Below are 115343 nucleotides of genomic sequence, written 5' to 3'. Positions count from 1 at the left end.
TGACGGGCATCGTAGGAGGCTTCATTTTCCTCGTAAAATAAGAGGAGTGCCTTCGAGCTTACTGGAAAGGTAACGCAGTAGTTCAGACCAACGAGACTTAGAAAAACCGTCGCTGCCGGATTCAGTCCCATACTCTCACTAAACATCAGTAGGCCAGGAATAAAGACGATTGCGCGTGTCGTATGTGATGTAATGTATAAATGGCTTGTGACCGTAACCAGGAGGATCATAAGAACGATGAGCCACTCTGGAGCATCTGCAATTAGATGAAGGGTATGCATCATTCTGTGCTCGATCCAGCCAATCACTCCGGTATCCATCAACACCTGTCCGAGTGCAGTTGCACAGGCAACGAACATGATCAAGCTTAGCGAGACGGATTTCATTCCCTCCTTCCAGCCAATAACTCCGTATTTTGGCATCATAACGAACAGGGCACCAGCCATCGTAACAAAGGCGATATCGAAGCCGTGAATGCTTTCCGTTACCCAGCCGATGATTAAGAGGGGAATGAGGATTAGCATCTTTTTTTCTTTATCATTAAAAGGCTGTACCGCCTTGTCATAATCCTCCTGAGTCTGCTGACTTGGATTCTCTTCTTGAATGATATCCTTCGGCCACAGAACCCACTCAATAATACAAACTGTACAGGCTGTAATGACAAGGGTAAATGGAACTCCCCAGACAAACCACTGAGTGTAGGATATCGACTGATCTGTGGTGCTCTCCAGCAAACCGATTCCAATGAGATGAGAGCCTGCTCCGATCAGCGTAGCGGAGGTACTCATTAAAATAACAACGGGGGCCAGGACAGCGAGTACTTTTTGTTCTTTATTAGAAAATGAACCTCCCAGCTGCTGAAGGATCGGCAAGGATAGTGCTGCTCTTCCTGAAGTCGAAGGGATGAAGAATGCAGTGACTGCAAAGAGGCAGCTTAACCTATACAGAACACCACCCTTATTACTGGAGTGTTTCAGTATAAGGTTAGTCCATCTTGCCGTCATACCTGAATTCTTCGCCGCTGCGCCAATAATAAAGGAGCCGGCCATGAGCCACACGACTTCTTCTGCAAGTGAATGGTACAGTAATTCGGGTTCAGCCGCATTCAATATAATGACAAACATCGTATGAGACAGGGCGATGAATCCAGCAGGTATCTTGGTTGTAATCCATAAGATCATGGCAGACAAGAAGACGAATAGAGCAGCCTTTCCTTCGTAATCCAAGCCATTCATAAACAGGATGACAATTAGCATGATTAGGTGTATACCGCAGGAGATGCGTGACTTAGGGGATGCTTGGATCCATGCGAGAGTATTCGTAAGCTTACGCTCTATTGTAGAGATCATCGCCCGCCTCGTTCACGATATTTTTTGTGTGCAATCCCTAAGCCAATCGTAACCTGTCTTAATACGCATTCCGTGCTGTCCTCGATCCATTTTGGTGCTTTTCTCATGGCCTCTTCCATCGATACAGGTCTTGGAATAATGCTGCTGTAGGCATCTATTCCCGCCTGATAATTAAGGGCTGCTCCCTTGCCGATCGTCCCAGTGAGGGCGATGACGGGAATGTTATTCTTCTTAGCGATTCGGGCTACTTCTGAAGGGATCTTACCATTTGGCGTTTGGAAATCAAGACTGCCTTCTGCCGTCAGCACGACATCTGCATGTGCAATTTTTTCTTCGATCTGGATATAGTCCTTGATAATACTGAATCTGGGGTGAAGTCGTGCACCCGTAAATGCAAGCAGTCCTGCCTCTAATCCTCCTGAGGCGCCTCCACCGGGAGTTTTACGAACATCCGTCTCTACAGCTTCCTGGATGAGACAAGCATAATGCTCAAGTGCGTTGGATAGTATATCGATCTGTTCAGGAGTCGCGCCTTTCTGAGGTCCGAACACCCGGGCAACGCCCTGATCTCCGCACAGGATATTATTCCAATTACAGGCGACATCGATTGATACGTCATGAATTCTAGCATCCAGGGCAGAGGTGGATATCGAGCTTACCTTTAACAAGTCTTCTCCGCCATGAACATGGATCGCTTCACCAGCTTGATCTAAGAACTGTACACCGAGTGCCTCGGCCATACCCGCTCCTCCATCCGAGGTACCGGAGTCTCCGCAGCCTATGAGGATATGGTCCACGTTCAGGTCGAGTGCGCCACGGATTAACTCCCCTACACCAAATGTCGTCGTCTTCAAAGGGTTACGCTGTGTACGGGGAACTAGCCGTAAACCGCAGACTGCAGCCATCTCTATGACAGCTGTCCGTTTACCGTTTTGCTCATAAACTCCAAAATAGCTGTCTATTCGCTCACCTACAGGACCGGTTACATGTTGTGTTATTAGTTTCCCTCCTTTCAGATTAACAATCGTTTTCGCAAAACCTTCACCTCCATCAATCATAGGGATCACGTCCATTTGAATCGAAGGGTCGAATCGCTTAACCCCGCGCTTCATGGCGCTCGCGACCTCTTCGGCATCGAGACATTCCTTAAAGCCCGACGGTACAATGACAATTTTCATTTATAATTCCTCCAATGAAGAACATTTTTGTACTTCAGGATTTGTGTAAAATCCTTGTTAAATAATGTACATTTCGTAAATGAGAGATCCATGAGAGGAGCATTAGAAATGAGATAGAAATAGGAAGGAAAATGAGAAGAGGGTCATTATAATAAGAGACAAGCTGCCAATTACCATAAATTATTTTACCGATTCTGAGGCTGGTTTTTGATATACTGTATATTTGGAAACAAATAAAAGAACCGAAGAGATTCTCTTCGGTTCCTGTACTTGATGATTAACGGGAGGTATAACCTGCATCCGCGTGAATGGTCGTACCCGTAATATAGGAAGCCGCATCAGATGCCAGCCATAGACTGGCCTGAGCGATTTCACCCGGTTGTCCAAAACGATTAAGCAGGCTCAGCTGAGGCGCATATTCTTCTTCAGTGAACCCGAATTGTTCTAATGCACCACGAAGCATAGGTGTGTCGATCGCACCAGGAGCTACCGAGTTTACTCGGATATTTTGAGCGCCGTATTCCAGTGCAGCTACTTTGGTCATGCCCACTACACCGTGCTTGGCTGCAACGTAAGCGATATTGTTCGGCTGAGGACGGTAACCGCTTACGGATGAAATGTTGATGATGGAACCGCCATTTCCTTGTTTTACGAGCTGTTGCAGTTCATACTTCATGCACAGGGCAGCGCCTTTAAGGTCGACGGCCATTAAGCGATCCCAATAAGCTTCATCAAATTCAGCCGCCGGTTTGTCGTCAGGTGTAAGTGCTGCGTTGTTGACTGCAACATCAAGCTTGCCATAAGTATCAACCGTAAACTTAACCATGGCCTGTACTTGCTCCGAATTAGAAACGTCAACTTTGACGAAGGCTGCTTCGCCGCCGTCTGCTTTGATGGACTCGGCTACAGCATGTCCTTTTTCTTCGTTAAAATCTGCAATGACGACCTTTGCTTTGGCTTCAGCAAATAGTCTGGCTGTGGCTTCGCCCATGCCCATAGCGGCACCTGTGACGATGGCTACTTTACCTTCTAATACAGGGAATGTCATATATATGCCTCCTAGTAATCGCTTTATTTTCTCTTCGTCTTCACTATATATGGAGAATTTGTGACTATCAATGAACAGTCATTCCTAGTGTGTTTGTTACTGTACAAATCCATACTCTTTGTATAGTGTGATTTTCAAATCATGTATTTATAAGAACCGAGGTGCCATACCATGACGGGAATAGATAAGCGTGTCCAGCGCTCGAAGGATGCGATCAAACAAACTTGTCTGGACCTATTGTTCCACAAACCGTTTGACCAGATTACAATTTCTGAAATTGTGCGTATTGCGAATTATAATCGAGGAACCTTTTACGCCAATTTCGAAACGAAGGAAGATCTGCTTGAGGAAATAATTAAAGATGTCCTTGAAGAGATGGTTCATCAGATAAGGCATCCTTACAAATCCGATATAAAAGTGAATCTCCATGAAATGCCAATCGAGAATATTACCTTGTTCTCGTACTTCAAACACAATGCAAAACTGTACAAAATGCTGCTGAGTGACCATATCCGGGTGGATTTTCGTTATCGTATGGCGAAGGCCATCGAGGAGCTGTTTATTATGGAATATGTTTATGAGCTGGATGAAGGGACCCATGTGGATCCGAAGTGGCTGTACATTTTCCGGGCACACGGTATAGCTGGATTTATCATTCGCTGGATCGAAGAGGGATTCAAGGAATCTCCGGATTATATGTCTGAGCAGATTGTAGAGTTGATGCTTGTATCAACCAAGACCTTTTATGTGAAAAAGTAAATGGATGTCATCTGATATCGTGCAGACGTAAGAAGACATAAAAAAAGACATCGAGCTCTGCATGGTAAATGCACAGTCTATCGATGTCTTTCTGCTTAAAGAAAAGCCAATCTAAAATTGATTATTCCGGTTTCTCACTATTCGTGGTGTAGTACAGACGGAAGATGATGTCTTGATTATGATTACCGAAGCCGGAGCCAAACAATGTGACACCGCCAATATGTTCAGCATCTTCTTTGACAGCAATACGGAAGGACCAATAGCTGTTACGGATGCCGATATCATCAATCGTGACGTCCGACAACTTGATGCCGTCCATGAATGTGCCTTCTTTTTTTATAATGAGATGCTTCAGTAAGCCGTACTGATTTACACTTTCAAACCACCAAGGCGGGTTCAGCTTGCCTTTGCCCCCAAAATCTCCAGGGCTTGTCCACATCCCTACCTCGACACCATTCACAATAAATGTAATATCAGATGGCCAATGATTATTGGTCAGCGGAGCTTCAGAAGAGATCTCCATTGATATTTCCAATTCTTCAGGAACCTCGTCGCCCATCAGATAGTTTGGAATTTTATACTCGACATAACCTTGTCCGAACCACAATATTTTGGCATTGAGACGATCCGGATCGAGAAAATAGCGTGGATCATCAAAAATGCCAATGACGGAGTCCCGGGTGCATATTCCGCAGGTAGGCTGGATCTGTACATCAGTAAAGTGACCAATGGATATTTCGGTCTTACGAATCTCTCTCGGAATGACATCCTTGATCGGGAATGCGATTTCAAGATTGTCCATACTGAGGGAGCATACCTTCTGGGCGGCACCGCCCTTGCCAGGAGCCATCGTTGATTCGATGATTCCGGCCTTCTCCAGTTTCTTTACATGCATAGTCATAATCGCACTGCTAAGCCCTAGCGCTTCTGCTAGTTCTTTAATGTTCATTGATTTCTGTGACAAGAGATGAACGATTTGAATCCGTACATTACTGGAGATCGCCTCAAATATATGCAAATTCTGTTCAGTTAAATCAATTCTCAATGTTATTCCTCCGAACGGCGATGATTTATTAATGTATATGTAAATCATACATGTAGAACTTTATAATATATGATTCTCCGCACGTTCACAAGGTATTATTCGACTAAATAAGAGAAGATTAAGGAAAATATAAATGAATAATGAAAATGTAATTGACAGGGGAAACAATTCATTCTAATATTTAGGTAAATTAATGAATGTATATATGAATTAATAAACAAATGTGTAAATCAATTCGATGAGACAGGAGATTGACATCCATGGGAAATGAAATTCAATTTGTTAACCCTATTATACCTCAACGGGCTGATCCTTGGGTATACAAACATTCAGATGGCTATTATTATTTTACAGGCTCCGTTCCGGAATATGACAGAATCGAAGTTCGCAGAGCGAAGACGATTCAGGAACTGGGAGAGGCCGAGCCGGTTGTAGTGTGGCGCAAATATGATGAAGGTATGATGAGCGCAAATATATGGGCTCCCGAAATTCACTTCATAGATAATAAGTGGTATATCTACTTTGCCGCAGCCAGAACAACAGAGACGGTGGAAGGGCTGTTTGATCATCGGATGTTTGTCTTGGAGAATGCTTCAGAGAATCCATTAGAAGGCGAATGGACGGAGAAGGGCCAGATCAAGACGAAGTGGGAATCCTTTGCACTGGATGCTACGTCTTTTGAACACAAAGGTAAGCGCTATCTCGTGTGGGCTCAGAAGGATCCTGATATTGTCGGGAACTCCAATCTTTATATAGCTGAGATGGAGAATCCATGGACTCTTAAAGGAGAACAGGTTATGATTGCCGAGCCGACTCATGATTGGGAGAAGATCGGATTCCTCGTAAATGAAGGGGCTGCTGTGTTACATAGAAATGGCAAAATTATCATCTCCTTCTCAGCGAGTGCTACAGACTATAATTATGCTATGGGACTGATGTACGCAGATGAGGACAGCGATCTTCTGTCGCCGGACAGCTGGACTAAGCTGCCTGATCCTGTATTTGTTACCAATGAAGAGACAGGACAATACGGACCGGGGCATAACAGCTTCACTGTTTCTCCGGACGGGTCTCAGGATATCATCATTTATCATGCAAGAAACTATAAAGAGGTTGAAGGCGATCCATTGTACGATCCGAACCGTCATGCACGTGCCCAAGTATTCGGCTGGAACGAAGACGGGCTTCCGGACTTTGGTGTTCCTGTTCCCGATGGTGGGGTTGTAAGCCGCTAAATCAGCGGCTTACAAATAAATTTGCGTGTAATGGATAAAAGTGGTTGACAATGAAAGCGCTATGAATTATGCTATGTTTACAAAAACATTAATCATTAACATAAATGTTATTAATGTTTTTATGCCTGTAAGGGAGCACTCCTAGGCAAGCTCCTCCGCAGCAGATCAGCAACCTTGAAAGTTAAAGTAAAAGGCAGCCCATGATTTAAATCTTTGAATACGGTTTCATGAAAACATTGATTTTGAAAAGCACTGGGGGGTTCTTAAATGAATCGTAAAAAAGGTCTTTTGACAATCGTTTCTATGCTTCTGATGGTTATCGTTCTTGCTGGCTGCAGCAGTGACGATAAGAACACAATTACTTTTTGGACACCGTTAACTGGTGAAGACGGAGCTTATATGGATCAGCTCGTTAAAGAATATAATGCGACTGAACCAGAAATGAAAGTAAAACATGTAATTACCTCTGATATGTATACGAAATTATCCACAGTAATTAACTCCGGTAAAGGAATTCCAGATTTGGCGATTATCCATGCAGACCGCGTACCTGGTTATGTGAAGCAGAATGTACTTGAGCCAATGACAGGCATCCTGTCCGCACAGCCTGAAATTAACGAAAACAACTATCTGCCTCAAGCATGGTCAACAGGTACGATCGATGGAACGCAATACACAGTTCCTCTGGATATCCACGCGAACGTAATGTACTACAATAAGGATCTGCTTGCGAAGTACGGTGCAGAATCCTTCCTTGATGATAACAATGTAACAGTAGAAGAAATCCTGTCTCTCCAAGGGAAAATGGAAGAGGGAGATTATGTCGTCAATGATGCACTTCTGGGTTGGGCTATGCTCGGACAGCTGCAGAACTTAGGCGGCGATGTACAACAAGATGGTCAACCGGCCGTAAATACACCTGAGATGAAACAAGCGTATGAGTCCGTTAAGCAAATTGCAGATGCAGGCCTGATGACTCCGTTTGGTGAAGATGGTTACCTGATGTTCCAGTCCGGCAACGTTCTGTTCTCCACAGATGGAACTTGGAGTTCAACCGCTCACGCTGGTGTGGAAGGCTTGAACTTCGGTGTGACGAATGTATACTCTGCAAGCCCTGATAAATTTACAAACCGTTCTTCTTCCCACTTGTTCGCGATGCTGACTAATGAAGCAAGAACAGATGAGAAGGAAGCAGGAATCGGCAGCTTCCTGGAGTTCATTCGCCAGAACTCCATTGAGTGGGCCAAAGCAGGACAGATCGTAGCAAGTAAGCAAGTATTTGAAAGTCCTGAATACCAGGATTATATGCAATCCTTCTTTACAACAGACGAGAAGCAAATTGAATCTCTGTACATCTACACTTATGAATATTATCCATATGTAGCTGAAGTCGTAGATAAGTACTCTAATGATATCATTCGAGGCAACGTAGATATGGATGAAACCTTACAGACGATGCAAAAAGAAGTCGAGGATAAAATTGCTCAAGGCAGCACCGGGGCTCAGTAAAACAAACGACTAAACAAGAATATATAGGATGAACTGAAGATGACTCAGGGTTCAACATTCATCTTTAGTTCATCGATTTAGTACAAAGTAATGTGCCATTTATGGCACATTACTTTTCCAAAAGGAGAATTGAAAGGCTATGAAGAAGAGATCCTTTGCCCCTGTTTTCTTTGTTGGGCCCCATCTTATACTATTTCTGATCTTTATTCTGATACCGACGATCTACGGTATTTATGCTTCGTTTACTCAGTGGAATTTAATCAATGACCCGGTTTGGGTTGGTCTTGATAACTATAAAACGATTCTTTTTGATAGTGAATCTACGTTTAATTATCAATTTTACAATGGTTTGAAGAATACACTGCTCTTTGTTCTTTTAAGTGTTCCGATCTTGATCGTAATCCCTCTGATGATTGCTGTGGCACTGGAGCATAAAAAAGTGAAATTGAAGGGAACTATTCAATCGATCATTTATATTCCAGGCCTCATTTCTATTTCTGCAGCTGCACTGATCTGGTCACTCATATTTAATAAGCAGTTAGGTGTTACCGGTAATGTATTCGGATCGGATACGGTCTGGGCTACAAATCAGCCGTATGCTTGGATTATTATCATTGTCATTACCGTTTGGGGCGGAGTTGGAGGTAACATGATTATCTACCGTGCCTCTATTAATGGTGTTTCCAAGGATTTGTACGAAGCTGCTGAGATGGACGGGGCAGGTTCTGTTCGCAGATTTTTCAGCATTACATTGCCGTCTATTCGTTTCCCGCTTATTTATACCTTTGTTATGACAACTGCCGGCTCCTTTAACGTATTTGGTCAGCCGCTCATGATGACTGACGGCGGACCGCAGCAGAGCACACACGTACTTATGATGTACATCAGACAACTCGCATTCGGTTCAGGTGAATCCTTGGCTGGTATGGCATCTGCTATGGCAGTGCTGCTGGGTCTCGTTATTTTGGTTATTTCGGCATTGCAATATTATGTAATGAACCGAAATGCGAACTAGGAAGTGGATACGGAAGGGGCAGATGGTTCAAAATGAAAAAGAAAATCAATATTTCGAAATATATATCGTACCTATTTCTTATAGCGATTTGTGTCATTTGGGCGATTCCTGTTCTATTTGGGATTACGACATCGTTTCGTTCCCAGACGGAAGTGGTTTCGACCGGCTTCAGATTGCTGCCGGTTGACTGGGACTTCAATAACTATGTGACCATATTGGAGAATACGTCTACTGCTCCGATCTTGCGCTGGTTAATGAATTCTTTGTTTATTGCGATTTCGCACACAGCACTCGTTATTGTCATTATCTCGATCACAGGTTATGGCTATACACGTATGAACTTTAAGGGAAGAGACGCTTTGTTCTTTACCTTACTCGGGATTTCGTTCTTCCCAGCGGTTGTAAACCTGATTCCTTCTTACAAGATCATTGAAACACTTGGCTGGGTAAATACGGCATGGGCGATGATTATTCCGGGTCTTGCCGGTATGGGGAACATCTTCTTGGTAAGACAGTTTATGAAGGGCATTCCACACGACCTTGATGAATCTGCTCGCGTGGACGGAGCCGGTGATTTCAGAATTTATTTCTCTGTCATACTGCCGTTGGTTAAACCGGTACTGGTCGTTTGCGGCTTGTTCTCATTCATCGGTTCCTGGAATGACTTCCTATGGCCGGTTATCGTATACACGGATGTTGAGAAAATGCCGATTACGGCAGGCTTGCTCTTGCTTCAAGATATTTATGGTAACTATCGCCTGATTGGACAACTCATGGGATCTGCAATGCTTGCAATTATTCCTACACTAATACTATTTATCTTTGCACAGAAATACTTTATGCAGTCCATTAACCTGAACTCAGGTATTAAAGGTTGATTGAGAAGACTGCTGAATAGGACACCGTTCAAGTCCGATTCAAAGTCCAAGCGAAAAGAAGCCTTCTCCATAACGGAGAAGGCTTCTTTTCGCTTGATCTATATATTATCCCAGATAGATATCTCTTGGAGCACATTCTTTTATCGTCTGCTGGTTAACCCGGTGCTCCTCGATGTAGGAGTCAATAATATGCCCTAATTTCTTTACAATTTCTTTCTTGGTTTGATGTATGTAATTCTCAGAACAGAACGCCGAGCAGACGATGGTCCCATTCGCATAAGATTTAGTATCCATGGTGATCGTATTTAGTTTCTCCTTATATAATCTTTTGACAGGTCCGTTCTCTTCCCGGATTTCGTAATAACGGTTTGTCTCAATAAGCAGCTTCCAGGGAATCACAAGCAGTTTGAATTGATCTTTTTTTAACTCAGCAGATATTTTATAGATTTGAATTGGTGCGCTCATCGTGGATTAAAACCTCCTTATATCGGAACAAGACCCTTTTTATATGATTTGTAACAAAGACTATTAATATGGAAATTATATCATCTGAAAGGATCATATCCCAATGTAATATATGGTAATCTACGGTTTTCTATATGAGCTGTTACAACGTCGAAAGCAGCCCAATCCGAAAACTAAGAGCTGCTCTCGTACTCATCAGTTGGAGGGAATCAGTGAAGTGAAGGTGCCAGCACAATAGCCTCATACGGCTTCAGAACACCACTCTTGAGATCAATTATTTCATTCGGTTCTTTGTAATTCCCTATAAGCAGGCGGGGATCCGAGAGTCGTTCTATATCATTCGAATCAAGGGAGTAAGCTGCTTCTTCCTCTGAGAAGTTAAGCAGAACGAGCCAAGTCTGATCCTCAAATAAACGCAGATACGCAAAAACTTGAGGATGATCGGTTAGAATTGCCTTATACTCTCCGTAGGTGAGTGCAGCATGGTTTTTACGAATATTAATAAGCTGTCGATAGTAGTTTAATACGGAATAGGGATCTGATTCCTGTTCCTTGACATTAACCTCCTTGTAATTTGGGTTTACTGGGAGCCAAGGCTCGCCGGTAGTAAATCCAGCATGAATGCTCTCGTCCCATTGCATAGGGGTCCGTGCATGATCTCTTGCTTTTCTTCGAATTCGCTGCATGATCTTCTCTTCATCTTCCCCTCGTTCATTGACCATGACATCGTAATAGGCAATTGCCTGCTGCTCTTTGATATCATCAATCGAATGAAGCTTAGGATTGTTGGTCATCCCGAGCTCATCACCTTGCAGCATAAAAGGGGTTCCTTTTAACGTATACAGCATGGTACCGATCATTTTGGCGGATTGGACCCTGTACTTACCCGGGTGGCCAAAGGTATTGACCAGCCGGGGCTGATCATGATTGCTGAAGTAAAGTCCGAACCATCCGCCGGGGTCGCCGACGTTTTTTTGCCATTTCTGCATGACCTCCCGCAACTCGTCAAGTGTCCATTCTTTTTGTTTAAATTCATCTTCTGGAAGATTACCGAGCGTAGTAGCTTCAGGAGAGATGACCATGGACAATTCTTTGCGATCCGGGTGTGTATAGTCGAGTACATCCTGCTCACTGATATAGGACATTTCACCCGCAGTGAAAATATCGTAATGAGAGAACACTTTCTCATGCATTTCCTGCAAATAATCGTGAATATTCGGTCCATTCTTAATGAAGGGCTCACCGTTCGATTGCAGTCTCGATAGATTCGAGTCAGGGAAGGTTTGATCCTTGGAGATTGCATTCACTGCATCGATACGAAATCCGTCAATGCCTTTATCCAGCCAGAATCGCATCATCTTATACATGCTTTCGCGCAGATCAGGATTGTCCCAATTCAGATCCGGCTGAGTCGAGTTATAGAGGTGCATGTAATATTCCTCATTCTCTTCATCAAAGGTCCAGGCAGACTTGCCAAGATAAGAGGTCCAGTTGTTAGGAGGGCCGCCGTCTGCTCCGGCAGGTCTCCAAATGTAGTAATTCCGGTAACGACTATGCTTGTTAGAGCGTGATTCTCTGAACCAGGGATGCTGATCGGAAGTATGGTTTAAGACCAGATCCATGAGAAGTCCCATCTCTCTGTTGTGAACCTCCTCCAGCAGCAGATCAAAATCACTCATCGTTCCGTATTCAGGCTGGATCGCATAATAGTCGGTAATGTCATAGCCATGATCAATGTCCGGCGATTTGTAAATGGGATTCAGCCAAAGGGCGGTTACTCCTAAACTCTGCAAATAATCTAGCTTGGAAATAATTCCAGGCAGATCTCCGATCCCATCCCCGTTACTATCTTTAAAGCTGCGCGGATAAATTTCATATATGATGTTTTGCTTCCAGGCTTTTTTGTACTTGATATGCATGAAATACCCCTTTCCAATTCAATTGAGTATTGCATAGAGTTAATACCCGAAAATGAACAGGGAAAATCGTCAATGGTACGCCGGCAGATTTGTAAGCAATGGCTGGTCTTTTGGATGGATGTCTAGAGTGAGCGTCATCTTCCAATTAAAGAATGATTATGAGGGTTTGGGGTTAAAATACAATCGATCCTATACAATCCATCACAGCAGGGAGTTTTTTAAATTGTGGGAAACCCTATTATCCTATTTCCCTGACGGGGGAATGTGGATCCAGGCAGCTGTCGTATTCGTCCTTCCGGTTGTAATGATGAAGGCTGCTGCTGACCTTAATCGTTATGTGAAAGCAACGAACCGGAGCAAGAAGGCGAACACCTCCTCCGGTCAAGTAAGCAGTTCTCCCGAACAAGACAACAGTTCCGGTCAGAGTAAAGAAGCTGAACAGACAGAGCAGGAATCCAGTCAGCCGCTCACGGGGAACTACGATTCAGATATGCAGCTGATACAAAAGAGCATCGGCGACAATTCTGACGTGCATATCAGGGAATTTGTCATTAAGGGCTTGAACAATCGAGCTGCCATTATCTATGTAGATGGTCTGACGGATCCTGATCTGATCAACACCCATGTCCTTGCTCCGCTGATGAGAGAGGGAATACCCCAAGATGAAGCAGAGAAACTTCATTCGAGTGAGGATTTGGAGAAATATTTGCAGCAGCAGCAGCTTCCGGTCATCGGAATGATGGAATCTAAACAGCTCGGTATAACCGTGGAGAAGATGCTGGCAGGCTATGCGGGTTTGCTCGTTGACGGAGCTTGTGGCGTGATGATTGTAGGCTCCCCCAAAGGCAAGCAGCGAAGTGCGGAGGAGCCTTTGTCAGAGGCTCTGCTTCGTGGTCCGAGAGTCGGCTTCACGGAAAAATTGAATGATAACACAGCACTTCTGCGGCTGCATGGTCGAAATAGCAGTCTCCAAATTACCCAGCTCGAAGTAGGAAATCGTGTGAAGAAGGATATTGTCATCGCTTATATGAACGATATTGCCGATTCGCAGCTGGTAGAAGAAGTTCAGAAACGAATTGAACAAATCAGCATTGATGACCCGCTCGAATCGGGATATATTGAGCAGCTGATTGAAGATAACTGGCTCAGCCCCTTTCAACAGACCCAAAACACCGAAAGGCCGGACAGAGTCATTGGTGCTCTATTGGAGGGACGTGTCGCTATTCTTCTGGATGGAACTCCCTTTGCCTTAATCGTACCTGTATCCTTCAGCATGCTGCTGCAGTCACCAGAGGATTATTATGAACGCTGGGTTTGGGGAACCTTCATCCGGCTCATTCGCTATTTGGCTGCTCTCATCGCTTTGCTTGGACCTGCGATGTATATCTCTTTTATATCGTTCCATCCGGGGCTTATTCCTACCAAGCTGGCACTCACCATTATTAATACAAGGGCTGGTGTTCCCTTTCCTTCGATCATCGAAGCACTGATTATGGAGGTCGCTATTGAGATTCTAAGAGAAGCAGGAATAAGACTGCCTAAGCCGGTCGGACCCGCGATGGGTATCGTTGGCGGTCTCATTATCGGGGAAGCAGCCGTCCAGGCGGGCATTGTCAGTCCGCTTCTGGTCATCATCGTAGCAGTAACGGCAATATCCTCCTTCTCTATTCCGATGTATAGTGCCGGCATTATCATCCGAGTGCTCCGTTTTGGAGCCATGTTCAGCGCAGCGCTATTCGGACTATTTGGGGTCATTATGTTCTTTTTGCTGCTATGTAGTCATCTTGTAAGACTCAAGAGCTTTGGTGTTCCATATACCGCTCCGATGATCTCCTACAAGCCATCCGACTGGAAGGACTTTATCGTTCGAGCTCCCATGTTCATGATGAGCAAGAGGCCCAGCACGACGAGGGGCAAGGACCGGGATCGCATGAAATCATAAACTTTGGCAAATAGAAAAGAGTGATGGCCTACAATGAGCAGCAATCTGAAAAAGGCAGAAGATCAAATAACAACGACCCAGGCATCGGTTTTTGTAATCAACTACATGCTTGGGGCCGGCATCCTGACGATGCCAAGGACGATGGCCAAGGCGGTCGGAACACCGGATGTCTGGATTTCAGTTCTCTTGTCAAGCGTAATCACCTTTGCTGCAGGCATCATTATAGCGCGTTTATGCATGAGATTTCCCGGGAAGACCGTGTTTCAGTTCACGCGCGAGATTACGGGGAAATGGATTGCCTATATCATCTGTTTTTGCATTATCAGCTACTTTGTCACCATTTCCGCCTTTGAAATCCGGGTGATGGCGGAAGTTACCCGGCTGTATCTGCTGGAAGCAACCCCGGTATGGTCCTATGTCATGATTTTTATGTGGGTGGGCTTTTATTTGGTAATCGGCGGAATTAATCCGATTGCGCGGCTGTATCAGATTATCCTGCCGATTACACTGGTCATTTTTGTCGTTATCATCCTGCTCAGTGTCCACTTGTTCGATATCAACAACCTAAGACCTGTACTTGGAATGGGAATCATGCCGGTCATAAAGGGGATCAAGCCCTCATTGTTTTCATTTACCGGATTTGAAGCCATGTTAGTCGTCGCGGCCTATATGAAGCATCCAAATAAGGGAGTAAAAGCAGTCGTTTACGGCATATCAGTACCGCTGGTCGTATACTTGATTACCGTCATTATGGTCATTGGCGGCTTGTCGCTGGATGGCACTTTAACCAAAACCTGGCCCACGCTTGATCTGCTGCGCAGTTTTGAAACCGAAGGTCTTATCTTTGAGAGGTTCGAATCTCTACTGCTCGTTATTTGGATCATGCAGATTTTCTCAACGTTTACCATTACACATTATGCTGCCTCCCTTGGTGGTGCCCAGCTGTTTAAAGGACGTAAAATTACACCTTTTCTACTGCTGCTCTTGCCCGTCAACTATGTCATCGCGATGCTGCCGAAGGACATTAATGAAACGTTCATCCTTGGTGATATTCTGGGCAATTTCTCACTGGTGCTGTTCTGCGGACTTCCACTAGTTCTTCTCATCATTAGTCTCATACGTAAGAAAGGAGGGAAGCAAAGTGAACAACCTGCGTAAAGCGCTCAAGCTGATGGCCATATTTATCCTGACCGTCTGCTTGTCGGGCTGCTGGAGCAGCCGGGAGATTGAGGATTTGAGAGTATACGTTGGCGTCGGACTGGATGTGGCGGATGAAACAAAATTTGAAGAAGAGGTCAATAAGCGCGGAGGACATTATCCTAAGAAGAATGTGATAACAGCTACGGTACAAATTGTGCCGGGAACGAAATCGCAGACATCTCAGGGACAGAGCGGCCAGGCAGGTGAATCATACCTTAACGAAAGACTCACCGGCGATTCCCTTCTGCAAATATTTAGGCAATTCTCGCTGAGAAGAGATCGCCCTCTGATCGGCCATCATTTGAAAGTAATCGTCATCTCTAGTGAATTGGCTGCGAAATATAGCTTGGAGCAGCTGCTTGATTTTATATTACGTGATAATGATATCCGGCCCAGTACCCTAGTTCTGATCAGCCAGCAAAAAGCGATTGATGTGCTGAGTGCCAGTCAGCCAGGTGAAGTTCCGGCCTTTAATCTGAGAGGGCTTGTCCGTAATCGGCAGCGTACGAACCGGATTCTGCCTGCCGTTTCACTTGGGAAGCTGGAAGGATTAATGCAGTCCAGACAAAGCTTTGTATTGCAGAATGTCATCATGGCAGAGAATGAATTGAAATTTGTCGGCGGTGCGCTTTTTGAAGGAGATACGAATAAATATATTGGCAGGCTGAATCAAGTGGATATTGAAGCGATTTCCTGGATAGAGGGGAGTCCGGGCGGGGTGCTCAAGACTTATTCGGATAAGGGCGATACGATCGTATATGAGATTGCTTCAATTAGCAGCAAAATTACTCCTAAGCTGGAAGGAGACGAGCTCTCTATTCATCTTGATGTGAGATCAAAGGGAAGATTGATTGAGGATTGGAGCTATCCCGAAGAGCCCACTGATTCAGAATATATTGTAGAGCAGGAAAAGAAATTCAATGAAACTGTAAAAAATGAAATCAAAGTACTGCTGGACAAGCTGCAGCATACATATCATGCCGATGTAGTCGGTTTTGGTAAGGAAGTCCGTATTAAATACCCGGGATATTACAACAAGGTAAAGGAACGATGGGATGAAGTCTTTAGCGAAATTCCTGTCACTTACGATGTGGATTTGGAGATTGTGGATTATGGATCAACATTGGAATAACCAGAAGGAGTGGAGAGGATGAATCTGCTGCAGAAGCTGGCAAGAAGGATCATCTTAGGGAAGGGTTCCGAACAACCAACAGGTGCTTCAGGAATTACAAATGAGAATAGACCCTCTGAACCCCATCACAGTCTGGAGAGGAATCTATCAATGAACGAACAACAGCTTCGCCAGTCCTTCTCCCAATGCTCGGATGTGGTGTTTCGGAAGATTCCTCTTCCAAATTCGCAGGAGATCCTGATTGTATTTATTGATGGGCTGGTTGATACGAAGATGATTGATGAGAGCATTCTGGATCCGATCATCCTCGGCAGCTCGAAGGAAGGAGATGCGGCATCGGACCCGGAACAGCTGATCCTCACCCAGCGAATTCCTTCGGCAAACATGAAGAAGGTAGTCAGCTTCACGGAAGTAGAGAAGGGCCTGCTAAGCGGGAATGCGGCTATTTTGATGGACAAGATGCCTTCTGCGCTCATGATCGATATGAAGGGAGGATCCGGTCGAAGTATCGAGGAGCCTACCTCGGAAGGGAGTATTCGGGGACCAAGGGAAGGGTTTACGGAAACGCTGAGACAGAACACAGCCATGGTACGGCGCAAGATAAAGAGCCCCAAGCTCAAAATGGAGTCCATGGTCATAGGCGAATATACGCAGACGGACATCGTGATCTCCTATATCGAAGGCATTGCAAAGGAAACCGTGCTGCAGGAAGTCAGAAGCAGGCTAAAGGATATCCAGATCGACGCCATTCTTGAATCAGGCTATATTGAAGAGTTTATTCAGGATGCGCCATACTCCCCTTTCTCTACCGTTCAGAATACAGAAAGACCGGACACCGTGGCGGCAAGTCTGCTCGAAGGAAGAGTGGCTATTTTTACAGACGGCACCCCGTTTGTACTGATCGTTCCATTTACCTTTTGGGCCGGCGTGCAGGCAGCAGAGGATTTCTACAATCCTTATCTGTACGCCACAGCTACCCGGATTATCCGTATTCTTTTCTTGCTGGCTTCTTTGTTTCTCCCTTCGGTATTTATAGCCATTGTCAATTTCCATCCGCAGATGCTTCCGACAAGCCTTGCACTCAGCTTCACCCAGGCGAGAGAGGCTTCTCCATTTCCCATGGTGATTGAGGCCTTCATTATGGAAGGTGTATTTGAGGGGCTTCGGGAAGCGGGTATACGGCTGCCGAAGGCGATTGGTTCGGCGGTCAGTATTGTGGGTGCACTCGTTATCGGTCAAGCTGCCGTTCAGGCAGGCATCATATCAGCGCCAATTGTCATCGTCGTGGCGGGTACCGGCATCGCCTCCTTTACCGCACCGCGCTACAATGTTGGATATGCGTTTCGGATGCTGCGCTTTCCACTTCTTCTCTGTGCAGGGGTGTTCGGATTGTACGGCATCACCATCGGTACGCTGGCGATGCTGCTTCACATGGTCAGTCTCCGCTCCTTTGGTGTTCCGTATATGAGTCCGTTGGCACCGGTTGCTTCGGTGAATATGCAGGATATGATCTGGCGTAATCCACACTGGGCGATGAATAAGAGACCGAATCTTATCGGCTCCCGGAACCCGATACGTACTCCAAAGGGCCAAAAGCCCAAACCGTAAGTCAGGAGGCGATTTGGATATGAGAAAAGCATACAGATGGCCGGCGGTAATCGCCATGCTTCTACTAATGACTGGCTGCTGGGACAGCAAGGAGCTGAATAATCAGGCTTTTGCTCTGGGTGGAGGCATAGACTATGTTCCGGACCAGGGGTATAGGGTAACTAATCAGTTCGCGCTGATCTCAGGCGGAGGTGCGGAAGGGGGGGACAAGCAGCAGGATTATACAGAAGTAGGGGAACCGAAAAGCACGATTTATGAGGCTTCCAGCTATGTCCAGAATAAAGTATCCCGCATTATTAACAGAGGACATCGAAGGACACTGGTAATGGGTGAAGAGCTAGCCAAGATCGGTTTGAAGGATGTTATAGATATTTATAGCCGCTATCCGGAAACACCGCTCAGATCAGACATATTCGTTGTAAAGGGAGGGCTTGCGTCTGATTTTCTGAAGAGCAAAACTCCGTATGGAAATCAGGCTGTCAGAGAGTATTACAAGCTGCATCAGTCCCATCGCGAAGTGGCGGATATTACCTTTCTTAATTTGCTTCGCTCTGTTAACTCGGACTCTATGGGAGGTGCCGTTCTCCCTGCTGTAGAAAAAGTACCAGAAGCCGAGGGGAAAAAGGAAAAAACGGTCATGCCTTACCGCTACATCGGAAATGCGGTGCTCGACAACAATTTGAAACTGCGCGGGTATTTGGATAACCAAGAAGTCGGGTATTTAATGTGGTTTCTCATGAGAGAACGAAGCGTTTCGGTTACCGATCTGACCAGTGACATCGGCGGGGAGGGAGCGATAAGTGCAGAGATTAAGAGCTTGAAGAGCAGATATCGTCCGACATTTGAAGGCGACAATGTAGCGATGCATTTCAAGCTGAGTGGGGATGCTCATATAAATGAAAATAATTCTGGACTCGATCTGTATAATGCAGAGGTCATCCGGAGGATGGAATGGGAAATAGGTCAAGAGATTGTCAAGGATGAACAGGAGCTGATTCGCAAAATACAGAAGGAGCTCAGAACAGATGTTTTAAATGTTGGTGATTACTTATTCCGCAACCATCCCGAAGAGTGGCGTAAGCTGCAGCCACGCTGGGAAGAGCTGTTCCCTGATATGAAAATTACAGTGGAAGCGCACGTTACCATTAAGAGCTTTGGCGTTACCGGTGCTTCCCCACAGCTCAAGGAAGAGGAAGTGGAGCAGAAGGGAACAGGCAGCGAGAATGCTTCATAAAATAAACGAGAAATCGGCCCTTAGCGGGCCGATTTTAATTTATGCCGGATCAGGCTGATGATGAAGAGCAGGAGTGGAAGTCCAATATATAGAGGGATCCAGACATAAGGCGTAACGACCTGGAAGCTGATAATGCTGAGATGTTCTGTCACATTGTTGTCCAGTGTCATGCCAAGAATCATGATCAGTAGAACGGCTGGAAGCATAAGACGGCGCCCTTTCTTGAGACGCAGCAACATTTGAATGCCTGTCAGCGCAGCATACATTTTAATAACGAGTTTGAAATATGCTGTGCTGATCATGGTTACGACCGCAAAGGGATTCAGATTTGTAATAAAGCCCTGAATGTTGACCATGCCTGACAGGGAGTAAAATGGGTAGACGAGACGCTGAAACAATACATCGCCAAACACCGTAATCGAGAAGATATCCAGCAGCAGGATGAGCAGGAAGACAAATGCCGTTGAGATCAGAGTGGCCTTCCATACCTTGCTTTTCTTATCTACCATCACCCATATCATGGCAAGGGCAATGCTTTCTCCATAGGTTTGTGTAATTCCCTGAAGGATTGTCGTCTTAATGACAGGGTCCCATCCCTTCCATAAGAGCGGCTTCAGCATTTCCCAATTAACAATATCAGAGAACAGAAGGAAGATCAGCTCAAGGAAAAACAGCCCCAGCAGGATGGGAAGCAGAATCTGTCCGAGCCGGGATATGTTCTCTATGCCAAGTATGAGCCCATATAAAGCGAGTGCGCCGAACACAATAATAAGGACAAGCGGTGGAGTGTTGGGAAGAATGGTGGTCGGCACCAGATCCCTCAGATCACCAATAATACGGGCAGCATCCAGAAGAAATACACAAGGATACAGCATGGCGATCGGAAAGCCGATCCATTTGCCGAATTGGCGGGGGAACCATTCCACCAGTGTCAGCCCCGGGTTAAGCTGCATAATCCCCAGATACATGGCAACCAGCATGATTCCGATAATGAAAGACAATAGGGTAACCATCCAGGCATCTCTTCCCACGGTCGCTTCAAAGGCATAAATGATGGTCGTGCCAAACTGAAATAGAAATGTAATGGAGAACAGCTGGTATGCTGAGATTTTAGTATTCATGTAGTAGGCTCCAGATTCAAATATATATTTCTATTATGTACATTAGAAGTGGGCTGTAATCTTGTTCTATGAAAAAGAACCCCTCGCCAAAATGGCAAGGGGTTGCTAAACACTTGATTCGCTTATTTCATGCTACCACTTTAAAGAGCTTCCGAACACGAGACCATTGCTGATCAGTCTGCCTGGTGAAGTGACAGTATTACCATTCGCAACCATGCCCGAGGAAGCACCGCCATCCATATTCATCGCCTGATAAGCTCCCAGCTTCAGCATGATATTGCCCCACTGTTTGATCGTAGCCCCAGGGACGGTTGCCAGTACAATCGTTCCGTCCTTCTTGATGGCAATCCCGCTTCTCGCACCGCCATCCGTTAGAATTTTGGAGCTGCTGAACCCTTCGGCTGCCGGATTTACGGCAAGCTTGCCGTCTTTTACTAGTCTCGGACCTGCACCAATAGCCGTATGGACATTAGACCAGTTGATATCTTTATTATCCTCATTATAGTAGCTGATGCTGTAGTCTACATAGCTTCCTTTTTTGAATCGTGCAGCAAGCATGTCCTCCTCCTTGCCTGTAAATACAAGCACATATCCGTCGCTTGGAATGGCTGCATTTGTATTTGGCGCGACTTTGTTAACGATTCCTTTGCGAACCGTAATCGCTGTCCCGTAGGAGAAGCCTACATTTGCCCCACGTTTCGGTGTATACATAACGGCAGATGTTTTCCCTTTGGTCGGTGTGCGATTAACGAAGTAGACATACCAGCTCTGTGCTCTATCATCTGCAGCCTTGACGGTACCGCGTACGCGAACGCGAAGTGTATCCATAATCGCAGATCCATCCCACTTGAAACCGATGGTTGTGCCTGTATTGCCTATATGCTCAATAATCCCATCGCTGATGATCATGCCATAAGGATCGGGAATACCACCGTAAGCTTCAAAATAGGTTCCATTTATAGCAGCAGATGCGTTATATGCTCCGGCAATGGAAGACAGCGATTTGACCGCGCCTACTCTATGATTGGCAAGACCGGCAGTGACTGGTGTTCCTTTTGGCAAGGTGACGGTCTTCACGCTGAAGGTTCTGCCTGACACACTGACTTTTTTCGTCGCATAGACGGCCTTGGCTTTAGAAGCTCCTTTTGTGACGGTCACAGGCAGCTTGAGCTGACCTTTGTAGCCTGGAGTGACGACCTGGATTAGAATGTTCGTAGAACCCTGCTTTACAGGGATAACAACACCTTCCTGATTGACACGGGCGATGGCTTTGTTGCCTGAAGCATATACGACCTGCACTTTTTCCGACATTTTAAGCTTGTTTTGAATCGACTCACGCTTATCCAAGGATAAAGTAATGGATTTGGTTGGATAAGTTAGGGTCACAGCTGTTGTCTGACTGCTTGCTGCTTGTGCTATTCCCGAATAAGAGATGCCTGAGGAGACAGGGACTGCCAGAGCTAATGCAGCCGTAAGCAGAAGAGCAGCTGATTTTTTGGCATAGGTTTTGGTAAAACTTTTCATGATGCAGATATTTCCCCCTTATGTATGAAAAATAAGTATGCTACTAGGTTGTTATCGGTAGAGAACTCCAAAAAACTTACATATTCTTCAAAATGGTAGAAGAGTTGTGCATAGCTCCATCTGTATGCTATGATTTGGTTACCAATAGTAAGTAACAGAATATTAGGAGGTTTAACAGCATGAAAGTAGAAATTTGGTCGGACTTTATGTGTCCTTTTTGTTATATAGGTAAACGTCGATTTGAGGAAGCGCTTGAGTCTCTTCCGTTTCGTGAATCCGTAGAAGTGGTGTACCGCAGCTTCGAATTGAATCCGAATGAAGCAGTGGATACTAATCAGACAACGTATGAATCGCTCGCAAGCAAATATGGAACAACAGTTGAGCAAGCCAAAGCGATGACAGCGAATGTGGTAGAGCAGGCACAAAGTGTAGGGTTGAATTATAATTTTGATCGAATTAAACCGACGAATTCATTTGATGCCCATCGTCTGGCTCATTATGCAGCGAGCAAGGGCAAAGACAAGGAAATGGTGGAGCGGCTCCTAGCTGCTTATTTTGTAGAAGCACAGCATGTCGGCAGTAAGGAAGTGCTGGTGAAGCTGGCTGTAGAGCTCGGACTGGATGGCGAGGAAGTCAGAGCTGTGCTTGAAGGAGATCAATACAGTGAGGAAGTCCGCAGTGACGAGAGACAAGGGGCGCAGCTTGGCATTCAAGGGGTTCCATTCTTCGTTATTGACCGCAAGTATGGCATCTCCGGGGCACAGCCGCTCTCTGTGTTTAGTCAGGCACTCACTCAGGCTTGGTCCGAAGGCCAGCCGCTGCAGGTGATCGGGAATACCGAGGATGCTGCTGTATGCACCGATGATTCCTGTGTGATTCCTGGAGATGAGAACAAATAACAACATATCAATAATTCAGCGATTCGGGCTCTTTCTAGAGCTCGGATCGTTTTTTTATTAGGTAGATTAAAATGAAATCCGAAATTTACAGGCATAAATCCTGATAACGCTTACTATATATAATGGTGTAAGAGGTTATGCTACACTCCAGTAGCTGTCAGGAACACTTGTTACTCGGAGGAACCGCATCAATCCTCACCTTACAATCAAGGAGGTACTTGTAGTGGAGAACAATAAGGGCTCAATTCCGCTGGGTGTTATTTTATGCCGGGACTGCCACAATGAGCTTGGCGTACAGGAAACAAATCGTGTACAGGTTTTTTATTCAAACTGCGGATCAGTCCACTGTAAGGAGAAGCGATTGAATTCGGAATATGAGCAGTATCTTGACGGTGATAATCCATAACTCATCATTCTTAGTGATCTCACTATAAAATACGCGGGCAATAAAAAGAGCAGAGGGCGGCATTGAATGCGCACCCTCTGCTTTTTTATTACTAGATGGAAGAGGCTTCTTTTTTGCTGGCTCGTTTCTCTGAGAACATGATTTTAAGCAGCGGTGGTGTTACCAGGGTTGTTACAATCACCATGATAATGACCGAGGTGTAATACTCGGTAGCAAGCAGTCCCGAGCTGAGACCTGTTCCTGCGATGATGAGAGCAACTTCTCCCCTGGAGATCATGCCTGTTCCTACAGCAAAGGAAGAATGTCGGTTGAACCCGGTCAGACCAGCACCCAGCGCGCCGCCTAGCAGCTTGGTTATAATCGCAATCACACTGATGACGATAATAAATCCAATCTGAGATCCGACTCCTTCAAAGTTGACATTAAGCCCGATATTTACAAAAAACACAGGGACGAACAAGCTGTAGGCGATGGGCTCCAGTTTGTTCTCTACCGTATGCTTGTAGTCGGTTTGCGAGATGGCGATACCTGCAGCGAAGGCTCCAATAATCCCCGCAACGCCCATCCACTCAGCGAAATAGGAGAAGGCAAGTGCGATAATGACACCGGCAGAGATGACCGTTTCAGCCACCTTCAGCTTCGACAGCCATTTCATAAGAAGTGGAACAGCCCAGATGGATGCTGCAATAATAACGACAAAGAACAGAACCTTCTTGCCGATCAGTGTCCCGATGCTGACAGATTCTCCAGCTCCGAGTACACTCATCATGACAGCTAAGAGGACAACGACGAGAATATCGTCGACAACGGCAGCACCAAGAATCGTCGTGCCTTCCCTGGAATTAAGCTTGTTCATCTCCTTAAGCGTTTGTACAGAAATGCTGACGGAGGTTGCACAGAAGAGCAATCCGAAGAACAACGCATGATGCTGATCCATGCCGAAGGCGACAGCTGATCCATAGCCGCCAAAGAAGGGGATGATAACCCCGCCAACCGCAACGGCAAACGCCGCCTTCCAGTTTTTTCGCAGCTGATCCAGATCGGTTTCCAGACCTGCGATGAACATGAGGATGAGTACTCCAATCTCCGCAAATTCTTGTATGAATGAAGTCTGATGCACCCATCCAAGTACTGCGGGTCCGAGGATAACCCCGGCGATCAATTCCCCCAGTACAGATGGCTGTCCCAGCTTCACGGACAGATGCCCTGCCAGTTTGGTGAAGATAAGAATGAGTACAAGATGCAGAATAAACTCCATAGTGATCTCCTTTCTAAGTTCAATTGTAGAGTCTGCGAGCGAATCACAACGAAGTTATCATAAAGATATATTGTCCGGACAGCACGGGTTGTAATCCAATCCAGGACAAGAAAAAAGACATATCTGGCGTAAGGAGCCGTTGATATGCCTCAAAAAAGACAGAGAGATACCTGGTGTGCCAGACTCCCCCTATAAATAAAACTACGTATGTGATTGTGAGCAATAACTCAGCTTATTATACTGCTTGCAATCGAGATTGAAAAGACATGTTTTTTCGGAAGGACGATTATATAGTATAAATCTATGCTATGAAACAGAAGCTAGAACCCGTATAGAGTGATTGTTCGAAGTGTTGTCACTTAACACCTAGAGTATGGCAGTATATAATTATAAATAGCATTTACTCACAGAGGAGGATACGCGTAAGTATGGGCAAAAATCTCGGGGAAGGCGGATACGTCCCGACGAGCAAAAAGAATTTCGCGGGAATTATTTTAACCGTTTCCCTTATCGCAAATATTATTATTTTGGTACTATTCTTCGGTCCCGTCGGCTACAGTGGTGAAATCAGCTTTGATTATACGATTCTTCCAAGAATCAATGCGGTCCTGAACAGCTTTACTTTTATTTTTCTGGTCGCAGCCCTGATTGCCATCATGAAGAAGAATATTACAATTCACAAGGGCTTTATTCTTGCTGCATTTACTTCCACACTATTGTTTTTGATAACCTATTTAACGTTTCACTATATATCGCCTGAGTCTGCCAAGTTCGGGGGAGAAGGGATCATTCGCCCTATATACTTTACGATTCTGATCACCCACAGCTTCCTGGCGGCTGTAATCGTCCCTCTAGCCTTGTTCTCCCTGGTATGGGGCTGGACGATGCAGGTGGAGAAGCATAAGAAGATTGCACGCTGGACGATGCCGATCTGGCTCTATGTAAGTATTACTGGGGTTATCGTTTATCTGTTTATGGCACCTTACTATTAATAAAGAATATGAAGAGGCCGGAATTTCCTTCTGTCTGGAAGGAGATTCCGGTCCATTTTTTGTTTAATGTTAAGGACATGCTACAATAGAATCTCATTGATATTTCGTCATAGAGGAGGGAAATGCACCGTGAAGAAGAACAGACTCGGTTCATCAGATCTTTTTGTAAGTGAGATTGGACTAGGCTGCATGTCGCTCGGGACAGATGAGAATCAAGCGGTATCGCTTATTCATGAAGCACTCGATCGCGGCGTTAATTTTCTGGATACAGCGGATATTTATGATGATGGACGAAATGAAGAAATCGTAGGCAGTGCACTGAAAGGCCGCAGACAGGATATTATTCTGGCTACCAAGGCAGGGAACGTTCGTGTCCCCGGACAGTCCGGTTTAACCTGGGATCCAAGTAAACATCATATCCTGTCCGCGGTCAAAGAGAGCCTGCGAAGATTGAAGACGGATTATATAGATTTGTACCAGCTGCACGGAGGTACGATAGAAGATAACATGGAAGAGACGATTGAAGCGTTTGAACAACTGAAGCGGGAAGGTGTGATCCGTTATTACGGAATATCCTCAATTCGGCCTAATGTAATCAGGGAGTATGTTCAGCGTGCTCAGATTGTCAGTGTCATGAGCCAATACAGCCTGCTCGATCGCCGTGGTGAGGAGGAGGTGTATCCCCTGCTTGCTGAATATGGAATCAACGTAATTGCGAGAGGACCGGTTGCGAGTGGTGCGCTTGCCGATGGCAGAGATGACAAAGCAGCAAAGGGCTTTTTGAATTATTCAGGGGATCAGATTACTGATATTCGTCATCAGCTTCGTCCTCTAGTGAATGAGCAAAGAAGTATGTCCCAAACGGCTATTCGTTATGCACTTCATCATCCAGCGGTAGCGACTGTCATTCCTGGTGCAAGCTCGCGGACGCAGCTGCTTGAGAATATTGGTGCCGCAGAGGCCCCTCTGCTCACAGAGGAGGAATACGAACTGCTTCGAGAAATGACCAGTGCTAACCTATATACGCAGCACCGTTAAGGGTCAGCTGATATATTATATAACGAGAACCATAAGAGAGGAATTTGCAAAATGGAGAGAATACAAACAGAAGAACAATACAGAGAGCTTATTCAAGGAGATAAGCTGACCGTCATCAAATTTGATACGACATGGTGCCCGGATTGTAAAAATATGGACCGGTTTATTGGCGATGTCATCGACCAGCATCAAGATAAAGAGTTCTACGCTATAGATGCAGAGAAGCTTATGCCGGTGGCCGACGAGAACCAGGTCCGGGGTATTCCAAGCCTGCTCGTATTCAAGAACGGAGAGAAGATTGCTCATCTGCATAGTAAATGGGCAAAGACTCCTGCTCAGGTGTCGGAATATCTTGAAACACTAGAATCCAAGCAGTAAAATAGTCGATTTCGTACCCGATGAAGAGCCCTCCCTGCTGTGTGATCGAACAGCAGGGAGGGCTTTTTTTACAGAACGAAAACAAAGATGACCAGAGCAAGTCCGAAGCGATAATAGGCAAAGGTCGACAGCTTGAGTCTTTTTAATAAATGAAGAAAGGTTCTTATAGCGAGCATGCCCACAGCGAAAGAGGTAATCAGTCCGGCTGCAAAATAAGGGATATCGCTGACAGACAAGTAGGATGCGCTCTTCATGAGATCTAATAGAGTTGCAGCAAACATGATCGGTACGGAGACGAGAAAGGTGAACTCTGCAGCTGCTGTATGGCTGACTCTGGCTAACAGCCCGCCGGATATCGTTGAACCGGATCTCGAGAAACCGGGCCATAATGCGAGGATCTGAAATAATCCGATCGTGAATGCCTGCTTATAAGTAATATCGTCAATCGTAACCGCTGTGGGCTTCTTGTGCCATTTCTCAGCAGCGATCATCAGCAGGCCCCCGGCAACCAGGCTGTAAACGACCGTTTCGGGTCCGAACAAGTACGCTTTGATGACATCGCGCAGCAGCACGGCGGCAACTCCAGCAGGCACCATCGCGAGGAAAATATGGAGCAGGTTCAACCGCGGAACCGTGCGGTCTAACGGTTTGATTTTGAATAAACCAATAAAAGTATGCCAATATAATACGACAACGGCAAGCACTGCACCAAGCTGGACAACAACCTCGAAGGTTTTTACACTTTCCTCATCGGTAGATAAGCCAAGCAAGTGAGCAGTCAGGATCATATGTCCGGTTGAAGACACAGGTAAGAATTCAGTCAGGCCTTCAATAATCCCCATAATAATGGAAGATAAAATATCCACGGCATGTCCTCCTTAAGTCACTTGGGATGTGTGAATACGGGCTCAGAGCAGGAATTGATCTTTATATACTACTCGTCTCACCGGGAAGACAGAACCAGTAGTAATTGTTGTTTTATGTCGAAACTAGTCACTTTGCACGTCGTCATTTTGTGATATGATAGGTGAAGCAATCTCTCTTTTGTGTAAGCGCTTAGAATAGATATAGGGGTGAATCCTTTGCTGTCATGGCTTGTACGGCTTAACAATAATACGAAGCTGAAGCACAAGCTTCTGATGAGTTACGTTCTTGTCGTCATGATTCCTGTGCTGATTATCGGCATAGGGGTGACTTATTATTTTCGACAGCAGGCGATGGATCAGGCAATAGAGCAAGCTCGAAACAACGTAGACCGGATTAAGAATCAGGCCTCCACATTTCTCAGGGTGCCGACAGATATATCTAATCTCCTGCTGTTCAACAAGGAGCTGGAGACCGTTGTGAATACGGAATACTCGAGCATTCTTGAGCTGACGAAGACTTACCATGCCTTTGATCTGTTCAATGAGTATCTTCAGCAGTACCGAGAGCTGTCTGCGATTCGATTCTTCACTTATAATCCGACCCTCGTGAACAATCTGGAGTTTATCCCGGTGACGGATCAAATTGAGGATACCCAGTGGTTTAATCAAGCCGTTCATGCCAGAAGTATCGGCTGGTTCTATGTACCTTCGACTCCGGATAATCCGGCGGATGCCCTGGCGCTGGTCAGAAGGGTGCATTTTCCTGAATATCAAAGTCAGGGTGTGCTGATGGTACTGATTAATCGTTATGAGATCAACAACATATTAAGTCAGGAACCCTTTGACACGATGATTGTTGACAGTCAGGGATATATTGTTGCAGCCAAAGATATAAGCTTGGTCGGACAAACCTTCGACAGTTTGGATATCGAAGTGGATCTTAACAGTCAAAAGACGGGAATTATTGATACAGATGTCAAGAATGAGCCCTCCAAAATTATTGTTGATGAGCTGCTGCCGGCATCGAGCATGAATGGATTTCAAATTGTATCGGTCTTCTCCAACAAGAGCATTGTTAATGATGCGAATAAGATCAGCTTGATCGGCATGCTCTTTATCGGTTTGGTGCTGCTGGTAGCACTGGTATTTGTCTACGTTATTTCGTTCTTAACGACAAAGCGTATGCTTGGATTAAGCCGCCAGATCAACCGGGTCGCCCTCGGGAATTTGAAAGTCGTATCCAATATTGATGGGAACGATGAGATAGGTCAGCTGTCACGTCAATTTAATTCCATGGTGTCGAGCATTAATCAATTGATGACTCAAGTCGTGGAGACCAGCGAGCAGAACAACCGGCTCGAGATCGCCCAGAAGGAAATCAAGCTCAAAATGATGGCAAGCCAGATCAATCCGCATTTTCTCTTTAATGCGCTGGAGTCCATTCGGATGAAAGCCCATATTAAAGGTGAGGTCGAAATCGCGAATATCGTTCGGCTGCTTGGGAAGCTGATGCGCAAGAACTTGGAGATCGGCAGTGGACATACAACGGTCAAGGCCGAGATGGAGATTGTCCAATCTTATCTGCAGATTCAGAAATTCCGTTATGAAGATCGCCTGAATTTCGAATTGCGGCTGGACAAGTCTGCTGATAAAATATACATCCCTCCGCTGATCATCCAGCCTCTCGTTGAGAATGCGATTGTACACGGGCTTGAGAATCAGGAAGAGGGCGTTAAGGTTGAGGTCGAGATTCAGAATATGGACGAGAAGCTGCTTAAGATATGCGTAAAAGATAATGGCGTCGGCATAACCGAGGAACGGCTAGCGGAAGTGCTAGCTTCCATTGCCGGTCCGGATGAGGAAGAAAAGAGCCGGATTGGCCTAAGAAATGTTCATCAGCGATTGACATTGTCTTATGGCGAAGAGCACGGATTAAATATTCATAGTGAATATGGTGTAGGTACAGAAATTTATTTTACTGTTCCCAAAGGAGGCAGCCTGAATGTATAGCGTAATACTTGTAGATGACGAACCGATGATCAGAGAAGGACTGAAGACGATCATTGATTGGGAAGCACAGGGTTATGAAGTCATTGATACGGCTTCTAACGGACGAGAAGCTGTGGAGAAATATCATGAGCTACAGCCGGATCTGATGATACTTGATATTCGAATGCCTGGAATGACAGGTCTTGAAGTGATAGAACTGCTGTTTAAGGAAGGGAAAAAAGGACATTTTCTCATCTTAAGCGGTCATGCGGATTTTGATTATGCCAAGAAGGCAATCAGCTTTGGTGTAGATGGCTATTTGCTTAAGCCAGTCGACGAAGAAGAAATGATGGAAGAACTGGAACGAATCAAGAAAATGCTGGACAAAGAGGAGAAGATCAAGCAGCGGAGCTCAAACGAAGAGCTGTTTTACAGAGAGCATCTCATCGAGTCCATTATCTTTGACGGACAGGTCTGGGAGGATGAGCAGCTGAAGGAATGGGGGCTATATTCTCCAAGCTATCAAGTACTTCTCCTCGAGCTATATGACGATTCCACTTTATTCCTAACCGAAGTGAAACGGGAAGTGGCAGAGATGCTGAATGCTTCACAGCGCGGAGTCGTATTTAATGCAGGAAAATATGTCGGGATATTGCTCCGGGAGCCGGTGTTGTCCAAAGAGGATGCCCGTCGTTTATATGAAGGGATCGTAACGGTACTCAAACGCTACGCTGCCATGATATATATTGCTGCAGGCCGTCCTGTCGAGCGTTCCCGGGAGCTTGAACATTCTTACCGTGAGGCATTAATTACTATAGAGCGGCGATTCTTCGCAAAGGATAGAAGTATATTGCTCGCCTCCGATGTGCATGAGCCGGATGATAAAGCTGAACAAGCAGTTACGATGAATGAACATGAATTGGCTGATAAGCTGTATTATGCACTGGACATTAGAAGTAAGGACCTACTTACGCGGGTATTGTCTGAGATAGAAGAGATCGTAACTAGGAACCGTTTCAGCGAAGGGGACATCAAAAAAGTAACGGCACAAATAGCTGCTTTGGCTCTAAATAAGTTGTCCTTGAATCATGAAGAAGCCAAAAGCATCGCGACGGAGCATACAGCCATGCTGGCGGCGTTATATCGGCTGCCAACGTTATACGATCTATTAGAGACTTTGAATATTCAATTTGTAAAAGTCATTTCCCAGCTGGGCGGCAACAGCAAGGATACCGTAATTAAGCAAATGATCGATTTTATTAAACGGAATCCTGGCGATCACCTCAAGCTCGAAGTGCTTGCCGAAGTCTTCAATTACAATAGCAGCTATCTAGGCAAGCTGTTCAAGAATTACACGGGGGAATCATTTAACGTATTTGTCGACAAAGTTCGCATGGAGCGGGCGAAGGAGCTGCTGTCAGAGGGTCTTAAGGTCCATCAAGTGTCTGCTACCATTGGATATGCGAACGTAGATTATTTTCATAGCAAATTTAAAAAGTATGTTGGTGTATCACCGTCTACTTACCGGGAGCAATCCAGGGATCAAAGCTAGACGGCTCTTTTCATGAAAACAGAAAACGTTTTTGCACAAAATACGGTAGTTCAAACAGCTCATTTGAATACCCTCATTTTTAGACATTTTATATGACCATTCGACGACACATCTCTAATTTTTATATGAAATTATATTAAATCCATTGGGTATTTCTCTTCAAAATGTTGGAGTATCATTAAGTTATCAAACAGAGGAGGGGTCATTTCATGGAAACGCTAACACAGCCCACTTCCACGGATTCCAAGGAGACACCCGCTACGAAAGCGAAGCGGAAAGGGCCTAATAACTTTTGGAAAACCGTGAAAGACCAAAAGTATTTGCTGCTGATGTCTATGCCTTTCGTTGCATGGGTGTTCGTATTCAACTACCTGCCGCTATGGGGATGGACCATGGCATTTCAAGACTTTAAGCCAGCAAGAGGCTTTTTTGAACAGGATTGGGTAGGCTTCAAACATTTCGTCGAGTTGTTCACTGACGATCGATTCTACCTTGTACTCAGAAATACATTGGCCATGAGTTTGATGGGACTAGTTGTCGGTTTCGTATTCCCGATCTTCTTCGCTATCCTACTCAATGAGCTGCGCGGCAAATTTTTCAAGAGAACCGTGCAAACGGTATCATACTTGCCTCACTTTGTATCCTGGGTTGTTGTAGCCGGGATTGTAACGAAAATGCTGTCCACAGACGGCGGTATTATCAATGATATCTTGGTCGCACTAAATATTGTTGATGAGCCGATTCAGTTTATGGCGCAAGGTAACCTATTTTGGTACATTGTAACCGCTTCCGACTTGTGGAAGGAAATGGGATGGAACGCGATCATTTATCTGGCAGCGATTACAGGTATCGATCAGGAGCTGTATGAAGCTTCCCGGGTCGATGGTGCAAGCCGCTGGAGACAAATGTGGCATATCACATTGCCGGGTATCCGTTCTACAATTTCTGTATTGTTCATCATGCAGATCGGTCACTTGATCAGTATTGGATACGAGAAACAATTCTTGCTAGGAAACAGCTTGGTAACGGACTACTCGGAAGTACTCGATCTCTATGCTCTGAATTACGGTTTGCAGATGGGCAGGTACTCATACGGTACGGCAATAGGTATATTCAACTCTGTGGTCAGCGTAATCCTGTTGTTCACTGCAAACGGTCTCTTCAAGAAATTCACTAAAGAGAGCATCATGTAGAAAGGGGGAAGGAAGCGTGTCTAAAGCTAACAAAGCATTTAACGCCACAACTTCTGAGAAGATTTTTGACGTAGCCAACTATGTTGTTATGGGTCTGATTCTTATAGTGACGCTGTATCCGTTCTTAAACGTACTGGCGATCTCACTCAATGAATCATCTGATACGGTTCGCGGCGGAATCTACTTGTGGCCACGTGAATTTACATTGGAGAATTACAAGACGATATTCCAATATGATGGTCTGATCCAAGGTGCTCAGGTATCCCTGGCAAGAACAATTGTCGGAACCGTGCTTGGGCTCGTGAGCTCATCCATGGTAGCGTACACACTCGCTCGCCCTGACTTTAGAGCGAAAAAATTCGTGTCTACGTTCCTGGCACTTACAATGTATTTCTCTGGTGGTTTGATTCCAGGATACATTTTGATGAGAGACCTTAACCTGATCGGTACGTTCTGGATTTACATTTTCCCAGCTCTGATCAGTGCATTTAATGTATTCGTTATTCGTTCCTTTATTGATGGTCTTCCATATGCGCTTCAAGAATCGGCCAAGCTCGATGGAGCCAATGACTTCAAAATCTATTACAAAATTATTCTTCCGCTCTGTAAGCCGGTACTTGCAACGATCGCATTGTTCCTGGCTGTTGGACAGTGGAACTCCTGGTTCGATACTTACTTGTACAATGGTTCGAAGCCGGAGCTCACGACGCTTCAATACGAGCTGATGAAGGTCCTTCAAAGTACGCAGCAAGGCAGCGGGGCAACAGTTAACGCGAATGACATGGCGCAGCAGATGGCCAATATTTCGCCGGAATCCATCCGGATGGCGATCACTATTGTCGTAACTGTTCCGATCCTCGTGGTCTATCCGTTCCTTCAAAAGTACTTCGTTGGCGGTATGACACTGGGTGCTGTTAAAGCTTAATACCATTCAATGTGGATAGATTGAAGTAAAGAAAAGAACAATATGAACTCTATGATCATCGGGATCTTAGCATTCAGTTCGTAAGTGATACCATTCGTGAATCAATTTCATAATTACCTTGAGTCGCTATGAAATTGATTCCGTTTTATCAAAAATTAGAGAAAATAGAGATAGAGATAGAGACAAATAAAACTTGTTGGATTGGATCAAAAAGATATTGCGTAATTCATTGGGGAGGAACTTTGATATGCCTAGCAAAACAACGAAATTTGCAATTGTACCTTTACTTGGAATGTCTCTTCTGGCGGCAGGATGCGGCGGCGGAAGCAACGGCAGTGGTGAATATGAGGATACAAGTAATGATACTTCACCAATTACATTTGATTTCTTTAGTGCAGATGCTTCACCAAACTGGAATCAAATGCAAGATGCGGTGGGTAAGAAAATTACAGAAGCTACAGGGGTAACGCTGAATGGTGAGTTTGCTGTAACCGGTGGAGGACAAGACCGGGTTGCACTTATGGCAGCAAGCGGTGAGTATCCAGACATCATTTCTGCCAAGGGTGAAGTCAATAAGCTTGTTGATGCAGGTGCCTTGATCGACCTGACAGATCTTATTGAGGAATATGCGCCTAACATTAAGGCATTGTATGGAGAGTACTGGGATCGTTTGAAGTATAGCACTGAAGATGAGTCCATTTATGTACTCCCAACCTATGCAGGTGTAGGACAACAGTATTTCGATGCAACAGGTGGATTCAAGCTGCAGCACCGTGTACTTGAAGAGCTGGGATACCCTGAAATCCGTACAACAGAAGATTTCGAGAAAGCTTTGAAGGACTACATGAAGCTTCATCCGACAACAGATGGACAACCTACGATTCCATTGACATTGGATGCAGACGACTGGAGAATTCAAATTACAGTAACAAACCCGGCTTTCTGGGCAACAGGCGCTCATGACGACGGTGAATATTTCATCAATCCAGACACTTTTGAAGCGATGCTGCACGTTAAACGTCCTGAGGAAAAAGAATACTTCCGTTGGCTGAACAAGCTGTATAACGAAGGTTTGATTGATAAAGAAAGCTTTGTACAAAAATCAGATCAATACAAATCCAAAATTGCAAGTGGCCGTGTGCTTGGTCTGATTGACCAAGAGTGGGGTTATGCGGATGCAGAGAACTCTCTCAAAACACAAGGCAAATACGATCAAACATATGCGACTTTCCCTGTAACCATGTCTGAGGACATCTTGGATCATACGTTCCAGGATACAGGATTCCAATCTGGATGGGGAGTAGGTATTTCTACAACGAACCCAGATCCGGTACGTACAATTAAGTTCTTCGACTATTTGGCTTCTGAAGAAGGACAAATTCTGATTAACTGGGGTATCGAAGGCGAGCATTACAACGTAGATGAGAACGGCCAACGTGTTATTCCAGAAGAAGTGCTGAATGAGAAGAACAACAATGCTGGACCGTTCCAGAAAGAAACAGGTATCAACTTGTACACGAACATTGCACCACACTATGGTGACGGCGTGAAGGATTCTACAGATAACTACTATACAGCTAACTATCCAGAGCAAATCGTCGCTTCCTACTCTGAAGCAGACAAGAAAACGCTGGAGCAATACGGAGCTGAGACTTACAAGGATCTGTTCCCTAAAGAGGATGAGTTCCCTGTAAAACCATGGGGTGCTGCTTATAATATGGCCGTACCATCCGGATCGAGCTACAGCGTAGCGTTCCAGAAATCTCAGGATATTATTAGAAAACGTATCCCAGAAGCGATCTTGACTACACCAGACAAGTTTGATGCTGTGTACGAAACCATGCTGACTGAGCTGGACAAAGCTGGCGTAACTGAAATGGAAGCGGAGTATACTGAGCTGATTAAGCAAAGAGTAGAGCTGTGGAACGGAAGTAACGCAGCAACAGAATAATCTGCCTAAAAAGATGCACAGTTGTTAAGGATAAAGAGACTTTTATAGACTATAAAAGTCTCTTTATCCTATTTTTATGAAAAAATTACATTAAAGCCGATATTCTAATTTAATTTACATATAAAGTAATCGAATATTAATGAAATGAAGGAAGAATTAACCGAAAACGTTTAATAATCTGTGCAACCATAGATTCATGGCAGCATATCGGCATATTTGGGTAGGATGCGTGGTTGGATCGACTGAAGAATGACGTTAAAATTCAAGTTTTTGATATGGGTCAGCTGAACAAAATACATACAGATATCGTTCGAAAAAAGTTATTATTAATAGAAAAAAATAGATTGACTTATTGAGGGGAATTTTATACAATGAATATATTGAAAGCACTTACATTACCTAGTTTCGAAAACGTTCTCCTCAACTTAGATTAAACTCAATTATTAAACTTTTTTCCTCACTAGCTACACAATTATTAGCTTCTCAATCCTTTTTCGGTTTTACTTAAGCGCTTTATTTGTAATATTTAATAATTCATGTTATTTCGTTCTTTTTCATTATCGGTATATACAGGGCAACCTGTTATGCATATAAAAGATTTTTTTAAGGGGGATTACAGCAAATGAAGCACAAAGCGCCAAAGACAATCGCTATGTTGCTGCTTGCAAGCACAATGTTGTTTACTGCTGCCTGCGGAAATACAAATGAGGGTTCAGGCACAGGAACAGAAGCTACTTCGGACTCTACTGAGCCAATTACATTAACTTTCTTCGGTGCGGATGCAAGTCCGAACTGGAACAAGATGCAAGATGCTGTTGGTCAGAAAATTATTGAAGAAACAGGCGTTACAATTAATGCGGAATATGATATTTCCAGCGGCGGCGGTAACGACAAGATCGCTCTTATGGCAGCGAGTGGAGATTATCCTGACCTGATTTTCCCTAAAGGTAACTTGTCTAAGCTGGTTGACGCAGGTGCAATGATTGACATGACCGATTTGATTGAGGAACATGCACCTAACTTGAAGAAGCTATATGAAGGTCAAATGGACCGACTGAAATACAGCAACGAAGACCCTGCTATTTACGCAATCCCAACGAATGCAGGTGTAGGTCAAACTTACTTTGATGCAGGCGGCGGCTTCAACCTTCAGCACAAAGTCGTTAAAGAGCTTGGATACCCAGAGATTAAGACACTCGAAGATTTCGAAAACGCGCTGCGCGAGTACTACGCGAAGCATCCAACAACCGAAGATGGACAGCCAACCATTCCACTTACACTTAGTGCAGACGGCTGGAGAATCATGATTACGGTTACAAACCCGGCATTTGCCGCAACAGGTGCTCCTGACGATGGCGAATACTACATCAACCCAGAAACTTATGAAGCCATGCTTCATTACAAACGCCCAGAAGAGAAAGAATATTTCCGCTGGTTGAATAAAATGTACAATGAAGGTCTTCTAGATAAAGACAGCTTCATTCAAAAAGATGACCAATACAAAGCAAAAATTGCGAGTGGTCGAGTACTTGGTCTGATTGATCAAGGATGGGCATATGGCGATGCGGAGAACGCACTGAAATCTGCAGGTAAGTTCGAAGAGACATACGGTCATTATCCTGTAAGTCTTGATGAGACTTACAAGCGTGCTGACTTCCAGGATATCGGTCTGGATGCTTATGGTATTGGTATTACAGTAAGTAACGAAGATCCTGTACGCACAATCAAGTTCCTTGACTGGCTTGCTTCTGATGAAGCTCAAGTTCTTAATAACTGGGGAGTTGAAGGCGAGCATTATGTTGTAGAAGACGGTGTTCGTAAGATCCCTGCTGAAGTACAAGATCGTAAGAGCAATGACAATGCAAACTTTACAAAAGAAACAGGAATTGGCCTTTACACTGCATTCAGTGCACACTATGGTGACGGTGTGAAGGATCCATCCGGCAACTACTACACAACAAACTTCCCTGAGGAGATTGTTAAGAACTACAACGAAGCTGAGAAGGAAACACTGGCTGGATATGGCGTAGACACTTGGAAGGATCTGTTCCCATCCGAAGAGGACTTCCCAGTTAAAGAGTGGGGCGCAGCTTATAATATGCCAGTACCATCTGGAACGGATTACGAAGTAACCTTCCAGAAGACACAAGACATTATCCAGAAACGTATTCCTGAAGCGATTGTATCTACTCCGGATAAATTCGACCAAATCTACGACACCATGCTGCAAGAGCTTGATAAAGCAGGAGCTGTAGAGATGGAACAACAGTATACAGAGTGGGTTAAGGCTCGTGTTGAATTGTGGACTGGGCAAGACCTGTAATTATAATTAAAAAATAATGTAGTACCTCGCGAAGAGGAGATTAGCTCATAATCTCCTCTTCTTTTTTTACTGTAATCAAGAGTTCTATCATTGACCTTAGGGTGAATATGAACTATAATTTTTATGAATATGTGTAAGCACTTTCATTCAAGGGGTTAATTGAATTCTAATCAGTTAACTTTCATTTTTTGTTTTAATCGAAAACGTTTTAGTAATCTGAATTATTGGGGGAGCTCTAAATGACAATTTTTCAATTTCCTAAAGATTTCAAATGGGGTACGGCTACAGCTGCGTATCAGATCGAGGGAGCGGCTGCAGAAGACGGCAGAGGGCCGTCCATCTGGGATACCTTCGCTAAAACACCAGGTAAAGTATTTAATGGAGATAACGGCGATATCGCGTGCGACAGCTATCATCGTTATGAAGAAGATATTGAACTAATGAAGCAGCTTGGTATTCAGAGCTACCGGTTCTCGGTATCTTGGTCTCGTATTCTTCCAGATGGGGATGGGGAGATCAACCAAGCCGGTCTTGATTATTATCACCGCTTCGTAGACAAATTGCTTGAGAATGGCATTGAACCGTTCTGTACCTTGTATCACTGGGACTTGCCTCAAACCCTTCAAGATGCTGGGGGCTGGGAGAGCAGCAGAACGGTGGATGCTTTTGTGAAGTTCTCAGAGATCATATACCGTGAGTTTAATGGTAAGATCAAGAGCTGGCTTACATTTAATGAGCCATGGTGCATCGCCTTTCTGTCCAATCTGTTGGGTGCACATGCACCAGGCAATCGAGATCTGCAGACCGCGCTGAATGTGGGTCATGGTCTTCTGCTGGCACATGGCAAATCCGTTAAGAAGTTCCGTGAGCTGGGTATAGATGGCAAGATCGGTATCGCTCCAAATATGGAGTGGGCCGTTCCTTACAGCAAGTCTGATGCGGATAAAGCAGCAAGCGAACGCCATATTGCATGGTTTGCGGATTGGTTCCTTGATCCGGTCTTCAAGGGGGAATATCCTCCATTTATGGTTGACTGGTTTGAACAAGCAGGTGCTAAGGTAGACGTTAAACCAGGAGACATGGAGATGATATCTCAGCCGATTGATCACCTTGGAATCAACTACTATACAATGAGTGTTGATCGTTACAATCCGGATGCCGGTGTACTCGGATTTGAACAGGTCGATATGGGACTCGTCCAAACCGATATCGGCTGGCCGGTTGAATCCCGTGGGTTGTATGAAGCACTGCATCATTTGCAGAAGTACGGAAACATCGATATTTACATTACCGAAAATGGCGCATGCATCAATGACGAAGTGGAGAACGGACAGGTAAAAGACTTCCGCCGTATTTCATATTTGCAGCAGCATATCGCACAAATCCACCGCGCTATAACCGATGGCATACAAGTTAAAGGGTACATGGCTTGGTCCATGATGGATAATTTCGAGTGGGCAGAGGGTTATCGCATGAGATTCGGACTTGTTCATGTGGATTATCGCTCACTGGTAAGAACGCCTAAAGAGAGCTTCTACTGGTATCAGAATGTGATCAGAAACAACTGGCTCGAAACGAGACCTGTATAATAAAATAGTGCTGATATAAAGTTGATTTTTCAGGTTAAACCGCCGCAGTTTTTAACTGTGGCGGTTTTTCTTTTTTCACGGTTTACGAGTCATCCAACATTACATAAGTAGATATGCAAATGAAGGTTAATTTTACTTGAGATAGGATGTACCTGCCAGCAAAACGGTCAGAAAATAAGTCAGAAATGTGAAGTGTCAATGAATAAATTCCAGTTATGGATTGTAAAAATAAGGTTAATGACCTTTAATTTCAAAAATAATGAAAAATTTTTGACTAAATTTTGAACAAATAGTGAACAATTCTTGTTGAAGTGTGATATATTAAATGTAGTAAGCACTTACAAAATTTAGAAGGAGTTGACTTACGATGATTGTGAACAAACCAGCACGTGTCAGCGCTGCCCGAGAGAAGGATGATCGAGCTGTACGCATGGTGTTCATGATGACAGTGATGGCCTGGGTAGCCTTAATTACGGGCGTAGTCATCTGTTTGTTTAATCTGCATGCACTGACGAACAGCAACATGGGAATTATGGTAGGCATAGGCTTTTTGGTGGGTAGTGTCTACATTTACTTTATAGGAAAAGCAATGGGTCTTCTCGATCTCCATAGAAAAGATCAAGAGACCGAAGATCAATAAAGTGAGACATACGAGGGAGAGGGAAATGACTGTTTCAAACAGCTGTATATTTGGTAAAGAGCCTTAGCCGACAAACCCAAATGGTTTGAGTGGCAAAGGCTCTTTTTGTTGCGGAATGCAAGGAAATAGATCATTTGTGAGAAAAAATTCACAAAATTTGTGATCAAATTCGACAAATTTGTTAACACCCGTTTTATTGTCATGAATTTCTGATATCTTTAGGGGGAAGATAATAGCATCGTTTGTAATTGCGCATTAAAGGAGAGGGGATCAAGATGGATAAAAAACCTAGATCGCTTTCCAAAATCATTCTTGCAGTAGTGATTACGCTCGTTACCTTGGGCGTTATGATATGGTCACTGTTTGCAGATGAGAACGGAAAATACGTTGTACTCGATCCAAGTGGACCGATCGGCGAGGCACAAAGGGATTTGATCATAATATCAACCATTTTGTGTGCGATCATCATTGTACCTACATTAATACTCGTCGGTGTTATTGTATGGAAATACCGTGACACACCTGGAAACAAAGCGAAATATTCACCGAACTGGGCGCACAGCACAGTTGCCGAGGCGATATGGTGGGGACTTCCTATTCTAATCATTATCGTACTTGGTGCAGTCACTGTGCGCTATACGTATGCAACAGAGCCTTCGAAACCGCTCGTGTCTGATAAGGAGCCGATTACGATTCAAGTAACCTCCCTGGACTGGAAATGGTTGTTTATGTACCCGGATTCGAATGTAGCGACTGTAAATACACTGACGATTCCTGAAGATACACCAATTCGTTTCGAGCTGACTTCGGATGCACCGATGAACTCGTTCTGGATTCCGGAACTTGGCGGACAAATGTACACGATGTCGGGTATGGCTATGGTGCTTCATCTTCAAGCCGATGACCAGGGAACCTTCATGGGTTCAGGGGCTAACTTCTCTGGAGAGCATTACACAGATATGAAATTTGATGTAAATGCGGTTTCCGAGGAAGACTACAACAACTGGATTAATGAAGTGAAGCTGAACTCTCAGCCGCTTACGGCTGAAGGCTATGATCAGCTCTCTGATCCAAGTGTTGAGGAAGTTCAATATTTCTCAGCATTCCCTGAAGGACTGTTTAACGATATCGTTACTAAATACGTAGTGGATAAAAAAGAATCTGCTGAAACAACGCACGAATAAACATTAGCTCGAAAGGAGGCCCTTCATTCATGTTAAGTGATTTGTGGGAGTTCCTGACGACAGAGTTTTTGGTAACAGGCGATCCCCTTATTTTAGGGGCACAGGTATCTATCGGCCTAGCATCACTTGCGATCGTCGTCGGACTCACTTATTTTAAAAAATGGGGCTGGCTCTGGAAAAACTGGTTGACGACCGTTGACCACAAAAAAATCGGTATCATGTACATCTTGGCCGCGATTCTAATGATGTTCCGCGGTGGCGTGGACGCGCTTATGATGAGATTCCAGCTGGCTTTACCAGGTATGGAATTCTTACATGCGGATCACTATAACCAAGTCTTTACTACGCACGGAACGATCATGATTTTGTTTATGGCAATGCCATTTATGTTCGGTCTGTTTAATGTGGTTGTACCTCTTCAGATCGGGGCGCGAGATGTCGCCTTCCCTTATCTGAATGCTGTCAGCTTCTGGCTGTTCTTCCTAGGTGCAATGCTGTTTAACCTTTCATTCGTAATCGGGGGTTCACCTGCAGCCGGATGGCTCAGTTATCCACCTTTATCAGGGCTTGAATTTAGCCCGGGGGTAGGACAGAACTTCTATATATGGGGGATACAGATATCCGGTATCGGTTCCCTCGCCACAGGGATTAACTTCCTTGTAACGATTATCAAGATGCGTGCTCCAGGTATGACTTGGATGAAAATGCCGATGTTTACCTGGTCCGTATTTGCTACCAACATTATTATTTTGTTTGCATTCCCGATCCTGACGGTTACTTTGTTCTTGCTCTTCATGGATCGTTTCGCAGGAACGCATTTCTTCACGCTGGATCTCGGGGGTAACCCGATGATGTATATCAACCTCATCTGGATGTGGGGTCACCCAGAGGTTTATATCGTTGTCTTGCCAGCTTTCGGTATCTTCTCCGAAATCGTGGCGACTTTCTCTAGAAAGAGATTGTTTGGATATAAATCGATGGTATTTGCAATGCTGATCATCAGCGTACTGTCCTTCTTCACTTGGGTCCATCACTTCTTCACGATGGGATCAGGCGCCGATGTCAATGCATTCTTCGCGATAACGACGATGTTGATTTCGATACCTACGGGTGTCAAGGTCTTCAACTGGCTGTTTACCATGTATCGCGGACGAATTCGTTTTACGCTTCCAATGATGTGGACCATTGCATTCCTGCCGTGCTTTATTATCGGGGGGATGACAGGTGTTATGCTGTCCGTTGCGCCGGCTGACTTCCAGTTTCATAACAGTTACTTCTTGATCGCTCACTTCCACCAGGTTCTGATCGGTGGTGTCGTATTCGGTTACTTTGCTGGTATGTACTACTGGTGGCCGAAGCTGTTCGGATTCAACTTGCCGAACCGCTGGGGACATTGGGCATTCTGGACATGGAACATTGGTTTCTATATCACATTTATGCCGCAATATGCACTTGGACTAATGGGTATGACTCGCCGTCTGTACACGTACGGATGGGATACAGGCTGGGCAACGCTGAACGTGGTATCTTCAGTCGGGGCATTCCTAATGGGTGCCGGCTTCCTGTTCCAGCTCTTGCAAATTGCAGATGGTATTCGAAAATACAAAGAAAACAAGGTCGGAGCGGATCCATGGGATGCTCGTACACTCGAATGGTCTATTCCTTCTCCGGTACCTGAATATAACTTTGCTTTCGTTCCAAAAGTCGATTCTGTCGATCAATTTTGGGAGGATAAACAACGTAAAGCTACGGGCGCTCATCAAACGCAAACAGCTGAGCCATCATATGAGCCAATTCATATGCCGAAAAACACAGGTGTTCCATTCGTGATGTCTGTCTTCTTCTTTATCGCAGGCTTTGGGTTTGTATGGGATTGGTGGTGGATGTATATCCCTGGACTGCTTGGCGTGGTTGCAACTCTGTTTGCACGCTCGTTCCAGTACGACACGGATTACTACATCCCGGCTGAAGAAGTTAGACGTACCGAAGCAGCCTTGAGGGGGTCGGTATAATGGCACACACAGCAGTAAATAATCATCATGATGATCACGGTCACGACCATGGTCATCATGATCCACAGGAACTAAAGACTTTAGGATTCTGGCTATTTCTAATCTCTGACTTGATTCTGTTTTCTGTATTCTTTGCAACCTATATCGTGTTGAAGGATAATACGGCAGGCGGACCAGAAGGGCCGGATCTGTTTAACATGACGATCATTATTATCAACACATTCGTCCTGTTGACGAGCAGCTTCACGAGCGGACTTGCTATTCTTGCAATGAACCGCGGAGATAAGAAGGGACTCACGATCTGGCTGATTGTTACAGCTGTACTGGGTCTGACATTCTTGGGTCTTGAAATTTACGAGTTCACTGAAATGGTTCACCACGGAGCTCTGATTACTACGAGTGCCTTCACCGGTGCCTTCTATACTTTGGTTGGTACTCACGGCGCTCACGTAACGTTTGGTCTGTTCTGGATGTTCGGTCTGCTTCTCCAATTGAAGAAGCGCGGAATTACTCCTGAGATTCGTGGTAAAGTAATGAACTTAAGCTTATTCTGGCACTTTTTGGACGTCGTTTGGATCTTCCTCCTTACGATCGTCTATCTGATGGGGGTGATGTAAGATGGCGGAACAGCATAATCATGCACATGAATCTCATGAGGAGCATGGATCACTTAAATCTTACACCATTGGATATGTCATCTCGATTATCCTGACCATCATTCCGCTTGTTGTCGTTCTGAATGACATGTTCAGTAGAACCGTAAACATGGTTATCATTTTGATCATGGCGGTACTGCAGTTTGGGGTACAGCTCCTATTCTTCATGCACATTCGTGATGGAGAAGCAGGTAAGCCGAAGTGGAACGTTATGGGTCTGATTCTGGGTATCCTGCTCGTGCTTACAATCGTTGTAGGCTCGATCTGGATCATGATGAACAACCAAGTGGCTCACTGATCCTGATAAGAAAACGTGTCTTAGCAAGCTAATCTATAATGAATGAGCACCTTGCCTTTCTAACCATCGAGCAAGGTGCTCTTTTTTGGTCATGCACATGAATAGATCTGGCCTGCCTTTGCAAACCTAATTAGTATTGGTATGATTAGATATGGAGCAACAGAATAAAACAAATAGTGAGGACGATAAAAATGAATCAAACAGCGATTTCTCCTTTGGTTGATCATACACTGCTTAAGGCGGATGCCCGCAAAGAGGATGTTATCAAACTGGCAGAGGAAGCGAAGACTTACGGGTTTGCATCCGTATGTGTCAATCCTGCATTTGTAGCGACTGCTTATGAAGTGCTGAAAGACACACCTGAGGTTAAAGTGTGCACGGTTATCGGTTTTCCTCTAGGCGCAACAACTTCTGCGGTAAAAGCTTACGAAACAACAGATGCTATTAACAATGGAGCTACCGAAGTGGACATGGTGATTAACATCAGTGCGCTTAAAGATGGCAATGATGATTACGTTCGCGAGGACATCGCGGCGGTCGTCAACGCAGCTAAAGGCAAAGCACTGACCAAAGTCATTATTGAGACCTGCCTCTTAACGGATGAAGAGAAGGTACGTGCGTGTGAGCTGGCTGTACAAGCTGGTGCTGACTATGTGAAGACTTCCACGGGCTTCTCTACAGGTGGAGCGACGAAGGAAGATATCGCTCTCATGCGCAAGACGGTGGGGCCTGACGTAGGCGTCAAAGCCTCTGGAGGGGTGCGCAGCAGCGAGGATGCATTAACGATGATTCAAGCGGGAGCTACCCGTATTGGAACTAGCGGCGGCGTTGCGATTGCAAAAGGCGAGCGTTCTGACAGCAGCTACTAATTAATTCAAAATTAGAATGGTAAGCGATCCTAAGTGGGGTCGCTTTTTTTATGTAGTTTTATTTTTTCATTGATAAAGGGTACACAAATCGACTTAAATAAACTAAAATAAACCTATATGAACTTTCTTCCAAATAAACTATGCATACGAAAGGATTGATATCAGATGCAAAACCGTTACGCTGCTCATCCCAATGAAGTGAAGAACTATGATACCAGCCGTCTACGTGAGGAATTTTTGATTGATCACTTATTTGCTAAAGATGAACTTGTTACCGTATATTCTCATGTGGATCGCTATATCGTAGGATCTGCGGTTCCAGAGTCCCAAGATATCAAGCTGGAAGTGAATTTGAAGGATATTGGGACGGACTTTTTCCTGGCTCGTCGTGAAATCGGTATCATTAACATCGGTGGTCATGGAACGGTATCTGCCGATGGGGTACGGTATGAGATTGGAAGTAAGGAATGTCTGTATATCGGCCTAGGTGTGAAGGAAGTGATCTTCCATTCAGGCTCAGGAGAAGCGCCGCAGTTTTATTTTGTATCCACCCCTGCCCATCATGCTTACCCGACGACGAAGGCAACACAGCAGGAAGCTACACCGGCTCACTTAGGCAGTATTCAAACCTCGAATGAAAGAACCATTTATAAATACATTCATGAAGGCGGAATCAAGAGCTGTCAGCTGGTTATGGGGATCACAGAGCTTGATCCGGGCAACATGTGGAATACGATGCCTGCGCATACGCACAATCGCCGTTCTGAAGTGTACTTGTACTTTAATCTTCCGGAGGATGGCGTTGTATTCCATATGATGGGTGAGCCTGAAGAAACGAGACATCTGGTTGTCCGTCAGGGTCAGGCTGTAATTTCGCCGAGCTGGTCGATTCATAGCGGTGTAGGAACGAGCAATTACACGTTCTGCTGGGCTATGGCAGGAGAGAATCAAACCTTTGATGATATGGACGGCGTGAAGATGACGGAGCTGAAATAACAGAGAAAGTTGAATGAAATATGAACTCAATGAAACGACATGAAAAAATAATGGAGCTGCTCATTGCCAAGCAGGAAGTGACAGTGAATGAGTTAAGTGAGCTCCTTGAAGTGACTGGAAAGACCATCAGGGAGGATCTGGACAAGCTGGAGAGCATGGGTCTCCTCGTGCGGGTGCATGGGGGAGCCATGCTGGCCCAGAATGATCAATATGGCATTCTGACCAGTATGGGTGCGCTGGAGAAGCACAATCCCGAGAAGATCGAAATTGCAGAGCGGGCCATGACTTACATTGAGCCGTATGATGTCATTGCCTTGGATGGAGGAAGCACGACACTTGAGATGGCACGACTGCTGGAGAATATTCCGCTGACGGTTATCACCAATGATCTGTTCATCATTTCCGAGCTGACCCGTAAGGATCAGATTCGGCTGGTGGTGCCAGGCGGGTCCAGGGTCAGAAATATGCTGGTTAGTGATGAGACGGAGCAGTTTATATCCAGCTTGAACATCCACAAGGCGTTTATTTCGACGACGGCTCTGCATCCTGAATTCGGTTTTTCTATATACACGGGTGATCTTGTTCCTCTCAAAAAGGCACTGATCCAAACGGCCCAGCATGTCTATGCTGTAGTGGATCATTACAAATTCGGTCGATTTGCGCTGCGTACTTTTGCAGCCTGCCAAGAGGTCGATGTGATTATCAGTGACAAAGCGCTTACGGATGAAATGAAGACTCCATATGAAAGCATGGGAGTAAAGATTGATAATTAGCGGGAGGCATAGAGGAGTATGAACAGTTTTGATCTCAGTGGTAAAGTAGCGCTGGTTACCGGTACCTCCGGTGGGTTAGGTCAAGGCATGGCCATCGGTCTTGCAGAAGCAGGTGCCGATATCATTGCCGTTTCTCATTCCATGCCAACAGAAACGGTGCAGGCGATTGAGCAGCTGGGCCGTAAGGCAGTGGGAATTCAGGCTGATCTGAGCAAAGAAGAAGAGCTTCCATCGATCTTCGAACAGGCACTTCAGTTTCGGGGAAGAATCGATGTCCTTGTCAATAATGCGGGCATTATCCGCCGTACGCCGGCAGCGGATCACGGAGCTTCGGACTGGCATGATGTCATCGACCTTAACCTGAACACTGTATTTTTCTTAAGCCAGCTGGCTGGAAGACATATGATTGAGCGCGGCAGCGGCAAGATTATCAGCATTGCTTCCATGCTGTCTTACCAAGGCGGTATTAATGTACCTGGGTATACAGCGAGCAAGCATGCGGTAGCAGGCTTAACCAAAGCCCTGGCGAACGAGTGGGCAGGCAAAGGAATACAGGTCAATGCGATCGCTCCAGGATACATGGTGACGAGCAACACTCAGCAGATCAGGGACGATGAGAACCGCTACAAGGATATTACAGCTCGGATTCCAGCTGGACGCTGGGGAACGCCGGAGGATCTAAAGGGTCCAGTGGTATTTTTGGCTTCCTCCGCTTCAGATTATTTGAATGGACACGTTCTGAATGTAGACGGAGGCTGGCTCGCTCGTTAATGCTCACTTAAGAAGGAGGTTACGAGAACATGAAACTGGGAGTTTTGGCACATACGTTTGGTAAACAGCCCACTTCAAGTCTGGCAGCTCGCATTGCAGGCAGCGGGTTTACATCGATTCAGCTCGCACTGGCCAAGGCACTGTCGGATATCGATTCTTCAAATGGTAAACTGAGCCCGGGTCTGGCCAATTGGGTAGGGGAGCAATTCCACAAGGAAGGCATACGGATAGCGGTGCTGGGCTGTTATATTAACCCGGTCCATCCGGATGCTGCGGTAAGAAAGTCTGAGCTGGCACGCTTCAAAGAGCATTTGCGTTATGCTCGTGATTTTGGCTGCAGTATCGTAGCCACAGAAACAGGAAGTGTAACCACGTACAAAGAGACTCATCCGACCTCCTACGAGGAGCAGGGATTTCAGGTGCTGCGTGAATCGGTGCTTGAGCTCGCTGAGGAAGCGGATAAATGGGGGGTTCACGTGGCCATCGAGCCTGTGTCTGTCCATACCTTACATACGAGAGAGCATATGCAGCGTTTGTTCGAGGAGGTTCCGTCATCAAGCGTCGGGCTGCTGTTTGACCCATGCAATCTCATCAAGGTAGAGCATGTCGTGGACCAGACGGAATTTTTGCGAGATGTGTTTGATCAGCTGTACGAGCGAATGATTGCCATCCATGCGAAGGATGTTGCTTTTGATGTGAGCGGCAAGAAGTACAATCCTGTACCCGGCGAAGGAATACTGGATTATCCTTTATTTTTTGAGCTTCTCAAAGTCTATAAGCCTCATATCGATATCTCTCTGGAAGGTGTAACCGCGGAGCAGGCAGATGATGCAGCAGCCTATCTACGTCGCTTATGGCATGCGGACAACTAGTTCATTAGCGGATAACAAAGTATTTCCCAATTCATAAAATCTCTTCTCATGTAACAAAATGAGAGGAGATTTTTTTGTGCGTTCCAAACTTTTTCTTGCACCATCTCGTTACAGCATCGAAACCGCGCGGAAATACCATAACGAATGGGGTACAACGAAACATATGATCACGACTCAGAATTTAACCAAATCATATAAAGGACATCTTGCTTTGGATGATGTGACCTTGACCTTCAACGAGGGCATGGTAGGCCTGCTAGGACCCAACGGTGCGGGCAAAACGACTTTTCTAAGAGTTATGGCTACATTACAGAAACCGACATCAGGAAGTGCAAGCATCTTCGGGGTACCGCTGTCACAGCCAGAGGAGGTACGCAGACAGATTGGATATCTTCCGCAGCATTTCAGTGTGTATCCACAGCTTACTGGCAGAGAGTTTCTTGATTATGTAGGTGTGATGAAAGGGATCCACGCTTCAAAGACCCGTCAGGAGGAGATTGAGTGCATACTTGATCAGGTGAATCTTACCGACAAGGCAGACAAGAAGGTACGGACCTATTCAGGCGGAATGAGGCAACGCCTTGGGATTGCGCAGGCACTGTTGGGTTCTCCTAAGATGCTGATCGTTGATGAACCAACCGCTGGTTTAGATCCAGAGGAAAGAGTTCGATTTCGCAATATACTCACCCGGTTCAGCGTTGGGAGAATCGTACTCTTGTCAACGCATATCGTTGCAGATATTGAGAGTAATTGCAGGCAGATCGCCGTACTGTCCAAAGGGCAGCTGGTTTTATCCGGCGAATTATCCGATCTGGCTGATGTTGGTGACGACAAGGTGTGGCAGGCGGTGCTGAACGATGAGGAATTGCGTCACATCGACCCCATGATGATCGTATCGACCCAAAGATTAGAAGAGGGAGTCTCCTGCCGCATCATTAGTGATGATGCTCCGCATCCAGCCGCAATGGCGGTTAAGCCGACACTAGAAGATGGCTACCTTGCTCTGCTTGGGAGAGAACGTCATGCATAAGTGGGCGAAGCAATATGAGATGGAATGCCGTTTATTGTCCCGAAGGGCCATGCTCATGTCTCTGCCAATGGTGTATGCTGCATTTTTTTGGCTGGTGATGTATTTCAACTTTAAAAATCCAATGCAAAATCTGTATTACAGCATAGATCGTATTCAATCGGTCGGGCATACGATGACGCTTGGTGTGGCGATCTTCCTAGGTATAACGCTTGCACGCCGGGATCTGGCAAAATCTGCATATGATTGGGTGAAGAGCTATCCGATATCATCTGGTGTCCAGCTCACAGCGAAGTATGCTGCCATTCTCAGCTACTTGACGATATTCACGATCCTTATTGCCGCAAGTATGCTCATCGCAGGGCAGATCAGTGGTCTGGAGGTGACGATCGTTTGGCCGCGCGTGCAGTATTTCGCTATACAGTACGAAGTGTCCTATGCCGTCACGGCCGCTCTCGGGATGCTGCTTGGTGTCATCATCAGTAACCGGGCTGTGTACTTGATCGGATTCTGTGCCTGGATATTCGGTACCTTTTTCATGGAGATCTTTGTACTGGAGCGCTATGGCTGGCATCTGCTGAAGACATTTCATCTGAGCCAACTGTTCATCGAAAGCGGGAAATGGTATCAGACCTGGAGTGTAGCATTGTTTGCCGATGAGAGGAATGCTTCGAGAGTGTTTGTTCTTATGTTCGCCATGCTCTTACTTGCGGTTTCCATTCTTGTTCTGAATTATAAGCGTCCGGTGCGAAGGACGTCCCATTCCTGGATTGCTGCTGTGTGCATACTTGCGGTGTGCGCTGGGACGTTCATTCCCTACTCGTCCATATGGGCGGAGAAGAATGACCAGATTCAGGCCATACTGCACGATCCTAATGTAAAAATGGAAGGTGAGTCAGGTGGTGAGCATCAGAATATCTTTGCCATTTCCTCATATGACCTCTCCATCACTCAGAAGGAACAGGACATCCTTGAAGGCTTCGCAGTGATGCGGCTGGAAGCAAAGGCAGTGGATAGAGAGGCTGATGCGCTGAAGTTTACACTGAATCGTGCTTTTGCGATCAAAGAGCTTCATATCAATGATGAGCCTGCTTCCTATGATCGCGAAGGGGATTGGATAACAGTTCGTGTCCCAGAATATGCGAACGAGCCGACTGACTATGAGATTGTGATTCGTTACCAAGGAAAGCTTGTAATCCCTTCAAATAGCAATTTTGACGTATACTACTCTTTCAGTTCGGGGGAAAATACGTATCTGGGCGGTATGATCGGCTGGTACCCTATACCGGGCACGCAAAGCATCTATGAATACCGAGTGGGTGCAGCGGAAGAAGATCGAACTTTACTCCTTGCCAATACGCTGCAGGTTGAACCTGTAGATATGCGGGTTACTTTCCGCAATTTTAAGAACGAGATGTATACGACACTGGACAAGATGGAATTAAAGAGCAGGGCAGAAGCAGGGGATCTGGCAGCGTCTGACGAGGATCAGGTATTTGCGGGGCGTGTGACGTCACCTCTGACAGCCATCGGAGCATCGTTTTCGGAGATGACAAGTGAGATCGTGCCTCTTAAAGTGTACTCAACCCCTTTTGCACAGCGCTCTGTACAGCATGTGATGTCCTTGGTGGAAGAACAGTTTGCCTATTTCAAATCATGGCTTCCCAGTCTTCAACCGCAATTCAAGCAGTTGTATATGTATGGTGATCCGCTCTACCTGAGCAGCTTATCTGATATTCACAATGCGAGCTATATTCATAATGATCTTAATTCTTCATATGACGCTTTTACGGCCAGAAATTGGATGAATGCTCTGATGTTTGGTGATCAAGCCGGTGCAGATATGCTCTTGGCTACCCTGAGCGAGCGCAATCAATTAACTGAGACGACTGCTGATATCAGACATCTGATTGGAATGATCTGCTGGTATGTCTATTACCTCGATTACGAGCATGAGCCGCAGCATGAGGCCATGAGTAACTCGATGCTGGCTTACTACTTGATGAGATATGACGCGCTGAGCAGTGACCTTCATCATATGGCAGCTCAGATCATTAGCCAAGTCGATCAAGCCATGCAAGCAGGACAGACTGACCAAGTGAAGCAGGTGCTTCATCATTTTTATAAACAGGATCTCAGTGTGCCGCCGGTGAAGCCGAATGAAGTTGATTTTATTACACCGCAGCAGTGGAATAAGGTCTGGGACCAGGTGATGTCTGATGAGTAATCGCTGTACATCTTGGCTGCGAATGGAGCTGAAGGGGATGCGCAGCGGATCATTCTGGCTGGTTGTCGCAATATATCTGCTGCTGCTCGGGACGATCCTGTTCCGAACCTTTGAGCATGAGGCTGCACCTAATCCAATGCAGTATAACGAGACGTTGTCTTTCTTATTATGCACGATGGTTGCGATGCTCTTCTTTCAGCGTGAATGGGGAGGCGGAAGTATGGAAACCATCGCTTCCTATCCGATGAGTCTGACTGCAATGACGATGAGAAAATGGGGCCTGGCCATCATTCTTATGCTGATTGCCCAAGCAGGCTGGATGACCTTGTATGTACTAAGATTCGGACAGATGACAGCTCTAACGTACCCTTGGGATGGAGGAGAAGCTATAACAGATACAGTTCAAAAGATCGAGCTGTTAATTCAGCCTCTGCCTGCGATGATGTTCATGATCTCCATAACGATCTTCGGGATGGTGCTGAGCCAAAAGCTATACGGTGGTCTGGCGCTAGGCTTTGCCTGGTGGCTGCTTGATACGATTACGACGGGTGCAATATTACGCTATTTTACGTTATATACAACCTATTTGGACATGCGAGAGGTACCTTTTGTGCTGAACCGCTTACTGCTCGTGGGTGTGTCGCTCATCCTGTTAATCGTAAGCTGCTATGTCGTTAATCGCCGACAACGATACACCAAAGATCAGGAGCTGGAGTAATGGTTTAAAGACATGGAAGGAGGGATGCTGTGCTTACCGATGAGCAATTGGCACAAAAAATGAGCGAAGGAGATCAGGAGGCGTTTGAACTGTTGGTAGGCAGGTTTCATGGTCCTCTCCTTCTATACGCTGCAAGGCTGCTTGGAGACCGGGAGAAGGCTAAGGATATGGTTCAGGAAACGTTCATTAAACTGATCCGCCATCTGCGAGAGCAAGGCGGTCTTGATCATGTAAAAGCCTGGCTATATCGTGTGGTGATGAATTTGTGCCGGGATTATTGGAAGAGTGCCGCCACGGTACGTGAACGAGCAGCAGGGGAGCAAATGCCTGACAAGGAGGATCCTCACTATAATGCGGAGGAACAATATCTCCAGGGAGAGACTGCAGACGAGATACGAACAATGCTCGGTGAACTGACAACGATGCAGCAGCAGGTGATAACCCTCCGTTTCTATGAGGATATGAAGCTGCAGGAGATTGCCGAACTGCTGGATATTCCGCTAAGTACAGCAAAAAGCAGTCTATACGCTGCTCTCCGTCGTCTGAAAGTCAAAATACTGGACAAGCCAGAGCTCTATGCGTCGATGCCGAATCTCATGACGGATAAGTTTACTGAAAGCGAGGTGTATGCCCATGAATCCAAGAGCTGATACAGGTCTCGAACCGCTGGAGAAGGAGCTTCGCTCTGTTTTCCCGCGCAAGGAGGTTGCGCCTCCTACCCAAGAAGAGACAGTGCTGCTTCTGTCTTCGCTGCAAGGAGAGTTTGAGCTTCTTAAAAATAACAAGGCTGACACAACAGCAATTAGCAGTGACCCGGAAGTCCAACGAATGAATAACCAAAGTGAACAGTCCACTGGCGCTTGGGCAGAGGGTTCTATTCCTAAGCCTTCTCTGCAAAATCTGTTAAAAAGCCAGATGCGCAGAAATCAAGCAGCGATCTTCGGTACGGGGTCAGTTCTGTTTATGCTGCTCGCCGTCCTTATTGATCCCTATCGACCCAATCAACTTTATGGTAATTCAAGCTTGACGATATACTCCATAACGACACCGCTGCTGTTACTGGTCGCGCTGCTGTTTACACTGCGTTCAGGGGACCGGGGGCTAAGATCGGTGGAGAGAATTACGCCCTACCCACTGGCATTGATTGCATACAGCCGGGCTCTGTTGACATTTCTAACGGTGCTTGTGCTTGCACTTCTCAGTAATGGAATCGTGTATCTGAGAACGGCGACAGTGGGTGGCGATGTATCCCACTTCGGACATTTTGTCCTGGTGTGGTTGGGGGTAACACTGCTAACTGGCGGGTCGGCAATGTCACTTCTGTTCTACAGAGGAGTGAAGGCGGCCATGCTCGGTTCTTCTGTCGTCTATCTAATATGGCTGGTGGTTCAGCAGCAGCTGTCCATTACGGAGAGCCCCGGTTCCCCCATCTTGTTATGGATCGACAGCCTCGTATTCGTTGCCGGAGCTGCCTTGATCCTATTTGCACACTACAGAAGCCGGGCACTTATTGCTGGAGTGAGGAAGACATGATTACGCTAAGTCAAATTCGGCAGCAAATGGGCAGCTTTGTATTGGACATTGAATCTTTAACTCTGCATAATGGATTAACTATTCTTGTTGGAGAGAACGGAGCGGGAAAGACGACGCTGCTAGAGCTTCTCGCTACCGTGAGCGAAGTGCAGAATAATGGCGAGATCCACTATGAAGGCAAGAGGGCAGCAGGCTATGATTTATTACTTGTGCGGAGCAGGATGGGATATGTCCCCTCTTCTATGGAGCTGTACGGGAGTCTGACGGTTTATAATCAGCTGCGTTATTTTGGTGAACTAAAGGGCATTTATGATGATGCAGTGTTTAGAAAGCTGCTGCTGGATTTTGACCTCGAGAAAGCTGCAGCTGTCAAGATTCGAAAACTATCAAGTGGCATTGTCCGCAGAATTCATATTGCGCAAGCGATGCTTACGAATCCACTATTCCTGCTGCTCGATGAGCCTATGAATGGACTTGATGCTGCTTTTCGTAGAAGTATCATTTCATATTTGTCCCAATCGGCTCAGCATCGCACCGTAGTAGCGGCTTCTCATGAGCTGCAGGAATGGGATCGAAGTGCGGATTATGTACTGTGGCTGGATCGGGGCAGGGTTGCTTTCTACGGCTCCACCTATGAATGGACTCAGCGGGTGACAAGTGAAGTGTATGAAGGAGAAGTCAGCGATAAGGAGCTGGCTCAAATCCCTGAGAGCTGTATCATTGCGCGAAGAGCAATACCAGATGGTCATGTGGTTCGGCTGTTCGAGGCAGGTCAGTTAAACTCATCTTTTCATAAAGTAACTCCAGGTATGGAGGATGCTTATTTTATCAGAAAAAGACTACAATCCCCTCGTAAAGATTAAAGCGAGGATTTGTGGTCTCTTTTTTTTTGGGGTTCGTTGTTAGCAAAATCAAAATAAATAATTATTATAGGAAAAGTAGGGATTGACCTTTTCAAAGTTAACAAATTATGAGAGAATATGGAAAAAAAGCAGCGAGCTTTTGCCCCGCTCAAGAGGAGGAAAACAGAAATATGTCTAATGAACAAAAAGATTACGCATTTGAGACTCTTGCTGTACATGCAGGTCAGGAAATTGATCCAACAACGTTATCGCGGGCTGTTCCTTTGTACCAGACAACTTCGTATGCTTTTCGTGACAGTGAGCATGCGGCCAATCTGTTCTCCCTTCAAGAATTTGGTAACATCTATACCCGAATTACCAACCCGACTACAGACGTATTCGAACAGCGAATGGCTGCTCTTGAGGGCGGGGTAGGGGCGCTCGCTACTGCCTCGGGTCAAGCAGCCATCACTTTTTCTATTCTGAATATTGCTGGTAGCGGCGACGAGATTGTGTCAGCTTCAAGTCTGTACGGAGGCACGTACAATTTATTCTCTACGACGCTCGCCAAGCTTGGGATTACAGTTAAATTCGTTGACTCGCAAGATCCGGCAAACTTTGAATCGGCTATTACAGACAAGACCAAAGCCATATATGCCGAGACGATCGGCAACCCACAAGGTAATGTGTTAGATATAGAAGCGGTAGCTGCAATTGCACATAACCATGGCATTCCGCTAATTGTAGATAATACGTTTCCCAGTCCATATCTGCTGCGTCCGATTGAGCATGGTGCCGATATCGTTGTCCACTCAGCAACCAAGTTTATCGGCGGGCATGGAACCTCGATTGGCGGTGTGATTGTAGACAGCGGTAAGTTCGACTGGGAGGCAAGCGGGAGGTTTCCAGGATTAACAGAACCAGACCCAAGTTATCACGGGGTTGTATATACCGAGGCTGTTGGGCCGCAAGCCTATATAATTAAGGCCAGAGTCCAGCTGCTAAGGGATCTTGGATCAGCGATCTCACCATTTAATTCATGGCTGCTGCTGCAAGGACTTGAGACCCTTCATTTGAGACTTGAACGGCACAGTGCTAATGCACTTGAAGTAGCAAAATATTTAGAGCAGCACCCGGACGTTCTGTGGGTGAGCTATGCGGGGCTTCCAAGCCACCCTTCTTACAGCATTGCACAGAAGTATCTGCCTCGAGGTCAGGGAGCCATACTAACTTTTGGAATTAAGGGAGGAGCAGCGGCAGGCAGCAAGCTGATTGAGAATGTTAAACTGTTCTCCCATCTGGCCAATGTAGGGGATTCCAAGTCACTTATCATCCATCCGGCAAGCACAACGCATCAGCAGCTCTCAGAAGAAGAGCAGATCGCGGCAGGCGTCAATCCAGAGCTGCTCCGCTTGTCGATTGGAACCGAGAACATTAAGGATATACTCGCTGACCTGAAGCAGGCCATTGAAGCGAGTCAGCTAGATCTGAGCGCGGCTCATTCATCCTAAATTAGGTTCGTCAAGGAACCCCAAGCCCTTATTGACAGGGTTTGGGGTTCCTTGCATTACTTATTCAGTTTCCCTCAAATGAAGTTTCAACATTTTTATTTACAATTTCTGTGGGCCAGGTATATAATACAGTAAAAGTTGCACAACACAAAAATAATTGTATAAATGCAAAAATGATTATCATTCTCAGTGATGTCAACATGCCATTTTTACGAAAAACCATGCTGCTTCGGGCTTCCCGAAGCAGCATGTGTCATTTTAAGGCCATTAACAATGGCTCTCATTCTCAATTAGAAGTGAAGCGATGAAGAAAGGATAGTGAAGAATATGGAGGCTATTCAGCAAAGAATAAGTACTGCAGCACAAGTGGATGAACAAGGGCTATCTCCTCAGCGTCCCGGACGCAAAAGAGGTCCGAATTTCAAAATGATGCTTAAGAACAGGGAGATGCAGGCGGCCCTCGGCAGCGGAGTCATGATGCTGGCCGCATGGGGGATCTCAGGCAGCTATGAGCTTATTTCTATCGTGCTGTATATAGCAGCTTATACGATAGGAGGATGGGCCAAAGCCAAGGAAGGTGTGGAGACACTCGTCAAAGACCGGGATTTGGACGTGAACCTTCTCATGATTGCTGCAGCCATGGGCGCAGCAGCAATCGGATATTGGAATGAAGGGGCGATGCTCATCTTTATCTTTGCGCTCAGCGGTGCGCTTGAGAGCTATACGACGGAACGCAGTCATAAAGATATCTCCTCCTTGATTGGGTTGAAGCCAGAGACTGCGCTGCGGCTGAAGGATGGGGCAGTAGAGCAGGTTGCAATCGAGCTGCTTCAGCCTGGAGATTTACTGCTGGTTAAACCGGGTGAAATATTGCCTTCTGATGGCAAAGTATACAAGGGCTATTCCGCTGTGAACCAAGCTTCTATTACAGGAGAATCGATTCCAGTGGAGAAGAGTGCAGGAGATGAGGTATATGCCGGCACAATGAACGGCGAAGGGGCTCTATATATTGAAGTGACTCAGCCAGCCGATAATACATTATTCTCGAAGATCATCAAATTGGTAGAGGAGGCGCAATCCGAGGTCCCGGCTTCTCAGCGGTTTATTGAGAAATTTGAAGGGATTTATGCCAAATTAGTTGTCTTGATTACTCTCGTTCTTGTTCTAGCGATGCCGCTGCTGTTTGGCATCCCCTGGGGAGATGCTTTTTATAAGGCGATGGTATTCCTGGTTGTTGCTTCTCCGTGTGCTTTGGTTGCTTCGATCATGCCAGTAATGCTGTCTTCGATCTCAAGCAGTGCGAGAAGAGGGCTATTGTTTAAGGGTGGAGCACACGTAGAGAATATGGCGAAGACGGCGGTGGTGGCCTTTGACAAGACAGGGACCTTGACGAGAGGCGTTCCTGAAGTTACCGATTTGATCGCGGCCTCCGGGTATGACGAGATGACCCTTCTATCTCACGCGGCAGCAGTGGAAAGTCAGTCTACACATCCACTGGCAGAGGCGATTGCAGCAAGGGCGATTGCAGCTGGAGCACAGCGGATCCAGGCTGACGATGTCCAGAATATCACCGGCTGGGGAATCAAGGGCAGAATTGCCGGGCAGTTATGGAAGGTAGGTAAAACAGATGTGCTGGATGAGACCGATGCGGATCCGGCTTGGATACAGCTCAGGTCAGAGCTTGAGCGTGAGGGCAAGACGGTCTCCGTTATTATGCAGGAAGATCACATTGCGGGCCTGATCGCGATGCGGGATACGGTTCGTCCACAAGCAATGAAGGCGGTGAAACGGCTGCAAGAGCTTGGTATCAAGGTAGCCATGCTGACGGGCGATCGTCAGGCTACAGCTGATGTCATTGCGAAGGAAACGGGAGTTGATCTCGTTTATGCCGGTCTGCTTCCAGAGCAAAAAGTAGAGAGAGTTCGCTCCCTGCGTGAGCAATATGGCCATGTCGTCATGGTTGGCGACGGCGTTAATGATGCTCCTGCACTAGCTGCGGCAACGGTAGGTATGGGCATGGGAATGTCGGGCAGCGGAACGGCCATAGAGGTCGCAGATGTGGTGCTGATGAACGATAACATTGAAGAGATCGCGTGGAGTGTGACACAGTCAAGACGTGCCGCAAGAGTAGTGAAGCAGAACATCGTCTTTGCCATTAGCGTGATCACCATTTTGATTGCAGGAAATTTCATTTCTGAGCTGGCACTTCCTCTCGGTGTGATTGGACATGAGGGCAGTACAATTCTCGTGATTCTCAATGGACTTCGATTATTAAGGTGAATGGATCACATAGACACGAGCACCATAATAAAAGCGCCGTTTGCTCCTGCAGGCTTCAAGCCTGGGGCAAACGACGCTTTTTGCTGCTATATAACGTAAGCTTCGTTCTCATAGGATTCATGAAGCCTGTGAGAAAAATTTGCTGTAGGATCGGATCAGAATAACTCGGTGAGTGTAATCATCGTAATCAGTCCCAGGATGAAAGAGATCGTCGCCACTCGCTGGTTGCCGTCTCCATGGCTCTCCGGAATAAGCTCCTTATATACGATGAACATCATGGCTCCGGCTGCGAAGGCAAGGCCATAAGGCACGAGTCCATCAACGACACTACTAAGCGAATAACCGATAATGCTGGTCACAATTTCTACTGCACCCGTTAAAGTGGCAATACCCAGTGCCTTGAACCGGCCGATATTCTGATTAACGAGGAAGAGAGCAACGAGAAACCCCTCCGGCGCATTTTGCAGTCCGATGGACAGCGCAATCAAATTACCTAAGCTGTCATCTCCACTGGCATAGCTGACGCCGACAGACAAGCCTTCAGGCAAGTTGTGCATCGTTATGGCAGCAATGATAAGAAACGCTTTGCCTTCAATATTAAAGGGACGCGATTCTGGATTTTCCAGATCAATATGCGGTATATACATTTCCAGCACCAAGAGAACGATACTGCCCGCAAGGATCCCTATGAACAGAACCAATAGATTAGATTGACCCAGTGCTTCTGGAATAAGACTGTAGAGTGAAGCTGAGGTCATAATTCCGGCCGCATAGGCCAGCAAAATGTCCCGGAGCCGGTGTGTGACCTTGCGCATAAACAAGATCGGGATGGCTCCAAGCCCTGTAGACAGAGCGGATATAACACTTCCTATTAATGCTTCAACCATATCTTTTTTTACTCCCTCCTCTAATGCAGCACATCTATAATTCAGGTGACATCAACCGACAAATGAGCATTGACATCGACTTTGAAATTGCTCATAATGATGACTAGATTAGAATTATTATAAATTATGTATTCCATTTCCGTAAAGTTGACGATTTCTTGAACAGGTGGAGTCATTCAATACATTATTCATGATCCTTTTTCTGGTGACAACTCTTTTTTGAGTTTATGTTGTGTTACAGGTTCTAATACATATTGTATGTTTGCTTGACACCAGTTCATTCAAAGTATGTATATTGCAGCAATTTGCGGATAGCAGCGGGAGGTTATTTAAATGTATAAATCAGTCATTATCGGTACAGGCCCTGCGGGTCTGACAGCAGCGATTTATCTCGCTCGTGCCAATCTAAGTCCACTTGTCATTGAAGGCCCGGAACCGGGTGGTCAATTGACCACGACGACTGAAGTAGAGAATTTCCCTGGCTTCCCAGAAGGAATTATGGGACCAGAGCTTATGGATAATATGCGTAAACAAGCCGAGCGTTTCGGTGCTGAATTCCGCACAGGTTGGGTGAACAGCATTGATATGGCTCAGCGTCCTTTCAAGATTCAAGTTGAGGGGCAGGGTGAGATCGTGTCCGAAACCGTTATCTTGTCTACAGGAGCATCTGCCAAGTATCTTGGAATTCCTGGGGAGCAGGAGAACGTGGGTTATGGTGTCAGCACTTGCGCGACATGCGACGGCTTCTTCTTCCGTGGTAAAGAAATCGTAGTGATCGGCGGCGGTGATTCCGCTCTGGAAGAAGCGAACTTCCTGACTCGCTTCGCTTCCAAAGTAACACTGGTACACCGTCGTGAAGAGCTTCGTGCTTCGAAGATCATGCAGGACCGTGCCCGCAGCAACGAGAAGATCGAGTGGGCGCTTAACCGTACACCGGTTGAGATTGTTGCTGGTGAAGGCGGAGTTAAGGGCGTTAAGGTGCTTAACAATGCTACTGGAGAAGAAGAGATGATTGAAGTAAGCGGCGTATTCGTAGCGATTGGTCACAATCCGAACACGGGCTTCTTGAACGGCCAAGTAACGATTGACTCCAATGGTTATATTGTTGTGAATCCTGGAACGAGCGAAACGAACGTTCCTGGCGTATTCGCTTGCGGTGACGTACAAGATACACGTTATAGACAAGCCATTACAGCAGCAGGCAGCGGATGCAAAGCAGCGATTGATGCTGAGAAATTCATCGAAAGCCTGGAGCATAGCGCAGTTGCTAACTAATAGAGCTTTAGCTTAACTTATTAATTTAAAATTTCTTCTTACGAGGTGAATATGATGGATAAAGCAATAGTATATACTTCTACCAACTGTCCGCATTGCCGTCAGGTGAAGAGCTATCTCACAGAGAACGGCATTGAGTATGAAGAGCGCAATATCGAACAGAGCGACGAATTTGCACAGCAAGTATGGGATATGGGGCTTCGTGCAGTACCTGTAACCGTGCTTGGCGAGCACCGTATCGTTGGCATGAACAAATTGCAGTTCCACAAGGCACTTAATCCGCAAGGATAAGATATGAAGTCGTAGCATAACCGCACCCTGTGTAGTAGTTGTTCCCTCACCTAATAGAGAACAGAGGCATCGATAAGATGGATTTGTTCTCGGTTACAAGAGAGTAAGGGACACAGCCGCTGAGGGGTGCGGTTTTTCTTTTTGCTGTAAGATGGGTAGTATAGTGTTGTGAATAACATTAGAAAGATGCAACGAAAATGGGGCGATGTCGGATTGAAAAGAGAATCCTATGGATATAGAAGATGGGTTAACTACATTTTAATACTGCTGGCAGTTGTGCTGCTCACCTCTTGCAATGCAGGGGATTCAGGTACTTCCTTACCAGAGCTGCCCGGCTCGAATCGCGGACCTGACGAAGAAGGAGCGAACTCCGGCTCCGATGCACCATCCGATTCAGATGCTGGCAGCGAATCGGAATCGGATGCAGAGGAGGGCCAAACATCCATACCACCGAAGCATGACGATCAAGATCTATTGCCTGAGCAGGAGGCGGCCATGGAGCAGCTCGCTAACCTGTCAATCGAGGACAAGATCGGACAAATGATTATATCCGGTTTTCCTGGGACAGAGCTGGATACAGAAGCAGAAGATTTAATTCGTAAGGGACAGCTGGGCGGTGTCATCTTGTTTGGCCCGAATATCCATGATCAGAAGCAGCTTCAATCCTTGATCAATGAAGTCAAGAAGAGCAATGGAGAGGGACAGCTGCCCTTGTTCATTTCTGTGGATGAGGAAGGGGGACGCGTCTCAAGGCTTCCTGAAGGGAAAACAGAATTTCCATCGAACCGACAGATAGGGAAGTATAACAATGCGGATTTATCTGCCCAGATCGGAAGTGTCATTGGGACAGAGCTCGGAGCGTTCGGTTTTAATCTCAATTTTGCTCCGGTGCTCGATATTTTCAGCAATCCGGAGAATACCGTGATAGGAAACCGTTCGTTTGGAGATTCGGCAGAAACGGTCTCCGAGCTCGGTATTGCTACTATGAAAGGGATGCAGGAAGCCGGCGTCATTGCGGCTGTGAAGCATTTTCCAGGACATGGAGATACGAAGGTCGATTCGCATATTGGCCTGCCCGTTGTTCAGAAGACGAAGGAAGAGCTTGCTGAGCTGGAGCTGGTACCTTTTCAGGCAGCGATAGAAGATGGGGCAGACATGATGATGGCTGCGCACATCCAATACCCTCAGATTGATGCTTCACTCCGGCCTGCTTCCTTGTCAGAGGTCATGCTCAGTGCTCTGCTCCGTGAGGAGATGGGATATGATGGGGTTGTCATTACCGATGATCTTGAAATGGGTGCAATTCAGCAAAATTACGGATCCGGTGAGGCAGCACTGATGGCAATTCAGGCAGGAGCCGACGTCGTACTGTTCGGTCATACACCAGCCAAAGCGGAGAAGGCGTATAACACGCTTTTACAGGCTGTGCGGAAGGGAGAGCTCTCGGCTGAAGATATTGATCGGAAGGTGCTCCGGATTCTAACTCTTAAATACAAATACGAACTAACGAATGAGCCGGTGGAGGAATCGGCATTGCAGGTCGTGGGATCAAGTGAACATCAGCAGATTGCGGATCAGCTGAAAAAATAAAACCAGTATAAACTAAGGCATCATACGTGAAAATACCCTGCGGACTAGACTCTATGTTAGAGTCATAGCCCACAGGGTACAATTAAACGTGCTGATGCCTATTACTGCTGTTTTAAAAGAAATACCACATAAACCACTGGAATATGCCGTAGACGGCTACTCCGGATACGATATACCACAAGGCTTGTTTCTTCCTGCCTTGAAACAATCTGAGGATACCTAGACTAGCCAAAGGTGCGATTATAATTAGGAACAGTAAAACAGCAATAAACATCGCGGCTGAAATATCTGATGTATCCACATAAGTCACACGAATTCTCTCCATTTCGTACGTAAGGTATACACACAAAGGTAAGACTCTGCTGTGATAAATGACACACAATTAGATTCATTATACCTTGAAATAGAGGGCATGCGACGATAAAATGGGACAATTTTTTGTCTGAATTAGTAAATATTTAACAGTTCAATGAATTACACTGCTATAAATCATCTGGTGTACACTTATGCACTCACTCGAATGTGACCTAGAAATTGGGAGATTGCTCCATATGCGGAACCGATCAGGGTTGATTTGCTGCCGAGCTGTGCGAAGCTGATCTGCAGACTGCGCATGTGATACGGCAGTGTCCTCTCTGCGACGACTTGCTGAAGCGAGTCTTCCATATATTCTCTAGCCTCGGACAGCGGTCCTCCCACAATAATTCGTTCCGGGTTAAAGCTGTTGACGATATTCGTAATGCCGATGCCCAGTCGATGCCCGATGCTTCGATACAGCTCAAGCACAGCAGAATCCCCCTGTTCGGCATAAGCTACCAGCTCGGCTGTTGTCCCTGCTGGAATCTGAAGATTTGGGTCGCTATACGCCTTCTCTGAGGCATAGAGCTCCCAGCAGCCTCGATTACCGCAGGTGCATTGTTTTCCTTCTGCATCAATGGACATATGTCCTGTCTCACCTGCATATCCCCAAGCTCCTTTATACAGCCCGCCGTCAATCATGATCCCCGAGCCAATCCCTGAGCCTGCACTAATATAGATGAGATGACGCATTCCCTTACCTGCTCCAAAGTGAAGCTCGCCGGAAGCACCGGCATTCGCTTCATTGTCTATCGTTACAGGAAGCCCGAGCTCTTCCTCCAGCATGCTCGCCAGCGGCACCGTGTTCCAGCCAAGGTTCGGTGCGAAGAGGATCGTACCCTCCTCGTCTACCATTCCTGGCACGCCAACCCCTATGCCTATGACCCCATGCGGCGATAAGGGAGCCTCGGTCTGCAGTTGTTTGGTCATTGTGATGATCCTGGCAGTGACGGATGGAATATCGTGATCGGTAAGAGGAAGAGAGGTTTCATGCACGATATTTCCCGCAAGATCGGTTAGTACACCGCGAAGCTTCGCAACAGTCAGCTCAATGCCGACCGCATAACCTGCCGTATTATTAAACAGCAGCATGAGCGGTTTGCGTCCGCCGCTGGATTGGCCTGGACCGAGCTCGGTGACGAGATGATTCTCAATTAACTCCGTAACCAGATTGGAAACAGTTGCCTTATTCAGTCCGGTGAGCTCCGATACTCTTGCTCTTGAGAGCGGGGCGTGCTCCCGGATCGTGCTCAGAATAATGGACTTATTTATTTTCTTGACCAGAGCCTGATCTCCGGTAATCGCCATGGATAAAGCACATCCCTTGTGATGATATAAAGACTATTGTAACGAAAATCATTTCAAAAAACAAACTTTGTTTAACCAATAGACAAAGTATTTCGAGTGTGATAGTATAACGGTGTAAACGATTTCGCGAAACAGTTTTAAACTAATTTTGAGGAGGGCTTTGTAACATGGCCTATTTTGAATCCGTTAATAAAATTGCTTATGAAGGTAAAGATTCCAAGAATCCTTTTGCATTTAAATTCTATAATCCTGAAGAAGTCGTAGCCGGCAAATCAATGGAAGAGCATTTCCGTTTCGGTATGGCTTACTGGCACACACTTACAGCTGGCGGTTCTGACCCGTTCGGTACAGATACGGCAGTTCGCTCTTATGATAAATATTCCGGTATGGATCTGGCTAAAGTCCGCGTAGAGGCTGCTTTTGAATTCATGGAGAAAATGAACCTTCCATACTTCTGCTTCCATGACGTGGATATTGCTCCAGAAGGAAGCTCCCTTCGTGAGTTCTACAGCAACATTGATACGATTGTTGACCTGATTGAAGAGCAGATGAAAGCGACAGGCAAGAAGCTGCTCTGGAACACAGCAAACATGTTTACCAACCCTCGCTTCATGCACGGTGCTGCTTCGACTTGCAACGCAGACGTATACGCTCATGCAGCAGCTCAAATCAAGAAGGGTCTTGAAGTAGGTAAACGCCTTGGCGCTGATAACTATGTATTCTGGGGCGGTCGTGAAGGTTATGACACTCTCTTGAACACGGACATGCAGCTGGAGCAGGACAACATCGCCCGCATGTTCCATATGGCTGTTGATTATGCCAAAGAAATCGGCTTTGACGCTCAATTCCTGATCGAGCCTAAACCAAAAGAGCCAACAAAACATCAATATGACTTTGATGCAGCTACATCCATCGCGTTCTTGCAGAAGTACGGCTTGGACAAGCACTTCAAGCTGAATCTTGAAGCGAACCATGCAACACTTGCTGGTCATACATTTGACCACGAAATCCGCGTTGCCCGCATCAACGGCATGCTCGGATCCCTCGATGCGAACCAAGGCGATCTGCTGATCGGATGGGATACAGATGAATTCCCTGTAGACATCTACGATGCAACACTGACAATGTACGAAGTTCTGAAGAATGGCGGCCTTGGCAAAGGCGGCGTAAACTTTGATGCCAAAGTTCGTCGTGCTTCCTTCGAAGCAGAAGATCTGTTCCTCGCTCACATCGCAGGTATGGATACTTATGCGAAAGGTCTTAAGGTTGCAGCTAAACTGATCGAAGATCGCGTATTCGATGATTTCATCGAGAAACGCTACTCCAGCTTCAAAGAAGGCGTCGGTGCTGAGGTTGTTGAAGGCAAAGCAACACTTGCTTCCCTGGCTGAGTATGCACTGAACAATGAAACACCTCGCAAGAATGAATCCGGCCGTCAAGAGCTGCTCAAAGCAACTCTTAACCAATACATCTTGGCTGACTAATCGTCCCGCCGGTTTAAGCAATACAAGCATGATTTAAGAGCCAATAGGACGTTTTATGAGAAGCCTTTCGGATCGTCCCCGGCCTTTGGCGTAAGCGAAAGGCATGGGGACGATTCTTTTTTTTACAAGAAGAGGAGGAGAATAAGATGAGTTATGTCATTGGTGTCGATTTGGGAACCAGCGCGGTAAAGACGGTTCTGGTCGATCGCAGCGGGCATGTATTATATGAAGCATCGGAGGCTTATCCGCTGTATCAGCCCAAGGCTGGTTACAGTGAGCAGAATCCCGAGGATTGGGTACAGCAAACGATTGTATCCTTACGTAAATTGATGGAGATATCCGGTATTAATCCAGCTGAAGTGGAAGGTCTCAGCTTCTCGGGGCAAATGCACGGGCTCGTGCTTGTGGATGCAGAAGGAAGTGTTCTTCGCCCGGCTATTCTGTGGAATGATACACGTACGACTGCTCAGTGCCGTAAGATTGAAAATACACTGGGTCAGGATTTGCTGTCCATCGCACGCAATCGTGCGCTCGAAGGCTTTACACTGCCGAAAATTTTGTGGGTGCAGGAGAATGAGCCTGAAATACTGGACCAAGCAGCGCTGTTCCTGCTGCCTAAGGATTATGTACGCTACCGGTTGACCGGCGATTATGCGATGGATTATTCGGATGCAGCCGGAACGCTGCTCTTGGATCCTGCTGCGAAGTCCTGGAGCGAACAGATCGCGAATGCATTCTCCTTACCGCTCTCCCTATGCCCAAAATTAGTGGAGTCCTTTGATCTGGTGGGCACCTTGCTGCCAGAAGTTGCAGAGGACGCTGGACTTACCCCTCAAACCAAAGTATTTGCGGGCGGAGCTGACAATGCTTGCGGTGCTATTGGTGCAGGGATCCTGAGTGAAGGGAAAACGATGAGCAGTATTGGAACATCCGGAGTCGTTCTATCCTATGAAGAACGCAAGAACCTCGATTTTGAAGGGAAGGTCCACTTCTTTAATCACTCCGAGAAGGATGCCTACTATATTATGGGCGTTACCTTGGCAGCGGGTTATAGCCTGACTTGGTTTAAGGATACCTTTGCCAAAGACCTGTCATTTGATCTGCTGCTGCAAGGCATTGACCAAGTTCCAGCGGGAAGCGGCGGATTGTTGTTTACGCCATACATTGTGGGTGAGCGTACTCCGCATCCTGATGCAAATATCCGCGGCAGCTTTATCGGTATGGATGCAAGCCATACGCTTCAGCATTTTGGACGTTCGGTCCTTGAGGGAATTACCTTCTCTCTTCGTGAGTCGATTGATATTATCCGCGGTGCCGGCAAGACGATCAGTGAGGTCATCTCCATTGGAGGCGGCGCCAAGAATGAGACCTGGCTGCAAATGCAGGCGGACATCTTCAATGCGAAGATTATCAAGCTCGAAAGTGAACAGGGGCCTGCCATGGGTGCTGCAATTCTCGCAGCATATGGCTGCGGTTGGTTTGATTCGCTGCAGGAGGTTGCCGCCGCATTTATTCGTCCGGCCAAAACCTATGATCCGAATCCGGAAACAGCGGCATCCTATGACAAACTGTTTGCACTGTACCAGGAAGTATATGGCCAAACTCGTGAGTTGAATGAGAAGCTTGCGGAGTATAGATCGTAAATTTTTGAATATGCTGAGAACAAGCCATCTGTCTTTTTATAAGACGGGTGGTTTTTTTGTATGGTAAAACGGAATTGTATTGTTCGACGAAAGCTCAGGCTCATCTTGAAGCTCGAAGGACCTCCTTCGCGTATCCTTCGGATCCTAGTTATATCGGCAGAAATTCACGAATAAATTGGAGATGGAGGCTGCTGACTGTCTTAGGACAAATATAGGCAGTTCGGCTGGGTAGGAGGAAAACATGGCAGAATCAGTGAGTGGCAAAATTACGTTGTCCATGATCGTGAAAAATGAGGTAGGCAGGTACCTGGAACGCGCTTTGATCAAGCACCGTCCCTGGATCGATCAAGCGATCATCATTGATGATGGAAGCACGGATGGAACACCCGAATTATGTGAAGAGCTGCTTCAGGGAGTAGAGCATGTCCTCATCCGCAATAAGCAGTCTCATTTCTCCGATGAAGTGTCCCTTCGCAAGCAGCAGTGGGAAGCAGCAGCCCAGGCAGGAGCCGATTGGATTCTTAATCTGGACGCTGATGAAATATTTGAGGATGAATGGGACGAGGATTTGCACGCATTGACGACAGGACCTCATGAAGCAGTTTATTTTCGATTATTTGATATGTGGAGCGAAACGCATTACCGAGAAGACCTGTATTGGCGTGCCCACCAGATCTATCGGCCTTTCCTGGTCAAATTCAACTCCCATCAGACGTATAAATGGAAAGAAACTCCCCAGCACTGCGGAAGATTCCCGCTGAACATCTTCGAGTTCCCCTACATATGCCACCAAGCTCGTATTCAGCATTTTGGCTGGGCCAGACGGGAAGACCGATTGCATAAATATGTCCGGTACAGACAGCTGGACCCAGAGGCGAAATATGGATGGAAGGAGCAGTATGAATCTATTCTGGATACGGCCCCTTCCTTAGTACCATGGAAATCCCATTAAAAGGAGGACGAGGGCACTATGACAGCTCTGCAGCGTATCCTGATCGCAAGTCCAGTGCGTCAATCACCAGATGTGTTAAAGGCCTTTCTACAATCGTTGTCATCACTCTCCATCCGGGAGGAAGAGATCGAGGTAAGCTATGTATTTGTTGATGATAATGAGGCTCAGGCCTCGTCTAAGCAGCTGAAAGCCTTTGTACGAAAGCATGGAGGAAGAGTAGTAAAGGCTGCGGTGATCGAAAAGCCAAAAAAACCATGGATCAAACGGAGCCGAGCGGGAACCAGATCTGGAGCAGCAAACGCAGAAAGCGCAGCAAATGCAGTAAATGCAGCAAATGCAGTAAATGCAGCAAATGCAGTAGATACAGAAGAAGCTCTGAAGACATCTATGGCAGATCCATCACCGACAGAAGAACCGAACTCTAGTCCAGTTTACACCCGAAATGAATACGGCCATTATTGGCCTGAAGAATATATATGGCGGGTAGCAGCCTTGAAGGATTGGATTCTATCGTATGCAATAGAAGAAGGCTATGATGCTCTGTTTTTGCTGGATTCCGATCTGGTGCTTCATCCGTCCACGTTGACACAGCTCTTGAACGGGGAGGAGGAAATAGTGGCAAACCTCTTCTGGACCCGCTGGCAGCCGGGAACGATTGAGATGCCGCAGGTATGGCTGAGAGACGAATATACATTATATGAAGAGAGACGGAATGAGCAGATTACGGAAGAAGAGAAGCAGAGACGAAGTGCGGAATTTATGAGGAAGCTGCGCAAGAAAGGAAGATACGAGGTAGGAGGGCTTGGAGCTTGTACTTTGATTCGCAGATCTGCGCTTGAGAAGGGGGTTCGTTTTGCCCGGATCGATAACCTTACTCTTTGGGGCGAGGATCGTCACTTCTGTGTGAGAGCCCAGGCGCTGGGGATCCGGCTGCACGTGGATACACATTACCCTGCTTATCATATTTATCGGGATTCGGATTTGGACGGAGTCGCAGCCTTTCTTCAATCAGCTTCTAGGCATACGATAGAGGGAACAGAGGCAAGCAAGCACATCCTCATTAGTTTGTGCATGATTGTGAAGAACGAGGAAAAATCGCTGGCACGGTGTCTCGATTCAGTGCGGGAGATTGCGGATGAAATCGTCATTGTGGATACGGGTTCAACAGATCGTACTCGTGAAATTGCGAAGGAATATGATTGCCGAATTGTAGATTATGAGTGGAAGGATCATTTTGCCGATGCCCGAAATTTTGCCTTCAGCCAGGCTGAAGGAGAATATATTTTATGGCTTGATGCGGATGATGTGTTTGAGGAGAAGGATCGGCAGCAGCTGCTAGATTGGAGGGAACGGCTTGATTCGTCCATTGACGGACTGTCGATGGAATATCATCTGGCCTTTGATGGATCGGGCAATGTAAGCCATAAGCTGAGAAGAAATCGGCTGGTTCGAAGGGATAAGGGCTTTGAGTGGCATGGTGCTGTGCACGAATATTTGGCTGTCTCGGGCAACATTATCCATACGAACATTGCAGTAACACACAAGAAAGACAAAGAATATACAGACCGTAATTTACGGATATACAAAAGACTAGAAGAACGGGGAGAGATATTTACTGCAAGGGATCAGTATTATTATGCGAATGAGCTTCGAGATCATGGTTTAAATGAGGAAGCCGTTCAATGGTATACGAGGTTCCTCGATTCGGGTCACGGCTGGATTGAAGATAATTTGTCCGCGTGCTTGAAGCTGGCCGAATGTATGGGAAGGCTTGGGATGAAGGAGCAGGAGCTTGCAGCCTTGTTCAGATCATTTACCTATGCGATCCCGCGCGCAGAAGTATGCTGCAGGATAGGCACCTGGTTTGCGGAGCGTACGGAGTGGGATACAGCCATTCATTGGTTTGAGACAGCTGTAGCGCTGAAGCGGCCGCAAGATCCGTTAGCGAACATTGATGAGCCATCATGGACATGGATTCCGCATCTGCAGCTCTGTGTCTGCTATGACCGTCTTGGTAACCATGGGCAGGCTAATTACCATAATGAGCTGGCTCTCAGGTATCATCCCACGCATCCAAGCATGCTCTATAATCAGCAGTATTTGAAAGAAAAATTGCAGAATGGGGTTTTGCGTTAGAAAAAGATGTGATAGAGTGAGATAAGTTGTATGTTACAGTGAAGATGATGAGATCGTACCTATAAAGCCATGTATAAGGAAGAAGGGCTGCTGTTCAGCCTTTTTTCTTTTTAGCTGGCTTTTATTTTTTGCAAGGAACGTTCTATAGCTCGAAAAGTTTGAATTTTAATTTTGGGTAAATCAGGAATTTCATAGTTTGTATTATGATATAATGGCACAGATTGGAAAAAAGAAAGGAGCGTTAGAGGATTGAAGCAAAATGAGAATAAAAATAAAAAATCACCCTCAATGAAGAGAGTGGCCGCAGCGCTTGCTGCTGTGATGCTGGGTGTACATACACAAGGAGTCATTCAGGAAGTATCGGCTGCCCAAGTATCCGCTGGCGAAGAGACGGCATTGAGTATAACAGACAGCACCATTCCCAAGGGAGCAAAAATCTCTTCTGAAACAGCGCATAAAAACATCCTTAAACTATTTCCCGAGCTATCCAAGGCAACGCTTACTTCGGTTCAATTGGGATCGAATGGATCGTACCCTCCTGCAGAAGAGAAGGTGTGGGATCTCTCTTATAGCATAACTAGAGGGAATTCTACTTCGAGCTTCAGCGCTTCCGTATCCAGCCAGACGGGTGAGGTATTGTCAGCACATCTACCTGAGTATCTCATTCAGAGAGGAGATTCCGAAGAGCACATATCAGAAGAGGAGGCAACCGAGATCAGTGCTGCATTCCTGCATGAAGCTATACCTGATCTCAAGGAAGGAGAGTACTCATCTCTTGAAAATATGGATCAGGGAATGAATCCTCTATTTGGACGAACAGAATATCCATTCTCCTATCAATTGAAAGTAAATGGCCTGCCTGCTGTCGGCAACATCGTTTATATCAGTGTAAACGACAGCGGAGAGGTTACCAGTTACACTCGAATGACTGGACATAGCAATTATCCTTCTCCGGTTCCTAAGGTGACGAAGGATGAGGCTAAGAAACGCTTTGAAGAAAGTCTCGATCTTCAGCTGGCTTATGTTCCCGTAAATTATGCTTATAACAATGGCAGCAAAGAGTACGATTTGGCATATGTGCCTTCTAGCACGGGGGAAGTTGTTGTCGATGCGATAACGGGTAAGGCTGTCGATGTGTATGCCTCTGAAGAATCCGATATATCTATATTAGATGAATCGCTGCCTAAGAAAGATGTGAGCTTTGAGCCTGCAGCGAAGCCGCCAGCCCGCGATGAGGTGGTTGCCCTTCTTAAGAATAAATTTCCTTCATTGAAAGAGTATACGGCGATAGATGTAAGTCTTAACCGAAGCTCGCAGCGCGGTGCTGTGAAGAAAGTGTGGAATGTGAGATTTTCGCATCAAAAGGGTAATGAAGTAAGCGACATTAGTACTCAAGTTGACGCAGAAACAGGTCAAGTGATGGACTATTCTGAATGGTATCATAGCAGCACTGAGAACGGGGACACGGCGATCAAAGAAATTTCAAAGCAAGCGGCCAAAGACCAAGCTGCCGAACTGGTATTATCCCTCGTTCCTAATGCAGTGACCGAGCTTCGATTAAGCCAGATGATCTCGATGGAAGATGGGTATAACTTTGTTTATAGCCGATATTTGAATGGTCTTCGGGTCATAGGGGATAACGTGAATATATCGATGACCAAGTCCGGTCAGGTGAATACATTTTATACAAGCTTAAGCGCGGAAAGTGCGCAGCTGCCAGAGGTGAAGGAGGCAAGCATTAGTCAAGAAGAGGCGCAAGCAGCCTATTTTGACTCGACTGAAATGGTGCTTAGCTACCAAGAATCTAATCCATACTATATTACAGGCGAAGAGATCCCTCCGGTAAAGCTGGTATACATGCCATCCCAGGGAGCAGCTCAGCTGTACTCCTCCAAGGTGATTGACGGTATAACAGGCAAGCTTCGAGAAATGTATTCGTCTGGTGCGAATCATACCAACGCCCTGGTGGTTGATATTGCCGGACATGAGTCGGAAGACGTTATGCAGCGGATGATTACCCACGGGGTGCTCGTTCCTGATATTGAGGGTAAGATTGAGCCGGAGCGAAACATCACGAAGGGCGACTGGTATACGTATTTGGCACGGGCTCTAGATCCGCATGTGCAGATGAACAGTTATTATTCAAGCAATTCATCGAAGCTGTTTGCTGATATTGATATGGACAGTCCCTACTATTTCATTCTCAACCGACTGATCGAGCAGGGATGGGTTGAAGCAGACCCAGAGATCACCTTTGCCCCTAACCATTCGATCACAAGAGGTCAGTTGTCTGAATTGATTATCAGCATGCTTCAATACGACAAGCTGGCTAAGTTCTATCAGCAGGGTAATGATTTGCCGAGTGTGGCAGATGCTGCACAGATTGATAATAAAGGCGCTGCTTCCTTGGCAATCAGACTGGGTATCCTTCCTCTTATTGAAGGCAGATTCCTTCCGGATCGTCCCGTGACCGTGTCCGAGGCGGCTGAGGTGATCAACCGGCTTGCTGAGCTCCAGGATAAACTGGATTATTTTACGAGTGATAAATGGGCGTATCGTTATTATTAAATTTTTTAATACGGCAAGGAACTAAATGGAGACAAAGTGAATATGTATAAGAATAGGCTTCCCTGATAAGGGAAGCTTTTTTCGAGTCTCATCGACAAAACTAGAACATGGAGCAGAAGCTTGTTTATGCTACAATATTTCTGCCGGACATGAGTTGATTACCGGAAGGGAGGCAGGATGATCAATGAGAAAACGCAGATTTGGATTATTTATTGTCATGTTGCTAGGTATCGTGCTTATAGGAGCCATTCCCCGGTCAGTTCATTTGCATACGTTGTACGCCGCATCTAATGAAAACGCAATCACATCCGAAGAATTACATGAGGTACTCACGAGTGCCATGGTAAGCAGGACAGATCAATTTCAATTTACCTATAAAGGTAAAGTAAAAGTGTTAAAAGCTACATTGCAGGAAGCCATAGAAAAGGCGATGCGAAGTGATTCTTACATTCAGTACACACTCAAGAGCTACGCCTATCATTACAAGGGCACGAACGCTTCAGCAGAAGTAAACATCGAGTTTAAATATAGAGAATCTCTAGAGCAGACGGCTTATGTCAATTCTCGAGTGGACCACATACTGGCCGACATCATTAAGCCAGGCATGAACGATCATGAGAAGGTGGAGGCAATTCACAACTATGTCGTTTTGAATCTGGCCTATGATGAAACCATGCAAAAATATACAGCTTACGATGGACTTGCGACAGGAAGCACGGTGTGTCAAGGCTACTCGCTTCTTACTTATCGGATGCTTACCGAAGCAGGCATTACGAATCGAATCATTGAAGGGCAGGCTGGTGGTCAGCTGCACGCTTGGAACCTGCTGCTCTTGGACGGAGTCTGGTATCACATGGACACGACCTGGGACGATCCAACGCCGGATCAACCGGGCAAAGTCAGTTATAACTACTATTTGCTGACGGATGAAGAAATGGGGCAGGATCATACGTGGGAGGCGCAGTATCCTACCGCTGTAACGCCTTATCGCGAAGCCATTCATGTACTGATGCTTCAGAATGACGATAAATATGCTGCTTATAAGCGTCTCTACGAAACGCTGAATTACGGTCTGTACAATGAGGACGAGATCATTCAAACATCAGCACAGCTGAGAGAACGGCTTCAATCCAAAATAGACGAGGGCGCCCATTCTGTTATATTCCGTTATGATGGGGAAGAGAATGAATTGTTTCGAGAACTTAAGGAGCTGTACAGCCTCGGAATTAAGTCCATCTCCTATTATGTATCTGATTTTGAGGAGACCGGTGATCTAAAGGTGAAGGTAAACTGGAAGCAGTAGGAAGCGATGATGAGCAAGACGATCCCCCCTTTTTCAAACGGGAAAGTCTGATCTGACATTAGAACAGCAAATAAAAAAAGCCTAATCCTGCTGTTGCAGCAAGATTAGGCTTTCTTCGATAGATTCAAGAGGTAACTAGGATGGATCTGTACTAAAATCGCAATCCTTCAGCGGGATCACCTTTGTTTTATGCTTCCACTTGTACCCGAGCCAGATCGCAAGGAACAATGGAATCGTAAAGTATGTGGCCACGAAGTCGAGCCAGGTTACATCGCTAAGATCAAGGGTAAGCACCTGACCAAGAATAACGATCATACAGAGTACAAAGGCAAAGATTGGGCCAAATGGGAACCATTTTGCTCTGAAAGGCAGGTCCTTTAGATCTCTCCCTTGAGCAACATAGGCTTTTCTGAAACGGTAATGGCTGATGGAAATACCGAGCCAAGTAATAAATCCGCACATGCCAGATGCGTTAAGCAGCCAGGTATATACCACACCATCGCCAAACATGGAAGCCAGGAAGGCGAGCATGCCGATGACTGCAGTGAGCAGCAGGGAGTACACAGGAATTCCTCGTTTGTTCAGCTTTCCAAAAATACGCGGTGCTTTGCCGTCCTTCGCAAGTGCGTACAGCACACGGCTTGAAGCGAACATCCCTGAGTTACCGGCAGATAGTACAGAAGTCAGGATGACCGCGTTCATCACGGAAGCGGCGAAGGCGAATCCTGCTTTCTCAAATACGAGCGTAAACGGGCTGACGCTGATCGTTTCCAGATCCGAGTTCAGCAGGTTTGGATCGGAATAAGGGATGATGAGACCAATAACCAGAATCGTCAGGATATAGAAGATCAGAATCCGCCAGAAAATTTGCCGAATGGCCCGCGGTACGCTCTTACGCGGATTTTCACTCTCACCGGCAGCGACCCCGACAAGCTCTGTTCCCTGGAAAGAGAATCCGGCTGCCATGAATACACCGAGAAGTGCAAAGAATCCGCCGTGCAGTGGGGCATCCCCTACGGTAAAGTTCTCAAAGCCGGTCGCTTCTCCGCCCAGGATCCCGAAGATCATCATGACACCGACAATGAGGAATACGATGACAAGTACAATTTTGATAAGTGCAAACCAGTACTCGGATTCCCCATAACCTTTAACGGACAAGACATTAAGTCCGATGAGCAAGAGGAGGAATACTAAACTCCACAGTGCTGAGTTGCTGTCCGGGAACCAATATTTCAAAATAATCGTGGCTGCTGACAGTTCAGCTGCAATCGTAATCGCCCAGTTGTACCAGAAATTCCATCCGAGGGCAAACCCAAGGGACGGATCTACGAATCTTGTAGCATAAGTGCTGAATGAACCGGAGTCTGGCATGAAGGTAGCAAGCTCTCCAAGGCTGGTCATTAGGAAGTAAACCATGATGCCAACCGCAGCATAAGCGATGAGTGCACCGCCTGGGCCAGAGTTCGCAATCGCGCCGCCGCTGGCGAGGAACAATCCAGTACCGATTGAGCCGCCGAGAGCGATCATTGTCATATGTCTTGTTTTAAGCCCTTTGTTCAAGCCAGGGCCTGTCGTTTCTTGATGCTGCATTCTTTTAATACACTCCTTCTATTTGGTCTTACGTATGCATGCATCTATTCCATAAATCTCAGGGTATTATGAAATGGATTCGTATGCCGGGAAAGAATAAAAAAAGACCGCTGGTTTGTATACCCGCGGTCCCTATTTTTAACTTCCGCACCATACTTTAAACGTTAAGATAGCTCAACATAGCTTACGCTATGACAGTTCTGCTCCTTTCGGATCTAGCAGCCCCAACCTGGAGTACGTTTCATAGAGCAGTACTCAGACAGATTTCGGCGGGTACGCCTTTCAACACGGAATCCAAACGGCAGCTCTTATGCCTCTTCCGGTTTACTAATCGTAACCGCGACCTCTACCTCACCTGTGTATGATGAGGTGTATCTTATATTCAATTTGCTGTAAAACAGACTTCAGTATAAAGCAAGAGCTGCCCAGAAGGCAATGGTACAATCTTCCTTATTGTGTGAGGATTTGATGAAGATTAATCCCGCTTGCGTCCCGCCATCTGCTGCCATACCGTACCAGCTGCCTGCTCTCCGGATTCAATCCGTTCCAGTGCCATTTTTGCCTGGAGGCTGACTTCAAATTCGGGATCATCTGCTGCAACTTCAAGCACTTCTCTGGCATCCTCTGTACCTACTTCATATAAGAAACGGGCTGCACGCCAGCGAACAAGCTTGCTGGTGTCCTTGAGCGCAGCCATCATGACCGGCGTGGCTGCTGGATCCCCGATGTCGGACAATGTATCCCCCGCAGTCCGTCGTACAGCAGGTGATTTATCCTGCATTGCTTCATATAATAGCTCCTGAGCCTCCGGTGTCTTCAGATCACCCAAGTAGACAACTGCCAGGCGGCGTGTTTGCATCTTCTCATCCTTCAGGGCCGTATGAATCAGGTCTATCCGCTCTGGTGTAGGCTCCATCTGATCAAGCGCCGCATAACGAACGCGCCAGTCGTCATTTTGCAGTGCTGTCCGAATCTCCTCGTCTGTTAAATCTCTGCGCTGTTCAACAAACTCTTCTTGCTTGGTGCCGTGAGCGATGGCTTGCTTAATTACTTTTTGAAGTCGTTCCGGAGGAAAGGCTGCTTCGAGCTCCTGCTCAACCTCGCGGGCAATATCAGCCAATTCGCCGTAACGAACACCATAGTCGGTCAGCTTGCGTTCCTTGATTAGTGTCGCGGAGGCAACCTCCGTTACTGCCTTTACAAACCGGTCAGATAGAGAGATACGTTCCTCCTGTGCACCTGCTTTGACTCGGATTTGCATGGGGACTCCGCGGAAAAATTGCACGAATACCTGAGCTTCGCCGAAGTGTTCCCCGTCGGCTGCCTCACCCTCAGCCCATTGCAGCTGCGCACCTTCCTGACCCAGCTTCTCCTGAACTTCCCCAAGGATGGCAGACCAGTCTGCATTGCCTTTGCGATCCAGTGCGACGAAGCCGGCAGTATGGAACACGCTTTTGACCCCTGGAATGTGAAGCATTTGGCGGATAAAGGCAGGAGCAGAACGCTCGTTATCTAATGTATAGGTTCGGCGAATGCCTGCTTCAAGCTGTTCGTCGAGATGCAGCATCATCGTATTTGGACTCGGTGTAGGTTCAATGGATGTGATTTTCATAATATCTCGTAGACCTCCGTTCATGTTCTTTGTTTATTGTAGCCAAATATTTCATTCCTATTTTGTATGAAATTCTAAGTGTACAATAATATTGTAACGGATTAAACCGATGGGTTCATCATTTTGACGGCTCTTTCTTTGTTTATTGGGAATTTGCGCGTTATTTATGCTATAATATGTTGCCATACGGGTAGAAAAAGGCTTTCACTGCCCAGTCCGTCATAGACAGTTGTGCGAGGATTTTGTATTCAAGGCTTGGAATGAACGGATGCAAGATGCTGAAGCAGACCAATTATGAACAATTTAATTTATATATAAAGGATGGTATGTTGAATGATCAGTACAAGCGGCATAACGCTCCGCTACGGTAAACGCCCATTATTTGAAGATGTGAACATCAAGTTTACCCCAGGGAACTGCTACGGCCTTATCGGGGCTAACGGAGCAGGGAAATCAACGTTTTTGAAAATTTTGTCCGGTGAAATTGAAGCAAACCAAGGTGAAGTGCACATGACACCAGGTGAGCGGATGGCCGTTCTGAAACAGAACCATTATGAATACGATGAGTATCCGGTACTTGAGACAGTGATTATGGGCCACACTCGTTTGTATGAAATTATGAAGGAAAAAGACACCCTTTATGCCAAATCTGACTTTACCGAAGAGGATGGTCTGCGTGCAGGTGAACTCGAAGGCGAATTCGCGGAGCTGAACGGCTGGGACGCGGAACCGGATGCAGCAGCGCTTCTGATTGGTCTTGGCATTCCTCGTGACATGCACGAGCAAAAAATGGCCGAACTGAGCGGCAATGAGAAGGTACGTGTTCTCTTGGCGCAAGCTTTGTTCGGAAACCCGAACAATTTGCTGCTCGATGAGCCTACCAACTATCTGGATCTGGAATCCATCCAATGGCTGGAGAACTTCTTGATGGATTATGAAGGTACAGTTATCGTGGTATCCCATGACCGTCACTTCCTGAACAAAGTATGTACGCATATTGCAGATATTGATTTTGGCAAAATTCAGCTGTATGTAGGTAACTATGATTTCTGGTATGAATCCAGTCAGCTGGCGCTTGCCCTGCAGCGTGATGCGAATAAGAAAAAAGAAGAGAAGATGAAAGAACTTCAAGCGTTCATTCAGCGCTTCTCTGCCAATGCATCCAAGTCCAAACAGGCGACTTCCCGTAAGAAGCAGCTTGAAAAAATTCAGTTGGACGATATTCGTCCATCGAATCGGAAATATCCGTTCATCAACTTCAAGCCTGAGCGTGAAGCAGGTAAACAGCTTCTGACGATTGATCGTCTGAGCAAATCTGTTGAAGGCGAGCAAGTTCTTAACGATCTCAGTATCGTGGTGAATAAGGGCGACAAGATTGCCTTTGTTGGACCTAACGGATTGCCGAAATCAACCCTGTTTGAAGTGCTGATGGGTGAAACAGAAGCTGATTCCGGGGAATATACTTGGGGTGTTACGACCTCGCAGGCGTACTTCCCGAAAGACAACTCCAAATATTTTGAAGGTGTCGATATGAACCTGGTTGAATGGCTGCGCCAGTATTCCAAGGATCAGGAAGAAACTTTCCTGCGTGGATTCCTTGGACGTATGCTGTTCTCTGGAGAAGAAGCACTCAAGAAAGCAAGCGTGCTGTCAGGTGGAGAAAAAGTCCGCTGTATGCTTGCCAAGATGATGCTGAACGGTGCGAATGTGCTTATTCTGGATGAGCCTACGAACCACTTGGATCTCGAATCCATCACGGCACTGAACAATGGTCTGATTGATACGGATGCAACGATTCTGTTCACATCCCATGACCATCAGTTCATTCAAACCATCGCTAACCGTATTATTGAAATTACGCCAACAGGTGTGATTGATCGTCAAATGAGCTATGATGAATACCTTGAGAATGATGAAGTGAAGCAGCTGCGTGCTAAAATGTATCCAGTAGAAGCCTAACATCATAAAAAAAGTCCGTATTCCATGGATTGAATTGTTACCAATTCATCCGGAATACGGACTTTTTATGTTTTGCCGCCGGCAGTTTAGGAATTGGAGGATAACCAATATTAAGACCCGCCAGTACGACGACGCTGATTATTCGGCTTTTTGTTGTTTTGGCTGACTAATTTCTTCGTTCCATTATTTTGGAAGCCGCCGCCGCGATTCCCGTTGTTCTGCTCTTTTTTCTGGGCGAGCTTTTGCTTGACTGCATCAGCCAGACTAATTTTACGAGGCTCGTTATTTTCGCTCATGAGATACATACCTCCTCTTTCGTAATCACTACCCGGTTGAAATGTTGAGTATACATACGTAACATTTCACTACCCGGTTGAAATGTAGGGTATACATACTTAACATTTCACTACCCGGTTGAAATGTAGGGTATACATACTTAACATTTCACTACCCGGTTGAAATGTAGGGTATACATACTTAACATTTCACTACCCGGTTGAAATGTAGAGTAAACATACGTAACATTTCACTACCCGGTTGAAATGTAGAGTAAACATACTTAACATTTCAACCTAATTTTATCCGTTTTTAAATCTCCAAACAAGGGCAAGAATAGATTAGAGTATAATCTAGAATATCAACCGGTTTTTCCCCCATACAAAAAAGTTTGTTTAGACTCATAGCGATGCCGCCAAGCAACACTGTTTCATCTTGTCTACAGCAATGTGACCCGGCAACATTGTTTCTATAGACCCACACGGTACCCATTTGGTAACATGGTAAAACGATTGTTCAAGCTTGCACGTGCCTATGAAATATATTTGTGTGCTTCAAAAAAGGAGTGTCGTTTCGGTTGAATGCTTATGATGATATAAAAAAAGGGGAGCGCGGGGCATGGATCAGCATCGCTGCCTATCTCGTTCTGTCAGCCTTTAAGCTTATTTGCGGTTTTGCTTTTAATTCAAGTGCTCTAAAAGCAGACGGCTTTAATAATCTGACAGACATTGTTGCTTCGATAGCCGTCCTTATCGGGCTGAGGATTTCACGGAAGCCGCCTGATTCAGATCATGCGTACGGGCATTTCCGGGCGGAAACGGTGGCAGCACTGGTGGCTTCATTTATTATGGCGATGGTCGGGATTCAGGTGCTCATTGATGCGGGAACTTCACTTTTTGAAGGAACGAAGGAGATCCCTGATATTTGGTCAGCTCTCGTTGCAGGAGTGGCTGCCGTAGTTATGATTGGAGTATATTTGTATAATCGCAAATTAGCCCGCCAGATCAGAAGTCAGGCGTTAATGGCTGCAGCCAAAGATAATCTCTCTGATGCATTCGTCAGTGTGGGGGCTGCTATTGGTATAATTGGAGCCCAGTTCGGTTTGCCTTGGATGGATACCGTTGCTGCATTTATTGTAGGTCTTCTCATTTGTAAGACAGCCTGGGATATCTTTAGAGAATCGACGCATAGTCTAACCGACGGCTTTGATGAGGATCAGCTGCATGATTTGCGAACTACGGTCGCCAAAACGCCTGGTGTGCAGGGCATCAAGGATGTCAAAGCAAGGCTGTACGGCAGTCATGTCATGGTCGATGTCGTTGTTGAGGTGGCAAGGGATCTAAGTATTGTCGAAGGGCATCACATCAGTGATACGATTGAAGAGAACATGCGGAGACATCACAATATAATGCATGTGCATGTGCATGTGGAGCCGGAAGAAACGCGGATCTAGCTGAATAGCGACGAATAAAAAAGGTGTTCCTCTCGTGTATTATTTTACGAGCAGAACACCTTTTATCATATCATCTATATTTTACTGTGTTACATTCCTGTATTGACCCATGCAATACCTTTCCAAGTATAAATCTCTACCCAAGTTTCGCCTGTAGTATGGTTCATAACTTCGTTTCCGGTAACAGATACGAATTGAGGGCTGAGAGCACCTGTTGCTTTGCCGTTAGGAGCATCATAGAAGTAAGTGATTTTTGTAATCTCCAGTGGCTTAAGCGGGATATCGATTCCATCTCCAGGCTCTACAATCGGTTCTCCATAAACAACGTCGGACACGGATCCGTCTGTTGTGGAAGTTCCATCAACGCTTACAGAAATAGGAGTCGGGGACTCTGTTTCTGTAGTTGGGGTAACTTCCTGTGCGCTGGCTGCTGCCGCCATGGAAGCTGTTACAAAAAGTGCTGCGGTAATACTGATCATTTTTTTCATTTGGATATCCTCCTAGTGTTGTTATGTAGTTCTTACATGCTTTATCAATAACCAAGCAAATAAGGATATGAAACACAAATTATAACAATTATTTCTTTATTTATCCAAGGTACATGTGCCCGGTTTCTAAATTGATGGTTTTGGACTAATTTTCTCGGGAAAATAGCACAAAAAAAACCTTACCTGACAAAGTGTTGTAATAAGGTTGGAGCTAACCAACCATCCTACACTTCTGTCACCGTAAGGTTTTTTTATGTCGATCGTCTGATGCTATACTAGCAGCATTGTGTCATTTTACATCTTAGCTCCATGGCTGCGTTATCGCGATCGGCTTCTTCCTGTGAAGAGAGAGATAACGAACAATACCAGAAATACGAAGAACAATACTTTGGCAATGGATGCAGCTGCTTCAACAATACCGAAGAATCCGAAGATTCCGGCTACAACCGCTACAATTAGAAAAATTAGTGACCATTTCAACATGGTAATCATCCTTTCCGTTTTTGTCAGAGGTGCGTTTCGCTTAGTGCTTGTCGTCACCTCGTTCGTAGTTGTCATTAACCCCGAAGAATTAAGACGAAACAAAAAGGGGGACTAGAAGATATTGTCTCAAAATTCCCTACAAATAATACGCGGATAAATAGAATTTTACCTCTCTGCTGTTTGTTTCGACAAAGGGGAGGCAGGGTAACTATGAAATAACAAAACAACAAAACAAATTGCGAAAGCGAGGTCATCCAATATGATAGAAGTAAGTGTTCTCATTATAGCGATAGCATTTGCCGTGCTTGTCGTTTTCCTCATCAAAACATTAAAGACAGTTCAGGTCTCCCTTGATAATGTATCCAAGACGCTTCAGGAGGTTCGAGGTACAATCGACGAACTGGGATATGAAGTGAAGCAGACCGTTAGACATGCCAACGATATTACAGCTGACGTTGAGCATAAGATGAAGCAGATTGATCCCGTTGTGACATCGGTCAAAAACCTGGGAGAGATTTTAACGGAGGTTACTGCTGCTGCGAAGCAAGTATCCTCGACGCTCATGAACAAATTCCAGAAGAAAAAAGAAGGATCGGTAGATACATCAGTAAGCAGAGCAGCTGATTCCAGCTACACGAAATCATTGCCTGCGCCTGGTATGACAACACCGACTTTAGCACATCATGACAACCATTCTTCACGCAAGTGGATGAATTATGTAGATATTGCAGCAGACACATGGAGCAGATTCCGCAAATAAGAAGCCAACTAGAAACATGGAGAAGAAGAAAGGGTGAGGCTAATGTTACGTATGCTCGTATTGATGCTTGCTTTAACAGCTCCTCTTTCCGTTCAACCCGTGGCAATGCAAGAGGAGTCCGTAGCAACTGCTGCAGTACAGCCTGCAGCAGATCGGACTACCTTGAAATCAGACCAGAAGGTTACTTTTGATACAGTGAATGACATCTCTTTATATGACACAGCTGAAGATCTCGTTGATCAATACGGGCAGCCCGTAAATATTGAGCATAATCGACTGCTTGGCAGTAAGGAATATATTTACGAGGATATGCTGGTTGGTATAAATAATGGCGTTGTAAACTATGTTCAAGTAGATAACAAAGCCAGTTATTTAAAGGTGAATAATGAATATATGGAGATGACTCCAAGCAGTATCAGAGCCACTCAAGGAGAGCCTGATTTTGTAGCGCAAGATGGAGAGGTATATGTTAGAGATCATCATGCTGTGAAAGTGTATATGAATCCGGATAACGGCAAATTGCAGCATGTGGAATTTTTTGACGAATATTCATTTTGAATGAATTAATAAGGGAATCAATTTCATAAATCATTTTAGGAATTTATTCAAGTTTATTTAAATACTTGTTTCATTTCAGAGTATAAGGGTTAATGTTCAATATGTGAAAATCTCAAAGGAGCGTGGATACCATGAGTACTACCAATGCAAAGAGCTATGCTAAAGTGGTTGAGAATGGAATTCAAGCGGTTGAGGCGGTAAAAGAGCTTCGTGAAGCTGGATATACTACAGATCAAATATTCGTCTTGGCGCATGACCAAGATCGAACGGATCGTATTGCAGATAAAGCTAATGCCAAAGAGATCGGAATTAAGGAGGAAGGGATGTTTGATTCTCTAGCCAACTTGTTCCGCTCACGAGGGGACGAGCTTCGTGCGAAGATCGTAACGATGGGCTATACCGAAGCAGAAGCTGATTATTATGAGAAAGAACTGGATAAAGGAAAAGTACTCGTTATTGCTAGACGGGGTGAATGATATTTTTAAGTTTAAACATATGGAAATAATATATTTATAGAGCCAAGGAATGGGACTAAAAGTCCCATTCCTTCTGTGCGTTCAATAGAGAAATCTATGAAAAATTGGTGAAGAAGCTTTAAATGACAACCTTAGATGTGTGCGTTATTTTATAATAAAAGGGATGCAAACCAAGGGTGTAAGGCATTTGACTTTTATTGGGACTGCTCTAGGTTACAAATCAGTGTATAATCATTGTTAGTGGAATTTGCAGTACGAATAGCGCATTTGGCTTCTGACAGAAGGAGAGAGCTATGAGAATATTAATTGTTGATGATAATCCTACCAATGTCATTATTATTCGTGAAATCTTAAAGAAAGAAAATTATCGAGATATTATTACGGCAAGCTCCGCTTTTGATATGTTTGATGTGCTTGGCATTAAGCTGGGTGCAGATGTAGATGGGAATGTGAATGAGCCTGAGGCGTCTGATATAGACCTTATTCTGCTGGATATGATGATGCCGGAGATGGACGGGATTGAGGCTTGCGGTGTTGTGCAGAAGTACCCGCACCTCAATGATATTCCTATTATTATGGTCACCGCTGTAGGAGATTCCAAGAAGCTGGCAGAAGCGCTTGATGTTGGTGCAATGGACTATGTGACCAAACCTATTAATAAGGTTGAGCTGATGGCTCGTATTCGTCTCGCCCTTCGATTGAAGCAGGAGAAGGATTGGAGAAAAGAAAGAGATAAGCGCATTCAAGACGAGCTCAAACTCGCGGGTTTGGTACAAAATGCGGTGTTAAGTCCGGCTATAGAGGATGATCATTTTCATGTTCATGCCTTGTATCAGCCTTCTGCAGAACTGGCTGGGGATTTATACGCCTGGTATCCGCTTGGCAAAGGAAGATACGGTGTGATCCTGCTTGATATGATGGGGCATGGTATTTCTTCTTCTTTATTTTGCATGTTTATCGCATCGGTATTAAAGGATGCGGTTACTACCTACGTTCAGCCTGACCGGGTTGTCCAAGAGCTGAATCGTAGATTTAATCAGCTGTACCTCGAGGAACAACTGGTGCAATATTATTTTACAGCCATTTATCTTGTGGTGGACACGAATGAAAAGCGTATTGATTACGTAAATGCAGGCCATCCGCCTGCCCTGCTGTTCGAGGATGACGGAACCGTACACACACTTGATGTGGTTACACATCCGGTAGGACTATTCGAGCAAATGGATGCGAAGACAGAAACGATATATTACAAGGGTGACAGTCATATTGCGATGTTTACAGACGGGCTGCTGGAAGTATTCGAAGGTGAGACAGAGGAGCAATTCGCTTATCTAACGCAGAATTTATCTAGAAATCATACTTGGGATGAGACGGAAATGCGCCGGATCTTTCTGGATGACAGCATTCCGAAGGAACATGAAGATGATATTTGCTTAGTATGGATTACACTAAAAGGAGAATGACAGTATGAAGATACGCACTCGACTGCTTATAGGCTTCAGTGCATTAATGGCAATATTGCTTGTACTAACCATTGTCAGTTATAACACCACCAGCTCGATGCGAACGGAAATTGATGAACTGTACAATGACCGTTATATGAAGACCCGATATACTTCTGGAGTGCGTGCAGATGTAAATAATATAGCCACCCAGATTGCGACAGCCATAACGAATCCGAATACAAATTCAGCAGAAACGCTCAGTCAACGGATCGAGGATCTTAAGTCAAATGCTGCGACACAGCTTGAAGAGGTTACCGAGCGAGCGACTGAGGCTGAAGAACGCCGCTTGGTTGACCAGGTTGTCGTCAATTTAAGAGAATATACGAGCTACACGGATCGTCTTCTGGCCCTGCTGGAATCAGGCGAATATGCAGCGGCTACCAACCTTCGGACAAACACGGGAACGGCTGCCCAGCAAGGGGTATTAGATGTACTGACAGAACTCAATAATTATCAGGATCTACTAATTGATGATCAGATCCAGGAAGCGAATAACGAGATGAACCGCTCTGTCCAGTGGCTCACTGTGCTGCTGGTAACCGGATTGCTGGTCGCCTTGGGGGTTATCTTATGGGTGATTCCAAGCATAACGAAGGGTCTGAATACAGTTTCGATGATGATCCAAAGCTTCGGCAAGGGAAGATTCCGGACGATCAAACGGATTCAGGTCAAATCCAAGGACGAAATTGGACAGATTGCGCATGTGTTTAAAGACATAGCCAAAGATTTAGAAGAGAAACAGCAGATTGAACAGGATTACCTAAGAGCACAAGAGGATCAGAGCTGGTTGAATGCCAATATGGCCCGAATTACGGAGATGCTGCGGGGTATTAATTCAACTCATGAGGTAGCACAGCTGTTCATTAGTGAATTCGCACCTATTTTGACGGCCCAATATGGGGCTGTTTATCTCTATGACGAGAACAAGCATCCTGAAGAACTCAGACGCTACGGAGCGTATGCTTTTGACGACAGTAATACAGAATGCAGCCGCTCCTTTAAGATTGGGGAAGGCTTAATTGGTCAGAGCGCGCTGGATAAAAAAGTGATCGAGCTGACTGAAGCACCAGATGGGTATTTGTCCATTGGGTCGAGTCTTGGCTCTGCGAAACCGGCCCACATCCTGATCCAGCCTGTACTCTTTGAAGATGAAGTACTGGGTGTAGTCGAGATTGCATCCTTCGAATCGTTCTCGAGTCTGCAAAAGGCTTTGTTTGAGCAGCTCGTTAACAATATCGGTATCATTATTAACAATATTAATAGACGTATGCGTGTGGAAGAGCTGCTTCGTGAGTCTCAGACACTTACAGAGGAGCTTCAAGTACAATCTGAAGAGCTGCAGACTCAGCAGGAGGAACTTCGTCGTTCGAATGAGAACCTCGGTGAGCAGGCAGAGGAGCTTAAGCGCTCTGAAGAACTGCTTCAACGCCAGCAGGAAGAGCTGGAGCATTTCAACACCGAATTGCTTGCGAAGACGAGAGCTCTCGAAGAGCAGGTACAGCAGGTGGAAGAGAAGAATGAACAGATTGAAGAGACGAAGCGGCAGCTGGAGCAGCAAGCCATGCAGCTCTCAATCACTTCCAAATATAAATCCGAGTTCTTGGCGAATATGTCCCACGAGCTTCGCACTCCGCTGAACAGCTTGCTTATCTTGTCACAGCTGCTTACGGAGAATAAAGAAGGTAATCTATCGGATAAACAGAAGGAGTATGCACAAACCATCTATATGTCCGGTGCTGACCTCTTGAAAATGATCGATGAAATTCTGGACCTGTCGAAAGTCGAATCTGGAAAGATGGATATTAATCATGAAAAAGTCAGCCTGCAGGATCTGCGCAACTTCGTTCAGCAGAATTTTGCGCCGGTTGCACTTAGCAAGGATTTGAAGCTGGCATTTGAAGTCAAGGATGAGCTGCCAGAGAGCTTCATTTCGGATGGGCATCGGGTGAAGCAGGTGCTGCGGAACCTCTTATCCAATGCATTCAAATTTACTTCAGAGGGCTCAATTACGGTCAGCATGAGACAAGCGGACGATTCAGAGCTGCCTCATTATATTGATATGGATGTCCCTTTCCTGGCTATTTCAGTAAATGATACAGGCATTGGTATTGCTCCAGACAAAAAAGATCTGATCTTTGAAGCCTTCCAGCAGGTGGATGGAACGACCAGCCGCAAATACGGAGGAACCGGGCTTGGACTCTCCATCAGCCGTGAGCTGGCTCGTCTGCTTGGCGGCGAGATTATGCTGGAGTCTACGGAGGGCAAGGGCAGCACATTTACTCTGTATCTCCCTCTGCTTACAGATGCTAAGCTGGGAGAGCAGCGGGAGCTTTCGGTTGAACAGGGCGAAGCCGCAGCTGCACAAGAGTCCAGAGGCCGTTACCTGCCGCGAGGAAGATCGGTACTGAATGCGGTACAGAGTGAGGCCAAAGCGCAGATCGCATCCTCCGCGACAGTGATCAATAACATCAAGGATGATCGGGATACGATTAAAGAAGGCGATCGGGTGATGCTGATCATTGAGGATGATCCCAAATTTGCGAATATACTGATGGACATGACGCGTGCCCGCGGATTTAAAGCGTTAGTTGCTCTGCAGGGAGATGTAGGACTGGATACAGCGAAGCAATATGTCCCTGATGCGATTATTCTTGATATTCAGCTTCCGGTGATGGATGGATGGGCTGTGCTTAACGAACTCAAGGCGAACTTGTCGACTCGTCATATCCCGGTACATGTGATTTCGGTTATTGATGACATTAAGCAGGGCTTGATGATGGGGGCTATCGCTTATCTGAAGAAGCCGTCTACTCGAGAATCGCTGGATAACGCTTTTTCACATATTGAATCTTATATTGATAAATCATTGAAGCGACTTCTCATTGTAGAAGATGATGCTGTTCAGAGAAATGCCATTATAGAGCTTATAGATCATGATGATGTAGCAATTACTGCGGTGTCTACAGGCAGGGAAGCGCTGGACGAACTGAGAAATGTGAAGTATGACTGTATGGTTCTTGACTTGATGCTCACCGATATGACGGGATTTGAACTGCTTGATCAAGTAAGGGATAATGCTAGTCTGAATGATCTTCCAATTATCATATATACAGGTAAGGAGCTCGACAGTAAGGAGGAAATGGAGCTGCGCAAGTATGCGGAGTCCATCATTATCAAGGACGTCAAATCACCGGAACGTTTGCTGGATGAGACAACCTTGTTCCTGCACCGGGTAGAAGCTAATCTTCCTGAAGATAAGAGACAGATTCTGCAAAATCTGTACAACAAGGAAACTTTATTTGAAGGTAAACGAATATTGCTCGTAGATGATGATATCCGGAATGTATTTGCTCTATCTAGCGTTCTTGAAGGGTATCGTATGGAAGTCACATTTGCCGAGAATGGCAGAGAAGCAATTGAAATTCTTGAACGTGATCATGGATATGATCTGGTGTTGATGGACATGATGATGCCGGAGATGGATGGTTACGAGGCAATGAGAAGAATTAGAGAAATGCCTGAATTTGATAAGCTGCCGATTATTGCCCTTACCGCCAAAGCGATGAAGGATGATCGCAGCAAATGTATAGAAGCAGGAGCTTCTGATTATGTGAAAAAACCGATTCAAACCGATCAATTATTATCTCTAATGAGAGTTTGGCTGTATTCATAATCTGTATTCGTGGGTAAGTATGTTAGAATACACCCAATTTGATCGAATTTTAGTAAGGAAGTGGGAAGGTAATGACATCCTGGGATCAAACACACACAGAGGATTCGGCGGACGACAAGCCGATGATTAAGGAACGCGAGCAAATTGAAATTGAATTGTTAATGGAAGGAATACACCGTTTTTATGGGTATGACTTCCGTAATTATGCACTCCCTTCACTGACACGGAGAATTCTTCATCATGTGAATGCGGAGCGTTTGAAATCGATATCGGAGCTGCAGCATCAGGTACTTCATAACCGGGAAGCATTCAAACGTCTAGTGCAAAGCTTGTCTATCCCCGTAACTGAAATGTTTCGTGATCCCAGTTTGTTCAAGACGTTCCGCGAGAAAATAATTCCCGTATTAAGGACATATCCTTATATCCGGATATGGCACGCCGGCTGTTCGACGGGAGAGGAAGTCTATTCGATGGCTATTTTGCTGCATGAAGAGGGGTTATATGAGAAATCCCGTATATATGCAACAGATATGAATGAACGTTCTCTCCAGCAGGCGAAGGAAGGGGTGTACGGCATTGAGAAAATGAAGCTGTACACCAAAAATTATTTGGAGGCCGGCGGTACGGGTGTCTTTTCAGAATATTACACGGCACGCTACAACTCGGTCATGTTCCATCCTTTTCTGAGACGAAATATCATTTTTGCAGAGCATAACTTGGCTACGGATCGTTCTTTTAATGAATTCAACGTTATATTCTGTAGAAATGTCATGATCTACTTTAATGATGAGCTGCGTAATCATGTTCATGGCCTGTTTCATGAGAGCCTGAGCCACTTTGGAATTTTGGTATTAGGGGCGAAGGAATCCATTCATTTCTCAGGCTATAGTGATGATTACGAGTCGATGGACCGGGCTGAAAAAATATATCGCAAGGTGAAATAAACGCGGGGGGTTAGGTTGTTATGGTCATGGGGGCTCAAGAACCGATTCATATTCTGCTTGTAGATGACCGCCCTGAGAATTTGCTTGCGCTTGAAGCGGTGCTTGAGAGTGAGCATTATGTTCTCGTAAAGGCGACTTCGGGGGAAGAAGCATTGAGGAGTCTACTTAAGCATGAATTTGCCGTTATTGTTCTCGACGTCCAGATGCCTGGGCTTGACGGAATAGAGACCGCAAAATTGATTAAAGCCAGAGACAAAACCAAAGATATTCCAATTATTTTTATATCTGCTAACAGCAAAGAGGCAGAGCATCTATTCGCCGGATATTCAGCGGGTGCGATCGATTATATGGTCAAACCGTTCATTCCACAGATTCTAAAGTCCAAGATTGAAGGATTTGTAGAGATGTATCTGTCGAACAAGCAGCTCAAGACCCAATCCATGCTGCTGCAGCAAAAGACGATGGAGCTGGAGCGGATCAATAAGGAATTGGTTGAAGCGAAAGAGGCTGCTGAGATCGCTGCACATGCGAAGACAGAGTTTTTGGCTATCATGAGTCATGAGATTCGAACGCCGATGAATGGGGTTATCGGTATGATTGATCTCCTGATGGAGACCGATCTTGCAGAAGAACAGCAGGAGTATACCCAAATTATTAGAAGCAGTGCGGATGCCTTGGTAAGCATCATCAACGATATTTTGGACTTTACCAAAATGGAGTCTGGCAAAATGGAGCTGGAACGGCAGCCATTTGACTTGTCCAGCTGTATTCAGGAAGTATTGAACTTGTTCCAGGTTGATGCTGCTAAGAAAAATCTGGAGCTCGTTTACTTTGTCGATGAGAAGATACCTTCTGTCCTCTACGGAGATATGACCAGACTTCGCCAAGTGCTGATTAATTTGATCAGTAATGCAGTGAAGTTCACAGAACAGGGTGGAGTTTATATCATCTCTTCGCTTAAACAGGTCGAGAATGGGGTCTATACCCTGGAGTTCACGGTGAAGGACACAGGTATTGGAATTCCGGAGGAGAAGGTGCACCATTTGTTCCAGCCATTTTCTCAATTGGATTCCTCTATGACTCGAAAATACGGAGGAACCGGATTAGGTCTAGCTATATGCAAAAACCTGGTTGAGATGATGAATGGTCATATTTACATTGATACAACCGAAGAACGGGGAGCATCCTTCGTATTCACCGTGGAAATGGCTCCTTATGATCATCACGGCAAAGAGGAAGAATGTAAGGAGCTGCAAGCACGTAGTCATACAGAGAAGGAATCTTCTGCAAACGTGCTGGTCGTTGATGATCATCCGATTAATCAAAAGTTGATGGTAAGTATGCTGGGCAAGCTAGGCTTGTCCTCAGATATTGCTGAAGACGGTCAGCAGGCATTAGATATGATGCTGAAGTATAAGTATGATCTGATATTTATGGATCTGCAGATGCCTGTAATGGATGGACTGGAAAGTACTCGCCGCATTCGTAAAGAGCTAAATGGAATCCATTATCCGACGATTGTTGCCATGACGGCTAATGTGATGGATGGAGTTCAGCAACGCTGTCTGGCAGCAGGGATGGATGATTATATTAGTAAGCCTGTCAAAATGGGTAGTGTTAAACAGAAACTGGCTCAAATCCAAAGGGTCGGAAATGGAGTATAAGCTCCTTTTTACTTGAATCAAAATTTCACTTCAGAAATATTTTCCAAGTGCAGATTTGTTTCACTATATAAATAGGTGGTTAATCAATATAGAAATAATTTTTGGGAGAGAGATGTCTAATGAATACAAATAAAAATGACAAGTTTAAAGCAGAGACAGAAGTCAATAATAACACTTGTACAGTTTATTTGAGCGGAGAGCTGGACCTCTCCGTTGCTCCGGACTTTAGAAATACGATGGAGCCCCTAGTGGCAAATACGGATCAAGACCTGATTGTGAATCTGAAAGATCTGAAATACATTGATAGTACGGGGATTGGAATTTTGTTGTCTATTCTAAAAGCAAGACATGCGAAAGATGCCTCATTCATGGTGGAAGAGGTTCCTGGAAATATACAAAAGCTATTTGACATGACAGGCATCACCAAATTCTTTGTCCCTCAGGAGAATTCCCAATAGGAAAGGATCGAAGAAAGAATGAAAGCAGAAGCACAGAGAGTAACACTTAAGCTGCCAGCTACGGCAGACTTTGTTGATATTGTCAGATTGAATCTGTATGGAATTGCGTCAAAGATGGGTTTCTCATATGAGGACATTGAGGACATGAAGGTTGCGGTTTCGGAAGCATGCAATAATTCAGTGCTCTATGCCTATGGAGAAGAGAATGGCGTTGTGGATGTGTTTTTTGAATTTGATGACGAGGAATTGTCTATTACGGTCAAAGATGAAGGGGAGAGCTTTGAGCGTGTAGAACAAAGAGACGGCATCGCTGCACTGCATGACAAAGATCTAGATGAGGTTCAAATCGGTGGACTGGGATTCTATCTGATGCAGGCTCTGATGGATGATGTCAATGTCGTCACAGAAGAGGGCAAAGGAACAGAAGTCGTCTTGATCAAACGCCTCACTAAGAGTGAGGAAAGGGTATGACCGATCGTTTGACTCCCCAAGAGTCGATGGACGAAGCAGTGGGTTTGATTTGGGAATATCAACAGACCAAAGATAATGAAATTGCTACCGTTCTGATTAAGAAATACGAGCCTATGGTCAAGATGGCCGCAGGCAAGATTTCTCGAAATAGACCAGATTTATACGAAGACCTGTACCAGACAGGTCAAATGGCTCTCGTGAGGCTGCTCAGTCAGTATGATATTAATCTGGGCATCCCTTTCGAGCCTTATGCGATGAAGAGCATGATTGGTCATATGAAAAATTATCTGAGGGATAAGTCTTGGTACATACAAGTTCCCCGCAGGATCAAAGAAAAAGGTGCGCTGGTGCAGCATGCGATTGATGATCTGACGATTAAGCTTGAACGATCACCGGATGTTCAAGAAATTGCGGAATACCTGGATCTAACGGTGGAAGAGACCGTTGAGGTATTGGCAGGACGTGAGTCCTATCATTATGTATCACTTGATTCACCGTTGTCTCAAGACGAGAGTACGGCAACGCTTGGTGAACTTATCAGCTCAGAGGCTAATGATTATGATGCGGTAGAGAAACGAATGGATCTTCAGCAGGCGCTGGGACAATTGAAGGAGCAGGAGCAGAAGGTGCTGCTGCTTGCATTCCAAGATGGTCAATCCCAGCGGGCCATAGCTCAGAAGCTGGGCGTCTCCCAAATGAGTGTCTCCCGGATTCAGAAACGGGCAACGGAAAAATTAAAACAAATTATGACGCAATCCTCATCATCATAGGATAAATTCTAAAGAGGCATGCCCGCATTTCTTACGGAATGCGGGCATGCCTCTTTGTGGATCTAACCCTGTGTTTATGGATAAGAGAGATTGGAATAAGGAGGCATAGAGATGGATCAGCTGAACTTACAGGAAGTAAGGCTGTATGAGGAGTGGGTCTGGCAGGATTATGAGGTATCCGAATTTGATTGTGAAGAGCTGAATAGGCTGAAGGAAGAAATACCTTCTACTGCAGAACGGCTCACCAAGCTGCCTGAAATCCAGACGAATTATATATCTGTCCGTACTATTGGCGGGAAGAATGTATTGTTTGGGTCATTGCTCTATTCTATTAAAAAGAACCTGGACGACGAGCAGCAAAGCCATCAATTTTATTTTTATGTAGATCCGAGTCATCTCATTACCGTAAATATTGATAAGCATACCCGAGAGGCCTTGCTTGCAGACGAGCGAAAGCGGATGTTTGAGGAGGCTGAAGATGCGGTATCGGGTATGTTTATTGTCGCTAGGGCGCTCCTGCATTACTTTCATATAGGTCTGGACAAATTCGAAATCAATTTACGCAGCCTGGAGGAGAGTATGGAGAAGAGAAATGCTCGAACGCTGATGGATAAAATACTATCTGCCCGCTTTGAGCTTTTATTTTGGAGCAATCAATTTATCTCGTTCCAAGAGCTGCTGCATGCCTCCAATGAGGCTTTTCATTTCCTCTCGATCGAGGAGCGAACAACCTATAAACAGCTGACTTACCGGATGAAACGTATGGACAGCTTGTTCCGTCATTATGAGGATGAGATTGATACTTTAATCTCAATCGATAACGCCGCTTCTTCCATTCGCGGCAACGATATAATGAAGACGCTGACGATTGTTACAGCGGTCTTTACTCCGGCGACAGCTGTGGGGGCCATATGGGGAATGAACTTCGAGAATCTGCCTTGGATTAAGACACCATGGGGATTTACGGTTGTCACTGCAGCGATATTGATAAGCATGGCAGGCATGTACATCTGGATGTTTATGAAGGGCTGGACAGGAGATATTCTAAAGATCAAGCCTCGTGGTGAGAAGCCTTCAAACACGAAGAACCCGAGCTGACGGGCTTATGCAAAATAACATGATAAGAAAGCCTGAGATTAGCTGCGTGAGCTAAAGTCAGGCTTTCTTACGTTCTCCATTTAATGGAGAACTTATTTAGAAGCATCGATATACCCTTGCAGCTCGGCAATATATTGACCGATGACAGGAAGATTCATATCCACAATCAGACTGAGAACCCAACCGAGGATCGCTAGGACAAGAACCGTACCAACGGACATTCCTAGACCTCTGGCAATACCTGCAGTCAGATTGGCCAGTATCCGCTTTTTGGGGCTGGTATAATTCTCAAGAATATCTTTGAATTCCGCGCTCTCCATTGCTTGTATAATTCCCTCCAGCCTTTGGTTCAAATTCTTCACCTCATGCCGGAGTTCAAATGGGTGTTCGTTAACCTCTTCTTTGTTAGTATTGCGCTCGGAGTTGATATTCCGATTGGTTTTCAGCTCGACAGAACTCATCAGAAACGCCTCCACTTCTGTAAGAAATTATATTACTCGAATGATCTATAAAAATAGCCAGCTGCAAGCAGCTGGCTATTACGAAAGCAACTTCAATGCTTAAGGCAGTTTGGTTGTCGTAGTTGATGAAGCTGATGGGGTTGAGTAACTACCTTGGGATGTACTGCTATTGTTATTGGAGGATGTGGTCGAGTTCAGCTCATGTTCTGCTTCATTGGCAGCTTTGGCTGTCGTTGCCGCAACTTCCTCGGATGCTTTCTTAGCTTCGCTAGCCACATCATCCTTCGCCTGCTTGATGCTTGCTACGACGGAAGTCGTATTATCGCCCACAGTTTTAGCCAACTCACTAGTTTTACCAGATACGGTTTTAGCAATTTCCGATGCTTTGCTTCCTACCACACCTGCTACTTCTTTGGTTTTGTCGGAGACAACAACCATTTTATCGGATAGATCACCTCTTAAGTCACGGCCTGGCTTAGGTGCAAACAACAAGGCTGCTGCTGCGCCAAGAAGTCCACCGATGAACAAGCCTTTAGCGAAGTTATTACTACTGCCTGTCTCTTCGTTTCTGTAGTCCGTCATGTTTTTAGTATAATCTGTCGCATTATGAGTCATGATTGATCACTCCTTCAATTGTAATGATTAACTCTTTTTTACTAATAACCCGTTAAGCTGCTCTTCTAAACAGTTTACCAATAAGTCCTAAGATAAAGACAAATATGGCTGTACCGATTATGGCGGGGACAACGGCAAAATCAGCGATGATCGGACCGAAGTCACCAAACAGCAGCGAACCAATCCATGCGCCGACAAATCCCGCAATCATTGAACCTAGAATTCCGCCCGGCATGTTATGGCCAACGAGAGCATCACCAATGAGTCCAATGATTATCGCCATCACGATACTAATGATGATCCCCCACATAACAATCGCCTCCTATGCTGCTATAGTGCCTTGCTTACTTCGTATATAAACTATCGGCAGTGAGGTTGAAACAAAGGATGCAGGAGGAGGCGATATGCACTGACTTTTATGGAGAAGCTTCCTGAAGCAGGCGATGCATGCAGAAGGTCCATATGGCTCCGCACAAGAGACCTGTCACAACATCCGTTGGATAATGAACGCCGAGATAAATACGGCTGTACCCGATCAATAGAACAAATAAAGCGCCAAAGAGGGCAAGAAGAGATCCAGACCCACCTCTATTTTTGATTGTCTGCACGAGCAGGACGAAGATAACGCCATAGAACCCGGCAGCAATCATAGAATGACCGCTTGGAAAGCTGTATCCGTGGGCGGCCATCAGCTGTTCAAGCTCAGGTCGTTCTCGTCTAAGAAGAATTTTGAGCACATAATTAATGCTCCACATGCTAATGAAGCTGACCGCTACGATATATGCGTTTACATAAAGTTTACGAAAGATCCCATAATAGCTCACAAATACAAGTGCAACAATGGCAGTGATATTAAAAGAACCAAACTCGGTAATTCCTTTAATAATCGGCAGTAAGGAATAGTACCAGCTGTCAGCATGAGGAAAAAGGTAAAACTGGATATTTTCATCAATCGCTTGAACCTGATCGACTCCAACTAGCATAAATAAGAGTACGATGATGAGAACAAAGGTCAGGCTGCCAGCTAGTCCAATAGTTGTCCAGTAGAATTTTTTTTTGCTGTTATTCGTCATTGATGTGTAACTCCTGACTTTGATTGAATTGGTTGTGGATTTTGCAGATTTATGTGGGATAGAGGTAGATCGTATGTATTCAGCTAATTTTCTTCTAGTCTATCCATTATCTCTGTCAAAATGGTTTCTTTGTACTATACTGTACTATGGTGTTCGTTTTGGTACAAACCAAGCGGCTAGCAAGTTCCTTGAGAAGGAGAGAAAAACATGTTAGATGCATTATTATTAACCGAATTCCGGGGTGGTGTAATGGAAAGCGCACACCGCGGTCATATATCAATAGTGAATGAAAAAGGAAAAGTTGTCTATTTCGCAGGTGACCCCCATTTTAAGACCTTTACCCGCTCTGCGGCCAAACCACTTCAAGCCATACCGGGCATTAGGGCTGGTATACAAGAGAAATATGGCTTCACTTCCGAGGAAATTGCCCTGATGGTCTCCTCCCATCGCTCGGAGGATTTTCACCAGCGTGTATTGATGCAGATGAAAAATAAGATCGGAGTAGATGAGACAGGGCTGGTCTGTGCTCCGAGTTATCCGCTCCATGAAGAGAGCAGAACGGAGTATATCAAGAAGGAAGGGCATAAACGAAGAATTCTTCATAACTGCTCAGGTAAACATATGGGGGTACTTGCCTATACGAAGCTGAAGGGGGCTGACGCTAGTACTTATGCCGATCCGCTTCATCCTGTGCAGCAGGAAATCAAAGAAGTGATTTCACAACTTACAGAGGTATCACAGGAGGAGCTGTCTCCAGGAACCGATGGCTGCGGATTTCCGGTCTATGCGCTGCCTATTTCAGGAATGGCGAGAGCCTTTCTTAAACTGGCTTGTCCGGATTTGATTGCAGATGAATCTACCCGGCAGGCTGCGCAGCTTATTACTGCAGCGATGAATACAGCACCAGAAATGGTGGGAGGAACAGGCAGAGTAGATACGGTTCTGCTTCAGGATTCGAATATCGTTGCCAAGGGCGGATTTCAAGGCGTGTTTTGTTTTGCTCTCCGGGAGGAGCGGCTGGGGATCAGCTTCAAGGTTCTCGATGGCTCCGAAGAGGAGTGGGGACTGATCACCGCATCGATACTTGAGCAAATCGGTTATCGTAATCAGGCAACCTTGAACGCATTAAGGAAACAATTCTCACAGGACATTCGTAATGATGCCGGAACCGTTGTGGGTACCGCACAGCCTGTGTTTGTTCTTCAACATGAGAATTCATCTGGATTAGAACCATCATTCAAAGACCAATAAAAAAACTGCCCCTATTCTGCCATTAGGCAGGAAGGGGCTGTTCGTTATGCGCGGAGACGGCCGAGTTCGGATACGAGCGCCTCTACTTCGGAAATACTGAGATTGCTTTTGGAATTAACGATTTCGTAAATATCCAGGATATCGTCGTACTGAGCTACTGTGAACGCGGATGACTGGAGCGCAGAGGCACTCGCCATTCTTAGTTTAGACTTGATGGCATCAATCATAAACTCGATGTTCTGCTGATTTTTTTGGGTTAAATCCATGTTCCGTCCATTCCTTTCGACTTCATTAAAGTTTGTTCGTATTGTATCATGTAAGCATCAGGATAGAAAGATAAAGAGATAAAGAGGAGGTTCGTGAACCCTTGTCCAAATTCACATCGACAACATCCAGGACAACAGCCTCTGGTCACAAAAGAAGTGGAAAAGGAGCTCTTGCTTCATTCTTCAAACAGATTGCAGCGCACCATTCTATAGATAAATTAACCTTTGTATGTATCGGAACAGATCGTTCCACAGGTGATGCATTGGGTCCGCTTACCGGAAGCTATTTAGTAGAGTACGGATTTCAGCACGTGATGGGTACGCTGCCGAACCCCTGTGATGCTGCAACATTGAAGCAAATGATCCGCACAATTCCCGCTGACCATGTAGTCATTGCGATTGATGCTTGCCTGGGCTCTGCAGTTGACGTTGGTGATTACCTCTGCCGGGAGCGTTCACTGGTACCTGCTGAATCGGTAAAAGGAGACCTGCCTGCTGTCGGTCATTACAGCATTGCCGGTATTGTTAACGTGAATGGCCCCAAGCCGTATACGCTGCTTCAGATGACTTCTCTACATCGGGTAATGAATATGGCGCGTGAGCTTGCGTTGGCTGCTCATGAGGGATTTCAATTGCAAACTGGTTCAGCAGAGTCTGAATTGCTTAATGTATGTAATACTGGATTTCATGATCCATGCTAACAGAAAGAGGGCGAATGTAATGGAAAAAGTACAATTAGGAAATCATGTTATCGCTTATAGAGATCATGGAGAAGGACAACCGGTGGTATTGCTGCATGGTTATTGCGGAAGCTCTGACTACTTTGAAGAGGTATTGCCTCAATTAGTGAAGCAATATCGCTGTATCGTACCGGATCTCAGAGGTCATGGGGAATCGGGGACGCCTAACAACAGCTGCAGTATTAGCGATATGGCAGATGATATCGTGGAGCTGCTCAATCATTTGGGTATTCAGCAAGCTAGTGTTTTCGGCCATTCCTTAGGAGGATACCTCACACTATCTATTGCAGACAGATATCCTGATCGGCTTAATGCCTTTGGCTTAATCCATTCAACGGCTTATCCAGACAGTGACGAGGCCAAAGAAAAGCGTCTCAGAGCAGTGTCCACTATTCAAACGGAAGGGATTCAACCCTTTGTGGATGCTTTGGTTCCTAATCTGTTTGCAGCAGAGCACCAGACGACGATGGTATCCAAGATAGATCGAGTCCGGGAGATTGGTTATCGGACTTCTCCTCAGGGAGCATCCAATACGGCCATCGCCATGAAGGAACGTCCTGACCTGCGGCATGTGCTGGATGAAGCGAGTGTTCCCGTGCTGTTAATAGCGGGAGAACAGGATGCCGTTGTGCCGCCGGATCGGACCTTTACTTCAGACAGCCCGAGAGTAACGCAGTCGCTTATCACAGATGCTGGTCATATGAGTATGGTTGAGCAGCCGGATGAATTCCTTCGTGCGCTTACCAGCTTTATGAATAATAATGTAAAATAAGTGCTGTATCTATATAAATGGTTAGACAGCAGGCTTGGGGTAATTATCCGGGCCTGCTTTTTATATTGCTTGCACAGTTTCGTGGAATCAAAGAGCCTCATATTTTACAATCAGCTTCTTACAACAAAGTCTTTCATGTTTGGCTTTTTCCTTATATTCCGGGTACAATTTAAATGGAGTGCTGGAACGCTCAGAACTCACGGATAAGCCGCTCCGTGCTTCGGACAGACGGCCAAAGGAGAAGAGACGCTGATGTTTAGAAGAGATTATCTCCTCCGCATGGTGGAGGAAATGACGGAAATGATCGGTAAAGTGTTTGAGCTGAAGCAGAAGAAAATGCATATTGATGCCTTATGGGAGCTGGATGAGTGGCTTAAACGCCAGTTCCGGCTTAATTCTCAGCTGCTGAACTCTCTTCCGGTTGAAGATATCATCGATTTGTTCCGGCTTGGTGACGGTGTGGAAGTAGACAAGGTCCAGCAAGTGGCACGAATTATGGAAGAGGAAGGCCGAGTGTACATGGATCAAGGGTCGACTGATCAAGCACTTGTCCGCTGGATGAAAGCTCTGCATTTATATTTATATAGCCTGCTTCATGGGGCAAACAGAGAGATCTTAAGTGCACCTGAACGCGTTGCGGCATTGCTGGAGGAAATTAAAGGGTATGAGCTGCCTGAGAAGACGGAAAGACTAAAGGCGTTATATCACGAGAAAGCGGGACGATATGACGAGGCGGAGAACAGCTGGTATCGCTTGAGCAGGCAGGAGCAATATGCACAGGAGGCGGCTGAGTTCTACAAGCGTCTGCTGCTGCAAGAGGATGTACAGCTTGAAGCGGGAGGTCTGCCTCGCACAGAAGTGGAGGAAGGACTTCGGGAATTGCAGGGCAGATAAGTAGGATAGACCTGCCGGTGCTGGCTTTATAAGACAAGCTGAGCTGGACAATGTGTTCTGATATGTTATTGTTACTCAAAGAACAATGTTAACCATAGAAAGTGAGATGTACCCTTTGGATTCATTACGAAAATTAATTGAAGGTATTTTTGAAGAGCAGGGACTGATTACGGCTACACTAAGTCAGCTTCGCAAGAAAGAAGGACAGACCTTCACTAAAGTGCAGGTTAAGCCGGTTCTGCTTAAAAACAAACTCCATTACCAATTTGCATACCATCAGAACAATAAAGTAACTCACGATAATTTGATCCCGGATGAAGCTGCTGAGCGGATGAAGCAATTATTTGAGGAGACTTTTCGGCAAGGCATGATTTGTACTCCTGAAGCCGACTATCAGATCTTGATCAGCAAGAAGTACAAAGTGTCGATCTTGACCAAAACTCCCTCCAAGCAGGAGGCGGATTTGTCTCATAATCGGAAGAAACGTTATGTGCTAGAGGACGGCAAGCCGATTCCCTTCCTGATTGAGCTCGGTATTATGAGCGATGAAGGCAAGGTGCATGCCCGTAAATATGATAAGTTCAAGCAGATCAATCGCTTCCTTGAAATGGTGGAGGATGTACTGCCTAATTTGCCGCAGGGACGACCGATTACGATTGTCGATTTTGGCTGTGGCAAATCGTATCTTACCTTTGCTCTATACCATTACTTGGCTGTGCAGCAGCGCAGGAAGCTTCAGGTCGTAGGTCTGGATTTGAAGGCAGATGTGATCGAGCATTGCAGCCAAATCGGCAAGAATCTGGGCTATACTGGGCTGAAATTTCTGGTAGGGGACATTGCAGAATACAATGAGCTTGAACAGGTGGATATGGTCGTTACACTTCATGCCTGCGATACAGCAACAGATGCTGCTCTTGAGAAGGCGGTGCGCTGGGGCGCATCCGTAATATTATCAGTTCCGTGCTGTCAGCATGAGCTGTTTGCTCAGATGGAGGCAAATGTCATGAATCCTTTATTATCACACGGGATTCTCAAGGAACGGTTTGCTGCCCTTGCTACAGATGCCATTCGTGCCAAGCTGCTTGATATTATGGGCTACCGTACACAGCTGCTGGAATTCATCGATATGGAGCATACACCCAAGAATATTCTGATTCGCGCTGTAAAGGGAAATGCTGGAGATACAGATCAGTTGTGGAATGAGTATACGGCATATCGTGATTTCTTGCATGTTAATCCTTACTTGGAAAGAGCATGCGCAGATCGGTTACCGGTGGGAGCAGCAAAGTAAGGGGATCTTGTCCTCTCCAATTGTAATCTCACAACCTACCTGCCATATGTTTCAAAAGTCCAGCCCGGAAGGGTTGGGCTTTTTTGGGTTAGGCAATAGTAATAGGAGAACATTCCAGTGAATGAATTCTAGTAGAAAAGGGAGCTTCCTTAAATGCAGCATACAGATTCAATACGAACGAGCAAATCGGATAAAGGGTTGGCCATTCATGCCTTAGATTCAATCGGACTGCTCGTTACGGCAGTGCTCGTGTATGCTTGTCTGCATCAGGGGTTGTTCTTCTCTTTCACATGGGAAGGGATCAGCGTCTGGTTCCCGGCTGTGCTGCTTGGATTGTGGCTGTTCACCATTAATACGTCTTCAAATTCAGCAAAAATAATGTACAATCATACACCCCTTGTTTTGATACCGCTGCTCATCGCATTGATCTATGCGTGGCACCTGCTCTTTGGAAATCCGGTAAGCCTCAATGGAACAAGAGACAGCCTCATGCAATTTTTTGTCATTAGTGTGTTCGCCGCAGGCTGCTGTATTCTTGGACATTCTATAAGAGGAAAAAAGTGGATCTCTGCAGGCTTTCAGCTGATGGGCTGGCTGATGACGCTAAGCGGATTACTGGCCGTATGCGGTCTGCTTGTCCTTCCTAATGCAGTAATGCGGACGGATGATCCTCTGCTGAGTGCCTATGGTGCCAGACTTGCGGGCTTGGTCGAATACCCTAACGCGTACGGCGTGCTGGTCGGGATGTTCTTCTTGGAGCGGCTGGCTTCAGCCGCTTCGGCATGCTCCAGCTCCCCGGCAGGCGAGCTGAGGAAGGTGGCAGAAACGGCCCTCGGCCTGTTCCCAGCTGCGACCGCGCTCCTCATCAGCGAGTCGCGCGGAGCATGGCTCGCGCTGCTGCTGAGCGCACTCGCACTGCTCCTGCTTCAGCGGCAAGGCAGGCGCCTGCCGCTGCTCTGTGCGAGTGCGCCGCCGCTCTTATGCGCCGCGCTCGCACATCACGCCCTTGCCGGCGCTGCACTCGCGCCGGCTCCACTCCCCGGCCTCATGCTGCTGGCCGGGGGCGAGATCGCAGCGCTCGTATTCGCGCTGCTGCTCCATGCCCTGCTGGCACGCGGACACCGCGTGGCTGCCGCGTGCGTGGCCCTTGCTGCACTGACGGGTGCAGCGGGGCTGGTGTACCATACCGCCATCAGCAGAATCACCTCCGGCGCAACTTGGTTTGCGAGGGAGGCGATGTGGCGTGATGCGGTGCTATATGGTGTGCGCTCCCCTTGGCTTGGGCATGGCGGGGACGCATGGAAGCATGCGGTATATACGGTCCAATCCTCACCGTATATTGGCACAGAAGTGCACAGCGGATATCTGGATCTATTCCTCGATACCGGTGTCATGGGGCTTATGCTCATGCTGCTCCTATTCGCTTACATCCTGCGCCTGCTGTTACGTCATAGTCGGGAGACCATTCCCGTGTGCTTGATTGTCATGCTTCATGGCGCAGTCGATTTCGACTTCAGCTATCCTTTATTTTGGATGCTGCTTGTATTAATCGCAGCCTGGAAGCTGCCGGTGGAGCGCTTGTAGTCACTAGCCGAACATCTTGCATCGCTATTTTGTACCGGGCGGGTATCTTGTTTGTTGAGCCTAGCGGATGGAGAGAAGAAATTGGCATAGTCTGGGCCGCTCTACATAAGTTCTAACCGCCGTAAGCGTCTCGGAAGGCGCTGGACAGCTTGGCAGCAGGCACGTTCCACAGCTCGGACAGCTCGGGAAGCACCTCGGTGTCCCACCAGTCGCACTGGGCTTTGCGATTATCCTGATGCTCTGTAACCCAGAGCAGGTTTGCGATGACCTTGCGGTAATACAGGTCCTCTCCTTGCGATACTAAATCCGGGGCAATATACAGCTTCATCCGTTTTACAGTCCGGTACAGCTCCTTGCTGCAGGCACGTCTTATTTTTCTTGCGGACGGAAGCTTGGGTGCCGGTCCCTTGGAGAATGGGGCTGTCTGCTTGCCGTAGCGGGAATGCTCTTTCATGCTGATCGACCTCCTCTTTAGGTACCATATGCGGATGAGGGAAGGGCGGATACACTTTTGACCATTCTCAAGCACAGGGCATAGCTGCGGATTCCGGTAGACTTTCTCCCAGCCGAAAAATCAGCTATTATTGAAGATGGAGCTGCAATAAGAGGCAACGTTGTGATGCAGGATAACAGCTTGACCTTGTTTTCCTATCATTCCTGGCAGCTGCTGTTTGTTAAGAGCCGAATTAGTTTATATGTAATCAATAATTCAAATCATGCTAATACGGGAAAGGAAGTGCTTTTCATGGCTCCTAATTTATCACACAAGTTCGGTAAAGGATTGTCCCCCCAAGAATTTATAGAGGGTATGACACAGAATAAAGAAGCTTTTCTAGATTGGTATAACCGTTTCGAGTGGACGAACGAAGAAGATAAATCCTTCTTTGACAGCTTGAAATACCGTGATGACCTGCGAGCAGTCATTATCGCTGCAGATTGGTGCGGTGATGTCGTTCGAAATATTCCTGTCGTGCTCCGGGCATTGGAAACGACGGATATGCCGGTAGACATGCTCATTATGGAGCACCATCTGGAGATCATGGATCAGTTCCTGACCATGGGTGGACGTTCGATTCCAGTCGTTATTTTTACAGACTCGGGCGGTGCTGTTCTGGGAACCTGGGGCCCACGTCCTGAGCATGTCCAGGAGGCAATGGTTACCTTCAAGGAGAATAATCCAGACCGCGAGGCTGCGGATTATCAAAATAATCTGGCAGAGACGCGTCAGGAGATTAAACGACGTTATGGGGAGGGAACGGAATATCAAGCAGTCATCGTCAAGGAGCTGCATGAGTTGATATCCGGTTTTTAGAATGCTGAACATACGAACTTTCAGTCTAGGTCCCCTGCAAACCAATGCCTATTTGGTGCAGGGAGAAGACAGCGGCAAGGCTTTTATCATTGACCCGGGGATGAATCCGGCTTCTCTGATCAGAGCAATCGAAGATTTGGAGATTGAGGCTATTATATTGACCCATGCTCATTTTGATCATATTGGCGGTGTCGAGGAGATACGCAAGCTGAAAGGCTGTCCGGTATATGTGCATACCGCTGAGGCCGAATGGCTTACGTCGGCAAAGTGGAACGGTTCACTGCGCTGGCCGGAGCTTGGCGGAGAGATTACGGCGAGTCCGGCGGAATATGATCTTGCAGCGGGTATGAAGCTGGAGCTTGTAGGACAGACCTTTCACGTGTATCATACACCTGGGCATTCACCAGGAAGCGTGAGTCTCTTATGCGGTAAGGATCTGTTTGCTGGTGATGTTCTGTTCAGAGCCGGCGTAGGAAGAACCGATCTGCCAGGCGGAAGCGAGCGGGACCTGATTCACTCCATCCAGAATACACTTTATACATTGGAAGATGATGTTAAGGTGTATCCAGGCCACGGCCCAAGGACGACGATTGGTTTTGAGAAACAAAATAATCCTTATGTTCGTCCTGGACGTTAATTTGGGACATCCTGTCGATAAATGCTTCAAAATATATAGACAAATTTTTTATTATTGGTTACAATTATCTTTATTGAAACACCCACTAACTTTGCAAAGCACGCAGACTGCGGACGAGTCCCGGTTTGCGTTCTTTTTATTTTGTGTGCATTTTCAGCCCATTCTTTCCATAGACAGCATTCTTTATTTTTAGTAGACTAGACAGACAATAACAATCAGGAGGTAGACGATGCTACAATTAGGGGAGAAAATTATCATCGTCGCGGACGCCTTTGAGCAGAATCTTCCTGTAGGGGAGTATGGTTATGTGATCGCATATGACCGGAACCCGGATAACGCTTTTGACTATGTGATTCGTGTACCTCAGGTAAACCGCAATTATTTCGTACCTACCGGCGATGTCGAGCCGGAAGCTTTGATCTTGAGGCAGGAGGCGGAGCGAGTCGAGCGGGAAGCTCTGATTGATTACGCTCTGGCGACACATAACGAAAGACTGTTTCGTCAGCTTATGAATGGCGACAAAGTGGAACTCGTGGAAGAGGAAGAGGCCGCAAGCGAACCGATGTCAACAGCAGATTTTATAAAACAAGTCAATCTTCGTGCGTGGATTTGAATGATAAGGGTCGGCATTTGCCGGCTCTTTTTTGTATTCTTGGAATTGATAGGCGTATTGGGTATAATCGGGTAACACTTGTATTTTCATTTGATTCACCGCATGGACGTGTTAAAATGGACACAATATGACTAGTATAGGTATTTTTAGAGGGAGGATTTGAAGGCATGAGTATTACGAAGCAGGATGTGCAGCATGTGGCCAAGCTGGCCCGTCTTAATCTCAGCGAGGCAGAAGAAGCGCAGATGACGGAGCAGCTGAATGCCATTTTACAATATGCAGAGAAGCTGAACGAGCTTGATACAGAAGGTGTGGAACCAACTACGCACGTGCTTCATGTATCGAATGTAATGCGTGAAGATGAGGTTCGGGAGAGCCTGCCGATTGAAAAAGTAATGCTGAACGCGCCTGATGAGGAAGATGGCCAGATCAGAGTGCCGGCTGTACTTGAATAAGCTATTTTTTAGGGAGGTTAATAATCTTGAGTTTGCTTAAACTTACACTACCTGAGATACATAATAAGCTGCATGCCAAAGAGATCTCGGTTTCCGAGCTGACTGCAGCATCTTATGCAAGAATAGGACAAGTTGAGGAGCAGGTACGTGCGTATCTCACCCTTGATGAGGAAGGAGCAATGGAGGCTGCAAGAAGGCTGGATGACAAGCTTGTATCAGGCGAAGCCCGCGGACTCCTATTTGGCCTGCCTGCAGGAATCAAGGACAATATTTCGACAGAGGGACTTCGTACAACCTGTGCAAGTCAGTTCCTATCGAACTTTACTCCCGTTTATGATGCGACTGTCGTTAAGAAGCTGAAGGCAGCGGATATCGTAACACTTGGCAAGCTGAACATGGACGAGTTTGCGATGGGCGGCTCGAACGAGAACTCAAGCTTCTATCCGGTGCGTAATCCATGGGATCTGGATCGGGTGCCCGGGGGCTCCAGCGGGGGTTCAGCTGCGGCAGTGGCAGCAGGAGAAGCCTACTTCACACTCGGCTCCGACACGGGCGGTTCGATTCGCCAGCCTGCCTCTTATTGCGGCGTAGTCGGTTTGAAACCGACTTATGGTCGTGTTTCCCGTTTCGGCTTAGTTGCATTTGCTTCTTCCCTCGATCAGATCGGTCCGGTTACGAAGAATGTCGAGGATTCTGCTTATGTGCTTCAAGCGATATCCGGATATGATTCCATGGATTCGACATCAGCCAATGTCGAAGTTCCTGATTTTCTGAGCAGCTTAACCGGAGATGTGAAAGGTCTGCGGATCGGGGTTCCTAAGGAATATATCGGCGAAGGCGTAGATCCTTCCGTGAAAGAGACGGTAATGTCTGCGCTTAAAGTCCTCGAAGGACTTGGAGCAACTTGGGAAGAGGTATCTCTTCCGCATACAGAGTATGCTGTAGCCAGCTATTACTTGCTAGCTTCCTCTGAAGCATCTTCTAATCTTGCCAGATTTGATGGCGTTCGTTATGGCGTTCGTGCCGACAACCCTGACAATTTGCTTGATCTGTATCATAAATCCCGCAGTGAGGGCTTCGGCAGTGAAGTGAAACGCCGGATTATGCTCGGGACATACGCACTCAGCTCAGGCTATTATGATGCCTATTACTTGAAGGCTCAAAAAGTCCGCACGCTGATTAAGAATGATTTTGACGAAGTGTTTAAGAACTATGATGTCATTATTGGACCAACAGCGCCTACGACAGCATTCAAGCTCGGTTCTCAAGTAGACAATCCGCTGACGATGTATCTGAACGATATCCTTACGATTCCTGTCAGCCTTGCAGGTGTGCCTGCGATTAGCATTCCTTGCGGTTTTGCTGATGGAATGCCTGTCGGAATGCAAATTATCGGCAAGGCTTTTGATGAAGCGACCGTTCTTCGTGTTGCCCATGCATTTGAGCAGCATACGGAATATCACAAACAGCAGCCACAGCTATAGGGCCTAAAGGAAAGAGAGGGAGAATGAATCATGTCAACATCCAAGTACGAGACAGTCATCGGGCTTGAAGTCCATGTAGAGCTGCATACCAAATCTAAAATTTTCTGCGGCTGCTCCACGGAGTTTGGTGCACCGCCGAATACACATACATGTCCGATCTGCCTGGGACATCCCGGGGTTCTTCCGGTGCTGAACCGTCAGGCGGTCGAATACGCGATGAAAGCAGCCATGGCTCTGAACTGTACGATCGCAGATATAAGCAAATTTGACCGCAAGAACTATTTTTATCCTGATTCGCCTAAGGCCTATCAGATCTCTCAATATGATCAGCCTGTTGGAGAGAATGGCTGGATAGATATTGAAGTGAACGGAGAAACCAAGCGTATCGGAATCACACGTCTCCATCTGGAGGAGGATGCGGGTAAGCTGACTCATATGGATGGCGGTTATGGTACACTTGCGGACTATAATAGAGTAGGTACGCCACTGGTTGAGATTGTATCAGAACCAGAAATTTCTTCGCCGGAAGAAGCGCGTGCTTATTTGGAGAAGATCCGTTCCATCATGCAATACTGTGATGTATCCGATGTGAAGATGGAGGAAGGGTCCCTGCGCTGTGATGCCAATATCAGCTTGCGTCCATACGGACAGAAAGAGTTCGGTACCAAAGCTGAGCTGAAGAATATGAACTCCTTCCGTGGTGTACAGCGCGGTCTTGAATATGAGGAGTACCGCCAGGCTGAGCTGTTGAATGACGGAGACGAGGTCGTTCAGGAAACTCGCCGCTGGGATGAGTCGCAGGGCAAGACACTGTCCATGCGCAGCAAGGAAGAGGCTCATGATTATCGCTACTTCCCAGACCCAGACCTTGTCACACTTCATATTGATCAGGAATGGAAGGATCGGGTAAAGGCTACGATTCCAGAGCTTCCTGATGAGCGTAAAGCGCGTTACACGGCAGAGTACGGCCTGCCTTCCTATGATGCCGATGTCATTACAGCTTCCAAAGCGGTAGCTGATCTGTTCGAAGAGAGTCTTAAGCACACTTCGGACGCCAAAGCCGTATCCAACTGGATTATGGGAGATCTCCTTGGCTATCTGAACAGTGAGAATCAGGAGCTGTCAGCGGTTCCGATCACGGGTGAAGGTCTTGGCGAAATGATTGGATTGATTGAGAAAGGCACAATCAGCTCGAAGATCGCGAAGACCGTATTCAAGGAAATGCTTGTGAGCGGCAAGAAGCCGCAGCAGATTGTTGAGGAGAAAGGTCTTGTCCAGATCAGTGATGAGGGAGCCATTCTTGGCATTGTTGAGCAAGTCGTTGCTGCGAACCCCCAATCGGTTGAGGACTACAAAGCAGGTAAGCAAAAAGCAATCGGCTTCCTTGTGGGTCAAGTAATGAAGGAAAGTAAAGGCAAGGCGAATCCGGGTATGGTAAACAAGCTGCTTGCTGATGTCTTGAACCGGTAGTATCCTTTAAGTATAGATTTAAGATCGTTGAACACGGAAGCTCGTCCATTGCGGCGGGCTTCTTTTTGAATTAGGGGGCTGGTTAGGGAAATGATACTAAATATTTCTTTGCAAGACAGGGACCTGATGCTGGAAGTATGGAAACTGCAGCAGATGGCGTATCGCTTGGAGGCCGAGCTGATCGGCTTTCATGACATTCCACCACTGCTTGATACCATTGACAGTCTTCAGGAATGCGGAGAGACGTTTTATGGGTATATAAATGAAGATATGGAGCTTATCGGGGCGATTTCGGTGGAGCAGGAATGGGAAGACAGCCTGACGATCTCAAGAATGATGGTTCATCCGAATCATTTTCGAAGAGGTGTTGCCGGTCAGCTTATTCAGCATGTGCTGGATCAGTATTCAGAAGTGCGTAAATTTATTGTGTCGACAGGCATGAAGAATACACCTGCTGTAATGCTGTATCAAAAGTATGGCTTCGAGCCGGTACAGAGCTGTGAGATTGCGCCGAATGTGGAATTAACGACGTTCCATTTGAATAGGATGTACGATCGTTCTTAATTCAGACAGGATTGACGGAAGGAGAGATGCAAATGAACGATCCTTGGTATATCAGTGAATGGAGCATACTTCTTAGATTGCTCCTTGCCATGCTTATGGGAGGGCTTATCGGACTTGAACGCGAGCGCTCCAACCATGCGGCAGGCTTCAGAACTCATATTTTGGTATGTTTGGGTTCATCATTAATTATGATCTTATCGGTCTATGGCTTTGGTGATTTTGTAAATGAGGTTAATGTTCGTATGGACCCTGCACGTTTGGCGGCAGCCGTTATTACCGGCGTGGGCTTTCTGGGAGCAGGAACGATCCTGTTTACGGGTAAATCCATCACTGGGCTTACGACGGCAGCTTCGATATGGGTAGTCGCAGCCATAGGTCTTGCTGTAGGGGCAGGCTTCTATTTTGCCGCTGTAATATCAACGCTGCTGGTACTTCTGAACCTGTGGGTATTTAATAAAGTTGAACGCCGATACCTTAAAACTAACAAGCAGCACTTAATAACACTAAGCGGAGACTCATCTCCCAATCTGATTGAGAAGATTTCCGCCTTTATGGAGGCTGAGAAGATTATTATACGGAAAATGACGGTGAGTGATCTGGAAGTGGGTCCTCCCGGCTATCGATCTGAATTGAATCTTCATGTGGAAGTATCCCTGCACGTACTTGTTCCTAACAATTTTAGTACCGTGGATCTGGTTACCAAGCTGCAGAGCTGTCATCAGTTCAGGTCCATATCAGTGGAATAAACAAATTTTTGACACTTTACTTTTCGTTACTTGAGAAGTAAGGTGTCTTTTTGTAGACAAAATATATTTGGAATTTGGAAGTTTGTGCTGCAAACAACATAAGCTTTCCAGTTACTATAGAAGAAGAATAGGGTAGTATCAAAAGAAAAGCAGATTATGCGATTGTTCTATTGGAGGTGAGCACCTTAAATGCAGATGAATATCGATCCGAACCCGAAGCGTCCAAAAAGGCGGCTCCAGCGTAACTGGCACAAGTTTATTGCAGGTTTATTGTCTGCGTTGTTCCCTGGCTTGGGTCATATTTATTTGGGTTTGTACATTAAAGGCCTCACTTTTATTTTCTTGTTGCTGCTGGATTTAACGGCCTTATTATACTTCTCGTCGATTGGGATTCAGATCAATGTTCCGTTAATTATTTTATTGTCGCTCGTCATACCCGTCATTTATTTCATCAATATTTATGATGTTCTGCAATTAGCAGATTGGGTGCTTATGAAGAAACGCCGTATACAAACAGCGGGGGAGCCAAGTGAGGACTCGTCGATATTGCGTCCAGGCATCGGTTTTATGGGATGGGAGCGAGGCTTATCCTTTGGTATGCTGCTGATCTTTGGCGGTGGATTAATGGTACTGTTTGTACAGAAACCACGCTGGCTTGAATTGTATTTGGCCCAGTATGGGTTATATGCTGTAGGCGCTGCCCTTGTTATCGCAGGGTTATTATTGTTAAATCGAGAACTGATATTGTCCTTAACTTTTAAGAAACGTCGTATGAATAAGAGTGCAGGCTCTTACTTAAAAATAAGAATTGGGAGATATACAGCATCGATCCTTCTCATTGTCGTTGGCATTCTGCTCATAATAGACAAGGTCTATCAGACCGAGTATGTTTTCAGCCTAGTTAACTATTGGCCGTTTATTCTGGTCATTTGGGGGATTGAGTTTATTATCGCCTTCCTGCTCAATCAAGTATTACGGCCCAAGGCAAAAAGGAAATCACGCTACAGATTCAGACCCGATTTTAAAGGCATATTATCGGCAAGTGTTATGATCTGCTGTATTTTTATTGTGACTCAGCAGGATCATTACGCACATCTGTGGAACCGAGTGAGTCTCAATTTAAGTGCCGCTTCGCTGGATTACAGTGAGGCAGCTGACAACCAAATTGAAAAAGAAATGATTTCTATTCCAGTTGAAATGGAAACAGGTGCCGTTGTCGTTGAAAATGTGAATGGTGACATTCGAATTAACCGGGGCGATGTAGAGTCGGTCGTCGTCAAGACGATTGCATGGGTGGATCAAGTAGAGCCTGTTGAAGCCCAGGCCATTGCAGATGCATCCGAGATTAATACCCAAGAAGGGAAAACGATCCAAATTGCCGCCGACCCTCAAGGGTATGGGAGTGAATCTAAACGCCAGCCTAGAATGAATCTGACCATAACGATCCCGGATGACCGGCGCTTTGATCTTCAAGTGAGAACCTCTAATGGCTCTGTATATCTTGACCGGCCAGAGGCAATTAGCAGCATTGATGTCGAGAGCGGGAATGGAAAGATCTATATTCATAATGCGATTGGAGATGTTCAAGCTAAGACCCTTAATGGGAATATATCGGTAGCTGATGTAATCGGAAGTGCAGTACTGAATACCAATCGCGGGGATCTTCGAGCAGAGGGAGTGACAGGCAGTGTAGATCTTACAACGCTTGTCGGACGAATACAGGCCTCAGATATAGTTGGGGATATTACAGGCAGCACACGCAACGGGAATATTACCGTAAATGAACCGGTAGCTAAGTTAAGATTAGAGACACTGAACGGAGCGGTTCAAGTCCATACGAATCAGATCGGCGGAGACTGGGACATTTATAGTGCTGTCGGCGATATTTTGTTAACCATTCCTGAGACAGGAGATTACGAAGTATCGGGCTCAAGCACTTACGGTAATCTTAACGTCGAACTTCCCTATACGATTGAGAATAGGATGATTACAGGCGTCTCAGGTACAGGAGAGCATAAGGTTCAAGTAGAGGGTAATAGTGATATAACAATCCAGCGCTCCACATTGGAGGATGAGACCAGCCGGGAGAACACGGAGACGAATCGGACGAATCAAATGCTGCAATGATCACTTGTTTTATTAGAATTTCATTAAAGATTCCCTGAATTGCTGGCCTTACATGCGTTGACAACAATTAGAATTAAACTTTACAATATATTTGTGTGATGAAGGTTACTGTAATTTTTGTGTTTTTATGAGACTATCTATTTTCTTTTTATAGGCGCATGATTAAAGGTAAGGCGGTGGGCCATATGTCAACACGTGTCCAACATGCATTAGAACAATTAAAAACGACCGGTGTTCGTATAACGCCTCAGCGCCATGCGATACTGAATTATCTGATGGAATCCATGGGACATCCAACAGCTGATGAGATTTATCGAGCTCTTGAGCCTCAGTTTCCAAGCATGAGCGTAGCGACCGTATATAATAATTTGAAGATGTTTACAAATGCCGGTATGGTACGAGAGCTGGCGTATGGTGATAATGCGAGCAGGTTTGATGCCAATGTCACAGACCATTATCATATTATTTGTGAAGCTTGCGGAACCATTCGGGATTTCAATTATCCTTCGCTTGCTGATGTGGAAGAACGAGCCGGGCTGGATACAGGTTTTCAGGTAAACGGCTTACGGTTGGAATTGTACGGTGTATGCGAGAGTTGCAGGCCATCGTAAAAGGTGTATACAATAAGCGTGAGAAATTCCTTTAATGGGAGTATCTCACGCTTTTTAAATTTTTGGGGATCGGCGGCTAACGGCTATGAATTAGTTAAGAAGCAATTGCTATAGGATGGGGGAGCATCAAGTTGGCAAAAGGTTATCGCAAAAAGAGAAGGCGAAAGCCCAGTTTTACTAAAAGAATCGCAGCTATCGGATTTATTGGCGTAGGTATCTATTTATTGATCACGACATTTAATCCACAAAATATATATGAAGACGCAGACTGGAGAGGTTTTACGAAACCGATCTTTGTACATGGAGAGCTGATGGATTATGAAGCTGTAGGCTCGGGCGAGAGCTTGCAGCTCCCGCTTCCTGTTTTACAGGAGGCTGTCGATCCGGCAATGCGATATGAAGATGGGGATGGCGCGATTATATTAACTTCACCGGATAAAGTATTGAGACTGCATGTCGGTAAAGAGGAAGCAGAGCTGAATACGAAGGAATATGAGCTTCATACGGCACCTTTTGAAGAACAGGGAATACCTTATGTACCGTTGCAGGCAGTAAAAGAAGTGTATGGCGTTACCGTACACGAAGATATGGAGACCGGTGCTGTGCTTCTAATGAACGCAGGCGAAGTGATTCAATACGGTTCAGCAGCAGGGAAAGATCCTGAGCAGGAAATTCCGCTCTATAAAGAGCCAGATAACAGCTCCGCTATCACCGCGCAGATGCATCCAGGGGATCGGGTGAGGATTTGGTCCTCGAACGAAGACTGGCATTATGTTCAAATGGATGATGGTTATGCGGGGTATACAACTGCTGGCAAAATAAAGCCGACAGAAAAGGTGACAGTTCCGGCACTTGAATCAGTACCCACCGCAGCCGAACAGCGTTGGAAGGGGAAGACAATTAATCTGGCATGGGAAGCCGTATACAATAGAGCAGCTGATCCGGCCAACCTGCAGACGATGAAGGGCGTCAATGTGGTGAGTCCGACATGGTTTGATATTACTGATGGCAATGGCTTGGTGGAGAGCAAAGGTGATCTGGAATACGTTCATAAGGCCAAGGAGCTGGGGATGGAAGTATGGGGACTGCTCAGCAATAGCTTTGATCCGGATATGACTGCAGAAGCACTCTCTACTTATGATCGACGAACGGCTATTATCCAGAAGATGATCGAATATGCTGCTGCCTATCAGCTCGACGGGATTAATATAGATTTCGAGAATGTGTATACAGAGGATGGGCCGTTGGTGACTCAGTTCATGAGAGAGCTCCGTCCTTACGCCAAGCAGAATGACCTCGTGTTGTCGATTGCCGTTACACCGAAGTCAAACAGTGAGATGTGGTCCTTATTTTTAGATCGCAGGGCATTAGGCGAAATTGCAGATTACATGATGGTCATGACTTATGATGAACACTGGGCATCGAGCCCGACGGCGGGATCTGTTGCATCGTTGCCATGGGTGACCGCGGCGATGAACAAGATCATGGTAGAAGATGAAGTGCCAGCGGACAAGCTGCTGCTGGGTATTCCATCCTATACAAGAGTATGGTCTATACAGGAATCAGGAGAGGACAGCGGGATTACTTCCAAGGCCATTGGGATGGACTCAGCTCAG

101 protein-coding genes, 1 pseudogene and 1 riboswitch (2 of these 103 cut by a window edge) are annotated in these 115343 nt (G+C 45.9%); of the genes and pseudogenes, 79 read left to right on the top strand and 23 right to left on the bottom strand.

The window, feature by feature from the left end; translation table 11 throughout:
- The 3 genes from PUW25_RS21820 to PUW25_RS21810 form a co-directional block, all read right to left on the bottom strand.
- Positions 1–1349 carry the 5' portion of an SLC13 family permease gene (locus PUW25_RS21820; RefSeq protein ID WP_238546476.1) on the bottom strand. Its footprint begins 97 nt before the window's first position, so 1349 of the gene's 1446 nt are visible here — the first part of the coding sequence; its start codon is at positions 1347–1349; its stop codon lies beyond the left edge, outside the window.
- The gene (locus PUW25_RS21815; protein WP_047913678.1) at positions 1346–2527 is read right to left on the bottom strand and encodes a glycerate kinase family protein; all 1182 of its coding nucleotides are present in this window, start codon (positions 2525–2527) and stop codon (positions 1346–1348) included. Before PUW25_RS21815 ends, PUW25_RS21820 begins: the two co-directional genes overlap by 4 nt.
- Positions 2528–2804: 277 nt before the next feature.
- Positions 2805–3575: an SDR family NAD(P)-dependent oxidoreductase gene (locus tag PUW25_RS21810; RefSeq protein ID WP_047913679.1), complete on the bottom strand. Its 771-nt coding sequence runs from the start codon at positions 3573–3575 to the stop codon at positions 2805–2807.
- 171 nt (positions 3576–3746) lie between these two features.
- Here PUW25_RS21810 and PUW25_RS21805 point away from each other — a divergent pair, with 171 nt between their 5' ends.
- On the top strand, positions 3747–4334 hold the full coding sequence (locus PUW25_RS21805; protein ID WP_047913680.1) for a TetR/AcrR family transcriptional regulator: 588 nt from the start codon (positions 3747–3749) through the stop codon (positions 4332–4334).
- 121 nt (positions 4335–4455) lie between these two features.
- Here the strand turns inward: PUW25_RS21805 and PUW25_RS21800 are convergent, their stop codons facing one another.
- Positions 4456–5379 (bottom strand): ArsR/SmtB family transcription factor, encoded by a 924-nt coding sequence (locus PUW25_RS21800; RefSeq protein ID WP_047913681.1) that lies wholly within the window; start codon positions 5377–5379, stop codon positions 4456–4458.
- Positions 5380–5639: 260 nt separating this feature from the next.
- Here PUW25_RS21800 and PUW25_RS21795 point away from each other — a divergent pair, with 260 nt between their 5' ends.
- The 4 genes from PUW25_RS21795 (at position 5640) to PUW25_RS21780 (ending at position 10016) form a co-directional block, all read left to right on the top strand.
- Complete coding sequence (locus PUW25_RS21795; RefSeq protein WP_047913682.1) at positions 5640–6614, top strand: glycoside hydrolase family 43 protein; 975 nt, start codon at positions 5640–5642, stop codon at positions 6612–6614.
- Between the two features lie 267 nt (positions 6615–6881).
- Complete coding sequence (locus PUW25_RS21790; RefSeq protein WP_047913683.1) at positions 6882–8123, top strand: extracellular solute-binding protein; 1242 nt, start codon at positions 6882–6884, stop codon at positions 8121–8123.
- Between the two features lie 139 nt (positions 8124–8262).
- Positions 8263–9138 carry a carbohydrate ABC transporter permease gene (locus PUW25_RS21785; RefSeq protein ID WP_047913684.1) on the top strand — a complete coding sequence of 292 codons (876 nt, stop codon included), beginning with the start codon at positions 8263–8265 and terminating at the stop codon, positions 9136–9138.
- A 32-nt stretch (positions 9139–9170) separates the two neighbouring features.
- Complete coding sequence (locus PUW25_RS21780; RefSeq protein ID WP_047913685.1) at positions 9171–10016, top strand: carbohydrate ABC transporter permease; 846 nt, start codon at positions 9171–9173, stop codon at positions 10014–10016.
- 105 nt (positions 10017–10121) lie between these two features.
- Here the strand turns inward: PUW25_RS21780 and PUW25_RS21775 are convergent, their stop codons facing one another.
- A complete protein-coding gene (locus PUW25_RS21775; RefSeq protein WP_274337505.1) occupies positions 10122–10481 on the bottom strand; it encodes a hypothetical protein in 360 nt (119 codons plus the stop codon).
- Between the two features lie 209 nt (positions 10482–10690).
- Positions 10691–12400: a glycoside hydrolase family 13 protein gene (locus tag PUW25_RS21770; RefSeq protein ID WP_047913687.1), complete on the bottom strand. Its 1710-nt coding sequence runs from the start codon at positions 12398–12400 to the stop codon at positions 10691–10693.
- A gap of 223 nt (positions 12401–12623) precedes the next feature.
- Here PUW25_RS21770 and PUW25_RS21765 point away from each other — a divergent pair, with 223 nt between their 5' ends.
- Genes PUW25_RS21765 through PUW25_RS21745 form a run of 5 tightly spaced genes read left to right on the top strand, consistent with a single transcriptional unit; the run spans position 12624 to position 19516 of the window.
- A complete protein-coding gene (locus tag PUW25_RS21765; RefSeq protein WP_420799959.1) occupies positions 12624–14342 on the top strand; it encodes a spore germination protein in 1719 nt (572 codons plus the stop codon).
- 33 nt (positions 14343–14375) lie between these two features.
- Positions 14376–15500 (top strand): GerAB/ArcD/ProY family transporter, encoded by a 1125-nt coding sequence (locus PUW25_RS21760; protein ID WP_047913689.1) that lies wholly within the window; start codon positions 14376–14378, stop codon positions 15498–15500.
- Positions 15484–16674, top strand: coding sequence for a Ger(x)C family spore germination protein (locus PUW25_RS21755; protein ID WP_047913690.1), 1191 nt, complete (start codon positions 15484–15486; stop codon positions 16672–16674). Before PUW25_RS21760 ends, PUW25_RS21755 begins: the two co-directional genes overlap by 17 nt.
- A gap of 18 nt (positions 16675–16692) precedes the next feature.
- Positions 16693–18282: a spore germination protein gene (locus PUW25_RS21750; RefSeq protein ID WP_238546478.1), complete on the top strand. Its 1590-nt coding sequence runs from the start codon at positions 16693–16695 to the stop codon at positions 18280–18282.
- 19 nt (positions 18283–18301) lie between these two features.
- Positions 18302–19516: a Ger(x)C family spore germination protein gene (locus PUW25_RS21745; RefSeq protein WP_052512258.1), complete on the top strand. Its 1215-nt coding sequence runs from the start codon at positions 18302–18304 to the stop codon at positions 19514–19516.
- Between the two features lie 20 nt (positions 19517–19536).
- Here PUW25_RS21745 and PUW25_RS21740 read toward each other — a convergent pair whose 3' ends face one another.
- Together PUW25_RS21740 and PUW25_RS21735 are read right to left on the bottom strand one after the other, a co-directional pair.
- Positions 19537–20637 carry a GerAB/ArcD/ProY family transporter gene (locus PUW25_RS21740; protein WP_047913691.1) on the bottom strand — a complete coding sequence of 367 codons (1101 nt, stop codon included), beginning with the start codon at positions 20635–20637 and terminating at the stop codon, positions 19537–19539.
- 132 nt (positions 20638–20769) lie between these two features.
- A complete protein-coding gene (locus tag PUW25_RS21735) occupies positions 20770–22161 on the bottom strand; it encodes a phosphodiester glycosidase family protein (RefSeq protein WP_052512259.1) in 1392 nt (463 codons plus the stop codon).
- Between the two features lie 179 nt (positions 22162–22340).
- On the opposite strand from PUW25_RS21735, the gene PUW25_RS21730 reads away from it, so the two are divergent.
- Both PUW25_RS21730 and PUW25_RS21725 read left to right on the top strand, forming a co-directional pair.
- Positions 22341–23060 (top strand): DsbA family oxidoreductase, encoded by a 720-nt coding sequence (locus PUW25_RS21730; RefSeq protein ID WP_047913692.1) that lies wholly within the window; start codon positions 22341–22343, stop codon positions 23058–23060.
- Positions 23061–23283: 223 nt separating this feature from the next.
- A complete protein-coding gene (locus PUW25_RS21725; RefSeq protein ID WP_047913693.1) occupies positions 23284–23466 on the top strand; it encodes a GapA-binding peptide SR1P in 183 nt (60 codons plus the stop codon).
- Between the two features lie 91 nt (positions 23467–23557).
- Here the strand turns inward: PUW25_RS21725 and PUW25_RS21720 are convergent, their stop codons facing one another.
- A complete protein-coding gene (locus PUW25_RS21720; protein WP_047913694.1) occupies positions 23558–24724 on the bottom strand; it encodes a cation:proton antiporter in 1167 nt (388 codons plus the stop codon).
- Positions 24725–25152: 428 nt separating this feature from the next.
- On the opposite strand from PUW25_RS21720, the gene PUW25_RS21715 reads away from it, so the two are divergent.
- From PUW25_RS21715 to PUW25_RS21705, 3 genes are all read left to right on the top strand, one after another.
- Entirely contained in the window at positions 25153–25716 is a 564-nt protein-coding gene (locus PUW25_RS21715; RefSeq protein ID WP_047913695.1) for a DUF420 domain-containing protein, read from the top strand.
- Positions 25717–25845: 129 nt separating this feature from the next.
- Positions 25846–26754 (top strand): aldo/keto reductase, encoded by a 909-nt coding sequence (locus PUW25_RS21710; protein WP_047913696.1) that lies wholly within the window; start codon positions 25846–25848, stop codon positions 26752–26754.
- A 51-nt stretch (positions 26755–26805) separates the two neighbouring features.
- Complete coding sequence (locus PUW25_RS21705; protein ID WP_047913697.1) at positions 26806–27132, top strand: thioredoxin family protein; 327 nt, start codon at positions 26806–26808, stop codon at positions 27130–27132.
- A gap of 68 nt (positions 27133–27200) precedes the next feature.
- Here PUW25_RS21705 and PUW25_RS21700 read toward each other — a convergent pair whose 3' ends face one another.
- Complete coding sequence (locus PUW25_RS21700; RefSeq protein ID WP_047913772.1) at positions 27201–27974, bottom strand: undecaprenyl-diphosphate phosphatase; 774 nt, start codon at positions 27972–27974, stop codon at positions 27201–27203.
- Positions 27975–28271: 297 nt separating this feature from the next.
- On the opposite strand from PUW25_RS21700, the gene PUW25_RS21695 reads away from it, so the two are divergent.
- The 25 genes from PUW25_RS21695 (at position 28272) to PUW25_RS21575 (ending at position 58729) form a co-directional block, all read left to right on the top strand.
- Positions 28272–30008 carry a cache domain-containing sensor histidine kinase gene (locus PUW25_RS21695; protein ID WP_274338236.1) on the top strand — a complete coding sequence of 579 codons (1737 nt, stop codon included), beginning with the start codon at positions 28272–28274 and terminating at the stop codon, positions 30006–30008.
- On the top strand, positions 30001–31539 hold the full coding sequence (locus tag PUW25_RS21690) for a response regulator transcription factor (protein WP_274337504.1): 1539 nt from the start codon (positions 30001–30003) through the stop codon (positions 31537–31539). Before PUW25_RS21695 ends, PUW25_RS21690 begins: the two co-directional genes overlap by 8 nt.
- Positions 31540–31748: 209 nt before the next feature.
- On the top strand, positions 31749–32732 hold the full coding sequence (locus PUW25_RS21685; RefSeq protein ID WP_047913699.1) for an ABC transporter permease: 984 nt from the start codon (positions 31749–31751) through the stop codon (positions 32730–32732).
- 16 nt (positions 32733–32748) lie between these two features.
- Positions 32749–33657, top strand: a complete 909-nt coding sequence (locus tag PUW25_RS21680; RefSeq protein WP_047913700.1) for a carbohydrate ABC transporter permease — start codon at positions 32749–32751, stop codon at positions 33655–33657.
- A gap of 247 nt (positions 33658–33904) precedes the next feature.
- The gene (locus PUW25_RS21675) at positions 33905–35608 is read left to right on the top strand and encodes an ABC transporter substrate-binding protein (protein WP_274337503.1); all 1704 of its coding nucleotides are present in this window, start codon (positions 33905–33907) and stop codon (positions 35606–35608) included.
- Positions 35609–36230: 622 nt separating this feature from the next.
- The gene (locus PUW25_RS21670; protein ID WP_274337502.1) at positions 36231–37931 is read left to right on the top strand and encodes an ABC transporter substrate-binding protein; all 1701 of its coding nucleotides are present in this window, start codon (positions 36231–36233) and stop codon (positions 37929–37931) included.
- A 239-nt stretch (positions 37932–38170) separates the two neighbouring features.
- Complete coding sequence (locus PUW25_RS21665) at positions 38171–39520, top strand: GH1 family beta-glucosidase (protein ID WP_047913703.1); 1350 nt, start codon at positions 38171–38173, stop codon at positions 39518–39520.
- A gap of 367 nt (positions 39521–39887) precedes the next feature.
- Entirely contained in the window at positions 39888–40160 is a 273-nt protein-coding gene (locus PUW25_RS21660) for a hypothetical protein (protein ID WP_047913704.1), read from the top strand.
- A 275-nt stretch (positions 40161–40435) separates the two neighbouring features.
- Positions 40436–41344 (top strand): COX aromatic rich motif-containing protein, encoded by a 909-nt coding sequence (locus PUW25_RS21655; protein WP_047913705.1) that lies wholly within the window; start codon positions 40436–40438, stop codon positions 41342–41344.
- A 29-nt stretch (positions 41345–41373) separates the two neighbouring features.
- Positions 41374–43356, top strand: a complete 1983-nt coding sequence (locus tag PUW25_RS21650) for a cbb3-type cytochrome c oxidase subunit I (RefSeq protein ID WP_047913706.1) — start codon at positions 41374–41376, stop codon at positions 43354–43356.
- Positions 43356–43973, top strand: coding sequence for a cytochrome (ubi)quinol oxidase subunit III (locus tag PUW25_RS21645; protein ID WP_047913707.1), 618 nt, complete (start codon positions 43356–43358; stop codon positions 43971–43973). The genes PUW25_RS21650 and PUW25_RS21645 overlap by 1 nt, the downstream gene beginning before the upstream one ends.
- Before the next feature lies 1 nt (position 43974).
- Entirely contained in the window at positions 43975–44310 is a 336-nt protein-coding gene (cyoD, locus tag PUW25_RS21640; protein WP_047913708.1) for a cytochrome o ubiquinol oxidase subunit IV, read from the top strand.
- A gap of 191 nt (positions 44311–44501) precedes the next feature.
- Complete coding sequence (gene deoC, locus PUW25_RS21635; RefSeq protein ID WP_047913709.1) at positions 44502–45179, top strand: deoxyribose-phosphate aldolase; 678 nt, start codon at positions 44502–44504, stop codon at positions 45177–45179.
- A gap of 165 nt (positions 45180–45344) precedes the next feature.
- On the top strand, positions 45345–46175 hold the full coding sequence (gene kduI / locus PUW25_RS21630; RefSeq protein WP_047913710.1) for a 5-dehydro-4-deoxy-D-glucuronate isomerase: 831 nt from the start codon (positions 45345–45347) through the stop codon (positions 46173–46175).
- A gap of 20 nt (positions 46176–46195) precedes the next feature.
- Complete coding sequence (locus PUW25_RS21625) at positions 46196–46948, top strand: DeoR/GlpR family DNA-binding transcription regulator (protein WP_047913711.1); 753 nt, start codon at positions 46196–46198, stop codon at positions 46946–46948.
- A gap of 18 nt (positions 46949–46966) precedes the next feature.
- Positions 46967–47719, top strand: coding sequence for a 2-dehydro-3-deoxy-D-gluconate 5-dehydrogenase KduD (gene kduD, locus PUW25_RS21620; protein ID WP_047913712.1), 753 nt, complete (start codon positions 46967–46969; stop codon positions 47717–47719).
- A 29-nt stretch (positions 47720–47748) separates the two neighbouring features.
- Positions 47749–48591: a sugar phosphate isomerase/epimerase family protein gene (locus PUW25_RS21615; protein ID WP_047913713.1), complete on the top strand. Its 843-nt coding sequence runs from the start codon at positions 47749–47751 to the stop codon at positions 48589–48591.
- A gap of 76 nt (positions 48592–48667) precedes the next feature.
- A complete protein-coding gene (locus PUW25_RS21610) occupies positions 48668–49621 on the top strand; it encodes an ABC transporter ATP-binding protein (protein WP_338000038.1) in 954 nt (317 codons plus the stop codon).
- Positions 49614–51845, top strand: a complete 2232-nt coding sequence (locus tag PUW25_RS21605) for an ABC-2 family transporter permease (protein WP_047913714.1) — start codon at positions 49614–49616, stop codon at positions 51843–51845. Before PUW25_RS21610 ends, PUW25_RS21605 begins: the two co-directional genes overlap by 8 nt.
- Positions 51838–52563: a hypothetical protein gene (locus tag PUW25_RS21600; protein ID WP_047913715.1), complete on the top strand. Its 726-nt coding sequence runs from the start codon at positions 51838–51840 to the stop codon at positions 52561–52563. Before PUW25_RS21605 ends, PUW25_RS21600 begins: the two co-directional genes overlap by 8 nt.
- A gap of 29 nt (positions 52564–52592) precedes the next feature.
- Positions 52593–53213 carry an RNA polymerase sigma factor gene (locus tag PUW25_RS21595; RefSeq protein ID WP_205055099.1) on the top strand — a complete coding sequence of 207 codons (621 nt, stop codon included), beginning with the start codon at positions 52593–52595 and terminating at the stop codon, positions 53211–53213.
- Positions 53197–54096, top strand: a complete 900-nt coding sequence (locus PUW25_RS21590; RefSeq protein WP_205055098.1) for a hypothetical protein — start codon at positions 53197–53199, stop codon at positions 54094–54096. The genes PUW25_RS21595 and PUW25_RS21590 overlap by 17 nt, the downstream gene beginning before the upstream one ends.
- On the top strand, positions 54093–54959 hold the full coding sequence (locus PUW25_RS21585) for an ATP-binding cassette domain-containing protein (protein WP_205055097.1): 867 nt from the start codon (positions 54093–54095) through the stop codon (positions 54957–54959). The genes PUW25_RS21590 and PUW25_RS21585 overlap by 4 nt, the downstream gene beginning before the upstream one ends.
- Before the next feature lie 107 nt (positions 54960–55066).
- Positions 55067–56449 (top strand): homocysteine synthase, encoded by a 1383-nt coding sequence (locus PUW25_RS21580; protein WP_338000037.1) that lies wholly within the window; start codon positions 55067–55069, stop codon positions 56447–56449.
- Positions 56450–56776: 327 nt separating this feature from the next.
- Positions 56777–58729 carry a heavy metal translocating P-type ATPase gene (locus PUW25_RS21575; RefSeq protein ID WP_205055095.1) on the top strand — a complete coding sequence of 651 codons (1953 nt, stop codon included), beginning with the start codon at positions 56777–56779 and terminating at the stop codon, positions 58727–58729.
- A gap of 155 nt (positions 58730–58884) precedes the next feature.
- Here PUW25_RS21575 and PUW25_RS21570 read toward each other — a convergent pair whose 3' ends face one another.
- Positions 58885–59616, bottom strand: a complete 732-nt coding sequence (locus PUW25_RS21570; protein ID WP_047913720.1) for a ZIP family metal transporter — start codon at positions 59614–59616, stop codon at positions 58885–58887.
- A 333-nt stretch (positions 59617–59949) separates the two neighbouring features.
- On the opposite strand from PUW25_RS21570, the gene trxB reads away from it, so the two are divergent.
- The 3 genes from trxB to nagZ all read left to right on the top strand — a co-directional run bounded on the left by trxB (position 59950) and on the right by nagZ (position 62772).
- Positions 59950–60891 (top strand): thioredoxin-disulfide reductase, encoded by a 942-nt coding sequence (trxB, locus tag PUW25_RS21565; RefSeq protein WP_047913721.1) that lies wholly within the window; start codon positions 59950–59952, stop codon positions 60889–60891.
- Between the two features lie 54 nt (positions 60892–60945).
- Positions 60946–61182, top strand: coding sequence for a glutaredoxin family protein (locus tag PUW25_RS21560; RefSeq protein WP_047913722.1), 237 nt, complete (start codon positions 60946–60948; stop codon positions 61180–61182).
- Between the two features lie 168 nt (positions 61183–61350).
- The gene (gene nagZ, locus PUW25_RS21555) at positions 61351–62772 is read left to right on the top strand and encodes a beta-N-acetylhexosaminidase (protein ID WP_193746104.1); all 1422 of its coding nucleotides are present in this window, start codon (positions 61351–61353) and stop codon (positions 62770–62772) included.
- A gap of 504 nt (positions 62773–63276) precedes the next feature.
- Here the strand turns inward: nagZ and PUW25_RS21545 are convergent.
- Positions 63277–64437 carry an ROK family transcriptional regulator gene (locus PUW25_RS21545; RefSeq protein WP_047913724.1) on the bottom strand — a complete coding sequence of 387 codons (1161 nt, stop codon included), beginning with the start codon at positions 64435–64437 and terminating at the stop codon, positions 63277–63279.
- A 167-nt stretch (positions 64438–64604) separates the two neighbouring features.
- Between PUW25_RS21545 and xylA the strand changes: the two genes are divergently transcribed.
- The 6 genes from xylA (at position 64605) to PUW25_RS21515 (ending at position 74523) form a co-directional block, all read left to right on the top strand.
- Positions 64605–65921, top strand: coding sequence for a xylose isomerase (gene xylA, locus PUW25_RS21540; RefSeq protein ID WP_047913725.1), 1317 nt, complete (start codon positions 64605–64607; stop codon positions 65919–65921).
- A 146-nt stretch (positions 65922–66067) separates the two neighbouring features.
- Complete coding sequence (gene xylB, locus PUW25_RS21535; RefSeq protein WP_274337501.1) at positions 66068–67564, top strand: xylulokinase; 1497 nt, start codon at positions 66068–66070, stop codon at positions 67562–67564.
- 241 nt (positions 67565–67805) lie between these two features.
- The gene (locus PUW25_RS21530) at positions 67806–68516 is read left to right on the top strand and encodes a glycosyltransferase (protein ID WP_274337500.1); all 711 of its coding nucleotides are present in this window, start codon (positions 67806–67808) and stop codon (positions 68514–68516) included.
- Positions 68517–68534: 18 nt separating this feature from the next.
- Positions 68535–70652, top strand: a complete 2118-nt coding sequence (locus tag PUW25_RS27460; RefSeq protein WP_338000036.1) for a glycosyltransferase — start codon at positions 68535–68537, stop codon at positions 70650–70652.
- Positions 70653–70901: 249 nt separating this feature from the next.
- Positions 70902–73220, top strand: coding sequence for a YcdB/YcdC domain-containing protein (locus tag PUW25_RS21520; protein WP_274338450.1), 2319 nt, complete (start codon positions 70902–70904; stop codon positions 73218–73220).
- Between the two features lie 184 nt (positions 73221–73404).
- Positions 73405–74523, top strand: a complete 1119-nt coding sequence (locus PUW25_RS21515) for a transglutaminase domain-containing protein (protein ID WP_274338449.1) — start codon at positions 73405–73407, stop codon at positions 74521–74523.
- Between the two features lie 135 nt (positions 74524–74658).
- Here the strand turns inward: PUW25_RS21515 and PUW25_RS21510 are convergent, their stop codons facing one another.
- Together PUW25_RS21510 and PUW25_RS21505 are read right to left on the bottom strand one after the other, a co-directional pair.
- Positions 74659–76113, bottom strand: coding sequence for an amino acid permease (locus tag PUW25_RS21510; RefSeq protein WP_274337496.1), 1455 nt, complete (start codon positions 76111–76113; stop codon positions 74659–74661).
- 162 nt (positions 76114–76275) lie between these two features.
- Positions 76276–76470: riboswitch (Lysine riboswitch) on the bottom strand.
- Positions 76471–76588: 118 nt separating this feature from the next.
- Positions 76589–77725, bottom strand: coding sequence for a virulence factor (locus PUW25_RS21505; protein ID WP_274337495.1), 1137 nt, complete (start codon positions 77723–77725; stop codon positions 76589–76591).
- 333 nt (positions 77726–78058) lie between these two features.
- On the opposite strand from PUW25_RS21505, the gene PUW25_RS21500 reads away from it, so the two are divergent.
- Positions 78059–79684: an ABC-F family ATP-binding cassette domain-containing protein gene (locus PUW25_RS21500; protein ID WP_274337494.1), complete on the top strand. Its 1626-nt coding sequence runs from the start codon at positions 78059–78061 to the stop codon at positions 79682–79684.
- Between the two features lie 110 nt (positions 79685–79794).
- On the opposite strand, the gene PUW25_RS21495 is transcribed toward PUW25_RS21500, so the two are convergent.
- Positions 79795–79980 (bottom strand): hypothetical protein, encoded by a 186-nt coding sequence (locus tag PUW25_RS21495; protein ID WP_047913734.1) that lies wholly within the window; start codon positions 79978–79980, stop codon positions 79795–79797.
- 557 nt (positions 79981–80537) lie between these two features.
- Between PUW25_RS21495 and PUW25_RS21490 the strand changes: the two genes are divergently transcribed.
- Positions 80538–81413, top strand: a complete 876-nt coding sequence (locus tag PUW25_RS21490) for a cation diffusion facilitator family transporter (protein ID WP_047913735.1) — start codon at positions 80538–80540, stop codon at positions 81411–81413.
- A gap of 89 nt (positions 81414–81502) precedes the next feature.
- On the opposite strand, the gene PUW25_RS21485 is transcribed toward PUW25_RS21490, so the two are convergent.
- On the bottom strand, positions 81503–81901 hold the full coding sequence (locus PUW25_RS21485; protein WP_274337493.1) for a hypothetical protein: 399 nt from the start codon (positions 81899–81901) through the stop codon (positions 81503–81505).
- A 318-nt stretch (positions 81902–82219) separates the two neighbouring features.
- Positions 82220–82384 (bottom strand): DUF1328 domain-containing protein, encoded by a 165-nt coding sequence (locus tag PUW25_RS21480; RefSeq protein WP_047913737.1) that lies wholly within the window; start codon positions 82382–82384, stop codon positions 82220–82222.
- A gap of 259 nt (positions 82385–82643) precedes the next feature.
- Between PUW25_RS21480 and PUW25_RS21475 the strand changes: the two genes are divergently transcribed.
- From PUW25_RS21475 to PUW25_RS21425, 11 genes are all read left to right on the top strand, one after another.
- On the top strand, positions 82644–83144 hold the full coding sequence (locus PUW25_RS21475; RefSeq protein WP_047913738.1) for a DUF948 domain-containing protein: 501 nt from the start codon (positions 82644–82646) through the stop codon (positions 83142–83144).
- 42 nt (positions 83145–83186) lie between these two features.
- Positions 83187–83702 (top strand): hypothetical protein, encoded by a 516-nt coding sequence (locus PUW25_RS21470; protein WP_274338448.1) that lies wholly within the window; start codon positions 83187–83189, stop codon positions 83700–83702.
- A gap of 131 nt (positions 83703–83833) precedes the next feature.
- Positions 83834–84178, top strand: coding sequence for a YflT domain-containing protein (locus PUW25_RS21465; protein WP_047913739.1), 345 nt, complete (start codon positions 83834–83836; stop codon positions 84176–84178).
- Between the two features lie 293 nt (positions 84179–84471).
- A complete protein-coding gene (locus PUW25_RS21460) occupies positions 84472–85641 on the top strand; it encodes a PP2C family protein-serine/threonine phosphatase (RefSeq protein ID WP_274337491.1) in 1170 nt (389 codons plus the stop codon).
- A gap of 4 nt (positions 85642–85645) precedes the next feature.
- Positions 85646–89356 (top strand): response regulator, encoded by a 3711-nt coding sequence (locus PUW25_RS21455; protein ID WP_274337490.1) that lies wholly within the window; start codon positions 85646–85648, stop codon positions 89354–89356.
- Positions 89357–89427: 71 nt separating this feature from the next.
- Positions 89428–90300: a CheR family methyltransferase gene (locus PUW25_RS21450; RefSeq protein ID WP_047913742.1), complete on the top strand. Its 873-nt coding sequence runs from the start codon at positions 89428–89430 to the stop codon at positions 90298–90300.
- Between the two features lie 26 nt (positions 90301–90326).
- Positions 90327–91964, top strand: coding sequence for a response regulator (locus PUW25_RS21445; RefSeq protein ID WP_274338235.1), 1638 nt, complete (start codon positions 90327–90329; stop codon positions 91962–91964).
- Between the two features lie 119 nt (positions 91965–92083).
- Positions 92084–92422: an STAS domain-containing protein gene (locus tag PUW25_RS21440; protein ID WP_047913743.1), complete on the top strand. Its 339-nt coding sequence runs from the start codon at positions 92084–92086 to the stop codon at positions 92420–92422.
- Positions 92423–92440: 18 nt separating this feature from the next.
- Positions 92441–92893 (top strand): anti-sigma B factor RsbW, encoded by a 453-nt coding sequence (gene rsbW, locus PUW25_RS21435; RefSeq protein ID WP_047913744.1) that lies wholly within the window; start codon positions 92441–92443, stop codon positions 92891–92893.
- A complete protein-coding gene (locus PUW25_RS21430) occupies positions 92890–93663 on the top strand; it encodes a sigma-70 family RNA polymerase sigma factor (protein ID WP_047913745.1) in 774 nt (257 codons plus the stop codon). Before rsbW ends, PUW25_RS21430 begins: the two co-directional genes overlap by 4 nt.
- A gap of 111 nt (positions 93664–93774) precedes the next feature.
- On the top strand, positions 93775–94761 hold the full coding sequence (locus tag PUW25_RS21425) for a magnesium transporter CorA family protein (protein WP_047913746.1): 987 nt from the start codon (positions 93775–93777) through the stop codon (positions 94759–94761).
- Between the two features lie 92 nt (positions 94762–94853).
- Here PUW25_RS21425 and PUW25_RS21420 read toward each other — a convergent pair whose 3' ends face one another.
- The 4 genes and pseudogenes from PUW25_RS21420 to PUW25_RS21405 form a co-directional block, all read right to left on the bottom strand.
- Positions 94854–95222 carry a DUF5665 domain-containing protein gene (locus PUW25_RS21420; RefSeq protein ID WP_047913747.1) on the bottom strand — a complete coding sequence of 123 codons (369 nt, stop codon included), beginning with the start codon at positions 95220–95222 and terminating at the stop codon, positions 94854–94856.
- 183 nt (positions 95223–95405) lie between these two features.
- Positions 95406–95804: pseudogene (locus PUW25_RS21415) on the bottom strand (YtxH domain-containing protein); the annotation flags it as partial.
- A gap of 85 nt (positions 95805–95889) precedes the next feature.
- Positions 95890–96147, bottom strand: a complete 258-nt coding sequence (locus PUW25_RS21410; RefSeq protein WP_047913748.1) for a GlsB/YeaQ/YmgE family stress response membrane protein — start codon at positions 96145–96147, stop codon at positions 95890–95892.
- 106 nt (positions 96148–96253) lie between these two features.
- Positions 96254–96910 carry a phosphatase PAP2 family protein gene (locus PUW25_RS21405; protein WP_205055085.1) on the bottom strand — a complete coding sequence of 219 codons (657 nt, stop codon included), beginning with the start codon at positions 96908–96910 and terminating at the stop codon, positions 96254–96256.
- 207 nt (positions 96911–97117) lie between these two features.
- On the opposite strand from PUW25_RS21405, the gene PUW25_RS21400 reads away from it, so the two are divergent.
- Entirely contained in the window at positions 97118–98161 is a 1044-nt protein-coding gene (locus PUW25_RS21400) for an asparaginase (protein ID WP_047913749.1), read from the top strand.
- A 44-nt stretch (positions 98162–98205) separates the two neighbouring features.
- On the opposite strand, the gene PUW25_RS21395 is transcribed toward PUW25_RS21400, so the two are convergent.
- Entirely contained in the window at positions 98206–98427 is a 222-nt protein-coding gene (locus tag PUW25_RS21395; protein WP_047913750.1) for a DUF1128 domain-containing protein, read from the bottom strand.
- A gap of 101 nt (positions 98428–98528) precedes the next feature.
- On the opposite strand from PUW25_RS21395, the gene yyaC reads away from it, so the two are divergent.
- The 5 genes from yyaC (at position 98529) to PUW25_RS21370 (ending at position 103708) form a co-directional block, all read left to right on the top strand.
- The gene (gene yyaC / locus PUW25_RS21390) at positions 98529–99128 is read left to right on the top strand and encodes a spore protease YyaC (RefSeq protein WP_047913751.1); all 600 of its coding nucleotides are present in this window, start codon (positions 98529–98531) and stop codon (positions 99126–99128) included.
- A 19-nt stretch (positions 99129–99147) separates the two neighbouring features.
- On the top strand, positions 99148–99939 hold the full coding sequence (locus tag PUW25_RS21385; RefSeq protein ID WP_047913752.1) for an alpha/beta fold hydrolase: 792 nt from the start codon (positions 99148–99150) through the stop codon (positions 99937–99939).
- A gap of 252 nt (positions 99940–100191) precedes the next feature.
- A complete protein-coding gene (locus PUW25_RS21380) occupies positions 100192–100833 on the top strand; it encodes a DUF6483 family protein (RefSeq protein WP_047913753.1) in 642 nt (213 codons plus the stop codon).
- Positions 100834–100939: 106 nt separating this feature from the next.
- The gene (locus PUW25_RS21375) at positions 100940–102124 is read left to right on the top strand and encodes a class I SAM-dependent methyltransferase (RefSeq protein ID WP_081872743.1); all 1185 of its coding nucleotides are present in this window, start codon (positions 100940–100942) and stop codon (positions 102122–102124) included.
- 153 nt (positions 102125–102277) lie between these two features.
- Positions 102278–103708, top strand: coding sequence for an O-antigen ligase family protein (locus PUW25_RS21370; RefSeq protein WP_047913755.1), 1431 nt, complete (start codon positions 102278–102280; stop codon positions 103706–103708).
- 112 nt (positions 103709–103820) lie between these two features.
- Here PUW25_RS21370 and PUW25_RS21365 read toward each other — a convergent pair whose 3' ends face one another.
- A complete protein-coding gene (locus PUW25_RS21365; RefSeq protein ID WP_047913756.1) occupies positions 103821–104162 on the bottom strand; it encodes a hypothetical protein in 342 nt (113 codons plus the stop codon).
- Positions 104163–104453: 291 nt separating this feature from the next.
- Between PUW25_RS21365 and PUW25_RS21360 the strand changes: the two genes are divergently transcribed.
- The 11 genes from PUW25_RS21360 to PUW25_RS21310 all read left to right on the top strand — a co-directional run.
- Positions 104454–105020, top strand: a complete 567-nt coding sequence (locus PUW25_RS21360) for a thioredoxin family protein (RefSeq protein WP_274337487.1) — start codon at positions 104454–104456, stop codon at positions 105018–105020.
- Position 105021: 1 nt separating this feature from the next.
- On the top strand, positions 105022–105657 hold the full coding sequence (locus tag PUW25_RS21355) for an MBL fold metallo-hydrolase (protein WP_047913757.1): 636 nt from the start codon (positions 105022–105024) through the stop codon (positions 105655–105657).
- Between the two features lie 229 nt (positions 105658–105886).
- Complete coding sequence (locus PUW25_RS21350) at positions 105887–106270, top strand: hypothetical protein (protein ID WP_047913758.1); 384 nt, start codon at positions 105887–105889, stop codon at positions 106268–106270.
- A gap of 167 nt (positions 106271–106437) precedes the next feature.
- Positions 106438–106725: an Asp-tRNA(Asn)/Glu-tRNA(Gln) amidotransferase subunit GatC gene (gene gatC / locus PUW25_RS21345; protein ID WP_047913759.1), complete on the top strand. Its 288-nt coding sequence runs from the start codon at positions 106438–106440 to the stop codon at positions 106723–106725.
- Between the two features lie 26 nt (positions 106726–106751).
- A complete protein-coding gene (gene gatA / locus PUW25_RS21340) occupies positions 106752–108209 on the top strand; it encodes an Asp-tRNA(Asn)/Glu-tRNA(Gln) amidotransferase subunit GatA (protein ID WP_047913760.1) in 1458 nt (485 codons plus the stop codon).
- A gap of 30 nt (positions 108210–108239) precedes the next feature.
- A complete protein-coding gene (gene gatB / locus PUW25_RS21335) occupies positions 108240–109679 on the top strand; it encodes an Asp-tRNA(Asn)/Glu-tRNA(Gln) amidotransferase subunit GatB (RefSeq protein ID WP_047913761.1) in 1440 nt (479 codons plus the stop codon).
- A gap of 90 nt (positions 109680–109769) precedes the next feature.
- Entirely contained in the window at positions 109770–110243 is a 474-nt protein-coding gene (locus tag PUW25_RS21330) for a GNAT family N-acetyltransferase (protein WP_047913762.1), read from the top strand.
- 32 nt (positions 110244–110275) lie between these two features.
- On the top strand, positions 110276–110989 hold the full coding sequence (locus PUW25_RS21325; RefSeq protein WP_047913763.1) for an MgtC/SapB family protein: 714 nt from the start codon (positions 110276–110278) through the stop codon (positions 110987–110989).
- A 189-nt stretch (positions 110990–111178) separates the two neighbouring features.
- Complete coding sequence (locus PUW25_RS21320; protein WP_052512264.1) at positions 111179–113116, top strand: DUF4097 family beta strand repeat-containing protein; 1938 nt, start codon at positions 111179–111181, stop codon at positions 113114–113116.
- A 185-nt stretch (positions 113117–113301) separates the two neighbouring features.
- A complete protein-coding gene (locus PUW25_RS21315) occupies positions 113302–113727 on the top strand; it encodes a Fur family transcriptional regulator (RefSeq protein ID WP_047913764.1) in 426 nt (141 codons plus the stop codon).
- A 131-nt stretch (positions 113728–113858) separates the two neighbouring features.
- A protein-coding gene (locus PUW25_RS21310) for a glycosyl hydrolase family 18 protein (RefSeq protein ID WP_047913765.1) crosses the window boundary here: on the top strand, positions 113859–115343 show its 5' portion. 234 nt of this gene lie beyond the right edge of the window; only the first 1485 of its 1719 coding nucleotides appear in the window; the start codon lies at positions 113859–113861; its stop codon lies off the right edge, out of view.

Origin of the sequence: Paenibacillus urinalis (genome assembly GCF_028747985.1) — a bacterium.
GTDB lineage: Bacteria > Bacillota > Bacilli > Paenibacillales > Paenibacillaceae > Paenibacillus > Paenibacillus urinalis.
The sequence above is the reverse complement of the archived record's forward strand: the minus strand, read 5'-3'. Positions and strand labels throughout refer to the sequence as shown.

Excerpts from the sequence above, each read along its gene's own strand:
- PUW25_RS21485 (WP_274337493.1), bottom strand. The coding sequence starts at position 81,901 with ATGAAAAAAATGATCAGTATTACCGCAGCACTTTTTGTAACAGCTTCC.
- PUW25_RS21585 (WP_205055097.1), top strand. The coding sequence starts at position 54,093 with ATGATTACGCTAAGTCAAATTCGGCAGCAAATGGGCAGCTTTGTATTG.
- PUW25_RS21445 (WP_274338235.1), top strand. The coding sequence starts at position 90,327 with ATGGGGGCTCAAGAACCGATTCATATTCTGCTTGTAGATGACCGCCCT.
- deoC (WP_047913709.1), top strand. The coding sequence starts at position 44,502 with ATGAATCAAACAGCGATTTCTCCTTTGGTTGATCATACACTGCTTAAG.
- PUW25_RS21570 (WP_047913720.1), bottom strand. The coding sequence starts at position 59,616 with ATGGTTGAAGCATTAATAGGAAGTGTTATATCCGCTCTGTCTACAGGG.
- PUW25_RS21315 (WP_047913764.1), top strand. The coding sequence starts at position 113,302 with ATGTCAACACGTGTCCAACATGCATTAGAACAATTAAAAACGACCGGT.
- PUW25_RS21360 (WP_274337487.1), top strand. The coding sequence starts at position 104,454 with ATGGCTCCTAATTTATCACACAAGTTCGGTAAAGGATTGTCCCCCCAA.
- PUW25_RS21605 (WP_047913714.1), top strand. The coding sequence starts at position 49,614 with ATGCATAAGTGGGCGAAGCAATATGAGATGGAATGCCGTTTATTGTCC.
- PUW25_RS21785 (WP_047913684.1), top strand. The coding sequence starts at position 8,263 with ATGAAGAAGAGATCCTTTGCCCCTGTTTTCTTTGTTGGGCCCCATCTT.
- PUW25_RS21495 (WP_047913734.1), bottom strand. The coding sequence starts at position 79,980 with ATGAGCGAAAATAACGAGCCTCGTAAAATTAGTCTGGCTGATGCAGTC.
- kduD (WP_047913712.1), top strand. The coding sequence starts at position 46,967 with ATGAACAGTTTTGATCTCAGTGGTAAAGTAGCGCTGGTTACCGGTACC.
- PUW25_RS21650 (WP_047913706.1), top strand. The coding sequence starts at position 41,374 with ATGTTAAGTGATTTGTGGGAGTTCCTGACGACAGAGTTTTTGGTAACA.
- PUW25_RS21685 (WP_047913699.1), top strand. The coding sequence starts at position 31,749 with ATGGAAACGCTAACACAGCCCACTTCCACGGATTCCAAGGAGACACCC.
- PUW25_RS21675 (WP_274337503.1), top strand. The coding sequence starts at position 33,905 with ATGCCTAGCAAAACAACGAAATTTGCAATTGTACCTTTACTTGGAATG.
- PUW25_RS21760 (WP_047913689.1), top strand. The coding sequence starts at position 14,376 with ATGAGCAGCAATCTGAAAAAGGCAGAAGATCAAATAACAACGACCCAG.
- PUW25_RS21475 (WP_047913738.1), top strand. The coding sequence starts at position 82,644 with ATGATAGAAGTAAGTGTTCTCATTATAGCGATAGCATTTGCCGTGCTT.
- PUW25_RS21510 (WP_274337496.1), bottom strand. The coding sequence starts at position 76,113 with ATGCAGCATCAAGAAACGACAGGCCCTGGCTTGAACAAAGGGCTTAAA.
- PUW25_RS21405 (WP_205055085.1), bottom strand. The coding sequence starts at position 96,910 with ATGACGAATAACAGCAAAAAAAAATTCTACTGGACAACTATTGGACTA.
- PUW25_RS21655 (WP_047913705.1), top strand. The coding sequence starts at position 40,436 with ATGGATAAAAAACCTAGATCGCTTTCCAAAATCATTCTTGCAGTAGTG.
- PUW25_RS21750 (WP_238546478.1), top strand. The coding sequence starts at position 16,693 with ATGAATCTGCTGCAGAAGCTGGCAAGAAGGATCATCTTAGGGAAGGGT.
- PUW25_RS21805 (WP_047913680.1), top strand. The coding sequence starts at position 3,747 with ATGACGGGAATAGATAAGCGTGTCCAGCGCTCGAAGGATGCGATCAAA.
- PUW25_RS21370 (WP_047913755.1), top strand. The coding sequence starts at position 102,278 with ATGCAGCATACAGATTCAATACGAACGAGCAAATCGGATAAAGGGTTG.
- PUW25_RS21505 (WP_274337495.1), bottom strand. The coding sequence starts at position 77,725 with ATGAAAATCACATCCATTGAACCTACACCGAGTCCAAATACGATGATG.
- PUW25_RS21365 (WP_047913756.1), bottom strand. The coding sequence starts at position 104,162 with ATGAAAGAGCATTCCCGCTACGGCAAGCAGACAGCCCCATTCTCCAAG.
- PUW25_RS21400 (WP_047913749.1), top strand. The coding sequence starts at position 97,118 with ATGTTAGATGCATTATTATTAACCGAATTCCGGGGTGGTGTAATGGAA.
- PUW25_RS27460 (WP_338000036.1), top strand. The coding sequence starts at position 68,535 with ATGACAGCTCTGCAGCGTATCCTGATCGCAAGTCCAGTGCGTCAATCA.
- xylA (WP_047913725.1), top strand. The coding sequence starts at position 64,605 with ATGGCCTATTTTGAATCCGTTAATAAAATTGCTTATGAAGGTAAAGAT.
- PUW25_RS21410 (WP_047913748.1), bottom strand. The coding sequence starts at position 96,147 with ATGTGGGGGATCATCATTAGTATCGTGATGGCGATAATCATTGGACTC.
- PUW25_RS21700 (WP_047913772.1), bottom strand. The coding sequence starts at position 27,974 with ATGGGGATTATTGAAGGCCTGACTGAATTCTTACCTGTGTCTTCAACC.
- PUW25_RS21575 (WP_205055095.1), top strand. The coding sequence starts at position 56,777 with ATGGAGGCTATTCAGCAAAGAATAAGTACTGCAGCACAAGTGGATGAA.
- PUW25_RS21580 (WP_338000037.1), top strand. The coding sequence starts at position 55,067 with ATGAGAGAATATGGAAAAAAAGCAGCGAGCTTTTGCCCCGCTCAAGAG.
- PUW25_RS21775 (WP_274337505.1), bottom strand. The coding sequence starts at position 10,481 with ATGAGCGCACCAATTCAAATCTATAAAATATCTGCTGAGTTAAAAAAA.
- PUW25_RS21395 (WP_047913750.1), bottom strand. The coding sequence starts at position 98,427 with ATGGATTTAACCCAAAAAAATCAGCAGAACATCGAGTTTATGATTGAT.
- PUW25_RS21500 (WP_274337494.1), top strand. The coding sequence starts at position 78,059 with ATGATCAGTACAAGCGGCATAACGCTCCGCTACGGTAAACGCCCATTA.
- PUW25_RS21470 (WP_274338448.1), top strand. The coding sequence starts at position 83,187 with ATGTTACGTATGCTCGTATTGATGCTTGCTTTAACAGCTCCTCTTTCC.
- kduI (WP_047913710.1), top strand. The coding sequence starts at position 45,345 with ATGCAAAACCGTTACGCTGCTCATCCCAATGAAGTGAAGAACTATGAT.
- PUW25_RS21770 (WP_047913687.1), bottom strand. The coding sequence starts at position 12,400 with ATGCATATCAAGTACAAAAAAGCCTGGAAGCAAAACATCATATATGAA.
- PUW25_RS21600 (WP_047913715.1), top strand. The coding sequence starts at position 51,838 with ATGAGTAATCGCTGTACATCTTGGCTGCGAATGGAGCTGAAGGGGATG.
- PUW25_RS21790 (WP_047913683.1), top strand. The coding sequence starts at position 6,882 with ATGAATCGTAAAAAAGGTCTTTTGACAATCGTTTCTATGCTTCTGATG.
- PUW25_RS21715 (WP_047913695.1), top strand. The coding sequence starts at position 25,153 with ATGGGCAAAAATCTCGGGGAAGGCGGATACGTCCCGACGAGCAAAAAG.
- PUW25_RS21330 (WP_047913762.1), top strand. The coding sequence starts at position 109,770 with ATGATACTAAATATTTCTTTGCAAGACAGGGACCTGATGCTGGAAGTA.
- PUW25_RS21325 (WP_047913763.1), top strand. The coding sequence starts at position 110,276 with ATGAACGATCCTTGGTATATCAGTGAATGGAGCATACTTCTTAGATTG.
- PUW25_RS21460 (WP_274337491.1), top strand. The coding sequence starts at position 84,472 with ATGAGAATATTAATTGTTGATGATAATCCTACCAATGTCATTATTATT.
- PUW25_RS21440 (WP_047913743.1), top strand. The coding sequence starts at position 92,084 with ATGAATACAAATAAAAATGACAAGTTTAAAGCAGAGACAGAAGTCAAT.
- PUW25_RS21665 (WP_047913703.1), top strand. The coding sequence starts at position 38,171 with ATGACAATTTTTCAATTTCCTAAAGATTTCAAATGGGGTACGGCTACA.
- PUW25_RS21530 (WP_274337500.1), top strand. The coding sequence starts at position 67,806 with ATGGCAGAATCAGTGAGTGGCAAAATTACGTTGTCCATGATCGTGAAA.
- PUW25_RS21690 (WP_274337504.1), top strand. The coding sequence starts at position 30,001 with ATGTATAGCGTAATACTTGTAGATGACGAACCGATGATCAGAGAAGGA.
- PUW25_RS21375 (WP_081872743.1), top strand. The coding sequence starts at position 100,940 with ATGTACCCTTTGGATTCATTACGAAAATTAATTGAAGGTATTTTTGAA.
- trxB (WP_047913721.1), top strand. The coding sequence starts at position 59,950 with ATGTATAAATCAGTCATTATCGGTACAGGCCCTGCGGGTCTGACAGCA.
- rsbW (WP_047913744.1), top strand. The coding sequence starts at position 92,441 with ATGAAAGCAGAAGCACAGAGAGTAACACTTAAGCTGCCAGCTACGGCA.
- PUW25_RS21425 (WP_047913746.1), top strand. The coding sequence starts at position 93,775 with ATGGATCAGCTGAACTTACAGGAAGTAAGGCTGTATGAGGAGTGGGTC.
- PUW25_RS21420 (WP_047913747.1), bottom strand. The coding sequence starts at position 95,222 with ATGAGTTCTGTCGAGCTGAAAACCAATCGGAATATCAACTCCGAGCGC.
- gatC (WP_047913759.1), top strand. The coding sequence starts at position 106,438 with ATGAGTATTACGAAGCAGGATGTGCAGCATGTGGCCAAGCTGGCCCGT.
- PUW25_RS21660 (WP_047913704.1), top strand. The coding sequence starts at position 39,888 with ATGATTGTGAACAAACCAGCACGTGTCAGCGCTGCCCGAGAGAAGGAT.
- PUW25_RS21615 (WP_047913713.1), top strand. The coding sequence starts at position 47,749 with ATGAAACTGGGAGTTTTGGCACATACGTTTGGTAAACAGCCCACTTCA.
- PUW25_RS21730 (WP_047913692.1), top strand. The coding sequence starts at position 22,341 with ATGAAAGTAGAAATTTGGTCGGACTTTATGTGTCCTTTTTGTTATATA.
- PUW25_RS21480 (WP_047913737.1), bottom strand. The coding sequence starts at position 82,384 with ATGTTGAAATGGTCACTAATTTTTCTAATTGTAGCGGTTGTAGCCGGA.
- PUW25_RS21780 (WP_047913685.1), top strand. The coding sequence starts at position 9,171 with ATGAAAAAGAAAATCAATATTTCGAAATATATATCGTACCTATTTCTT.
- gatB (WP_047913761.1), top strand. The coding sequence starts at position 108,240 with ATGTCAACATCCAAGTACGAGACAGTCATCGGGCTTGAAGTCCATGTA.
- PUW25_RS21465 (WP_047913739.1), top strand. The coding sequence starts at position 83,834 with ATGAGTACTACCAATGCAAAGAGCTATGCTAAAGTGGTTGAGAATGGA.
- PUW25_RS21810 (WP_047913679.1), bottom strand. The coding sequence starts at position 3,575 with ATGACATTCCCTGTATTAGAAGGTAAAGTAGCCATCGTCACAGGTGCC.
- PUW25_RS21625 (WP_047913711.1), top strand. The coding sequence starts at position 46,196 with ATGAACTCAATGAAACGACATGAAAAAATAATGGAGCTGCTCATTGCC.
- PUW25_RS21385 (WP_047913752.1), top strand. The coding sequence starts at position 99,148 with ATGGAAAAAGTACAATTAGGAAATCATGTTATCGCTTATAGAGATCAT.
- PUW25_RS21745 (WP_052512258.1), top strand. The coding sequence starts at position 18,302 with ATGAGAAAAGCATACAGATGGCCGGCGGTAATCGCCATGCTTCTACTA.
- PUW25_RS21455 (WP_274337490.1), top strand. The coding sequence starts at position 85,646 with ATGAAGATACGCACTCGACTGCTTATAGGCTTCAGTGCATTAATGGCA.
- PUW25_RS21795 (WP_047913682.1), top strand. The coding sequence starts at position 5,640 with ATGGGAAATGAAATTCAATTTGTTAACCCTATTATACCTCAACGGGCT.
- PUW25_RS21670 (WP_274337502.1), top strand. The coding sequence starts at position 36,231 with ATGAAGCACAAAGCGCCAAAGACAATCGCTATGTTGCTGCTTGCAAGC.
- PUW25_RS21355 (WP_047913757.1), top strand. The coding sequence starts at position 105,022 with ATGCTGAACATACGAACTTTCAGTCTAGGTCCCCTGCAAACCAATGCC.
- PUW25_RS21545 (WP_047913724.1), bottom strand. The coding sequence starts at position 64,437 with ATGGCGATTACCGGAGATCAGGCTCTGGTCAAGAAAATAAATAAGTCC.
- PUW25_RS21380 (WP_047913753.1), top strand. The coding sequence starts at position 100,192 with ATGTTTAGAAGAGATTATCTCCTCCGCATGGTGGAGGAAATGACGGAA.
- PUW25_RS21350 (WP_047913758.1), top strand. The coding sequence starts at position 105,887 with ATGCTACAATTAGGGGAGAAAATTATCATCGTCGCGGACGCCTTTGAG.
- PUW25_RS21720 (WP_047913694.1), bottom strand. The coding sequence starts at position 24,724 with ATGGAGTTTATTCTGCATCTTGTACTCATTCTTATCTTCACCAAACTG.
- PUW25_RS21430 (WP_047913745.1), top strand. The coding sequence starts at position 92,890 with ATGACCGATCGTTTGACTCCCCAAGAGTCGATGGACGAAGCAGTGGGT.
- PUW25_RS21320 (WP_052512264.1), top strand. The coding sequence starts at position 111,179 with ATGCAGATGAATATCGATCCGAACCCGAAGCGTCCAAAAAGGCGGCTC.
- PUW25_RS21735 (WP_052512259.1), bottom strand. The coding sequence starts at position 22,161 with ATGAAAAGTTTTACCAAAACCTATGCCAAAAAATCAGCTGCTCTTCTG.
- PUW25_RS21815 (WP_047913678.1), bottom strand. The coding sequence starts at position 2,527 with ATGAAAATTGTCATTGTACCGTCGGGCTTTAAGGAATGTCTCGATGCC.
- PUW25_RS21695 (WP_274338236.1), top strand. The coding sequence starts at position 28,272 with ATGAGTTACGTTCTTGTCGTCATGATTCCTGTGCTGATTATCGGCATA.
- PUW25_RS21705 (WP_047913697.1), top strand. The coding sequence starts at position 26,806 with ATGGAGAGAATACAAACAGAAGAACAATACAGAGAGCTTATTCAAGGA.
- PUW25_RS21560 (WP_047913722.1), top strand. The coding sequence starts at position 60,946 with ATGGATAAAGCAATAGTATATACTTCTACCAACTGTCCGCATTGCCGT.
- PUW25_RS21645 (WP_047913707.1), top strand. The coding sequence starts at position 43,356 with ATGGCACACACAGCAGTAAATAATCATCATGATGATCACGGTCACGAC.
- PUW25_RS21590 (WP_205055098.1), top strand. The coding sequence starts at position 53,197 with ATGAATCCAAGAGCTGATACAGGTCTCGAACCGCTGGAGAAGGAGCTT.
- cyoD (WP_047913708.1), top strand. The coding sequence starts at position 43,975 with ATGGCGGAACAGCATAATCATGCACATGAATCTCATGAGGAGCATGGA.
- PUW25_RS21740 (WP_047913691.1), bottom strand. The coding sequence starts at position 20,637 with ATGAATACTAAAATCTCAGCATACCAGCTGTTCTCCATTACATTTCTA.
- PUW25_RS21450 (WP_047913742.1), top strand. The coding sequence starts at position 89,428 with ATGACATCCTGGGATCAAACACACACAGAGGATTCGGCGGACGACAAG.
- PUW25_RS21515 (WP_274338449.1), top strand. The coding sequence starts at position 73,405 with ATGAGAAAACGCAGATTTGGATTATTTATTGTCATGTTGCTAGGTATC.
- xylB (WP_274337501.1), top strand. The coding sequence starts at position 66,068 with ATGAGTTATGTCATTGGTGTCGATTTGGGAACCAGCGCGGTAAAGACG.